At 61.0% G+C, this 86,438-nt stretch carries 77 protein-coding genes (1 of these 77 running past the window's edge); 45 read left to right on the top strand and 32 right to left on the bottom strand.

Annotation, left to right across the window (positions count from 1 at the left end):
- Positions 1-282: 282 nt before the first annotated feature.
- Positions 283-1,776 (bottom strand): CoA-acylating methylmalonate-semialdehyde dehydrogenase, encoded by a 1,494-nt coding sequence (locus tag ACEN2T_RS06765; protein WP_032887095.1) that lies wholly within the window; start codon positions 1,774-1,776, stop codon positions 283-285.
- A 39-nt stretch (positions 1,777-1,815) separates the two neighbouring features.
- On the bottom strand, positions 1,816-3,165 hold the full coding sequence (locus ACEN2T_RS06760; protein ID WP_032887096.1) for an aspartate aminotransferase family protein: 1,350 nt from the start codon (positions 3,163-3,165) through the stop codon (positions 1,816-1,818).
- Between the two features lie 125 nt (positions 3,166-3,290).
- Between ACEN2T_RS06760 and ACEN2T_RS06755 the strand changes: the two genes are divergently transcribed.
- The 6 genes from ACEN2T_RS06755 (at position 3,291) to ACEN2T_RS06730 (ending at position 9,281) form a co-directional block, all read left to right on the top strand.
- Positions 3,291-4,211 (top strand): LysR family transcriptional regulator, encoded by a 921-nt coding sequence (locus tag ACEN2T_RS06755; RefSeq protein ID WP_032887097.1) that lies wholly within the window; start codon positions 3,291-3,293, stop codon positions 4,209-4,211.
- Positions 4,212-4,298: 87 nt separating this feature from the next.
- Positions 4,299-5,693 (top strand): uracil-xanthine permease family protein, encoded by a 1,395-nt coding sequence (locus ACEN2T_RS06750; protein WP_099602157.1) that lies wholly within the window; start codon positions 4,299-4,301, stop codon positions 5,691-5,693.
- Positions 5,694-5,780: 87 nt separating this feature from the next.
- Entirely contained in the window at positions 5,781-6,440 is a 660-nt protein-coding gene (locus tag ACEN2T_RS06745; protein ID WP_032887099.1) for a TetR/AcrR family transcriptional regulator, read from the top strand.
- A gap of 12 nt (positions 6,441-6,452) precedes the next feature.
- Positions 6,453-7,034, top strand: coding sequence for an IMPACT family protein (locus tag ACEN2T_RS06740; RefSeq protein WP_032887101.1), 582 nt, complete (start codon positions 6,453-6,455; stop codon positions 7,032-7,034).
- A gap of 57 nt (positions 7,035-7,091) precedes the next feature.
- Positions 7,092-7,778 (top strand): SDR family oxidoreductase, encoded by a 687-nt coding sequence (locus ACEN2T_RS06735; RefSeq protein WP_032887102.1) that lies wholly within the window; start codon positions 7,092-7,094, stop codon positions 7,776-7,778.
- Between the two features lie 144 nt (positions 7,779-7,922).
- Positions 7,923-9,281, top strand: a complete 1,359-nt coding sequence (locus ACEN2T_RS06730; RefSeq protein ID WP_032887103.1) for an 8-oxoguanine deaminase — start codon at positions 7,923-7,925, stop codon at positions 9,279-9,281.
- A 76-nt stretch (positions 9,282-9,357) separates the two neighbouring features.
- On the opposite strand, the gene ACEN2T_RS06725 is transcribed toward ACEN2T_RS06730, so the two are convergent.
- Positions 9,358-10,449 carry a calcium:proton antiporter gene (locus ACEN2T_RS06725; protein WP_032887104.1) on the bottom strand — a complete coding sequence of 364 codons (1,092 nt, stop codon included), beginning with the start codon at positions 10,447-10,449 and terminating at the stop codon, positions 9,358-9,360.
- Between the two features lie 194 nt (positions 10,450-10,643).
- Here ACEN2T_RS06725 and ACEN2T_RS06720 point away from each other — a divergent pair, with 194 nt between their 5' ends.
- Entirely contained in the window at positions 10,644-11,597 is a 954-nt protein-coding gene (locus ACEN2T_RS06720; protein ID WP_032887105.1) for an adenosine deaminase, read from the top strand.
- Between the two features lie 46 nt (positions 11,598-11,643).
- Here the strand turns inward: ACEN2T_RS06720 and ACEN2T_RS06715 are convergent, their stop codons facing one another.
- The gene (locus ACEN2T_RS06715) at positions 11,644-12,330 is read right to left on the bottom strand and encodes an ArsR/SmtB family transcription factor (protein ID WP_122682038.1); all 687 of its coding nucleotides are present in this window, start codon (positions 12,328-12,330) and stop codon (positions 11,644-11,646) included.
- A gap of 137 nt (positions 12,331-12,467) precedes the next feature.
- The gene (locus ACEN2T_RS06710; RefSeq protein ID WP_032887108.1) at positions 12,468-13,394 is read right to left on the bottom strand and encodes a LysR family transcriptional regulator; all 927 of its coding nucleotides are present in this window, start codon (positions 13,392-13,394) and stop codon (positions 12,468-12,470) included.
- A gap of 116 nt (positions 13,395-13,510) precedes the next feature.
- On the opposite strand from ACEN2T_RS06710, the gene ACEN2T_RS06705 reads away from it, so the two are divergent.
- The 3 genes from ACEN2T_RS06705 to ACEN2T_RS06695 all read left to right on the top strand — a co-directional run bounded on the left by ACEN2T_RS06705 (position 13,511) and on the right by ACEN2T_RS06695 (position 15,163).
- Entirely contained in the window at positions 13,511-13,804 is a 294-nt protein-coding gene (locus tag ACEN2T_RS06705; protein WP_122753907.1) for a putative quinol monooxygenase, read from the top strand.
- A 24-nt stretch (positions 13,805-13,828) separates the two neighbouring features.
- A complete protein-coding gene (locus ACEN2T_RS06700; protein WP_122682039.1) occupies positions 13,829-14,842 on the top strand; it encodes a zinc-binding alcohol dehydrogenase family protein in 1,014 nt (337 codons plus the stop codon).
- Between the two features lie 147 nt (positions 14,843-14,989).
- A complete protein-coding gene (locus ACEN2T_RS06695) occupies positions 14,990-15,163 on the top strand; it encodes a hypothetical protein (protein WP_163033283.1) in 174 nt (57 codons plus the stop codon).
- 8 nt (positions 15,164-15,171) lie between these two features.
- On the opposite strand, the gene ACEN2T_RS06690 is transcribed toward ACEN2T_RS06695, so the two are convergent.
- Together ACEN2T_RS06690 and ACEN2T_RS06685 are read right to left on the bottom strand one after the other, a co-directional pair.
- A complete protein-coding gene (locus ACEN2T_RS06690; RefSeq protein ID WP_442116481.1) occupies positions 15,172-16,365 on the bottom strand; it encodes a multidrug effflux MFS transporter in 1,194 nt (397 codons plus the stop codon).
- An 84-nt stretch (positions 16,366-16,449) separates the two neighbouring features.
- Positions 16,450-16,647, bottom strand: coding sequence for a heavy-metal-associated domain-containing protein (locus ACEN2T_RS06685; protein ID WP_032887113.1), 198 nt, complete (start codon positions 16,645-16,647; stop codon positions 16,450-16,452).
- Between the two features lie 147 nt (positions 16,648-16,794).
- Here ACEN2T_RS06685 and ACEN2T_RS06680 point away from each other — a divergent pair, with 147 nt between their 5' ends.
- The 3 genes from ACEN2T_RS06680 to cueR all read left to right on the top strand — a co-directional run bounded on the left by ACEN2T_RS06680 (position 16,795) and on the right by cueR (position 19,841).
- Complete coding sequence (locus ACEN2T_RS06680; protein WP_032887115.1) at positions 16,795-17,175, top strand: hypothetical protein; 381 nt, start codon at positions 16,795-16,797, stop codon at positions 17,173-17,175.
- 66 nt (positions 17,176-17,241) lie between these two features.
- Positions 17,242-19,443, top strand: a complete 2,202-nt coding sequence (locus tag ACEN2T_RS06675) for a heavy metal translocating P-type ATPase (RefSeq protein WP_442116480.1) — start codon at positions 17,242-17,244, stop codon at positions 19,441-19,443.
- Positions 19,440-19,841, top strand: coding sequence for a Cu(I)-responsive transcriptional regulator (gene cueR, locus ACEN2T_RS06670; protein ID WP_032887118.1), 402 nt, complete (start codon positions 19,440-19,442; stop codon positions 19,839-19,841). Before ACEN2T_RS06675 ends, cueR begins: the two co-directional genes overlap by 4 nt.
- A gap of 141 nt (positions 19,842-19,982) precedes the next feature.
- On the opposite strand, the gene ACEN2T_RS06665 is transcribed toward cueR, so the two are convergent.
- Together ACEN2T_RS06665 and ACEN2T_RS06660 are read right to left on the bottom strand one after the other, a co-directional pair.
- A complete protein-coding gene (locus ACEN2T_RS06665; protein WP_032887119.1) occupies positions 19,983-20,882 on the bottom strand; it encodes a PA4780 family RIO1-like protein kinase in 900 nt (299 codons plus the stop codon).
- Positions 20,883-21,016: 134 nt separating this feature from the next.
- Entirely contained in the window at positions 21,017-22,294 is a 1,278-nt protein-coding gene (locus ACEN2T_RS06660) for an acetyl-CoA C-acetyltransferase (protein WP_442116479.1), read from the bottom strand.
- 105 nt (positions 22,295-22,399) lie between these two features.
- Here ACEN2T_RS06660 and ACEN2T_RS06655 point away from each other — a divergent pair, with 105 nt between their 5' ends.
- The 4 genes from ACEN2T_RS06655 to ACEN2T_RS06640 all read left to right on the top strand — a co-directional run bounded on the left by ACEN2T_RS06655 (position 22,400) and on the right by ACEN2T_RS06640 (position 28,328).
- Entirely contained in the window at positions 22,400-23,743 is a 1,344-nt protein-coding gene (locus ACEN2T_RS06655; protein ID WP_179179566.1) for a 3-oxoacyl-ACP reductase, read from the top strand.
- A gap of 2 nt (positions 23,744-23,745) precedes the next feature.
- The gene (locus ACEN2T_RS06650; RefSeq protein ID WP_442116478.1) at positions 23,746-24,594 is read left to right on the top strand and encodes a MaoC/PaaZ C-terminal domain-containing protein; all 849 of its coding nucleotides are present in this window, start codon (positions 23,746-23,748) and stop codon (positions 24,592-24,594) included.
- 305 nt (positions 24,595-24,899) lie between these two features.
- Positions 24,900-26,462: a collagen-like triple helix repeat-containing protein gene (locus ACEN2T_RS06645; protein WP_442116477.1), complete on the top strand. Its 1,563-nt coding sequence runs from the start codon at positions 24,900-24,902 to the stop codon at positions 26,460-26,462.
- A gap of 183 nt (positions 26,463-26,645) precedes the next feature.
- Positions 26,646-28,328 (top strand): ShlB/FhaC/HecB family hemolysin secretion/activation protein, encoded by a 1,683-nt coding sequence (locus ACEN2T_RS06640; protein WP_181640641.1) that lies wholly within the window; start codon positions 26,646-26,648, stop codon positions 28,326-28,328.
- Positions 28,329-28,453: 125 nt separating this feature from the next.
- Here ACEN2T_RS06640 and ACEN2T_RS06635 read toward each other — a convergent pair whose 3' ends face one another.
- From ACEN2T_RS06635 to ACEN2T_RS06625, 3 genes are read right to left on the bottom strand one after another with little or no spacing between them, the layout of a single operon-like run.
- Complete coding sequence (locus ACEN2T_RS06635; protein ID WP_032887125.1) at positions 28,454-28,852, bottom strand: response regulator; 399 nt, start codon at positions 28,850-28,852, stop codon at positions 28,454-28,456.
- Between the two features lie 53 nt (positions 28,853-28,905).
- Complete coding sequence (locus ACEN2T_RS06630) at positions 28,906-29,094, bottom strand: hypothetical protein (protein WP_032887127.1); 189 nt, start codon at positions 29,092-29,094, stop codon at positions 28,906-28,908.
- 26 nt (positions 29,095-29,120) lie between these two features.
- Entirely contained in the window at positions 29,121-29,318 is a 198-nt protein-coding gene (locus tag ACEN2T_RS06625; protein ID WP_095186495.1) for a Flp family type IVb pilin, read from the bottom strand.
- A gap of 315 nt (positions 29,319-29,633) precedes the next feature.
- Between ACEN2T_RS06625 and cpaB the strand changes: the two genes are divergently transcribed.
- The 8 genes from cpaB to ACEN2T_RS06585 are packed head-to-tail and all read left to right on the top strand — an operon-like array spanning position 29,634 to position 37,073.
- Positions 29,634-30,581, top strand: a complete 948-nt coding sequence (gene cpaB / locus ACEN2T_RS06620) for a Flp pilus assembly protein CpaB (RefSeq protein ID WP_122756797.1) — start codon at positions 29,634-29,636, stop codon at positions 30,579-30,581.
- A 17-nt stretch (positions 30,582-30,598) separates the two neighbouring features.
- Positions 30,599-31,816, top strand: a complete 1,218-nt coding sequence (locus tag ACEN2T_RS06615; RefSeq protein ID WP_442116476.1) for a type II and III secretion system protein family protein — start codon at positions 30,599-30,601, stop codon at positions 31,814-31,816.
- On the top strand, positions 31,813-33,003 hold the full coding sequence (locus ACEN2T_RS06610) for a pilus assembly protein (protein ID WP_032887131.1): 1,191 nt from the start codon (positions 31,813-31,815) through the stop codon (positions 33,001-33,003). The genes ACEN2T_RS06615 and ACEN2T_RS06610 overlap by 4 nt, the downstream gene beginning before the upstream one ends.
- The gene (locus tag ACEN2T_RS06605; protein ID WP_032887132.1) at positions 33,000-34,271 is read left to right on the top strand and encodes a CpaF family protein; all 1,272 of its coding nucleotides are present in this window, start codon (positions 33,000-33,002) and stop codon (positions 34,269-34,271) included. Before ACEN2T_RS06610 ends, ACEN2T_RS06605 begins: the two co-directional genes overlap by 4 nt.
- Before the next feature lie 10 nt (positions 34,272-34,281).
- Entirely contained in the window at positions 34,282-35,166 is an 885-nt protein-coding gene (locus ACEN2T_RS06600; protein WP_442116475.1) for a type II secretion system F family protein, read from the top strand.
- A gap of 1 nt (position 35,167) precedes the next feature.
- Complete coding sequence (locus ACEN2T_RS06595; RefSeq protein ID WP_099602174.1) at positions 35,168-36,052, top strand: type II secretion system F family protein; 885 nt, start codon at positions 35,168-35,170, stop codon at positions 36,050-36,052.
- An 11-nt stretch (positions 36,053-36,063) separates the two neighbouring features.
- The gene (locus tag ACEN2T_RS06590) at positions 36,064-36,804 is read left to right on the top strand and encodes a tetratricopeptide repeat protein (protein ID WP_032887135.1); all 741 of its coding nucleotides are present in this window, start codon (positions 36,064-36,066) and stop codon (positions 36,802-36,804) included.
- Positions 36,801-37,073, top strand: coding sequence for a DUF3613 domain-containing protein (locus ACEN2T_RS06585; protein WP_032887136.1), 273 nt, complete (start codon positions 36,801-36,803; stop codon positions 37,071-37,073). The genes ACEN2T_RS06590 and ACEN2T_RS06585 overlap by 4 nt, the downstream gene beginning before the upstream one ends.
- Here ACEN2T_RS06585 and ACEN2T_RS06580 read toward each other — a convergent pair.
- Positions 37,070-37,858 carry a response regulator transcription factor gene (locus tag ACEN2T_RS06580; protein ID WP_032887159.1) on the bottom strand — a complete coding sequence of 263 codons (789 nt, stop codon included), beginning with the start codon at positions 37,856-37,858 and terminating at the stop codon, positions 37,070-37,072. The two genes, ACEN2T_RS06585 and ACEN2T_RS06580, sit on opposite strands and share 4 nt — an antisense overlap.
- Positions 37,859-37,974: 116 nt before the next feature.
- Complete coding sequence (locus ACEN2T_RS06575; protein ID WP_179179568.1) at positions 37,975-38,460, bottom strand: prepilin peptidase; 486 nt, start codon at positions 38,458-38,460, stop codon at positions 37,975-37,977.
- A 72-nt stretch (positions 38,461-38,532) separates the two neighbouring features.
- Between ACEN2T_RS06575 and ACEN2T_RS06570 the strand changes: the two genes are divergently transcribed.
- Both ACEN2T_RS06570 and ACEN2T_RS06565 read left to right on the top strand, forming a co-directional pair.
- Positions 38,533-38,973, top strand: a complete 441-nt coding sequence (locus ACEN2T_RS06570; RefSeq protein WP_032887137.1) for a TadE/TadG family type IV pilus assembly protein — start codon at positions 38,533-38,535, stop codon at positions 38,971-38,973.
- The gene (locus ACEN2T_RS06565) at positions 38,970-41,711 is read left to right on the top strand and encodes a PAS domain-containing sensor histidine kinase (protein ID WP_032887138.1); all 2,742 of its coding nucleotides are present in this window, start codon (positions 38,970-38,972) and stop codon (positions 41,709-41,711) included. Before ACEN2T_RS06570 ends, ACEN2T_RS06565 begins: the two co-directional genes overlap by 4 nt.
- Here ACEN2T_RS06565 and ACEN2T_RS06560 read toward each other — a convergent pair.
- The 6 genes from ACEN2T_RS06560 to pbpC all read right to left on the bottom strand — a co-directional run bounded on the left by ACEN2T_RS06560 (position 41,708) and on the right by pbpC (position 48,479).
- Complete coding sequence (locus tag ACEN2T_RS06560) at positions 41,708-43,717, bottom strand: pilus assembly protein TadG-related protein (protein ID WP_442116474.1); 2,010 nt, start codon at positions 43,715-43,717, stop codon at positions 41,708-41,710. The genes ACEN2T_RS06565 and ACEN2T_RS06560 overlap by 4 nt on opposite strands.
- Before the next feature lie 98 nt (positions 43,718-43,815).
- A complete protein-coding gene (locus ACEN2T_RS06555; RefSeq protein ID WP_181644404.1) occupies positions 43,816-44,373 on the bottom strand; it encodes a DUF4136 domain-containing protein in 558 nt (185 codons plus the stop codon).
- Between the two features lie 44 nt (positions 44,374-44,417).
- Positions 44,418-45,020: a DUF4136 domain-containing protein gene (locus ACEN2T_RS06550; RefSeq protein ID WP_032887142.1), complete on the bottom strand. Its 603-nt coding sequence runs from the start codon at positions 45,018-45,020 to the stop codon at positions 44,418-44,420.
- 24 nt (positions 45,021-45,044) lie between these two features.
- Positions 45,045-45,794, bottom strand: coding sequence for a methyltransferase domain-containing protein (locus tag ACEN2T_RS06545; RefSeq protein WP_032887143.1), 750 nt, complete (start codon positions 45,792-45,794; stop codon positions 45,045-45,047).
- Positions 45,787-46,095, bottom strand: a complete 309-nt coding sequence (locus ACEN2T_RS06540; protein WP_003188211.1) for a MazG-like family protein — start codon at positions 46,093-46,095, stop codon at positions 45,787-45,789. Before ACEN2T_RS06540 ends, ACEN2T_RS06545 begins: the two co-directional genes overlap by 8 nt.
- Before the next feature lie 53 nt (positions 46,096-46,148).
- Positions 46,149-48,479, bottom strand: coding sequence for a peptidoglycan glycosyltransferase PbpC (pbpC, locus tag ACEN2T_RS06535; protein ID WP_050442835.1), 2,331 nt, complete (start codon positions 48,477-48,479; stop codon positions 46,149-46,151).
- Positions 48,480-48,568: 89 nt separating this feature from the next.
- Here pbpC and ACEN2T_RS06530 point away from each other — a divergent pair, with 89 nt between their 5' ends.
- A complete protein-coding gene (locus tag ACEN2T_RS06530; protein ID WP_032887145.1) occupies positions 48,569-48,862 on the top strand; it encodes a hypothetical protein in 294 nt (97 codons plus the stop codon).
- Positions 48,863-48,982: 120 nt separating this feature from the next.
- On the opposite strand, the gene ACEN2T_RS06525 is transcribed toward ACEN2T_RS06530, so the two are convergent.
- On the bottom strand, positions 48,983-53,878 hold the full coding sequence (locus tag ACEN2T_RS06525; protein WP_442116473.1) for an alpha-2-macroglobulin: 4,896 nt from the start codon (positions 53,876-53,878) through the stop codon (positions 48,983-48,985).
- Positions 53,879-54,175: 297 nt separating this feature from the next.
- Here ACEN2T_RS06525 and ACEN2T_RS06520 point away from each other — a divergent pair, with 297 nt between their 5' ends.
- Positions 54,176-55,513, top strand: coding sequence for an MATE family efflux transporter (locus ACEN2T_RS06520; protein ID WP_099602178.1), 1,338 nt, complete (start codon positions 54,176-54,178; stop codon positions 55,511-55,513).
- Here ACEN2T_RS06520 and ACEN2T_RS06515 read toward each other — a convergent pair.
- The 5 genes from ACEN2T_RS06515 to ACEN2T_RS06495 form a co-directional block, all read right to left on the bottom strand.
- Complete coding sequence (locus ACEN2T_RS06515) at positions 55,458-56,351, bottom strand: alpha/beta hydrolase (protein WP_122682056.1); 894 nt, start codon at positions 56,349-56,351, stop codon at positions 55,458-55,460. The genes ACEN2T_RS06520 and ACEN2T_RS06515 overlap by 56 nt on opposite strands.
- A 91-nt stretch (positions 56,352-56,442) precedes the next feature.
- Positions 56,443-58,356, bottom strand: coding sequence for an arginine decarboxylase (speA, locus tag ACEN2T_RS06510; RefSeq protein WP_032887150.1), 1,914 nt, complete (start codon positions 58,354-58,356; stop codon positions 56,443-56,445).
- A 142-nt stretch (positions 58,357-58,498) separates the two neighbouring features.
- A complete protein-coding gene (locus ACEN2T_RS06505) occupies positions 58,499-58,870 on the bottom strand; it encodes a translation initiation factor Sui1 (protein WP_442116472.1) in 372 nt (123 codons plus the stop codon).
- A 179-nt stretch (positions 58,871-59,049) separates the two neighbouring features.
- Entirely contained in the window at positions 59,050-59,586 is a 537-nt protein-coding gene (locus ACEN2T_RS06500; RefSeq protein WP_032887152.1) for an NUDIX hydrolase, read from the bottom strand.
- 2 nt (positions 59,587-59,588) lie between these two features.
- Complete coding sequence (locus tag ACEN2T_RS06495) at positions 59,589-60,656, bottom strand: DUF2333 family protein (RefSeq protein WP_032887153.1); 1,068 nt, start codon at positions 60,654-60,656, stop codon at positions 59,589-59,591.
- A gap of 299 nt (positions 60,657-60,955) precedes the next feature.
- Between ACEN2T_RS06495 and ACEN2T_RS06490 the strand changes: the two genes are divergently transcribed.
- The 13 genes from ACEN2T_RS06490 to ACEN2T_RS06430 all read left to right on the top strand — a co-directional run bounded on the left by ACEN2T_RS06490 (position 60,956) and on the right by ACEN2T_RS06430 (position 78,001).
- Positions 60,956-62,626, top strand: a complete 1,671-nt coding sequence (locus ACEN2T_RS06490; protein WP_032887154.1) for a response regulator — start codon at positions 60,956-60,958, stop codon at positions 62,624-62,626.
- A gap of 53 nt (positions 62,627-62,679) precedes the next feature.
- Entirely contained in the window at positions 62,680-64,641 is a 1,962-nt protein-coding gene (locus ACEN2T_RS06485; protein ID WP_442116471.1) for a methyl-accepting chemotaxis protein, read from the top strand.
- Between the two features lie 307 nt (positions 64,642-64,948).
- Positions 64,949-65,404: a type II 3-dehydroquinate dehydratase gene (gene aroQ, locus ACEN2T_RS06480; RefSeq protein WP_442116470.1), complete on the top strand. Its 456-nt coding sequence runs from the start codon at positions 64,949-64,951 to the stop codon at positions 65,402-65,404.
- 24 nt (positions 65,405-65,428) lie between these two features.
- Positions 65,429-65,890 (top strand): acetyl-CoA carboxylase biotin carboxyl carrier protein, encoded by a 462-nt coding sequence (gene accB / locus ACEN2T_RS06475; RefSeq protein ID WP_442116469.1) that lies wholly within the window; start codon positions 65,429-65,431, stop codon positions 65,888-65,890.
- 17 nt (positions 65,891-65,907) lie between these two features.
- Complete coding sequence (gene accC, locus ACEN2T_RS06470; RefSeq protein WP_003188188.1) at positions 65,908-67,269, top strand: acetyl-CoA carboxylase biotin carboxylase subunit; 1,362 nt, start codon at positions 65,908-65,910, stop codon at positions 67,267-67,269.
- 277 nt (positions 67,270-67,546) lie between these two features.
- On the top strand, positions 67,547-68,425 hold the full coding sequence (gene prmA, locus ACEN2T_RS06465; RefSeq protein WP_032890627.1) for a 50S ribosomal protein L11 methyltransferase: 879 nt from the start codon (positions 67,547-67,549) through the stop codon (positions 68,423-68,425).
- A 30-nt stretch (positions 68,426-68,455) separates the two neighbouring features.
- Positions 68,456-69,688 (top strand): DUF3426 domain-containing protein, encoded by a 1,233-nt coding sequence (locus ACEN2T_RS06460; RefSeq protein ID WP_401384726.1) that lies wholly within the window; start codon positions 68,456-68,458, stop codon positions 69,686-69,688.
- 185 nt (positions 69,689-69,873) lie between these two features.
- Positions 69,874-70,887, top strand: coding sequence for a tRNA dihydrouridine synthase DusB (dusB, locus tag ACEN2T_RS06455; protein WP_017527884.1), 1,014 nt, complete (start codon positions 69,874-69,876; stop codon positions 70,885-70,887).
- Positions 70,884-71,204 (top strand): DNA-binding transcriptional regulator Fis, encoded by a 321-nt coding sequence (gene fis / locus ACEN2T_RS06450; RefSeq protein ID WP_032890623.1) that lies wholly within the window; start codon positions 70,884-70,886, stop codon positions 71,202-71,204. The genes dusB and fis overlap by 4 nt, the downstream gene beginning before the upstream one ends.
- Before the next feature lie 81 nt (positions 71,205-71,285).
- Positions 71,286-72,893 carry a bifunctional phosphoribosylaminoimidazolecarboxamide formyltransferase/IMP cyclohydrolase gene (gene purH, locus ACEN2T_RS06445; RefSeq protein WP_032890621.1) on the top strand — a complete coding sequence of 536 codons (1,608 nt, stop codon included), beginning with the start codon at positions 71,286-71,288 and terminating at the stop codon, positions 72,891-72,893.
- A gap of 177 nt (positions 72,894-73,070) precedes the next feature.
- On the top strand, positions 73,071-74,363 hold the full coding sequence (purD, locus tag ACEN2T_RS06440) for a phosphoribosylamine--glycine ligase (protein WP_095186033.1): 1,293 nt from the start codon (positions 73,071-73,073) through the stop codon (positions 74,361-74,363).
- Between the two features lie 101 nt (positions 74,364-74,464).
- Positions 74,465-77,239 (top strand): hybrid sensor histidine kinase/response regulator, encoded by a 2,775-nt coding sequence (locus ACEN2T_RS06435; RefSeq protein ID WP_032890617.1) that lies wholly within the window; start codon positions 74,465-74,467, stop codon positions 77,237-77,239.
- Positions 77,240-77,404: 165 nt separating this feature from the next.
- A complete protein-coding gene (locus ACEN2T_RS06430; protein ID WP_032890615.1) occupies positions 77,405-78,001 on the top strand; it encodes a MarC family protein in 597 nt (198 codons plus the stop codon).
- Here ACEN2T_RS06430 and ACEN2T_RS06425 read toward each other — a convergent pair.
- From ACEN2T_RS06425 to cobG, 5 genes are all read right to left on the bottom strand, one after another.
- Positions 77,998-78,777: a hypothetical protein gene (locus ACEN2T_RS06425; protein ID WP_442116468.1), complete on the bottom strand. Its 780-nt coding sequence runs from the start codon at positions 78,775-78,777 to the stop codon at positions 77,998-78,000. The genes ACEN2T_RS06430 and ACEN2T_RS06425 overlap by 4 nt on opposite strands.
- A 234-nt stretch (positions 78,778-79,011) precedes the next feature.
- Positions 79,012-80,649, bottom strand: a complete 1,638-nt coding sequence (gene cobJ, locus ACEN2T_RS06420) for a precorrin-3B C(17)-methyltransferase (protein WP_442116467.1) — start codon at positions 80,647-80,649, stop codon at positions 79,012-79,014.
- Positions 80,649-81,380 carry a precorrin-2 C(20)-methyltransferase gene (locus ACEN2T_RS06415; RefSeq protein ID WP_032890609.1) on the bottom strand — a complete coding sequence of 244 codons (732 nt, stop codon included), beginning with the start codon at positions 81,378-81,380 and terminating at the stop codon, positions 80,649-80,651. The genes cobJ and ACEN2T_RS06415 overlap by 1 nt, the downstream gene beginning before the upstream one ends.
- Positions 81,380-82,006: a precorrin-8X methylmutase gene (locus ACEN2T_RS06410; protein WP_032890608.1), complete on the bottom strand. Its 627-nt coding sequence runs from the start codon at positions 82,004-82,006 to the stop codon at positions 81,380-81,382. The genes ACEN2T_RS06415 and ACEN2T_RS06410 overlap by 1 nt, the downstream gene beginning before the upstream one ends.
- Complete coding sequence (gene cobG, locus ACEN2T_RS06405) at positions 81,999-83,288, bottom strand: precorrin-3B synthase (protein ID WP_277422596.1); 1,290 nt, start codon at positions 83,286-83,288, stop codon at positions 81,999-82,001. Before cobG ends, ACEN2T_RS06410 begins: the two co-directional genes overlap by 8 nt.
- A 95-nt stretch (positions 83,289-83,383) precedes the next feature.
- On the opposite strand from cobG, the gene cbiE reads away from it, so the two are divergent.
- Together cbiE and ACEN2T_RS06395 are read left to right on the top strand one after the other, a co-directional pair.
- The gene (cbiE, locus tag ACEN2T_RS06400) at positions 83,384-84,589 is read left to right on the top strand and encodes a precorrin-6y C5,15-methyltransferase (decarboxylating) subunit CbiE (RefSeq protein ID WP_122756672.1); all 1,206 of its coding nucleotides are present in this window, start codon (positions 83,384-83,386) and stop codon (positions 84,587-84,589) included.
- A complete protein-coding gene (locus ACEN2T_RS06395; protein ID WP_122764176.1) occupies positions 84,586-85,305 on the top strand; it encodes a cobalt-precorrin-6A reductase in 720 nt (239 codons plus the stop codon). The genes cbiE and ACEN2T_RS06395 overlap by 4 nt, the downstream gene beginning before the upstream one ends.
- Positions 85,306-85,424: 119 nt before the next feature.
- Here ACEN2T_RS06395 and ACEN2T_RS06390 read toward each other — a convergent pair whose 3' ends face one another.
- Complete coding sequence (locus tag ACEN2T_RS06390; RefSeq protein ID WP_032890602.1) at positions 85,425-85,676, bottom strand: DUF6124 family protein; 252 nt, start codon at positions 85,674-85,676, stop codon at positions 85,425-85,427.
- A 534-nt stretch (positions 85,677-86,210) separates the two neighbouring features.
- On the opposite strand from ACEN2T_RS06390, the gene ACEN2T_RS06385 reads away from it, so the two are divergent.
- Positions 86,211-86,438 carry the 5' portion of an addiction module antidote protein gene (locus ACEN2T_RS06385; protein WP_339483295.1) on the top strand. Its footprint extends 60 nt past the window's final position, so 228 of the gene's 288 nt are visible here — the first part of the coding sequence; it begins with the start codon at positions 86,211-86,213; its stop codon lies off the right edge, out of view.

Raw genomic sequence — 86,438 nt, 5'->3', positions numbered from 1 at the left:
CATCAGCGGGAGGCGAATTCTACAGCGTTACACGCTGCTGTCAACACCTCTTTTTCAACTTCCTTTTGGCTTCGATGAACTGAAGCAACTTACTGCCGAAAACTGCGTAACTCATTGTTTACCAAGGAGTTTTCCGTTTCGACTGCGCCGGAAGTGGGGCGAATTATAGGCTCCTAGAATCTGTGGTCAACCTTCTTTTTCATATTTTTGCCATATAACTCAAAAAAAGCCCTAGAAACGAAAAAGCCGGCCCAAAAGGGCCGGCTTTCTGCTCATAGAGCCTTACAGACTAGGGAAAGCAAACTGCGACGCCTCATGACTGGCCCGCTGAGGCCAACGCTGGGTAATCGCCTTGCGCCGGGTGTAAAAACGCACGCCATCCGGACCGTACGCATGTAAGTCACCAAACAGCGAGCGTTTCCAGCCACCAAAGCTGTGATAAGCCACCGGAACTGGCAGTGGAACGTTCACCCCAACCATACCCACTTCAATCTCATCGCAGAACAGACGGGCCGCCTCACCATCACGGGTGAAGATGCACGTACCGTTCCCATACTCATGGTCGTTGATCAATTGCATCGCCGCCTCCAGGCTGCTCACCCGGACCACGCACAACACCGGCCCGAAGATCTCCTCCTTATAGATGCGCATCTCGGGCGTCACACGGTCAAACAGGCTGCCACCGAGGAAGAAGCCATCTTCATTCCCGGTAATACTTAGCCCACGGCCATCGACCACCAACTCTGCACCCGAAGCAACACCGTCTTCTATGTAGCCGCTGACCTTATCCCGCGCCTGACCGGTTACCAGCGGCCCCATATCCAGCCCACACGTCGTGCCCGCACCTATCTTCAGCGCCTTAATCTGCGGCACCAGCTTGGCGATCAACGCATCAGCTACTTGGTCACCTACGCAGACGGCCACAGAGATGGCCATGCAGCGCTCCCCGCAGGAGCCATACGCCGCGCCCATCAGCGCACTGACCGCATTATCCAAGTCCGCATCTGGCATCAGTACGGCGTGGTTCTTCGCCCCGCCCAGCGCCTGCACGCGCTTGCCGCGCTTGGTCGCTTCGGAATAGATGTACTCAGCAATCGGCGTCGACCCCACAAAACTCAGCGCTTTGACTTCCGGCGCCTCAATCAATGCGTCAACCGCGCCCTTATCACCGTGCACCACACTCAGCACGCCTTTAGGCAGACCGGCTTCCTGCAACAGTTGCGCAATCAGCAGCGTCGAACTCGGATCACGCTCCGAAGGCTTCAGGATGAAGCAGTTACCGCACACGATTGCCAGCGGATACATCCACAGCGGCACCATCGCCGGGAAGTTGAACGGCGTAATACCCGCTACCACGCCCAACGGCTGAAAGTCCGACCAAGCATCAATGTTCGGCCCAACGTTGCGGCTGTACTCGCCCTTCAGAATCTCCGGCGCCGAGCATGCGTACTCAACGTTCTCGATGCCACGCTTCAACTCACCCGCCGCGTCTTCCAGGGTCTTGCCATGCTCCTCGCTGATCAACTGCGAGATTCGCGCTTCGTTCTGTTCCAGCAACTGCTTGAAACGAAACATCACCTGGGCACGCTTGGCCGGCGGGGTATTACGCCACGCCGGGAATGCGGCCTTGGCCGAATCGATCGCCTGTTGAATGGTTTCACGGCTGGCCAGCGGTACTTGGTGAATCACCTGGCCGGTGGACGGGTTATATACGTCGGCACTGCGACCACTGTCGTTGACCAACTCACCGTTGATCAAATGCTGGATAAGGCTCATGCAGGGCTCCTGAAAAGTTGTTCTATATAGAAAGAGAAATCAGTCGATCTTGTTCAGCACTTCGCCGACCGCATCAAACAGGCGATCCAGATCCTGCGGCTTGCTGTTGAAGGTTGGCCCGAACTGCAAGGTGTCGCCGCCAAAGCGCACGTAGAAACCCGCCTTCCACAAAGCCATGCCTGCCTCGAATGGACGCACGATGGCATCACCGTCACGCGGGGCAATCTGGATCGCGCCGGCCAAGCCGTAGTTGCGAATGTCGATCACGTTCTTGCTGCCCTTCAAACCGTGCAGCGCATTCTCAAAGTGCGGAGCGACTTCGGCTACGCTCTGCACCAGGTTTTCCTTCTGCAACAGGTCGAGTGCCGCCAGGCCAGCCGCGCAAGCAACGGGGTGCGCCGAGTAGGTATAGCCGTGTGGAAATTCCACCGCGTACTCAGGCGTCGCCTGGTTCATAAAGGTCTGATAGATCTCGCTGCTGGCAATCACCGCGCCCATGGGGATCGCGCCATTGGTGACTTGTTTGGCGATGCACATCAGATCCGGAGTCACGCCGAAGCTGTCGGCGCCGAACATCGAGCCGGTACGGCCAAAACCGGTAATCACTTCGTCAAACACCAGCAGGATGTTGTGCTGGTCACAAATCTCTCGCAGACGCTTGAGATAACCCTGCGGCGGCACCAACACGCCAGCGGAACCAGCCATCGGTTCGACAAACACTGCCGCGATGTTGGAAGCGTCATGCAGCTCGATCAGCTTGAGCAACTCATCGGCCAATGCGATGCCGCCCAGCTCAGGCATGCCGCGGGAGAAGGCATTGCTTGCCAGCAAGGTGTGCGGCAAATGGTCAACGTCCATCATCGCCTGGCCAAACATCTTACGGTTGCCGTTCACGCCGCCCAGGCTGGTGCCCGCGATGTTCACACCGTGATAGCCACGGGCGCGTCCGATCATCTTGGTCTTGGTGGCTTGGCCCTTCAGGCGCCAGTAGGCACGCACCATCTTCACCGCAGTATCGGCACACTCGGAGCCGGAGTCAGTGAAGAACACATGATTAAGGTTGCCTGGGGTCAGGTCGGTAATCTTTTCCGCCAGCTGGAAGGACAACGGATGACCGTACTGGAAGCCCGGGGAGTAATCCAACGTACCCAATTGCTTGGCCACCGCTTCCTGGATTTCCTTGCGTGTGTGCCCGGCGCCGCACGTCCACAGGCCAGACAACGAGTCGTACACCTTGCGGCCCTTGTCATCGGTCAACCAGCTACCTTCGGCGGCCACGATCAGGCGCGGGTCACGCTGGAAGTTGCGGTTGGCCGTGTAGGGCATCCAGTGCGCGTCCAACTTCAGTTGGCTGGCCAGGGACGATGGGGCGTTTTCAGGCATGTTCATCAGCAAAACCTCGCAGGGCAAAAGGCCGCGTCGGGATTGAAACGCGTTGTTGCAGCTAAATTGCCACGGCGATAAAGTCGGTGAAATTCAACTCTTCTAACCTTCAGTCAGGCCTTCACTAAACTATGAGCAGCCGTCGACCCGATCCCCTCGCCCAAGTGAGCGACTTTGATATTCGCCTGCTGCGCATCTTCCGGAGTGTGGTGGAATGCGGCGGCTTCTCGGCAGCGGAAACCGTGCTCGGCATCGGGCGCTCGGCCATCAGTCAGCAAATGAGCGACCTTGAACAGCGTCTCGGATTGCGCCTCTGCCAACGTGGCCGCGCGGGGTTCTCACTGACCGAAGAAGGCCGTGAGGTCTATCAGTCAGCCCTGCAACTATTAAGTGCACTGGAAAGTTTTCGCACCGAGGTCAACGGTCTGCACCAGCATTTGCGCGGCGAGTTGATCATTGGCCTCACCGACAACCTCGTCACCCTGCCCCACATGCGCATCACTCACGCCTTGGCCCAATTAAAGGAGCGCGGCCCAGACGTGCAGATCCAAATCCGCATGATCGCCCCCAATGAAGTCGAACAAGGCGTACTCGATGGTCGTTTGCATGTGGGCGTAGTGCCCCAGGCCAGCGCCCTTTCGGGATTGGAGTACCAACCGCTGTACAGCGAACGCTCGCTGCTCTATTGCGCAGTCGGCCATCCGTTGTTTTACGCCGAAGACAAGCAGTTGGGCGACGAGCGCATCGACAGCCAGGACGCCATCGCTCCAACATTCCGTTTGCCTGCCGAAATCCAGGCCCATTACCAAGCGCTCAACTGCACCGCCAGCGCCTCGGACCGCGAAGGCATGGCGTTCCTGATCCTGACCGGCCGCTACATCGGCTACCTGCCCGACCACTACGCCAGCCTCTGGGTACAACAAGGCCGACTGCGTGCGCTGAAATCGGCTACGCGTTTTTACGATTTAAGCCTCGCATCGGTCACACGCAAGGGCCGTCGCCCTCATTTGGTGCTTGAAAGCTTCCTCGACAGCCTGGCCACAACGCGCTAGCTCAGGCTTTACGCTAAAAGCTGAGCAACTGGACAGCTTTTTGCAAGAACAGATGGAACTTGACCATCCGCCTTGAGTTAGCCCGCCATGCCACCAGAATCCTCCACCCCCAGCGACCTGATCTACGGCCTCAACGACCGCCCCAAACCCGCCCCGGCATTTCTGGCCGCACTGCAGCACGTGCTGGCCGCTTTTGTCGGCATCATCACTCCGCCACTGATCATCGGCTCCACTCTGGGCCTGACCGCCCATTTGCCCTATCTGATCAGCATGGCGTTGATGGTGTCCGGTGTCGGCACATTCATCCAGGCGCGTAGGCCATTTGGGATAGGCGCCGGGATGATCTGCCTGCAAGGCACCAGCTTTGCCTTTCTCGGCGCGGTACTGTCGGCAGGCTTCCTGGTGAAACAACGGGGCGGCAGCCCGGAAGACATCATGGCGATGATCTTCGGCGTGTGCTTTTTCGGCGCGGCGGTGCAGATCGTGCTGAGCCGTTTTATCGGCCAATTGCGTCGAGTCATCACGCCTTTGGTGACAGGGATTGTCATCACGCTAATCGGCATCAGCCTGATCAAAGTCGGCATTACCGACCTCGGCGGTGGCTTCAACGCCCCTGACTTCGGCGCGCCCACCAATCTTGCATTGGGCCTGTTCGTGGTGCTGACGATCATTCTGCTCAACCGTTCCAACACGCCCTGGGTGCGGCTCTCGGCGATCATTATCGGTCTGGCCCTTGGCAGCCTGGCTGCGTGGTTCAGCGGCAAACTCGTGCCCCAAGCCCTGCCGGACTTACCTCTGGTGAGCCTGCCGATTCCGTTTCGCTTTGGGTTCAACTTCGACTGGAGCGCTTTCCTACCGATCGCGCTGATTTACCTGATCAGCAGCATCGAGACCGTCGGCGACCTCACCGCCAACTGCATGATCGCCCGCCAGCCCATCAGCGGCCCTTCTTATATAAGCCGACTCAAGGGAGGCGTACTGGGTGATGGCGTGAGTTGCATGATCGCGGCCACTTTCAGTGCCTTCCCCAACACCACCTTTGCTCAGAACAATGGCGTGATCCAACTCACTGGCGTGGCCAGCCGTTACGTTGGTTTATATATAGGCGTGGTGCTGTTTTGCCTCGGTTTGTTTCCGTTGATTGGTGCGGTACTGCAGCAAATCCCCAAACCCGTATTGGGCGGCGCGACCCTGGTGATGTTCGGCAGTGTGGCCGCCGCTGGCGTGCGCATCCTCGCCCAGGCGCCGCTGGACCGACGCAGCATGCTGATCATCGCCACGTCGTTTGGCGTCGGCCTGGGCATCGCCGCCCAACCCAATCTGCTTCACCTGATGCCAACCCTGGTGCAGAACTTGTTCGACTCCGCCATCACCAGCGGCGGGCTGACCGCCATCGTGCTGTGCCTGCTACTGCCGGAATCCAAGGCGATCGAAACTGCCGCAAACCAAGCGCCGGAAAGCGACACCTTGGAACCGCTTTAAGGGTTTTATTGCATCGGGACTTGTCTGAGGCTTGAGGGTGGGTTATCTGTGCACACGTCGTCTCTATCGATCAGCACGGTAATCTCCATGAGCCTCGAAGTTCCTGCCCACAGCAACCACGCCGGTAAGCCCGCCAGCCGCATTCGGCAAAAGAACGAACAAGCGATTCTCCAGGCTGCTGAAGATGAATTCGCGCGCCATGGCTACAAGGGCACCAGCATGAACACTATTGCTGCCAGCGCCGGATTGCCGAAGGCCAACTTGCACTACTACTTCACGAACAAGCTGGGCCTGTATATCGCCGTGCTCAGCAATATCCTCGAACTGTGGGACAGCACCTTCAACACACTGACCGCCGAGGACGACCCTGCCGTGGCCCTCTCCCGCTACATCCGCACCAAGATGGAGTTTTCGCGACGCCAACCCCAGGCCTCGCGGATCTTCGCCATGGAGATCATCAGCGGCGGCGAATGCCTCACCGAATATTTCAGCCAGGATTACCGCACGTGGTTCAGTGGCCGGGCGGCAGTGTTCCAAGCCTGGATCGACGCCGGCAAGATGGACCCCATCGACCCCGTGCACCTGATCTTCCTGCTGTGGGGCAGCACCCAGCACTACGCAGACTTCGCCACCCAGATCTGCCGCGTCACCGGTCGCACCAAGCTGACCAAGCAAGATATGGAAGATGCCGGCACCAACCTGATCCACATCATTCTCAAAGGCTGCGGCATCAAGCCGAGCCTCTAGACGAAGTCACTTATGCCTTTCACGCTCACCGGCCTTTGCGAGTTTCGTGAAGAAATACGTAAAAGCCGCTTCATCACCCTCGCCGCCCCGATCACCAGCCCGCAGGACGCTCAGGCTTTTTTCGAGCAACACAGCGACCTGAACGCCACGCATAACTGCTGGGCCTGGAAGCTGGCCGACCAATACCGCAGCAGTGACGACGGCGAACCCGGTGGCACTGCCGGGCGGCCGATTCTCGCAGCCATCGAAGCCCAGGGTTTTGATCAAGTCGCGGTATTGGTGATTCGCTGGTACGGCGGCATCCAATTGGGCACCGGCGGCCTCGCCCGTGCCTATGGCGGCGGAGCGAACAAATGCCTGCAGAATGCCGAGCGTCTCGAACTGATCAGCCGCGTACCACTGAGTTGCGCCTGTGGATTCTCCGAGCTGAACTTGGTGAAGCTGCGCGTTGCTGAACTTGGCGGCCTAGTGGTGGAAGAAAACTTCACCGCCAACGGTGTGGAGTTGCAACTGGCACTGGGTGAGGCGCACATCGACACGCTCCAAGCCCAGCTCGCCGACCTGAGCCGTGGGCGTATCCTGCTGCAACGCTGAAACTGTTACTGTTATTTGCTGAATCCCCCTGAACCGCGACTCTAAAGGAAGCTTTTCATGTCTACGCCAAAAACCGCACTGATCATCGGCGCCTCGCGCGGGCTGGGCCTTGGCCTGGTCAAGCAATTGCTCCAGGACGGCTGGGACGTGACCGCCACCGTGCGTGATCCGAGCAAGGCTGATGCCCTTAAAGCGGTGGGTCCGGTGCAGATCGAAAAACTGGACATGGACGATCAGCAAGCCGTGATCGCCCTGGCCCAGCGCCTCAAAGAGCGCACCTTCGACCTGCTGTTCGTCAACGCCGGCGTCAAGGGTCCGGCCAACCAGGAGCCCGGTCACGCCACTCTCGCGGAAGTCGGCCAGTTGTTTTTCACTAATGCCGTGGCGCCGATCAACCTGGCGCAGCGCTTTGTCGGGCAGATCCGCAAAGACAGCGGCGTGCTCGCATTCATGAGTTCGGTATTGGGCAGCGTAACGATCCCCGACGGCTCAGACCTGGCGCTGTACAAGGCCAGCAAAGCCGCGCTGAACTCCATGACCAACAGCTTCATCACTCAACTGGGCGACCACACACTCACTGTTCTGTCACTGCATCCGGGCTGGGTGAAGACCGACATGGGCGGCGAAAACGCGCACATCGATGTCGACACCAGCGTGCGCGGCCTGGTGGATCAGGTAAATGCCTACACCGGCAAAGGTGGTCACCACTTCGTGGACTACAAAGGCGACACCATCGCCTGGTAAGCGACGGGCAGCGTTATCGACTGATTGCCGTCGATAACGCTCCGCGCGTAGACTGCGCCCTCGCCCCAACCGGCGACCCTGGATCAGCAGACAGGGCAACACTGAGCTGGCAAACCTGAACCCATCATTCAGAGGAGCCGGCCAATGCCTGCGACCCGTATCTGGTTAAAAAACCCCCTCGCGATTTTCACTGCCAATGGCCTCGATGCCCGTGGCGGCCTAGTGCAGCAGGACGGTGTGATCACCGAAGTGCTGGGCTGGGGAAAAGAGCCCGCTGTGCCTTGTGGACAGGTGTTCGACGCACGCGAACACGTGATCCTGCCCGGCCTGATCAACACCCACCATCATTTTTACCAAACCCTCACCCGTGCCTGGGCGCCGGTGGTCAATCAGCCGTTGTTCCCCTGGCTGAAAACCCTGTACCCGGTGTGGGCGCGTCTGACGCCCGAGAAACTTGCTCTGGCCACCAAAGTCGCCTTGGCCGAATTGCTACTCTCGGGCTGCACCACCGCCGCCGACCACCACTACCTGTTCCCCGACGGCCTGGAAAATGCCATCGACGTGCAAGTTGATACGGTGCGCGAATTGGGCATGCGCGCCATGCTTACCCGGGGCTCCATGAGCCTGGGCGAAGCCGACGGTGGCCTCCCGCCGCAACAGACCGTGCAACAAGGGCAGGTCATCCTCGACGACAGCCAGCGCCTGATCCGCGAATACCACCAACGCGGCGACGGCGCACAGATCCAGATTGCCCTGGCGCCTTGCTCGCCGTTCTCCGTCACACCGGAAATCATGCGTGCCAGCGCCGAACTGGCCAACAGCCTAGACGTGCGCCTGCACACCCATCTGGCGGAAACCCTCGACGAAGAAGATTTCTGCCTGCAACGCTTCGGCCTGCGCACCGTGGATTACCTCGACAGCGTGGGCTGGCTCGGCCCACGCACTTGGCTGGCACATGGCATTCACTTCAACCCTGATGAAATCGCCCGCCTTGGCGCCGCCGGTACCGGTATCTGCCACTGCCCAAGCTCAAATATGCGCCTGGCATCCGGCATCTGCCCTACCCTCGACTTGCTAGCCGCGGGCGCGCCCATCGGCCTGGGCGTGGACGGTTCCGCCTCCAATGATGCATCGAACATGATTCTCGAAGCACGACAGGCCCTGTACATCCAGCGTCTACGTTATGGCGCAGAAAAGATCACCCCCGAAGGCGTGCTCGGCTGGGCTACCAAAGGTTCGGCGCAGTTGCTGGGGCGTACGGATATCGGTGAATTGGCCGTGGGTAAACAGGCGGATCTGGCACTGTTCAAACTTGATGAGCTGCGGTTCTCCGGTAGCCATGATCCGATTTCGGCGCTGCTGTTGTGTGGTGCGGATCGTGCGGATCGGGTGATGGTCGCGGGCAAATGGCGAGTGATAGACGGGCAGGTCGAGGGCCTGGATCTGAAACGTTTGATCGCCGATCACAGCCAGGCGGCGCGACGATTGATCGCAGGGACCTAAGTAAACACCGTTCAACATGCGGGAGGGGAACGTCGATTCGTCGCACCACCCCTCCCGCTTTTTATCTGCGGTGTTCTTACAATCCCAGCAGCGACAACATGATGAATGTCGCAAACAGCACAAAATGGGTCATCCCTTCGATAGCGTTGGTTTCGCCATCGTTGAGGTTGATCGCACTGACAATCAGCGTGATAAACACCATCACCGTTTGCACCGGCGTCATCGCCATCTGGAAAGGCTGGCCAGTGTAGAGCGCCATGGCCTCCATCACCGGCACCGTCAAAATCACCGTCGACAACGACGCTCCCAGTGCAATATTCACCACCGACTGCATGCGGTTGGCCAATGCGGCGCGCAAGGCCGTGAGAATTTCCGGTGCCGCCGAAATGGCTGCAACCACAATCGCCGTAATCACCGGCGGTGCGCCCGTGCCTTCCAGACCCAGGTCGAGCGTCTTGGACATCACCTCGGCCAACGCGCCAATCACAATCACGCCAAACACCAACGTGCCGATGGAGAACACCAGGTTCACCGGCGGCGTTTGCTCCTCTTCCGGCAGTTTTTTGCGGCGTTTTTCCGGATAGCTGTAGCTGAAGAAATAACTGTGCGGTCCCACCTGCATGCGCAGGAACAAGGTGTAGAGCACCACCATCGCGCCAATGGTGAAGGCTGAGTAAATTTTCCAGTCAGCTTCGGGGATGAATTCCGGCACCACCATCGACACGCCCATGGCGGTGAGGATCATCACGCTGTAGGTGCGCGCCGAGTCGTCGTTGTAGGACTGCTCGCCGTGCTTGATGCCGCCCATCAAGGCGGCCAGGCCGAGGATGCCGTTGATATCCAGCATCACTGCCGAATAAATAGTGTCACGCACCAGGGTGGGCGATGGCTCATTACTCATCATGATCGCCAGGATCACCACTTCCACCAGCACGGCGGCCAGGGTAAGGATCATGGTGCCGTAGGGGTCGCCGACTTTCTCCGCCAGTTGCTCGGCGTGGTGGGCCACGCGCATCGACGCCACTACGATAAAACCAATCAGCGCCACGCCTGCCAACAGCGCGACTATTTGCCCGCTGTGCAGCATCCAGTGCTCCAGCGGGTAGGCGGCGATGGCGGCAATCAGCGCCAGTAGCATGAATTTTTCTTGCTTGAGGGAGGTGAGCATTCGGGGCCTTTTTCGTACAGCAAATCAGTCATTGATGGGGTACAGACTGCGCCACGCTGCTAACGTTTCGTTACACCTTAGTTCACAACCCTCTTGCGCGAATAAAACGAATACTCTCCTGCCGGTCAGGTTTTACCGATTATTTCGGCTATGCCCTGTAGAATGCCGCCATTGCACCTGATGAGAATTTAGACATGTACGATTGGCTCAACGCCCTGCCCAAGGCTGAACTGCACCTGCACCTGGAGGGCTCGCTGGAGCCTGAGCTGCTGTTCGCCCTGGCCGAGCGCAACAAGATTGCGCTGCCGTGGAACGACGTCGAAACCTTGCGCAAGGCCTACGCGTTCAACAACTTGCAAGAGTTTCTGGACCTGTATTACAAGGGCGCCGATGTGCTGCGCACGTCTCAGGACTTCTACGACCTGACCTGGGCCTACCTGCTGCGCTGCAAAGAGCAGAACGTGATCCACACCGAACCCTTCTTCGACCCGCAAACCCACACCGACCGTGGCGTGCCGTTCGAAGTCGTACTCAACGGTATCGCCGCAGCACTCAAAGATGGCGAGCAGCAACTGGGCATCACCAGCGGGCTGATCCTCAGCTTCCTGCGTCACCTGAGCGAAGACGAAGCACAAAAAACCCTCGACCAGGCGCTGCCGTTCCGTGACGCGTTCGTGGCCGTGGGCCTGGACAGCTCCGAGATGGGTCACCCGCCGAGCAAGTTCCAGCGCGTGTTCGACCGTGCCCGCCATGAAGGCTTCCTCACCGTTGCCCACGCCGGCGAAGAAGGCCCACCGGAGTACATCTGGGAAGCCATCGACCTGCTGAAAATCCAGCGAATCGACCATGGCGTGCGCGCCATCGAAGACGAACGCCTGATGCAGCGCATCATCGACGAGCAGATCCCACTCACCGTGTGCCCGCTGTCCAACACCAAGCTCTGCGTGTTCGACGACATGGCCCAGCACAACATCCTCGACATGCTTGAGCGTGGCGTGAAAGTGACCGTGAACTCCGATGACCCTGCCTACTTCGGCGGTTATGTCACCGAGAACTTCCACGCGCTGTACACCTCCTTGGGCATGACCCAGGACCAGGCCAAACGCCTGGCGCAGAACAGCCTGGATGCGCGACTCGTAAAGCCCTGACGTGAGCGAATGTTGGAGTGAGCGCCTGTGACCACGGCGCCTGCTCCTACAGCGTGGCCAATCGGGCGATCTCTTCCAGCCCGACGTCGTTGACCACCACAGCCTGGGACTCGTTGACCAGGCTGATCCAGTTCGATTGCAGGAACAACTGAAACAACCCAGCACCCAGCGCGCCCCCGAGGTGTGGTTGCTGCTGGCTCCAGTCAAAACAATCGCACAGCAGCGGCATTGCCAATGCTTGGGTAAAAATGCCCAGGCCCGCCATTTGCTGCGCGCCCTTGAATGTGACGGCGAGCCGTTGCTCATGGCGCTCGATCCACCTCGCCGCCATCATTCGTTCATACAACTGCGCCGCTAGCTCGCCACCAAGATGACCATGACACAGCCGAGCACGGCGTAATGACGGCGGCGCAACCAAGACCTGCGTTGAAACACCCGGCGCACTGCGTGTGGCACTGGCCAGGGTAGTACTGGCCAAGGCATGGATGGCGGCGCTGACATCGCCGTCTGCCAAGCGAAACAGTCGCTTGCCATACCGCGCTTCGGTTCGCAGCAAGCCGCTACTGGTCAGCCGCGCCAGATGTGCATTGGCCGAGGCCGACGGTAGACCGGTAAGTGCCGCCAGTTCCTTCGACGACTTCGCCGAGCCGTCCATCAAGGACCACAGCATGGCTGTGCGTTTTGGCTCAGCAAGCAAGCTGGCAATCTGACTAATGCATGGTGCTTCTTCCATCGATTCACTCCCTGTCGAATTACTTTTCTGATGCGGTAGGCGCCAGAGTATAAGTGCGCCAAGGGCGGGTTCCGTGGCGTCTGACAGCCAGAGTAGGGACGGGTTTTGAGTGAAATTTCCTTGCGTTACGGAGGCTATTACACGAGGTCCAATCGCTCCGACAATTGAGCCGTCAATGTCGCACAGCGAGCTACGAGCATTTCCCGCAGCAGGTTGATGGGCTTGCTCAACTGCGCGCGATGGGCACACAGCAGATTGAGCGGCGTGCGCTCGCCGCGCAGCTCCGGCAGGATCAGGCGCAGTCGTCCAGCCAGCACGTCGGTGCTCACATCCAGCCAGGATTTATAGGCAATGCCCATACCCGCCACGGCCCAGCGGCGCACCACATCGGCATCGTCGCTGAAGCGGTCGCCGCTGACCGTCAGGCTGACTTCGCGCTTGCCGTCGTGAAACGTCCAGTGGTCATGCACTCGGGTGCCGAGCATATACAGCAAGCAATTGTGCTGGGCCAATTGCTCCAAGTGTCGCGGCTCACCGTGGCGTGCGAGGTAACTGGGGGCTGCGCACAGCACACGAACGTTGCGCGGCGCGACGGGCAGTGCAATCAGGCTGGAGTCCTCGGGCTCACCATAACGCAGGGCAATGTCCACCGGCTGGCGGAACAGGTCGGCAATCCGGTCACCCAACAGCAGGCGTACGGCGAGCTGCGGATACTCACGCTGGAACTCGTCCAGCCACGGCAGCAGTTGGTTGCGGCCGAAATCCGAGGGCGCCGACAGTTGCAGCACACCGCTGACATGGTCCTGACCGCTGGCCAAAAGACGTCGCCCTTCATCAAGGGAGCTCAACGAGGCGCGGGCGTATTCCAGAAAGCCCTCGCCTTCGGCAGTCAGGCGCAGGCTGCGGGTGGAACGGGCCAGCAAGCGCGCGCCCAATTGTTGCTCGATACGCTTGAGCGCCGCGCTGGCCACGGCAGGCGACAGGTCCATCACCCGCGCCGCCGCCGACAAACTCCCCAAGTCCGCAGCGCGCACAAACAACTGCAAATCATCAAAACGCAGCATCCACCCACCCATTATCAAAATATTATTGAAACAGAGTGCTGTTTTAGCCGCTTTTATCTTCAGGGGAAATGACCAATCATCTGTCCATCCCGTTCATTACGTGTCTGGAATTGAATATGCCCACAGCTTTTAACGTCATCGCCACGCTGATCGCCAAACCTGGCCAACAGGCCACCCTGGAAATCCTGCTGCGCGGCCTGCTGGAACCTACCCGCCTTGAAGCCGGTTGCGAGCAATACGACCTGCACCAAGACCTGCAACACCCCGAGACTTTCTACATGCTCGAACGCTGGAGCGATGACGCCGCACTGGCCGACCATGACCAAAGCGCACATATCCAAAGTTTTCGCGCCAAGGCCGCTGATGTACTCGAACACTTCGAACTCAAGCGCCTGAAGTTTCTCGCCTGATCACCGCCTTTTTCCGGAGCCCTCATGAAAGCCATTGCCTACTACGCATCACTGCCAATCACCGATGAAAAATCCCTGCAAGACATCGAATTGCCGGCGCCCGTCGCCGGCCCCCGCGACCTGCTGGTGGAAGTCAAAGCCATCTCGGTGAACCCGGTGGACACCAAGGTGCGCCAGAACGTCGCCCCGGAAAACGGCGCCGCCAAAGTGCTGGGCTGGGACGTCGCCGGTGTGGTCAAGGCGGTCGGCAGTGACGTGAGCCTGTTCAAGGTCGGCGACAAAGTGTTCTACGCCGGCTCCTTGGTACGCCCAGGTGGCAACAGTGAACTGCACACTGTGGACGAGCGTATCGTCGGCCATATGCCCAAGAGCCTGAGCTTTGCCGAAGCCGCCGCGCTGCCGCTGACCGCCATCACCGCCTGGGAACTGCTGTTCGAGCGCCTGCAGGTGCGTGAAGGTAAAGAGGACGAAGGCCAGAGCCTGCTTATCGTTGGCGCCGCAGGTGGCGTGGGTTCGATCCTGACCCAACTGGCCAGCCAGCTCACCGGATTGAAAGTAATCGGCACCGCCTCGCGCCCGGAAACCCAGGAATGGACCAAGGCCCTCGGCGCCGACCTGGTGATCGACCACAGCCAACCGCTGAGTGAAGCGTTGAAACAAGCCGGCCACCCGCAGGTCACCCACGTCGCCAGCCTGACCCAAACCGAGCATCACCTGGACCAGTTGGTCGAAGCGCTGCAACCCCAAGGCAAGCTGGCACTGATCGACGACCCCAAGGCGTTGGACGTGAGCAAACTTAAGCGCAAGAGCCTGTCGCTGCATTGGGAGTTTATGTACACGCGCTCGATGTTCGAGACGCCGGACATGATTGAGCAGCACAACCTACTCAATCGCGTGGCCGAGCTGATCGACGCTGGCACCTTGAAAACCACGGTGGGCGAGCACTTCGGCGTGATCAATGCGGCGAATCTGCGCCGGGCCCATGCACTGCTGGAAAGCGGTAAGGCCAAGGGCAAGATCGTGCTGGAAGGGTTCTAAAACAACGGCTGTCAGTGTTGTCCGTTATTCGTGTGAGTAATGGACGACACCGCTAGTCAGAGAGTTGATCTTTGTCATATTTGTGAGCGTATCCGGGGTTTATATTGGCCGCCTTTGCCACGATTCTTTTACGTGAGGAAGTCAGCAATGAAGATCCTGATAAAAGCGTTAGCAAAATCCCAGTGGGAGGTCCGTCTGGACCAGAAAGCCATTACTTTCCACACTGAAGCCGAGGCGCGCGCCTTTGCCGATACCCTGCAAGCGCGTATCAAGGCGCCCCACCGTTTTCCAATCAGCCAGCAACACTCCGCCGCTGGCTGACCCGCCTCTCAGCCCTGCGCCTGCAAGGCTCTGGCCCGTTGCAGGCGTTGGGTCGACACGGCCACCGTCACCGCCAACACACCGCACAGGCTGATGACCATCGCCATTGGCATGGCCGTGCCATCGTGCAACACCCCCACCAGCGACGCCGCCCCCGCCGCCACACCGAACTGGATGCAGCCGAGCAATGCCGACGCACTGCCTGCCCGAGCAGCCTGCCCGCTCATGGCACACGCCGAGGTGTTGGGCAAAATGCAGCCCAGACTGGCGATGCAGATAAACAGCGGCACCAGCAATGGCCACAGCGCATCGGTGCGCAACGCCGTGATGCCCAGCAGCGTCAGACCCGCCAGCAGATACACCCACACCGAACGCGACAGCAAAAACGCCGGGCCACGCTTGGCCAGCAAGCGAGCGTTGAGCTGCGCCACCAGGATGAAGCCAGCGGCGTTGGAGCCGAATACCCAGCCGTAATGCTCAGCGGGCACGCCATACAGTTTGATAAACACGAACGGTGAACCCGCGATGTAGGCAAACATCCCGGCAATCGACAGCGCGCCGGTAAGGGCGTAACCGAGGTAAACCCGGTCGGACAACAGCCCGAAATAGCGGCGCAACGAGCCCGACAACGGCTGGCGTGGCTGATGGGCTGGAAAGGTTTCAGGCAAGCCGAATGCCACGGCGATAGCGGCCATCACACTGAAGATCGTCAATGCCAGGAAAATCGACTGCCAGCCCCACAACCCGACCATCACCCCGCCGGCCAGCGGCGCAAGAATCGGCGCCAGGCCGGTCACCAGCATCAACTGGGAAAACACCTTGGCCGAGCCCACGGCATCGCATTTGTCGCTGACCACCGCGCGGGAAATCACCATGCCCGCGCAGCCGCCAAGGGCCTGCACGAAGCGTGCGCCAATCAGCCAATCGAGGGAGGGCGCGTAGGCGCAGGCGAAGGACGCCAGGGTAAACAGGGTCACGCCGCTGAGCAGCGGCCCGCGCCGACCAAAACGGTCCGCCAGCGGGCCATAGATCAATTGGCCAATGGCCAGACCGGCGAAGTACACCGCCAGGGTCAGCTGGATGTGTTTTTCATCGGTGGCAAACGCTGTGGCCATCGCCGGGAAGCCCGGCAGGTAGAAATCGATCGCCAGCGGCGCAAAGGCGCTCAAGGCACCCAGAATCAGGATTATGCGAAGGTTCATCAGGCACCCAAGAGAGTCGGCAGCCCGACAGTCTAGCCGGGCCTGGATGCCTTGAACATAACGATAGCTCGCTAACTATTAAAATCAGGCGAGCTTGGCGCTGTAGCCTTCCTCAGTGATCAAGCTGATCACCTCTTCGGCAGACAAGCGGCTTTCCACGCCCACTTCCTTGGCGGCCAGGTCGACCTTCACACTGGCGCTTGAATCCTTACTCTGTACCGCCTGGGTCACCGCCCGGACGCAATGGCCGCAGGTCATTCCTTCAACGCTGAATACTTGCATGACATAACTCCTTTGATGAGGTTGAACCCAGTCTCGACCTTGCCACAATGGCAAGGTCAAGTTCTGAAAAAATCGGCCGGGCTGGTATTCGGTGGCACTGTCGGCCAAGCTTGACCCATCTTTGATTCACACCACGGAGCATTCGCCATGCGCTGGTCATATTTTGCCCTTGCCGGCTTGATGAGTTTGTCTGCCGCTGCGCCCATGGCCAGTGCCGATCAAGACTATGCGGTGTTGATCATTTCCCGGGAACGCCTGGAAGTGCTGACCAATTGCGAGATCGGCCTGTACATCCAAGACCAGTTGGCCGGGCGCCTGTACCAGGAGCAGGCCACCTCGTTCAACCTGCCCGCCGGCAATGTGTCACTGCGCCTGAAGCTGCTGCCGGGCCAAGCTGCGGGCTGCCTGCCTGGCCTGCTCGCCCCGCCCGCGCAAAACATCACGCTCAAGGCCGGTGACGTACGCAAGTTACGGATCGCCCAGGGCCCGGATGGCATGTACCTCAAAGCGGCTGCATTGGATTACTGAAGGCGCTTGACCTTACCCACAGGTCAAGGTTGATGCTAGGGGCAACTTCTTCTGGAGGAATGCCCCATGAATGGATCCACCACCTTTGATCTGCCCATCAGCGGCATGACCTGCGCCAGCTGTGCCGGGCGTGTCGAGCGTGCGCTGGGCAAGGTGCCGGGGGTGCAAAGCGTCAGTGTCAACCTGGCCAACGAGCGCGCCCACGTCGAAGTGCAGGGCCAAATGGACCCCGCCGTGCTGATTGCGGCGGTCGACAAGGCCGGTTACAGCGCCAGCCTGCCTCAAAGCGAAATCGCCACCGATACCGATCAAGCCCAGCGCCTGCACCGCGAGCGTTGGTCGCTGCTGCTGGCCATTGCGCTGGCATTGCCGTTGGTGCTGCCGATGCTGGTGGAGCCCTTTGGCCTGCACTGGATGCTCCCCCCCTGGGTGCAGTTCGCCCTCGCCACGCCCGTGCAATTCATTTTCGGTGCGCGCTTCTACATAGCCGCCTGGAAAGCCGTACGCGCCGGCGCCGGTAATATGGACCTGCTGGTCGCCATCGGCACCAGCGCCGGTTACGGCCTGAGCATTTATGAATGGCTCACCGCACATGCGGGTATGGCGCCCCACCTGTACTTCGAAGCTTCAGCGGTGGTAATTGCCTTGGTATTGCTGGGCAAATACCTGGAAAGCCGTGCTAAACGCCAGACTGCCAGCGCCATCCGTGCGCTGGAAGCCCTGCGCCCTGAACGTGCACTGCGTGTGCAGGATGGCCGTGAAGAAGACGTCGCCATCAGCGCGTTGAAGCTCGATGACCTGGTGTTGGTCAAACCCGGCGAGCGTTTCCCGGTGGACGGTGAAGTGACCGAAGGCCAAAGCCATGCCGACGAGGCGTTGATCAGCGGTGAAAGCCTGCCGGTGCCGAAACAACCCGGCGATAAAGTCACCGGCGGTGCCATCAACGGCGAAGGTCGTCTGCTGGTCCGCACCACCGCCCTTGGTGCTGAAAGTGTCCTGGCACGCATCATCCGCCTGGTGGAAGACGCCCAGGCCGCCAAGGCGCCGATTCAGAAACTGGTGGATAAAGTCAGCCAGGTCTTCGTCCCAACCGTGCTGGTACTGGCGGTGCTCACGCTGGTGGGATGGTGGCTGTACGGCGCGTCGCTGGAGACCGCGATTATCAACGCCGTGGCCGTGCTGGTGATCGCCTGCCCTTGCGCCCTTGGCCTGGCCACGCCGACTGCAATCATGGCCGGCACCGGTGTCGCCGCCCGCTACGGCATCCTGATCAAGGACGCCGAAGCGCTGGAGCGCGCCCACGCAGTGAGCGCCGTGGTCTTCGACAAGACGGGCACGCTCACCTCCGGCACGCCAAAAATCGCCCACTTGGTCGCGGTGGATGGCAATCAAGCCCTGCTGCTGCAACAGGCCGGCGCGCTGCAACGCGGCAGCGAACATCCCCTGGCAAAAGCCGTGTTGGATGCCTGCAGCGAACAAGGGCTGAAGGTGCCTGATGTAAGCGTCAGCCAATCCCTGACCGGGCGCGGCATTGCCGGCACCCTCGACGGTCGGCCACTGGCACTGGGCAATCGCCGTCTGCTGGAAGAAATCGGCTTGAGCGCGGGTGACTTGGCAGGTGTCGCCAGCGACTGGGAGTCCGAAGGCCGCACCCTGTCCTGGCTGATCGAACAGGGTCCACAACCGCGCGTACTCGGGTTGTTCGCCTTTGGCGACACCCTCAAACCCGGTGCGTTGGAAGCCGTTGAGCAACTCAAGGCCCAGCACATCAGCAGCCACTTGCTCACCGGCGACAACCGCGGCAGCGCCCGCGTGGTGGCGCACGCACTGGGCATCGACGATGTTCACGCTGAAGTGCTGCCCGCCGATAAAGCCGCCACCGTCGCCCATCTGAAAAAAAACGGCGTGGTGGCGATGGTCGGCGACGGCATCAACGACGCCCCGGCCCTGGCGGCGGCCGATATCGGCATCGCCATGGGCGGCGGCACCGACGTGGCCATGCATGCTGCCGGTATCACCCTGATGCGCGGCGACCCACGCCTGGTGCCGGCAGCTCTGGAGATCAGCCGCAAGACCTACGCAAAAATCCGCCAGAACCTGTTCTGGGCGTTTGTGTATAACTTGATCGGTATTCCCCTGGCCGCATTCGGCCTGCTCAACCCGGTGCTGGCGGGCGCGGCTATGGCCTTGTCCAGCGTCAGCGTGGTGAGCAATGCACTGTTGTTGAAAACCTGGAAACCCACTGACCTGGAGGATCAACGCCCATGAACATCGGCCAAGCCGCACGCCAAAGCGGGCTGAGCGCCAAGATGATTCGCTACTACGAATCCATCGGCCTGCTCAAAGCCGCCCACCGCACCGACAGTGGCTACCGTGTGTACGGCCCGGACGACTTGCACACATTGGCGTTTATCAAACGCTCGCGGGATCTGGGGTTTTCATTGGAAGAGGTCGGCAAGCTGCTGACCCTGTGGCAGGACCGCCAACGGGCCAGCGCCGACGTGAAAGCCCTGGCGCGCCAGCATATCGAGGCGTTGAACCAGAAGATTCTGGAGCTGGGGCAGTTGCGGGATACGTTGCAAGATCTGGTGGAGCACTGCCAGGGCGATCATCGGCCGGATTGTCCGATTCTCAAGGAGTTGGCTTCAGGAAGCTGCTGCGCGTGAGGCTCTAACTGACTGACTACAAAACCAATGTGGGAGGGGGCTTGCTCCCGATGGCGGTGGGTCAGTCTCAATATCTGTAACTGACACACCGCTATCGGGAGCAAACCCCCTCCCACATTTTGATCTTCATTTACCCGAAGATCATTGCATCCAAGGCGGCGGTGGCGGTTCTTCGGACGCTTTGCTCGGCGGAGCATCATCTGCCGCCCGAATCGCTTGCTTGCGCTCTTCATCCAGCCGCGCCGCTTCGATCTCGCGAATCACACCGCCCACATCCGCCAACTCTTCCGGCTCGTCGAACTCGCCGGTCAAGACGCTGGCCGGGTGCAAGGTACCGGCTTCGTACAGCGCCCACATTTCCTTGGCGTACTTGGTCTTCTTCAACTCCGGGGCAAAACGCCCGAAGTAGGAGGCCATGTTGCCCACATCCCGTTCCAGCATATTGAACGCGTGGTTGTTGCCCGCCGCATCCACCGCCTGGGGCAGGTCAATAATCACCGGGCCCGTGGGGGTAAGCAGTACGTTGAACTCGGACAAGTCACCGTGCACCAGGCCGGTACACAGCATCAGCACGATCTGGGAAATCAGGAAGGCGTGGTATTCGCGCGCCTGGTCCGGCTCCAGTGTCACGTCATTCAGACGCGGCGCCGCATCGCCGTACTCGTCGGCCACCAGCTCCATCAACAGCACGCCTTCGAGGAAGTCGTAGGGCTTGGGCACGCGAACGCCCGCGCCGGCCAGGCGGAACAGTGCCGCCACTTCGGCGTTCTGCCAGGCATCTTCGGTTTCTTTCTTACCGAACTTGGAGCCCTTGGCCATGGCCCGGGCCTGACGGCTGTTACGGACCTTACGGCCTTCCTGGTATTCGGATGCCTGACGAAAACTTCGTTTGTTCGCCTCCTTGTAAACCTTGGCGCAACGCAATTCGTTGCCGCAGCGCACCACATAAACAGCTGCTTCTTTACCACTCATGAGAGGGCGCAGCACTTCGTCGACCAGACCGTCTTCGATCAGGGGTTCAATGCGTTTAGGAGTCTTCATCAGCTTTTATTGTGGGTCCTTTATTACCAAATACGCGTATGGCACTCGTTATACGGCAATCGGCTCGCCGGTGGGAGGGGCTACCGATCTTTGACCACTCAAGAATGCATCCTATATGCCAGTTTCGGCTGCAATCAACGCTCAATGATCGCCGTCACCCCTTGACCGCCCGCCGCGCAGATCGAAATCAGCCCTCGGCCCTTGCCCGCCGCATCCAGCAACTTAGCCAGGTTGGCGAAGATACGCCCGCCGGTGGCGGCAAATGGGTGCCCGGCGGCCAGGGAGCTGCCCTTCACATTCAACCGGCTGCGGTCGATGGAGCCCAACGGCGCGTCCAGCCCCAGGCGGGTCTTGCAGTAATCCGCATCTTCCCAGGCTTTTAGCGTGCACAACACCTGGGCCGCGAACGCTTCGTGGATCTCGTAGTAATCAAAGTCCTGCAGCGTCAGGCCATTCCTCGCCAACAGACGCGGCACCGCATACACCGGAGCCATCAACAGGCCTTCGGCGCCGTTGACGAAATCCACCGCCGCCGCTTCGCCATCGCGCAGATACGCCAGGATCGGCAGCCCCCGCTCCTTCGCCCAAGCCTCACTGCCCAGCAGCACCAGGGATGCACCATCGGTGAGCGGTGTGGAGTTGCCAGCGGTGAGCGTGCCCTTTTCGCTGCGCTCGAAGGCGGGCTTGAGGGCGGCGAGTTTTTCCAGGGTCAGGTCGGGACGCAGGTTGTTGTCGCGGGTCAGGCCCAGAAACGGGGTGAGCAGATCGTTGTGCCAGCCTTCGGCATAGGCGGCCGCCATTTTCTGGTGGCTCTCCAGCGCAAGCTGGTCTTGCTCGGCCCGGGGGATCTGCCAGGTCTGCGCCATCAACTCACAGTGCTGGCCCATGGACAAACCGGTACGCGGCTCGCCATTGCGCGGCAGTTCTGGTTTGAGGTGATGGGGACGAAGTTGTAACAGGACTTTTAATTTATCCGCCATGGATTTGCTGCGGTTGGCTTGCAGCAGGATCTTGCGCAGCCCTTCATTCACCCCAATCGGTGCGTCTGACGTGGTGTCCACCCCGCCGGCGATGCCGCATTCGATCTGGCCCAAGGCAATCTTGTTGGCCACCAGCAGTGCCGACTCCAGCCCGGTGCCGCAGGCTTGCTGGATGTCATAGGCTGGGGTCTGCGGTGACAGCCGCGAGCCCAGCACGCATTCGCGGGTCAGGTTGAAGTCGCGCGAATGCTTGAGCACCGCGCCGGCGGCTACCTCGCCCATGCGCAGGCCGTGCAGGTTGTAGCGTTCGATCAAGCCTTCCAAGGCGGCGGTCAGCATCGCCTGGTTGCTCGCCGTGGCGTAGGGGCCATTGGAACGGGCGAAAGGAATGCGGTTACCGCCAATGATCGCTACACGGCGCAATTGAGTCATGGAAAGCTCCCTCTGTCTGTTATGGGCTTGATCACTGAGCCTAGTCGAACGACTGCTACCCTGGGATGGTCAACCCTTTGAACCCCAGCCTTCGGAGAGCGTTCCATGTCTGACCGTTATATCGACTTCGCCAACTCAAGCCTCGGCCATCGCCTGGTCGCCGCCCTTGGCCTGCCGTCACCGGTACGCCTGGAACGCTGGCAAGCCGGACGCCTGCGCCCGGTAGACGGTGCACTGCTGCTGGGCGGTGGAGCCCTGACAAGTAAGGTGCAGGCATTTGCCAACAAACTCACCGACGCGATTTATACCTACGGCGCCGAGTCATCGACGTGGATTCCCGGGCACGGCCCCAAGCTCAAGGCCGTGGTGTTCGATGCCAGCGAGCTGCAACACACCGACCAGCTCAAGCAACTGCGCGAGTTCTTCCAGCCCCTGCTGAAAAACCTCGATAACAGCGCGCACCTGGTGATCCTCGGCCGCGCCCCGGAAAGTCTCAGCGACCCGTTTGCCGCCAGCGCCCAGCGGGCCTTGGAAGGGTTCAGCCGCTCCTTGGCCAAGGAACTGCGCAACGGCGGAGTGTTGCAATTGCTCTACGTCGGCGAGGGTGCCGAAGACCAGCTGGAAGGCGCGCTGCGTTTCTTCCTCTCACCGAAAAGCGCCTACATTTCCGGCCAGGTGATTCGCCTGGAGGCTTGCGCCACGCCCGTTGAGGACTGGACCCGCCCACTGGCCGGGCGCAAGGCGCTGGTCACGGGTGCGGCGCGTGGCATCGGCGCGTCTATCGCTGAAACCCTGACCCGCGACGGCGCTGAGGTCATTCTCCTTGACGTCCCCCAGGCCAAGGCCGACCTCGAAGCCCTGGCGGCGCGCTTGGGTGCTCGCACGGTGGTGCTGGATATCTGCGCCGAAGACGCCGCCAGCCAGTTGATCGAACACCTGCCCGATGGCCTCGATATTCTGGTGCATAACGCCGGTATCACCCGTGACAAAACCCTTGCCAACATGACCCCGGAATATTGGGATGCGGTGCTCGCGGTCAATCTCAATGCACCGCAGGTATTGACCAAAGCGCTGCTCGACAGCGGCAGCCTGCACGACAACGCCCGCGTGGTGGTGCTGGCGTCCATCAGCGGCATCGCCGGTAACCGTGGGCAAACCAACTATGCCGCGAGTAAGGCGGGTTTGATCGGCCTGGTGCAGGCGTGGGCGCCGTTGCTCAAGGAGCGCGGGATCAGCATCAATGCCGTGGCGCCAGGCTTTATCGAAACCCAGATGACCGCACACATCCCGTTCGCCCTGCGTGAAGCCGGGCGCCGCATGAGCTCCCTGGGCCAAGGCGGTTTGCCGCAGGACGTCGCCGAAGCTGTGGCCTGGCTGGGCCAGCCCGGTTCCGGCGCGGTCAGCGGGCAAGCATTGCGGGTGTGCGGGCAAAGTCTATTGGGAGCGTGAGCATGGAATGGCAGACCTTAGGCAATACCCCGTTTCTGCCGCCGTTGTATTGGCGAGCGGCGCTCAAGCGCAAGATTACCGGCAGCACACTGCCTGAACAGGGGCTGCGCTGCCGGGTCAGCGTCAACCCCAAGGACGTCGCGGCGTATCGCAAGGTCTGCGGTTTTGCCGACAGCCCGATCCTACCGGCGACCTACCCACACATCCTGGCGTTTGGATTACAAATGCAGCTGCTCACGGCCAAGGCATTTCCCTTCCCGTTGCTGGGGTTGATCCACCTGAGCAATTGCATTCGAATCCATCGCCCATTGGGCGGGGTAAACGAACTCTTCATAAGCGTGCACGCGCAAAACCTCCAACCTCACGCCAAGGGCGCAACCTTTGAGGTGGTAACCACCGTCGAAGATTCTCTCGGAGTGCTGTGGGAAGCCGAGAGCCGAATGCTTTGCCGAGGCGTAAAACTCGAAGGCGAAGCTGCCGATGACACCCAGCCCACACCTGTACACATCAGCGAACTGACCCACTGGAAGGCCCCTTCGGATATCGGCCGTCGCTATGCGAGGGTCTCCGGCGACTACAACCCGATTCACCTGAGTGCCCCGACCGCCAAGTTGTTTGGCTTCCCCCAGGCCATCGCCCACGGACTGTGGAACAAGGCCCGCACACTGGCCGCACTCGGTGAGCACCTGCCCGCTGCCAATGTAGAAATCGAAATGGTATTCAAAAAACCGGTGCGCCTGCCCAGCGAAGTGACGTTGCACAGTAGCACCGCCGGTTCCAGTGGCGAATTACTGTTGAAGGGCGCGGGAGATATTGAACATATGGTGGGGAAATGGCGGCCAATCGCATAACAAAACCTGCTTAATTGTATATATACGCCATAAGTAATAGCGGACTTGAAAAAGTCCGCTATTTTTTTATCTAAGCGACTGATTCAATAGACATATACATCTTGATACGCCCTCCCCTTATACCCTTACGACTAGTCATTAAGCACACACTTCACGCCCTCTATATAAATCGTTAATACCAAGTTGAGCCTTGAGGGAACACGCACCCGGGTCTGTTATAGACCTACGGACAAACGCATCGCTATCCCAAGAAATAACGAGCGTTTGAAGACAACTAAGGTTGTACGGGTGCAAGGAATTCAATCATGAAAACTCAAGTAGTGTTTTGGAAAGCAAGTACCGCGTTGGCCCTGGCAATAGCAATGACACTCGGTGGCTGCAGCAGCGGTGGTGGCGGGCATCACAGTAGCGGCTCCTCCTCTTCGGATACTGCCGGAACCGGTGGAGGTACTGGCGGCGGTACCGGTGGCGGCACTGGTGGCGGTACCGGTGGAGGCACCGGTGGAGGCACTGGTGGCGGTACCGGTGGAGGTACCGGTGGCGGCACTGGTGGCGGCACCACCACGCCACTGGTCACCGCGACCGTCGTCGACACGCTGGGCAACACGGTGACCGGCGTGGGCGGCACCGTCAGCAGTCTCGGCACCACCCTCGGCAGCTTGCCGATTGTTGGCGCGACCACCCAAGGTCTGGTGGTGGCCACCGGCACTGCGGTCGGCAGCATCGGCAACGGCCTGTCGGATGGGCTCGGCTCGTTGGGCACTGACAGCAATGCACTGGGCAACACCCTCGACGGCGTAGGCCAAGGTGTTTCCGATCTGGGCGATGGCGTCAGCACCACCGGCGCTAACGTGCGCACGCTGCTGGGTAAAGTGCCCGTGGTCAGCGCAACTGCGCCAGTGGTGGGCGGCGCGGTCGACAAAGTCGGCAACGTGGTGACCATGCTCGGCGATACCCTGAGCACCGCCAGCACCACCGGCCCGCTGGGCAATGTGACAAATGCCGTGGGCGCCCGAGTGCTGGTGCCGGTCGTCTCGCTGGTGGAAAAAACCACCGGCAAAGTTGGCAACGCAACGGGCCTGGACAGCCCGGTCGGCGGCCTGCTGGATAAAGTCGGCAGCACCGTCGATGGCCTCGGCGATAAAGTCGCCGGCGCTGGCGGCACCGGTAACCCTGTGACCGGCGCCGTGGGTAACCTGCTCAATGGCGTCGGCACCGTGGTCGGCACCGCAAGCGGCTATGTCGACCCAGCCGCCGGCAACGGCGGCGGTAGCGGCAGTGGCGTCAAACTCGGTCTGCCGGAACTGATCGGTGGTGTCATCGCCGGCGCCGGCAACGGCCTCAACGCCGGCAATACCAATGGCGTGGTGAGCGCTGCTGGCGTCACCGGCGCCAGCGCCGGCGGCACGGTAGCATCTCTGGGCACCTTGCTGGGCGGCAGCGGCACTCCAAACACCGCCGCGGGCGCTCCGATCATGGCGGTGACCACCAACCTCGGCAGCGCACTTAACCCTGCCACCAGTGGCATCGCCAGCCTGACCCAAAACGTCGGCAACGCCACCGGTCTGGGCGCGCCAGTCAATGGCCTGGTGACTAACGTCGGCGGCGCCGTCAACAGCCTGGGCGGCAAAATCAGCGGCGCCAATGCCAACCCGGTCACCAACGCCCTGGGCGGCACCGTGAGCGCTGTCGGCGGCACCGTGGCGTCGGTGGGTGGCCTGGTCACCGGCGGTACCAGCGGCGGTGGGTTGCTCGGCGGCGGCTTGAACCTGGGCGGCAGCGCATCTGCCGGCGCCAGTGCCAGTGCCGGGGCCAGCACCAGCGGTGGCCTGGGAGGGTTGCTCGGTGGCCTCACCGGCAAAAAATAGAATTGCACCTGGCCGATTAGACGGCCTCACCTACAGCGCCTACGCTTGGTTGAGACGAGAGATCTAATAAATCTCTCGTCTTTTTTTAGGGCCACTGAACGGCCCCTGAAAAACACCCGAACCGCGCCTTCAGAGCCCGGCGGGCACCTGCGAAACGCTGCTGCTTTGACCATGGAGTGTCCTATGCGCGCTTTGACACCGTTGTTATTGCTCACCCTCAGTGCTTACGCCCACGCCGATACCCTGCCCAGCTTCCTCAATAGCAACGACACCATCCGCAACCTGCCGGTGCCCAATCTGCCCGCCGATGCCTACCGCCCGAACACCCCGCAAACGCAGCTGCCCACCCCCGCGGCGAGTGAGGCGCAACCGTTGCTGATGGACACCAAGGTGACCATTCGCAAACTGCAGATCGACGGCGGCACGGTCTACCCGCTCAACGACGTTGCCCTGGCGTTCGAGCCCTTGATCGGCCACGAAACCAACCTGGCCCAATTGATCGAGGCGACACGCAGCATCACCCGGCGCTACCAGGCAGACGGCTACCTGCTGTCCTATGCGTTCCTGCCGGAGCAACGCTTCGATGACGGCCTGGTGCACGTCATTCTGGTGGAGGGTTATATCCGCGATTACCAAGTACAAGGCGATATTGGCTCAGTGTCGTCCTACGTCGAAAAGCTCGCCGACAAACTCAAGGCCGAGCGCCCACTGACCCGTAAAACCTTCGAGCGCTACACCACACTCATGGGCGCGATCCCCGGCGTCACCTTGCAAGCGCAAGTGCCGCCACCTGGCACCACCGACGGCGGCACCCACATGCAGATCACTGCCAGCCGCAAGCCTTTCACCACCAGCATGAGCCTCAACCAAGCCAGTCGTGGCGGCACGCAAGCGTTGTTAACCGCCACCAGCAATTCCCAAACCACCATGGGTGAACAACTGAGCGTGAGCGGCCTGTTCCCACCGGGCGACGACAAAGAACACTACTACCGCGCCGCCTACAGCCAATTCGTCAATGCCGAGGGCACCCAACTGGTGCTATCCGGTGAACGCTATCGCGCCGACCCCGGCACCAACCTGCAACTGGGCGGCGGCTTCGAACTCAAGCCCCATCAGGCAATCGACCGATTCTCCATTGGCCTGAGCCACCCGCTGATCGCCTCGCCCACCGAGTCATTGACACTGGGCACGCGGTTCTATGGGGTCGACCAGAAAACCCGCTATCAACTGGTGGGATTCCCCCAGCGCTTCGACATCGAAACCAACCTGCGCGCCGTGGCGTTCGAAGGCGACTGGCGCAAGGCCGACGCCGACCAACTGCGCATCCTCAGCGCGGGGCTGTACCAAGGCATCGACGGTATGGGCGCCAAGACACGCAGCGACCTCGAAGGCCTCAAACCTGACTTGGACTTCTTCCGCCTGCGCCTGTCGGGCGTGCAAAGCAACAAGCTGTTCGGCAACGTTCAGGGCGTGCTGTCAGGAGCGCTCTATTGGAGTGACGACACCTTGCCCGACAGCGAGCGCGCCACCTTCGGCGGGCAGAACTTCGGTCGTGGCTACCCCGATGATCAAGGCTCGGGCGACAAGGGCTGGGGCATGGCCTATGAGGTCAACTACAGCTACAACCGTGCCGGCGAGTGGGTGAGAATCCTGCAACCCTACATCGTGTTCGACCGTGCCAAGACCTGGTTCAACGACCAACCCATCAAAGGCAACAACCTGTCTTCAGCCGCCGTGGGCCTGCGCTTTGGCGACGCGAAGTATTACAACATCGCGCTCGAAGCGGCCAAGCCGATGTCGGACGAGGCCCTCGACAGCCTCAACCGCCAGCCGCGGTATACGTTGAGTTTCAGCTATCAACTCTGACAAGGCCTACAGCGCTCAGTTTAGGCTGAGCGGGGTTCTGCGGCAGACGAGTTTGCTGTGGTAAGAGGGCTTGTTGTGGCGAGCGGGCTTGCTCGTGTTCGACTGCGCAGCAGTCCCCAAAAGCCCTACCGCTTGCTGAGAGGAAACAAGCTGTCCAACGTATCAATCAACCGCACCAGGTAAATCGGCTTGCGAAACAGATCCAGAACCTGCAGGCGCAGCATGTCGCTGACGTCATCCATTTCGGCATGACCGGACATCACAATCACCGGCAGGTGCGAGCGTGAGGTGTGTTCGCGCAGGCGCTTGATCAAGGAGATACCGCTTTCCTCGGGCATGCGCAGGTCGGTGATGACCAAGGCGATATCGGGGTGAAGTGTCAACTCTTGCAGGGCGAAGGTGACGGATGTTGCCGTGAAGCACACGAACCCCTCGTTTCCGAGGGATTCGGCGAGCTCGATCAGCGCGTCCTCTTCGTCGTCCACTAACAGGATTTGTTGCCGGGGGGACGACATGGGGCTCATGTAAGGATCCTGATACTAAACGTGCACTCAGGGTAGTCGTATCGCGCCATTGATCAAGTGGACAAGATACTGGCTTCGACCAACTTGAACAGCGCAGTGACTCTGTCGCTGATGGGCGTCATGAAGATACCGATCACAGCTGCACACATGGCAGCCACAATGGCGTACTCAATACCGGAAGCGCCATCCCTGGCGCAGACCATCAGTTGAAGCTTTAAGAACACCTTGCCAATTGCTGACATGTGACTCTCCAACAAGGGTTAAAAGCTCAAGTGCCAGCGCCGATACCGGTCTGGATCGATGTAAAAATGGATTTCACTTTAGTGCTGATGGGCGTCATGAACAGCCCGATCACCGCTGCACACATCGCCGCGACAATTGCATATTCGATACCGGAGGCCCCCTCTCTTCCGTAAGACAAAATCTGGATTTTGATAAACACCTTGCGAATGACGTCAAGGAACATTTGACTTCTCCTTTGCGCTCCGGGCGCTGATGTAGCTGGGCTACAGCATGATCTCGCTGTGCCATTAGAGCATTGTCGGCAAATCCACTCCCAACAACTGTAATAAGCGACTAATCACAAAGTAGTAGCCAAATCGATGACGCCTGAAGAACCTTATTTCCCACTAATGAAGAGAAATTTTCCAAGGAGTAATGGCATTTCGTCCTAGCTGAACTACCTTCAAATAGCGAAATAGTTAGACCTTGATAGTGAACTGATTGCGCAGTGCTGGATGGACCAGACAGCAGGTTCTGCAGTGGGAAAGGGAGAGCCTTTATGAGCAGTCGCATCAGTATGATTCTGGCCGGGTTGCTCTTGTTGGGAGCGCTGATTGCCGGTTATTGGGGCCTCGTGTTGAGCCGTCCGGAACCGGCGGCCGCCGTGGTTGCTCAGCCCGTTGCCAACCCCTCTTCAGTGGCCCCCGTCGAAGACCCGACACGTCAACCCGTAGTGGTACTGGCCCACGACGTGCCGCCCTTCGTCGCCCTCACCGCCGCCGACCTGACCCTGGAAAAACTGCGCACTGCACCGGCTGGCAGCCTCACCACGCTGGAGCAAGCCATCGGACGCACGCCTTGGCGCAGCCTGGAAGCCGGAACCTGGCTGACCGAACAAAGCTTCGAGGCTGGCGGAAGCCTCGCCCGGATGATCCGCTCTGACGAACGCGCGCTGGCCGTTGCCGTGGATGAAGTAACCGGCGCCGCTGGGCAATTGAACCCGGGTGATTATGTTGACGTGATGCTGTACCTGCGCCAGGAAAACGGTAACCCGCAACCCTCGGCGCAAACCGTAGTCCCCGCACTTCGCCTGCTTGGAGTGGGGGACCAACTCGGGCTGACCAATGACGGTAAACCCGGCTCCCCTGTAGCAACAACGGCCGAAGACAAAGCCAAGCAACAACAGAGCCGTGCCAGTGCGCGCACCGTGTTGCTGGCCGTTCCAGAACAACTGATGAGTCGGTTGGTGCTTGCCACGCAAGCCGGTGCAATGCGCCTGGCCCTGCGCAGCGCTGACGAACAACGCTTGAGCCAGTACTGGTCGGGCACCAATGAATCAGCGGCAAACCTCGACAACGCCAAGCGCGACCTCTACCAGTTCAATCAGTTGGCCTTTACTGCACCACCCACCAGCAACTTCAGCCCATCGGCCACCACCAGCGCTCCACGTCGCTCGGGTGTCGAGGTGATACGCGGCAACCAGGTTACTCAACAAACGCCCAGATAGCGCTAAGGATGCCTTGAATGAGCAGTCGTTCCCTGAGGTTTTTTTCACGAGCGTTCTGGGCCCTCGTCACCCTGACGCTGCCCATCGCGATCGCACAGGCAGCACCGGGCAACTGCGCCAGCCTGGGCAAGCTTCCTGCGACGCTCGAAGTCGGTGAAGGCATGCAACAAGCCATGCAATCCCCGGTTGCCATTACCCGCCTGGCGGTCGGCGACCCCAAAATCGCCGACGTTCAAGTCAACGGCAACCAGGCGTTCCTGCTGACTGGCATCTCCCAAGGCGCCACCAGCCTTATGATCTGGACCGCGTGCTCTAACACCCCACGCCAGAGCATGGTGTTCGTCAAAGGCAAAGCCACTTCAGCGTTAACCAGCTTGTCGCTGTCCCCCTCGGACGACCCCTTGCTGCCGAGCCAGGTACAGACCGATATCCGCTTCGTCGAAGTCAGTCGCACCAAGCTCAAGGAGGCAAGCACCTCGATCCTGGGGATTGGCAAAAACTTCCTGATCGGCAGCCCCAACCTCGCGGTGCCCAGCGCTAACACCTTGGCTCTGCCGGTGAGCGCCTCCAACTTCAATATCGGCTTCGGCGGCGGGCGCGTGTCGGCGATGATCAATGCCTTGGAAAGCAGCGGTTTTGCCTACACCCTGGCGCGACCCAGCCTGGTCGCCCTGAGCGGACAAAGCGCAACGTTCCTGGCCGGGGGCGAAGTGCCCATTCCGGTGCCCAGTGCCGGCAGCGACACCATCTCCATCGAGTACAAGGAGTTTGGTATTCGGTTGACCCTGACCCCCACCGTGGTCGATCGAAACCGCATCACCCTCAAAGTGGCACCGGAAGTCAGCGAACTGGACTACAGCAACGCCGTGCAGATCCAGGGCATTCAGGTACCCGCACTCACTGTGCGTCGCACCGACACCAGCGTGTCCCTGGCCGATGGCGAAAGCTTCGTCATCAGTGGCCTGATCAGCACCAACAACCGTTCCACCATCAACAAATTTCCCGGCCTGGGCGACATCCCGATCCTGGGTGCGTTCTTCCGCGATTCCAACATCAGCCGCGAGGAAAAAGAGTTGCTGATGATCGTCACACCCCACCTCGTACAACCCCTGGCGGCCGATGCGCAGTTGCCGTCCCTGCCCGGCGAAAAGCTGCGCAGCTACGACCCTAATTGGTACCGCCTGTTTTTCCTTGAAAATGGCAACTTCGACCGTCGCACGGGGCTGTCCCAATGAGCGAAAGCCTGAGCCAAACGTTTCTGGCAATAACGCGTAACAGCACCGATCTGGAGTGGCTTCAGGGCGCGCTTGCACCGTTGGGCCAAGTGGTCAGTGCCGGCGGCGGCAGTCTGGACGAACTGCTGGCACTGGTCGACGTGACCTTCGCCAACCTGGTCTTCATCGGCCTGGACCGTGAAAACGTCACCACGCAATGTGCCCTGATTGAAGGGGCACTGGAGGCCAAACCCATGTTGGCCATCGTCGCGCTGGGCGACGGCATGGACAATCAACTCGTACTCAATGCCATGCGGGCCGGCGCCCGCGACTTCGTCGCTTATGGCTCGCGTTCCAGTGAAGTGGCCGGCCTGGTTCGACGCCTGAGCAAGCGCCTGCCGACGGTCAGCCACACCACTCACCTGGGTGGCCTGACGGTGCTCTATGGCACCCAATGCGGTACCGACGGCGCGTTACTGGCCACCCACCTGGCGCAAGTGGTGCAAAAAAGCGGGCAGCAAACCCTGGTACTGGATTTGGGACTGCCTCGGGGCGACAGCCTGGCGCTGTTGGGCCTGGAAAGCTCGTTTCACTTCGGTGATGCCCTGCGCCACTTGCGACGCCTGGATGCCACCTTGATCAACAGCGCCTTTACCTCGGCCGAGGCTGGTCTGCGCATTCTGGCCTACACCGACGGCGACGAATCGCTGGAGCAAACCAGCGCTGCCGAGCTGTACATGCTGCTCAGCGCCCTGCGCCAACACTTCCAGCACATTGTCGTCAACCTAACCGGCCAGCCGGACAGCGAAGCGCTGCGCACCTTCGTCAGCCATTGCGACAAGTTGCTGTGGTGCACCGATCAAAGCGTGCTCGACTGCCGACGCAACCTGGCGGTGCTCAATCGATGGCGTGAAAAAGGCATGAAACTGGAGCACGGCCGTCTGCTGGTCGACCGCTATATCAAAGGCGCCGCACCGGAGGCCGAAGCGCTGGGCAAGACCTTCGGCCTGGAAGTGATTGCCGTGCTGCCCCTGAGCGCGGAAATCCGCCTGAATGCCAAAAATCAGGGCCAGACCTTATTTGCCTTATCGCCCCGCGAGCCGCTCACCCAAGGCCTGCGCACCCTTGGCGAGCGCCTGGCCAAACGCTCCGAAGGCCTTGAGAAACCACCGGCCAACTGGCTTACCCGTCTCTGGAGTACGAAATGAGCAGCGATAAACTGTTCGGTTCGCCCTTACGCGGCACCGTCGACAACACCGATCACGACGGCCTCAAACTGGTCCTGCACCGCTACATCATCGATGCCATAGAGGAGTCGGGGAAAAACCTGTTGGAAGGCACGCGCCAATCTTTGGCGCAATTTGTGATGGATAAAGTCGCCGAGTACATCACCCGCATGCACCTGGCGATCTCCCGCTATGAAATGGAGCGCCTGGCAGAAGAAATCGTTGACGAACTCACCGGTTTCGGGCCGCTTGAGGTGCTGCTGCGCGATACATCCGTTACTGAAATCCTGGTCAACGGCCCCCACCGAGTGTTCGTCGAACGCGACGGTCTGCTGCACCAAAGCGACCTGCGTTTTATCGACGACCACCATGTGGAGCGGGTCATGCAACGCATCCTCGCACCCTTGGGGCGACGACTGGATGAGTCGTCACCCATGGTCGATGCGCGGTTGCCGGACGGGAGTCGGGTCAATGCGATCATTCCTCCGATTGCCCTGGACGGGCCCTGCCTGTCGATCCGAAAGTTTCGCAAGGACATGCTCAAAAGCAGCGACCTGATGGCCATGCAGACCATCGATCAACTGATTTTCGAGTTCTTCCAAGAGGCCGTGGGCAAGCGCTGCAACATCTTGATCAGCGGCGGTACCGGCACCGGTAAAACCACGCTGCTGAACATTCTGAGCCAACTGATCAACCCCCATGAGCGGCTCGTCACCATCGAAGATGTGGCCGAACTGCAACTGGGCCACCCCCACGTAGTACGCCTGGAAACCCGCCCGCCGAATGCCGAAGGGCACGGCGAAGTGAAGGCCAGCGACCTGATTCGCAACGCCCTGCGGATGCGCCCGGACCGCATCATTCTGGGGGAGATTCGTGGCGTGGAAGTGCTCGATGTACTCACGGCGATGAACACCGGCCACGACGGGTCGATGAGCACCGTGCACGCCAACAACGCACAGGATGCGCTGCTGCGCCTGGAGACGCTGGTGGGACTCACCGGCCGCGTGGTCGCGGAGAAAACCCTGCGCCAGATGATCTGCGCGGCACTGGATGTGGTGATCCAACTGACGCGTTTGCCCGACGGTCGCCGTTGCGTCAGTGAAGTGGTGGAAGTCGTGGGCGTGCGTGATGACGTGTACGTCACCAACACACTGTTCCGGCATGACAAACGCACCGGCTTCGGTTTCCTGCGCGAAGCCATCAACCCCGCCGGCGACAAACTGCGCCGCGAAATCCCGCTGCCGTTGTAGGAGCCGCCTGATGATCGGTCCGATCCTGCTCGCATTGATCTCTCTGGGCATGCTGTTGCTGGCGACGCACATGATGCGCAGTGGCTTGCGCCAGGCACAGGCCGAGCGTGTGATGGAGCGACTGGGCCAGGGCCAACCTAAGGCAGTGAATGACAAGGCCGTCGTGACCAGCCTTGAACGTATGTTCATCCGTGCCGGCCTGGGCAAGCCCACCGAACGCCTGGGGCTATGGCTCATGCTTTGGGGCTTTGGCGTGGCGCTCGGTTTCCTGGCTGCCGAATGGCTGGGCTTGCTGACGATGGTCGTACTGCCGCCCCTGATCCTGCGGTTCTACCTGGCCCTGCGCTATCAACGCCGTTTGCGCCGGATGATTGAGCAGTTGCCTCAGTTGCTCGATCACGCCGTACGCAGCCTCAAATCCGGCCGCACGCTGGCGGACGCCGTGCTGGGTGGCATTGAAACCAGTGATGACCCGCTGAAGAAGTCCATGGGACGCATCAAGCGCAATGTCATCCTCGGGGTCAGCCTGCCAGATGCGGTGCACGACTTTGCCGAGTTTTACGAACAGGATGAGCTGCGCCTCTTTGCGCTGGGGTTGAAGGTCAATCATCGCTATGGCGGCAACGCCAGCGAGTTGCTGGAAAATCTGATCAAAATGATCCGCGAACGGGACCAGGGCGCTCGCCAACTCAGGGCGATGACGGGGGAGACTCGCGTGACCGCCGTGGTGCTGGCATTGCTGCCGGTCAGCGTGGCCGGTTACTTCCTGGTGACCAATCCAACGTATTTGGTGGGTATGTGGGCCGATGACAGCGGCAGGTGGATGTTGATTGGTGCCTTCGCCATGCAGGTCTTCGGTTGCATCGCCCTGTGGCGCATGCTGAGGAGCGTCTGACATGGCCATGTTGATCAGCGCAGTATTGTTTTTCGCGGCGACGTTACTGCTGGTCGGTAACGTCCTGGCTCACCGTCGTCAACAGCGCGTGGTCACCTCGCGGCTGCAGGGCGAAACCGAGCGTGAAGACAAGATAGGCCGATGGTTGCGCACGCTGGGCAACACCCGGATTGGCCAACGCACCATCAGCCTCGACAACGAAACCCAAACCCTGCTCAACCGTATTGGCTGGCGCAAGGCCGGGCAGCGCTCGATGTTCGCCGCCTGCCAAGTGGGCGCGCCACTGGTACTGCTGGGCCTGACGCTGCTGATACAAAGCGTGTTTTTCCCTGAGGCGGACCCCGTTTGGCTAGCGCCCTTCCTCGGGCTGGCCACCGGTTACCTGCTGCCCAAGCGCGTGCTCGCGTCACTGGCCAAACGGCGCCAGGAGCAGATCACCCAGGAAATCTCGACCTTCATTCCGCTGCTGCGCATCCTGTTTGAATCCGGCATGGCCGTTGAGCAAACCTTGCGCGTGATGTCCCAAGAAGCGCAAAAGCTGCTGCCGGTACTCACTTCGGAATTGCGCATTGTGCTGGCCAGGGTGGACTCGGGCCTGGAGCTTGGCGAAGAGTTGAACAAAACCAGCCTGATGCTGAGCGTCGATGAGTTCAGCGACACCTGCACGATTCTGCAACAGCTGCTGCATCAGGGCGGCGGCGCCATGAAGTCGCTGCAGGCACTCAAGCAACTGCTGGACGACCGGCGCCTGACGCGCATGCAGGAATACATTTCCAAGATGTCGGCCAAGATGTCCGTGGTCATGATGGTCTTTCTGTTTCCGGCGTTACTGATCGTACTGGCCGGTCCCGGCTTTATCGCCATCTCGAAGGCCATGGGGCCTTGAAAGGACAACCGATGAAAACACTGATTGCCGCGTGCAGTTTGTTGCTCATGAGCGGCTGCGCGAACCTGGGCCAGACGCCTTGGTCCGGGTTCGCCGCTAACGGCAGTTGCTCCAAGCCCAGCGCCGACCAGGAGCTTTCGCTGAACCTCGCCGACGACATGGCCAACGACGGCAAGCTGCACGCCAGCCTGGCCAATCTGCAAAATCTGCCGGACTCCTTGCCTCAAGTACGCCTGCGCAAAGCAAAGGTCTACCGGCTGTTAGGGCGCAACGACGCAGAGCCGTTGTACAAAACCCTGCTGGGTACATGCTTGTCGGCTGAAGGCGAACATGGACTCGGGCAACTCGCCGTCGCCAAGGGCGACAACGGTAAAGCACTGGCCCATTTGCAACGGGCCGCCCAGCTCTCGCCTACCGATGAAAAAATCCGCAATGACTTAGGGGTGGTCTACCTCAACCAACTGCGTATGGACGATGCACGTTTCGAGTTCCTCACCGCCATGGAGCTCAACCAGAGCAATCAGTTGGCCGCCATTAACCTGGTGACCCTGCTGATCTACCAAGACAACTGGGGGCAGGCCGCGCAAGTGGTCAGTCGCATGGGGTTGAGCCCCGTTCAAGTCAGCCAGGCCCAGGCCCGGGCGCAGCAACTCAAGCGTTCGCCTGCGTCGCCCGCCAAGGATCAAATAGCGGCTGTCAGAGATGCCTTGCAGGCGCCTATCAAGTCAGTCAATCAGGGAGAATCCAGATGAAACTCGCATTGCTCGCCAACCTGCTGCTGGCAACGCTGCCCCTGACCGCCATGGCCATTGAGCCCGGCCCGTCTTCGCCTCAACAGAAACAGACTGAAGGCTGGCTACAGCTGCAGGTCAGCGGCCAACTGGCGTCGTCCAAGCCGCAGAAGGCGACCCCCGCTGAACGCGAGGGCGCCATGCTGCGCCTGATAGAGAGCTACAAGCACCCTATTCCTGAGTACTACGATCAGAAACAAGGCGGTACCTCGCCGAGCGGTAGCAACTAGTGGGCGGTCACCCGCTGGCGTATCGCCGAATTGCTCGGTGACAGCGCCAGCGCCAACTGCGTGCGGTTATGCATATGGGTGAGGCGCAACACCTGGGAGACGTAGAGCTTCACCGTGTTTTCAGTGATGCCCAGCTCACAGGCAATCTGGTAGTTGGTCTGCCCCTTGCCCACCAGCCGTGCAACGTCCAATTGACGTGGTGACAACTGTTTGAAAATAACCGGCATCTCCACATCAAGTGCTTCACCCTCCCCCTGCGCCTCGGTGGCGCTGATGGAGGATTGAGGGTTGCTACGCACCTTGTCGAGATCGTGATAAAGGTCATCGATGGACGCCGACAGGTATTGCAGCTTCTGGTTCAGGTGCCCCAGCTCAAGGCTTTTATGCCGTTCCTGCAGCACCGCCTCCTGACGTTGCAACCCTTCCAGCAACTCGGGGAGATTGATCGGTTTTTGATAATAGTCCGCGATTCCTGCGCGCAGGGCCTTGATGACATCTTGTTTGTCGGCGCGCCCCGTCAGCATGATGGATTCAAAGGCACGCTGTTTACCGGCCAAACGCTGCAACGCCTGCACCAACTCGATACCGTCCATTTCCGGCATATGCAGGTCGCACAGCACCAGGCCGATGTCAGCGTCTTCGCTGAAACGTTTTACAGCCTGGAGGCTGGAATGGCATGGGATGCAGCGATAGCCGCTGCTTTCGAGGTATTCGCACAGCTCTTCCACGATCAAAGGTTGATCATCGACAACGAGCACTTTCACTAGAGAGGTAAGCTTGTTCACGCGCGACTCCATGCCTGGGCAAGCCAAAGACCAACCGTTCCATTCCAACCGCTTATTTTCCGTACAACTCACCCTTAAACGTAGACGTACTTTCTTACTATGTACATAGCACTAGGCTACGTCACGACTAATGGGATCCAAGCCCAAGCGAGTACAAATCCGACGAACAAAAAGGGCGCAAATGGCTGTTTGTTTGACGCCCGCGGCTCAAGGTGACAAAGAGCGTTTCTAACTCCTTGATTCATCAGCGGCCACATCCTGGGCGCCACCAACAACCACCCAACACTCGCCAGCCCTGCGCCGACAAACGTGCCGAGCAAGTACTGGCTGTTGGTTGCCAACGCCAACGCCGCCAATAACTTCACATCCGCCGCGCCCAGCCGACCTAAGGCATAACCGGGCAAGGTAAACAGCAGCGCCAGGGTAAACGCCCATCCGCCCTCGGCAGCGGATGCCCCTAGCCAGGTGGACCCGCTCCAGAGCAAATAAACCAACGCCAGCAGCAGCCCACCCCACGTCAGGCGGTTGGCGATCTGGCGTTGACGGATATCTTGCACGGCGCATAACGCCAGCCAAACAAACAGCAACAGGCTATGAATCACGTAAAAAAAATCCCTTTTCGCTGAATGATTCTATGCTGATATCAGGTAGTGGTTGTCAGGGTAGACGCAGTCATGAAAAAGGGCCTCCCTAGAAAACAGAAAGGTGCCGCCGCGCTTGAGTTCGCGATGGTATTCATGATTTTTTTTGCCGTGTTTTATGGTTTGGTCAGTTACAGCCTGCCGTTACTGCTGCTGCAATCGTTCAACCAGGCAACGGCAGAAGGTGTAAGACGCGGCGTGGCGCTTGACCCTACGACGCCTGGCTACACCGATGCGCTGAAAACCCGCGCGATCAGTGCCGCCCAGGCGCAATTGCAGTGGCTGCCGCCGGCCTTCAAATTCGTACCGGCCTATGTCACAGCAGACTATTCGGGCACCGGGATGCTGACCGTACGAATCAATTACCCCTCCGACAACCTTAAGAGCGTTCTGCCCTTCCTGGTCCTGCCGGGCTTCGGCACTGTGCCCAACTTGCCTACGACGCTCTCGGCCCAAGCGAGCCTGCAGTTTTGAACTCGGGGGAAAGGTTTTTCGATCGACTCCTGGGCCGCCCTCCGGGTATCTCTGCTTCGCCAGCACACGCCCCCGCGAACGCCGGCCTGCACATTTATCTGGATAATCAGGGTCGCGTGCTGCAAACCGACGGCGCGCTGCGCCATCGCTTGGCGAAAACAACCGACCCGCAACAACCGATGCCACTGCTGGACTATGTAGATGCCCACAGCGCCGTGGTGATCGAGGGCTGCCCCGGCGACTGGCAAGGACAAACCCTGGACCTGGATTTCAAGGCGCATGCGGGGCGCGTCCTGCAAACCCGAGGCTGGATTCAACCTCAAGGTGATGGCTGGGTATTACAACTGCTCGACATCGGCGACTTGATTGCCCACCGCAATCAAGCTGAAACCCGCGAACAGAATCAGTACCTGAGTGCCCAGATCAGTGAGCGACTGTGGGTTTGCAGCCTGGCGCGCCTGCCCGAGGAACTCCAAGACAACCTGCAAAGCATTGCGCAATGCTTGCAGATTCCCTGTGTCGCCATTGCCCTGCTCGATAGCCAGGAGCAGGGTTGGTTGATCCACAGCCACTATCGCGCACACGATGCACCGGCCCTGTGGCACGACGGACAGCCCCTGGGAACCGCGCTGGACAGCCTCGACGGCAAGACCCCCTTGAACCTGAGCCTGAACCATGGCCACAGCGAGCACCCGCGCTTGCAGGGCATTTTCAACAATGCCGCAGGCTTCCTGGTGCCCTACCGTGACGACCATGGCGTTGCCGCCTGGCTGCTTTGCGGGTTTTATCGCGGCGAAGAAAAGGCCAGTGACCGTGACTGGCTCCAACTGACCGCCGCCATCGCCGCCCCATTACTCAGCCGCCTTCGCGAGCAGCGTCATCAGCAGCAACTTGACCGGCTGGAAGCGTTGCAGGGGTTACTGGGCACCGGTTGGTGGGAACTCCAACCAGACACTGAAGAGATCCAGCTGGCACCCCAGTTGTTACAGCACCTGAGCCCCAACCACAGCACCCCGCGCATGGCCCTGACAGACTGGCTGATGCTGATCCACCCCGCTGACCGCCAGGAGCTCGCCAGTCGCCTGCAAGACTTGCAGACAGCGAGCAAACCGGTGTCCACCAGCGTACGTCTGCATCGTATGGACGCCGCACAAAACCCCCTTTGGTACCGCGTTCAAGGCCAAGCGTTAGGGGTGGGAAGCACACGGCGGCTGATCGGCTTCATGCTGGATATCAGCGATATAAAAAACCAGCAGCATCAAGCCGCCGCCGCTCACGCAAGGCTGGACAACCTGATCGCCAGCTCACCGGCAATCATCTACGTACAACGGTATGTCGAAGGCACCCTGCAGCCGCTGTTTTTCAGCGACAGCCTGCTGCCTCTGCTCGGCCGCACCCTCGAAGAATGCACGCCGGCCAGTCTTATCGAATGGATTCATCCCGATGACCGTGACCTCTACTTCGAGCGCACTCGCCAACTGCTTCGCGAAGGCAACGTGCGCAGCCGCTACCGCGTTCGCGATAAACACGGCGTAGACCATTGGTTGCTCGACGAAGCCAAGCTGCTGCGCGATGAACTGGGTCTACCGGTAGAGGCCGTCGGGCTATGGCTGGACGTCACCGAAGCGACCCTGGCCGCCGAACAGATCAAAAAGAGCGAAGAGCGCTATCGCATCCTGGTGGAAGACTCCCCGGCCATGATCTGCCGCTACCGACCAGACCTGACCCTGACCTTCGGCAACACACCGCTGGCCAACTATCTGGAATGTTTGCCCACGCAGCTGCCGGGGATGAACCTGGGGCATTGGTTGTCGGTAGAGCAGCGCCAAGCCTTTGAGCAGCGCATCAACCAACTGACTCCGGAGTTCCCGGTCAGCACCGCCGAAATCAGCTTGGAACTGCCTGGCCGCGAGCATGCCTGGTGGGTCTGGTCGGACCGCGGGGTGTTTGATGAGCGCGGCGCGCTGGTGGAAGTGCAAGCCGTAGGCCGGGATAACACGGAAGTGCGCCGCTCCCAGCAACAGCTGACACAAAGCGCCAAGATGGCCACCCTCGGCGAAATGGCCACGGGCCTGGCGCATGAAATCAACCAACCGCTGAACGTGATGCGCATGGCCATCGTCAACGTGCTCAAGCGCCTGAGTAGCGGCAACGCAGACGTCGATTACCTCACCGAAAAACTTCAGCGCATCGACGCCCAAGTGCTGCGCGCGGCGCGGGTGGTGGACCATATGCGGGTGTTTGGGCGCCGCTCGGAAATCGAGCAGCAGCCCTTCGACCCGGCACAGGCGGTGGAGGGCACGCTGTCGATGCTCAGCGAAGGCTTGAAGGGCAAAGGCATGGACCTGCGCGTCACCCCGGTGGACTTCACCGTGCAGGTCAAAGGCTACGTCGACCAGTTGGAACAAGTACTGATCAACCTGATGGTCAACGCCCGTGATGCACTGCTGAGCAATCGCGAACAGAACCCGGCACTGCGCCCTTGGATCGCACTGCATTGCGAGCACGACAGCCGCCACGTGCGGATCTGGGTCGAGGACAACGGCGGCGGTATTGACCCTCGCCTGCTGGAACGGATTTTCGAGCCGTTCTTCACCACCAAGCCGATTGGCGTGGGCACGGGGCTGGGGTTGTCGGTGAGCTACGGAATTGTGGAAAACATGGGCGGCCGACTGAGCGTCGTCAATGGCGCAGAAGGCGCCAGGTTTTGTGTGGAGTTACCGATCGTGGAGGCTTAAAGCACCAATGCCGCTTGTCCGTGAGGTCTGCAACTGAGGTTGGCGCCGACTTCAACTTTGTTGAGGTTGATGCCCAAGGTGGACAGCAAGCCGTTTACCAGCGGGTCGACAATTGGGCTAAGGACAGTGCCGATGACGTTGCCCAGCGTGCTATTCAAATCGTTAAGCAGCGTTGCGCTGGTCGCCAATAACCCGCCCAGCAGATTGAACCCCGTAGGCTTGTAAACCTGGAATTTCAGCCCTGTTTGCAAAGCCTGTCCGAGGGACGTCACCAGGCTAGCAGTCGATAGCGAATGATAGAGCGGTGGCTGCTTGATCTCCGGTGGCTGGTTGTAGGTGTAAGCGCCACCCGCCGAAGTCACTGAGCCCACGCTGGGGTCGATAAGCATCCCAATCCCCCCACCATAAAACGCTTTGCGATTAGGGTAATCGCAGACGGTGGGCCCGAGCCCGAGCAGCGGCTTGAGGCACGTCACCGCGCCGATATCGATCACCGGCAGCGGTGGCACGGCCGGCAGCGGCGGGCTGGCTCCCAGTGAATCGATCAGGGTAGGGCTCTGGCCGACTTTGATGCTCACCACCGACGCATTGGTTTGGGTGGTCAGCGTTTTGGTCGCGTCACTCGCGCAGGTAAACCCTGTGACATAGCTTTCAGCAATGCCCAGCTCAAGAATCACATCCACACTGGGAACCGGCGGGTTAGTGGCGGAAGACAGCAGCCTCAAGTCTGTGGTCTGACAAGGAACGCCTCCCACGGCACACAGCAGCGAACTGACAGTCCCGGCCAGGTTCAGGCTGAGCAAATTGTTCAGCACGTCCGTAAGCGGAGCGACCAAGCCGTTCACAACCAAATTCACCGCAGGGATGTTGAGTACCGGCAGCGTCACTGTCAGCCCCAGGCTTACCTGCGCCGTGCGCACATAAATCCGCGTACTCGCATCGGTTTTATTCTTGGCATAGGTGGGGTCACCGATCGCGGACAGTATGGGCGGCTCAATGACCTTGAGCTTGAGATTCGCCGTCACACCGGGAATGGTCACAGGCACCGCAGCCACCACCCCGTTCTTCTTGTTGGCCAATTGCACAAAAGCCTCAGCCAGCTGGAACGCGTTCAACGTGGTGTTAAGCCCGGCGGACACAGCCCCTGTCTGCAATTGCAACAGGCTGCCCAGCGTCACGTCGAGATTGCCCACCAATGCATTGATCTTCGTAAGCCCTGAGGCGGCCACCGTCGCGGTACCCGACCCGGCTTGAAGCACGGTTACCGCCGCATCGATCAGTTGACCGAGCTTGAGGTTCTTGGCCAGCAACTCGTCGTAATTGCCCGCCTGGACGCCCACGTTCAGTGCCAACTGGTTCAGGTAACTCAACAGGTTGAGATTGGTGTCCACCAACCCCTGCCAACCGGCCACATCGAGCGACAGGTTACCGCCCAACAACTTGCCGAACAGCAGGTTCAGCGCGGCGGAATCGGTGGAGTTGACCGTCACCAACGTGGACTTGATCGTCAATTGCGCCTGGGGCGGCAAAATCTTCGGCGCGGCCACGGCCTTGGCCGTCAACAGGGTGGTCAGGCTGTAGGCGCCGCCATTGAACATCGACCAGATACCACCGGCGACACTGGTCAACACCGGGCGCGAGGCGATCACTTGAATCGCATCGCGCTTGGTGGCATCTGCGGAAAACACCCGTAGATTCGAAGCCGCCGTGGTCAACGAACCACAGCGCACGTCCAGTGCATTGGCGGGGGGAATGATGTAGCCGTTGCGCACCGCACTGGCGCCGGCGTAGGTGGTGGCGGTGTTGTTGTTCGCTGCCAGGCAATCGCCATTGCGCTGGACCGCTTCCAGCGCGGCCATGTCGGCAATGCCTTGCAACTTGCGCTTTTCGAGATAGAGCCGCCCGCTGTCGACCACCAGCAGTAAGAAGACCAACGCCAAACCGAGCGTCAAGGCCGCCATCAAGCCGATCGCACCACGCTGCCTGCAACGAAGTCCGGGAGACATCGAGCACTCCTTAGCGCTTACTCTCCGTAGGTGCTGTGGAGTGTAGACAAGGCTTGGAATGTGCGCTGGCCAAGCGCCACAAATCGCGGCGGCTGAAGTCAGTGCGGCGGATAGCTGGAGAGGATGTGCGTCACCGTCGTGCGGATCGCGTTGTTGCGGTCCTGTGGGTTGGGCGTGCTGCCCATCATATGTTCATCACTGCCGCGCCATACCAGTTTGCCGTCCTTGCCATCGAGCAGGTCGATCTGGATGGTCGCCACTTTGTAGGTGATGTTGCGCGTTTCGTTGTACATCGGCCCACCCCAGTAGCCGTTCCACGGGCCACCCCAGCCGCCGCCGTAATTGGTGGTGACTTGTTGCTGGCGGTCTTCGACGATCAGGTAGGCCTGAACGATCAGGTCAGCCTTGGTGCCCGCTGCGGCTGGGCGCAGGCCCCGTTGGTCGAGTTGCTCGCCTACCGCCTGGCGGATGCGTTGTTCGGTGAGGTCACTCTTGATCCGTGGATCATCTGGGCGGTATTGCAGGGCCGGATCTTTCCAGGCCCAGTTGCGGTAGGCGCCGAAGTCTCGGCTGGCGTCAAAATCGTGGTTGACCTGGTTGGTCTGGCAACCGCCCAGCAGCACGACAAAAGCGAGCATAGCGATGCGACGAAACATGGTTTTCTCCAAAGAGCGAACTGCGCTTGAAATGAGAATAGCGGTTAACTGGGCGGGTAAGCGGTCATGGCCTTTTGCACGGCCTGGCGCAAAGCGTCAGCACGTTCGCTGAGGCTGCCCTGGCTGGCAGTTTCGGCACTGGTGCTCCACACGGGCTGACCGCTGCGGGCATCAAACAGGTTGACCCGCACCACCGCAACCGTCACCTCGTAGGTGCGCACGATCGGCGCCGAGTTGTACATGCCATAGCCATTGCCGTAGCGGTTATAGCCGCCGTAACCGTAGCCATAATCGTCCTGGACTTGCTTGAGACGCTTCTCAAGGCGCACATCCGCGCTGACCAGCAGGTCGGGCGCCCGGTTGTCGTGCAAAGGGCGCAGGCCACGCTGGTCGAGGGCGCCGCTGACGGCTTCGGCAATCTGCGCCGAATCGGCCCATGCAGAGCCCGCCGGCAGTTGGCCGTTGCGCCAGGCCCAATTACGGTAGGCCCCGTAGTCGCGTACCGGCGCAGGGTACGCACTGGCATCGAATGTAGTGGCTGCCTGGGCCGGCGCCGGTGGCATGGGCGCAGAAGCCGCCACATAAGGGTTAGGGCTGGAGCACGCGCCCAGCCCAAGGGATAACAAAATCAAACAGAGACGACGCATTTCGACCTCCGCAGGCTGGGCCGCTTAAACCGGACGGCAGATCCAGTGCAAATAACGCCCAAGTCCGGCAAAGCTTGGGTGACGACGGTGAGCGAGTTCCATCTCTACAAGGTCCTGTAAATCCGCGCGGGCCTGGAATTCCACCGGCATATAGTCGTGAAAAACCCGCACGCCACTTTGGCTTTCGACCTGCCAAAGCCCGTCGAGTTGCGCCGCTAATTCGCGGGGGTCGAGGGGCTGTTGCGGGGTCAGGCTCTGCTTTTCGCCGGCCATGTCGTTCTTGCGCATTTTGCGGAAGTGGCCTTTGAGCAGGTTGCGATAAATCAGCGCATCACGGTTGTAAAACGCCAGGGACAGCCAGCCACCGGGCACGGTCAACTGGTGCAGCACCGGCAGGATCGCATGGGGTTCGGCCAGCCATTCCAGCACCGCGTGACACAGCACCAGATCGTAAGGTTCGGTGAGCTGGCCAAGCAGGTCTTGCCAGGGCGCCTGGATAAAGGTCGCCGTTTGCCCGGCCTCGGCGAAGCGCTGGCGCGCCCCCTCAAGCATCGGCTCGGCGGGTTCAGCCAGGGTCACCAGGTGGCCGCGCTCGGCCAACCACAGCGACATATGCCCCAGGCCTGCGCCGATATCCAGCACGCGCAACGGGCGTTCCGGCAGGGCTTCGGCCAGGTCGGCCTGAAGCACCGCCAGGCGGATTGCGCCTTTGGCACCGCCGTAGATTTTCTCGGCAAAGCGTGTAGCCAACTGGTCGAAATGACGATCACTCATGGGCAAACCGCCGTTCGCTGTCGGCCAGTTTGGCGCGCACCACCTCATTCATGTCCAGGCCCAGCTCACTGCACAACAGCAGCAGGTACAGCACGATATCGCCGACTTCCTGGCCGGCGTGGGCGAGTTTGTCAGCGGGTAACTGGCGAGATTGGTCTTCGGTCAGCCATTGGAAGATTTCCACCAGCTCGGCCATTTCCACACTGGCAGCCATGGCCAGGTTTTTGGGGCTGTGGAACTGCTTCCAGTCGTTGGTATCGCGGATGCGGTGCAGACGTTCGGTGAGGTGTTCGAGGTTCATGGGAGGGGCTCCTGAAGGTGTGTAGCTTCCGGCGGAAATTCAGAGAAGGCAAGTTAATCCACCACGCTGAACTCAATCCTGGCCGTCTGCCCCGCCTCATCGAGCACGCTTAATTGATAGCGGCCCAGTCGCTCGAAACTGGCATTGATAAAGTCCTGATTGGCGCTGTCGCCCAACGGCGCGCCATTAAGGAACCACCACCGTCGACCACTGCCGCCCAAGGCGGAGATTTTAAGACGCAGGGCTTGTTGGCTGGCGGCGGGCAGGCGCAATTGGTCGCCTTCACGCACGCCGACGATGGACAACGGTGAAGACGCGGCCAGCGCCGGCGGCGGGCAATCCGCGTCGGCGGCTGGGATGCGTGCTTCACGGCGTTCGGCCCTTGGCAGCCAAGGTTCCAGCGGTGCTGGCCACAGGGCGATAGGCTTGGCGACTGCGCCGGGGCAATGAGCATCGACCCGCAAGCCCTTGGCATTGACCCAGACACTTTCCATCAACCCCACACTCAGCGGTTGATCCAACGCCTGCAAGGTCGGCGGCGTGGTGTTGTCCAGGGTCCAGGCGAAGCGTTGGCGGCGGCAATTGGGATCGCTGCGGCTCATGGGCTGGCCCAGCGGCCAACAGATCGCCGCCACGCCGACGTTGGCCGGCACCGGTTTGACTGGCGCGCTGATGCCGCGCTGGCTGTCGCGATTGGTCAACACGTCGTGCACCTGCAACATCAGTGGCGCCGCTGACGCCAAGCCGAACTGGCCCGGCACGGGCGTGCCGTCCGGCCGGCCGATCCACACGCCAATCAGGTAGCGCGGCCCCACGCCAATCGCCCAGGCATCGCGAAAGCCATAGCTGGTGCCGGTTTTCCAGGCGAGCACCGGGCGCTGCACCAACTCGGCACGCGGGTCGCGATCCGGCCGCGCTTGCCCACTGAGGATGCGCCGCACAATCCAGGCAGAGCCCGGCGACAGCATTGGCCGCTCTCTCAGCGCGTCGTCCGGCTGCAGTCGGATAGAGGCGCTCTTGCCGTCCCGGGCGAAGGCGCTGTAACCGCCCACCAGATCTTCCAGACGGCTGCCCGCGCCGCCCAGGATCAGCGCCAGGTTCGGCTCGGCCAGCGCGGGCAATGCCAAGGGCACACCGCCAATGCGCATCTCGGCGGCAAACCGCTTGGGCCCGTACGCTTCCAGCAACTGCACCGCTGGCAGGTTAAGGGAGCTGGACAACGCAGTACTCGCCGGCACCGCGCCGGTAAACCCCATGGAGAAGTTGCCCGGCCGATAATCGCCATACCGCCGGGGCACGTCCTGCAACAGCGATTCGGAGTGAATCAACCCATCATCCAGGGCCATGCCATACAGAAAGGGTTTCAACGTCGAGCCCGGCGAGCGCAGCGCGCTGATCATGTCCACATGGCCAAAGCGCTTGGCGTCGTTGATATCCACCGAGCCCAGGTACGCCCGCACCGCCATGGTTTCCTCTTCCACCACCAGGATCGCCGCCGAAGTGTGCTCCGGCAGCCGCGCGCGCCAGCCCAGCAACAGATCTTCGAGGCGGCGTTGCAGGGTGGCGTCAACGGTCGTGCGGATCAGCGGCGGGCTGTCGGGGCGGTTCAGGCGGCGAGCGAGCAAGGGCGCCAGGCTCGGTTCCAGACGCGGGGCAAGTAGCAGCGGTTCTTCAAGGGCTTCGTCGACCGCCGATTGCGGCCATACCTGGAACTCGGCGAGGCGGCGCAAGACCTTGTCCCGAGCCTCCTGGGCGCGCTGCGGATGCCGATCTGGACGCAGGCGGCTCGGCGCCTGTGGCAGTACCGCGAGCAAGGCCGCTTCGGCATGGGTCAATTGCGCAGGGGATTTGCCCAGGTATGCCCAACTGGCCGCCGCCACGCCCTGCAACGTGCCGCCAAACGGCGCGCGGTTCAGGTAGAGGTTGAGGATCTCTTCCTTGGACAGGTGCCACTCCAACTGCGCCGTGCGCCACAGCTGACGCAACTTGCCATGGAACGTGCGCGAATGCGGGTCGAGCAAACGGGCGACCTGCATCGACAAGGTGCTGCCGCCCGACACTACCCGCGCGCCGGTCAGGTTCTGCCACGTCGCGCGCACCAACGCCAACGGGTTTACGCCTGGGTGTTGGTAGAACCAGCGGTCTTCGTAGGTGAGCAAGGCATCCAGGTAATACGGCGAGACTTCACCGGTTTGCACGGGATAGCGCCACACCCCATTGGCATCGGCAAACCGCCACAAGGGTGTGCCATCCTCGGCCAGCACCACCCGCGCCAAGTCGTCCTTGGGCAGGGGCAGCGGCCAGATGCGGTCGGCCAGCCACAGCAGGGCAATCACCAACAGAAGGGTCGCCAGGGTCCAGCGGGCAACTAAACGCAAATTCAAACGGGCAAACCTCTATGCTGGTAGGGAACTAGCCTGTTGCATTAACAACCAAAGGCACAGACACGCCCACCTCTTATCAGGACATGCACATGCAGGTAGAAAGCTTTTTCGAATGGTTGGGCCAGGCGCTCGGTTCCATCATCCGTTTTATCGTCGACGGCCTCAGCGGATTATTCGGGGCCCTGACTCATGCCGGGGGCAACTTTGTCGAAGGCCTGTCCCGAACCTTGGGCATGGATACGTCGATTATCAGCATCATCACGCTGATCGTCGGCCTGATGCTGCTGTACTCGGCAGTACGCGCGTTTATGCGGGCGTCGATCATCATGGGGATTATCTGGCTGCTGCTGGGCCTTTGGCTGCTTAGTTGGGTCGTGCACTAAGCCAGGACGGTCAGCAATCGCCTGTGGGAGGGGGCTTGCTCCCGATAGCAGTGTTTCAGTCAATGCATCTGGCAACTGACCCACCGCTCTCGGGAGCAAGCCCCCTCCCACATTGCTTCTTCAACGACCCTTAATGACCAAGTCCGCCGGGGTCTCTCCCACCGCCTGCCAGTTCGGTCGATACATGGACTCCACTTGCGGCGGCGGCACGCGATAGGTGCCCGGAGTCACCGCACGTGCCAGGTACAGCAGGTGCGTGGTGCCATCGCCGTCCAGGTTGATCGCCGCCACGTAGCGATCATCGCGGAACTCCTGATGCTTGAGCGCCGCATTCTGCATCGACTCGCGCCATTCCTTCACTTGACTGCTGGCGTTTTCCAGGCTGGCGGCACTCTGGGCCAGGTTCTGGTTTTCCAGCTCCAGGCCCGCGGGCAGCAGGTCGACCACCAAGGCATCCGGTACACGCTGCTTGGCGCTGACCGCCAAGTGCACCAGCACCAGGTCGCCGCTATTGAGGTTGCGCAGGTTCAGCGGCTGGCCGTTCATGCCCAGGTATTCGCGGCGGATGCTCAGGTTGTCGCCACCCGGTGCCGGGGGCACTTGCGGGTAACCCGAGATCGTCAGTTGCTGGTACACCGGTGTTTCGCCCTGATTGCTCAGGCTCAGGTCGCTGGACAGCAGGTTGCCTTCCAGCGCCAACGTCGACTGCTGGTTGTTCAACTCGTGCACACCGCCGCTGCCGGTGAGGGACACTTGCCAGTTCGCCTCAGGCTTGGCAAACCCAAGCCGCCCCGCCAGAAACAGTGAATTGCGCTCCTGGGTCGACAGGTACGGGCTGGCAGCCAGTTGATCCGACAACGTGAACAGACGCTCCTCACGCTTGCCCTTGGCCAAGTCATTTTCTTCCAGCAACGCCAGGATCATCGCTTGGTCCCGCAGCGGGCTGCCGTAGTCGGCCAGCCATTCCTTGGCGCTACGTTGGGCTGCCAAGCCAGCCTGCAAGGCCTGGTCCGCGCGTGGCTGGTCGCCCATCTTCTGCAAGGCAATGGCCAACTGCACCAGCGGCAACCCGGAACGCGCATCGCTGCGCCGTTCGAAAATGCTGCGCAGCGCCCCCAGTGGCGCCTGCTGACTGCGCGCCAGCACCATGCCGGCGTAAGCCTGCACGGCGAAGCGTGTGTGTTCGGCGTTGTCGCTGTAGTCGACTTCGATCAGGTTGCGCTCCTGCACGTACCGCAGCAGGCGCTCGCTGGCCTTTTTCAAGGCTTCAGGCGGCACGGCAAAACCCTGGTCGCGGGCGCGCAGCAGGAAGTCGGTGACGTAGGCCGTCAGCCAATATTCCTCTTCACCGTCAGCGCCCCACAAACCAAAACTGCCGTTGTAGCGCTGCATGCCCAGCAGGCGTTCAATGCCCAGCTCGATCTTGCGCTTGCGCTCGGCATCCGGCTCGCCCTTGATGCTCAGACGCTTGAGCAAGGCATCGTCAGCGTACAGCGACGGGTACAGGCCGCTGGCGGTTTGCTCCAGGCAACCATAGGGGTAAGCCTTGAGCGCCGAGATCTGTGCGCCGAGGTTCAGCGGCGGCAGGCTCGACAGGCTCAAGAGCGCCTCGCGCCCGGAGGTGTCGAACTGATCCAGGGTGCCGGCTGGCAAACTCCAGGGTTCGCTTTTAAGCACTGCGCGGTAATGCTTGAGCAACGCGGGATAGGCCGGGCGCACGCCCAAGGTCCACTCACGGCTGAACGGCGGCAGGTTTTCACCCGGCAGATCCAGCCCGTTGACTGTCACTTTCACCTTGCCTTTGCCCAACCCGCCCCAGGCTTTCACCGGGATGCGCAGGGTGGTGCGCTGGCCTTGCTTGAGCTCAACGGTCTGCGCGGCAGTGTTGACCAATTCCAACTGCCCCTCGGCACTCAATTGCACATCGAGTTTCTGCGCCTTGCCCGACAGGTTCGACAGGTCCAGGGCCAAGGTGGTCTGGTCACCGCCGGCCAGAAAGCGCGGCGCTGACAGTTCAGCAATCAGCGGTGCGGCAATCACGGTCTTGGCTTCGGCCATGCCGTAACGGTCATCGCTCCAGGCTTGGGCCATCAGGCGCAATTCGCCGTTGAAGTCGGGGATATTGACGCTGACTTCACCCTCGCCTTTGTCGTTCAACGTCACCGGCGCGCTTTGCAGGGCGACGATGGTCACGCTGGTGTCCGGGCGCTTGCCGCCCTTGGCCAGCGCGGCGTCACCACCAAAGGCCAGGCTGGCCAAACGGCCCTGCCCGGCTTCGATCAACTGGCCGTAGATGTCGAATTGATCCACGCCATAGGCCTTGCGGCCGAAGAGGCTGGAGTACGGATCGGGCGTCGGATACTCGGTGATATTGAGGATGCCGACGTCCACGGCGGCCACCAGCACATGCACCTGTTTCGGCACGCTGCCGTCGGCGTTTTTGGCGGCGATCTTCACCGTCAGCGGTTGTTTGGGGCGCATTTTTTCCGGCGCGCTGAGGGTCACGCCAAGCTTGCGCTGGGTGCGATCGAGCGGCAGATGCAGCAGGCCCACTGCGCGTTTGGGGGTGATGTTGGCTTTGCGCTCGCCGGGGCGAATCACCAGGGCGCTCACGTACAGGTCGTGGCGCGACCATTTCGGGTCGAGCTTCACGGCGAAGCTTTTGCCCTCGGCCGGTACGTCGATTTCCTGCCACCACAGCGGTCCTTCGGCGGATTCCACCAGCAGGTAGCCTTTACCGGCAGCGGGCGGCGTCACGGTGACGTTGGCGGTGTCGCCGTCGCCATAGGCCGGTTTATCCAGCGCCAGCTTGACCTGATCGGGCCGTACGGCGCCGCCTTCGGTGTTGTCCTGGGCCTGATAACCGGCCCAGAAACGCAGACTGCTGATCAGCCCGGTCTGCGGGTCTTCGACTTCGACGCGGTACGGCCCCCACTCCACTTGGAAGCTGACCTTGGCGGTGTCGCCAGCTTTGATATTCAGGGTCTGTTCGTCGAGGTTGAGGAATTTCTCGTTGTAGTGGTAACTCCAGCCGTCATTGTCGGAGTAGTTCCAGTAATAGTCGCGGCGCTCGCGCACCAGGCGCACCTTGAGGTTTTGCGCAGCGAGTTTCTGCCCGTCCTGATTGGCCAGCAGCACTTCGAATTCCGCCGGGCCATCACCATTGGTTTCGGTGCCGTCAAACAGCCCGCGCAGGCCCGGCAGTTGCTCGGCCGGCCAGATCGGTTGCACCAAGCGACGGGTGATCGGCCGACCGCCCGACTCTTGCAGGCTGGCCTGCACGATCAGTTGCAAGGGGGATTTAGCTTCGGCCCATTTGCTTTCGAGGGTCAGTTTTTCCTGGCCCTTGGCGTCGAGGACGCTTTCGTCGAGTTCGAAATCCTGGCTCAGTTCTTCTTCGGTGACCGAGCCGAACTGATAACCAGGGAGCGACTTGACCGCTTCGCGCAGCGGCCGCACATACACTTGCCCGCTGACCCGATTACCCGACGCAGGCGCGCCGTACAGGTAACGACCGTTAACCTGGATGACCGGGTTATCCGCCGGGCTCAGCGCCGTGTCGCTGCCCTTGAGTTCCAACGCCAGGCGCTCGGGCAGGAAGTCTTCGACGAGGAATTCATACAGCTGCGGTTTACCGTCACCCAGGTCGAACACCAACTGCCAGCGCCCGGTCGGTGCTTCGCCGGCCAGTTGCAGTTGATACTGATACAGGCCGGATGCGTCAGCATCCCACACGAATTTGCGGCTGACCTGTTCATCCGGGCGACGTACCTCGACGCTCACCGGTTGCGGCTTGACGGCGTTGCCGTCCTTGTCGCGCAGCAGGGCGTTGAGCAGCACGGTTTCGCCGGGGCGATACAGGTCGCGTGGGCCGAACACAAAAAACTGCAACGGGTGCGAGGGTTGGCCGCCGATGTCGAACTCGGCAAGGTCCAGCGCGGCGCTGTCGAGGCGCAACAGGCTGGTCTGTTCGCCCTGCTTGGCGAGCAAGACCTGGGCCTTTTTCGGCAACGGCAACTCAGCGTGGCCGCCCTTCTCGGTCTTGCCCTGGCCCAACACGCGGCCATCGGCATCGAGCACTTCCAGGTCCACGCCATCGAGCGCCTTGCCGCCTTCCAGCGCCTGGGTAAACACATCCAGGCGATTGGCATAGCGGTGCACCGACAGCCCGATATCACTCAGGGTGAACAGCGTCGCCGGTTGCGAATAGTTGTAGGTGCCCGACGCGCGCATTACCGCCAGGTACACGCCCGGTTGTTGCAATTGCTTAAGGCCGGCGATCGGCAGCAACAGGGTTTCTCGGGTGTTGCGCGCCGGGTTGAGGTCGAAACGGCCGCCGTAGACCAGATCCGCCAGCGGCAGCAGTTCGCGGGATTCATAACTTTGCAGGCTGGTGTTGCGCCCCCACTGCGCCAGGAATGACGGTAGGGATTCAGGCTTGATGCGGAAGAATTCAACGTCGATTTTGTCGACGTTCAGCGCGATCACCGGCAGGCCCTCAGCGAGGCGCGTCGGCAGCAAGGTGCCACGGCTGGCAAAGCCGACAGTGGCTTGTAGGTCACGGGTTTCCAGGCGGGCGATGTACTCGGCGGCGAGCGTGTTGTCGTTGACCGCCTTTACACCGGCGTCGACCGTCAGCACCAGTTTGCGTTGCGGCTCAAGGTGGCGCAGGCGCAGCTCCATCAGGTTATCCGAGAGCTCCCAGGCGCCATCGACCTTGCCCGACTTGCTGTCCACCAGATGGAGCTTGTCGGCGAATTTCTGATCGGGGTCCAAGGGAATGGAAAAACTCACCGACAAGGTGCTGGCCCCGTCCAACTGAACCTCGGACACGTCCACCACGCTCAACTCACGCCCGGCGTAGCGCTGCTTGAGCGCTGGCACATCCACCGCCGCCTTGGCCGGTTTCGGCGCTGCCGCCACTGTAGGCGCGGGCGGCGTAGCCGGTTTATCGGAGGAATCGCAGGCGCTCAGCAGGGCCAGCGCGCAGGCCAGGAACAATCCTTTGTTAAGCATGGGGCACTCGTAGTCAGAGGGAACCGAGGGGTGAACTATATATCAGTGCCGGCGAAGCCGATGTGGCGCTGGTCACATTGACCGACGGAGGGTGGTTTGGTTCTCGATCGGCTCAAGCCAAGCCAGTTCCCACACCCACTGGAGATCAAACTGTGGGAGGGGGCTTGCTCCCGACAGCAGTGGGTCAGCTACAGATAGGCTGGCTGATCTATTGCTATCGGGGGCAAGCCCCCTCCCACATTGGTTCTGCTGCGTAGCTACTGGACGGTTACAATGCCGCTCCCCCAAGGAGCCTGCATGTCCACCTTACTCACCGACTGGCGCCACCGCCCTACCCATCGACGCGTCTGGGCCCTTGCCGCGCCAATGATTCTGTCGAACATCTCGGTGCCGCTGGTAGCCCTGGTCGACAGCATGGTCATCGGCCACCTGCCCCATGCCCATCAACTGGGCGCCGTGGCCGTCGGGGCTAGCCTGTATACCTTTCTCGCGTGGGCCATGGGTTTTCTGCGCATGGGCTCCACCGGTTTTGCCGCGCAGGCTGCAGGGCGCAATGACGGGGCGGCACTGCGGCAAATCCTGCTGCAAGGTCTGTTGCTGGCACTGGGGCTGGCGATGCTGCTGGGCACCGTGGGCATCCCCCTGAGCCACCTCGCCCTGGAATGGATGCAGCCCTCCCCCGAGCTGAATCAGCTCACCCGCGACTTCTTCCACACGCGCCTGTTCGGCCTGCCCGCAGCCCTGGCCACTTATGCGCTGGTCGGCTGGTTCCTCGGCACACAGAACGCCCGTGCGCCGCTAGCAATTCTGCTGACCACTAACCTGGTGAATATCGCTCTCAACCTGTGGTTCGTACTCGGTTTGGATTGGGGTGTCGTCGGGTCGGCGAGAGCGTCGGTCATCGCCGAATGGACCGGCGCCCTGCTCGGCCTGGCGCTCACACAAAAGGCCCTGCGCGCCTATCCAGGCCATATCGCTTGGGCCGCGTTGAAAGTGTGGCAAAGCTGGCGCCCGTTGCTGGCGGTCAACCGCGACATCTTTATCCGCAGCCTGGCGCTGCAATCGGTGTTTTTCATGATCACGGTGCAAGGCGCGCGGCTGGGGGATGCCACCGTTGCTGCCAATGCCTTGCTGCTTAACGGCCTGCTGCTGACGGCGCATGCGCTGGACGGTCTGGCCCACGCGGTCGAAGCCCTCTGTGGCCACGCCATCGGCGCCCGCGACCGCCAGTCGCTGCACCGCTCATTGGTGGTCGCCGGTGGCTGGTCGCTGATCGCCAGCGTCGGGTTTGCGCTGCTGTTCAGCTTTGCCGGGCACCTGTTTATCGCCATGCAGACCGATATCCCCAGCGTGCGCGACACCGCTGACATCTATCTGCCTTACCTGGCGCTGCTGCCACTGATTGCGGTGTGGAGTTACCTGCTGGACGGCCTGTTTATCGGCGCCACCCGCGCGCGGGAAATGCGCAATGGGATGCTACTGACGGTATTGCTGACACTGCCGTTTGCCTGGGCGTTGCAGGGCCTGGGCAATCATGGGTTGTGGATAACCTTTCTGCTGTTCATGGCCCTGCGCAGCCTCACTTTGTGGGCGATAGCCTGGCGCTTGAACCAGCGGGATCAGTGGCTTGGATAAACGCTGTCACTTGGTTCAACACTGGCGCCAGCCAGCGCAACGGCTTGGCGAAAGACGCCACTAACGTCGCGTGGTTAGTCCTGGTGAAGTAGAACGCCTCGACCGGCACACCCGCCTCGCGCAATTTTTTCGCCAGCCCTGCGGTATTGCGCGTCGGGTTGACCAAGTTGTCGTCGGTCGAGGCCATCAGCAGCGTCGGCGGCGCGTCACGGCTGACGTGGTTGATCGGCTGCGACTCCGGCGGTGAATCGGGGAAGAAGAACACCGGGCGCACGTCCTGGTTTTCAATCGGCAGGAAGTCATAAGGCCCGGCCAGGCCGATCCATCCTTTGAAGATCGACGGCGCCAAGCCCACTTCTTTTAGCCAACGCCCATCCAGCGCCAGCATCGAGGCGTTGTAGGCGCCGGAGCTGTGGCCCATCACATAAAGCTGCTGGGGATCGGCGCCATATTCAGCGGCGTGGTTATATGTCCAGGCCACCGCTTTGGCGCCGTCCTGAAGAAAGGCGGGGTAACGCACTTGCGGGTACAGCCGGTAATCGGCGATCACCACCACGATGCCCCTTGAAGCCAGGGCTTCGCCGACGAACCTGTAATCGTCCTTGGATCCGCTGTTCCAGCTGCCGCCGTAAAAGAACACCACCACGGGAGCGTTGGGCACGGCAGGAACGGCTCGGTATATATCGAGTTTCTGGCGGGGATCATCGCCGTAGGCAATGGCTGAAGTCTTGGTGAAGGTACTGTTGGGGGTGAGTGCGTTGAGCACTTTTATTGGGGAGCAGGCTGCCAGGAAGGCGGCGAAGGCCAGGGTAAACGCTTGCAGGTATTTGCTCGACATCATTGACCCCCACGAAGAAGGTACTGCCAAACGAGGCCCAGCTATGGGAGGGGGCAAGCCCCTTCCCACACTGGATCTGTGTCGCCTGTGCTTACGAGGAAAGGTACGAAGAGCGCGTCAGGCCCAAACGCAACGCGTCCAGGAACTGAGTACGCTCCGACGCGCTGATCTTCGCGCTCGCACACTTGTCACGGTAGTGAGTCATCAACTCCTCCGGCGACAAGTGCACATAGCGCAGCATGTCTTCGATGGTGTCGTGTGTCTCGATCCCGGCGCTGTACACCGAACCGTCTTCACGCTGGTAGATGTTCACCGAATCGGTGTCACCGAACAGGTTGTGCATGTCGCCCAGGATTTCCTGATAGGCGCCGACCAGGAAGATACCCAACAGGTAGTCTTCACCTTCGTTCAGGGCGTGTACCGGCAGGCTGGTCTCGATGCTCTGCTCGTCGACGTACTGCTTGATCTTGCCGTCGGAGTCGCAGGTCAGGTCTTGCAGCACGGCGCGGCGCAGCGGCTCTTCGTCGAGACGGTGCAGCGGCAGGATCGGCAGTACCTGGCCGATGGCCCAGGTGTCCGGCAGGCTCTGGAATACCGAGAAGTTGCAGATGTACTTGTCGGCCAGCTTGTCGTTGAGTTCGTCCAGCACTTGGCGGTGCGAGCGCTGGCGCGCTTTGAGCGAGTTGTGCAGACGGCGGCACACCGCGAAGTAGCACTGTTCGGCCAGGGCTTTCTCGGCCAGGGTTAGCTTGCCGTCGGCGTACTGGGTGGCCACGTCGCTCATGTAGTGAGTGGCGCGCCAGTAGGTTTCGGTGACCATCTCGATATCGGTCGGACCCAGCAGGTCCACCAGCCATTGCACGGTTTCCGGCAGGCTTTCCTTGTTTTCGATGACCGGGATTTCGTCGTTGTGTTTCTCGACGTCGGTCACCTGCACCACCAGCATGGCGTGGTGAGCAGTCAGGGAACGACCGCTTTCGGAGAAGATATTCGGGTGCGGCAGGCTCTGCGCGTCGCAGAACTCCTTGAGCATGCCCACGACCACGCCGGCGTAGTCGTCCATGTCGTAGTTGATCGAGCTGGCGTTACGCGAGTGGGTACCGTCGTAGTCGACGCCCAGGCCGCCGCCCACGTCGATGTGGTCCACCGGCAGGCCGAGGTTGCGCAGTTCGCCGTAGTAACGAATGGCTTCCTTGAACCCGTGCTGGTAATCGGCCAGGTTGGCGATCTGCGAACCCATGTGGAAGTGCAGCAGGCGAATGCCCTGGTCCAGCCCGGCCGCGCGGAAGCGCTCAACCACGGACAACAGCTGCGCCGCCGACAAACCGAACTTGGACTTCTCGCCACCGGTGTCTGCCCATTTGCTCGACGCCAGGGACGACAACCGCACACGCAGGCCAACCTGTGGCTTGACCTTGAGGTTGGCAGCCTCTTCGATCACCAGGCCGACTTCGGATTCTTTCTCGATCACGATAAACACGTTGTGACCGAGCTTCTGGCCCATCAGCGCAAGGCGGATGAACTCACGGTCTTTGTAACCGTTGCAGACGATGGTGCCGCCCTTCGGCGCCAGGGCCAGTACGGCCAGCAGCTCAGGCTTGGAGCCGGCTTCAAGGCCGATAGACACGTCCTGAGTGGCGATGATGTTCTCGATCACCGCTTCCTGCTGGTTCACTTTGATCGGGTACAGCGCGGTGTACTTGCTCTGGTATTCCAGGCGCTCGATGTTGGCGTCGAAGGCGCCGGTCAACTGGCGTACACGGTCTTGCAGGATGTCAGGGAAGCGCACCAGCAACGGTAACGACAGGCCGCTTTTGCGCAACTGGTCGACTTGCTCGAAGAGATCGACAGGCGTGCTGTTCGGGCCGTTCGGACGGACTTCAACGCGACCGGCGTCATTGATCGCGAAATACCCGGCCCCCCAATGGCGGATCCCGTAAACACTGCGGCTGTCCGCAACTGTCCATTGGCTGCCATCGTCTTTGCGTGTGCGTCGTACGGACATCGAAGTCCCCTATAAATGAAGGCGAAGGCGCCACCTCTCAGGGAGGCTGGCGCAGTCTAAAGAATGAAAATGACGATTTGCCTGTAAGGAAGGTAGACCCCACTCGCAGGACAGAGTTTAGACACAGGTTGGGAAGAGGCTGTCAGCCGCCGGACTTCTTGGCCTTGTAACCGAGCTTGATCAGCTCGGCCAAAAGCAGTTCGACGTGATCGCCCTGGATCTCGATGACGCCGTCTTTCAACGCGCCACCGGTGCCACAACGCTTTTTCAGCGTGGTAGCCAGTTCCTTGAGCGCATCTTCAGCCAGGGGCACGCCGGTGATAGTCGTCACCGTCTTGCCGCCACGGCCCTTGCTCTCGCGTCTCACGCGGGCAATACCGTCGCCTTCAGGGATCAGGGTCTGTTTGCAGGTACACGAATCCACGGGCTTACGACAGTCCGGGCAGTGTCGACCTGCATCGGTGGAAAATACCAGGCCACCAAGGGCGGCGAAGGATGCGGCTTTTTTGGCCACCGGCAATCCTCTTGGGAGGATGAAGACTGATCGGCGCGCTCAAGCACGACCGACCGCGAAGCCCCACTCAGGCAGGGGCAGCGCTACCGAACCGCCAAGGTGGCTCGGGTGAAAAGTCGCGCAGTGTAACGGCAAAAGGCCGACTTGCTAAGGGCCAAATGGCGCCAATTTATGCAACTTTAGCGACGCGAGGCCAGATAGCGGCGCAAGCCCTCTTGTGCGTCCGGGCAGTAGGGCTTTTGTTCGGCCTCCTGCAGGACAATTTCGATGGGCAAAAAGCGCGCTTCCATGACTTCTTCGGGCTGCAACCGCAGGGGGCCATCCCACACGGCGGAATAGGATCTGCACCAGAGCCGGTTGTTACCGTCCTCAAAGTAGAAATGATCATGCTCGACCAATTCCACCCCGCCCACACCCAGTTCTTCCTCCAGCTCACGCGCTGCAGAGTCGGCGTACTCTTCCCCGGCCGCCACCATGCCGCCGGCCGCCGTATCCCAAAATCCTGGGTACATGGCTTTGCTCAGGGTACGCCGGTGCACACACAGCTCGCCGGCAGAGTTAAACAGGAAGATAAACGTGCAGCGGCCAATCAGGCCGCGCTGGCGAAGGTCGGACCTGACGAGGGTGCCGAGCAGGTTGTCCTGCTCGTCGACCCAGCAAATCAGTTCAGCATCGGAAGCCGCACGGTGCGCGGCCTCCTGTTGAGAAGCGTCCATCATCAACCCTGGTTAAGCAGCTGACGCAGATCAATCACCGCAGCGTTGGCCCGCGAGATGTAGTTGGCCATCACCAGCGAGTGGTTCGCCAGTACGCCGAAGCCGCTGCCGTTGAGGATCATCGGGCTCCAGACAGGTTCTTGGGAGGCTTCCAGCTCACGGATGATCTGGCGCACGCTGACCGTGGCGTTTTTCTTGGCCAGTACGTCGGCGAAATCAACTTCGATGGCGCGCAGCAGATGGGACAGTGCCCATGCCTGGCCACGGGCTTCGTAGAACACGTTGTCGATCTGCATCCATGGGGTTTCCACCACTTCTTCGTCGACCTGCGGCACTTCACCCGGTGCCAGGGCTTCGGTTTTCAGTGCGGTGTTCAATTTGACCCGGCCCACGCTGGCCGACAGGCGTTGGGACAACGAACCCAGACGGGTAGCAACATCACCCAGCCAGTTGTTCAGGTTGTCGGCACGCGAATAGAACAGTGCGCCGCGTTGGTTGGGGTCGGACAGGCGCGCTTCATAGCGGTTCAGGGAGTTGATGCCTTCCTGATACTCCGACTCGCTCGATGGCAGCACCCAGCTCTTGTTGTCGAAGTTGAAACGCGGCTCGGCCTTCGCCAAGTCGGCGTCTTCAGCCGACTGCGACTGGGAACGGGCGAAATCTTTACGCAAGGCACGGGTCAGGTCGCGCACTTGCACCAGCACGCCGTATTCCCAACTCGGCATGTTGTCCATCCACAGGCCCGGCGGGAAACGGTCGTTGGAAATATAGCCACCTGGCTTGTTCAGCAAGGTGCCGACCACGGTCTTGAGGGTTTCGACGGTGGTATAGCCCACCACCATCTGCTTGCCTTCTTTCTCGGCAGCAATTTGCGCGTTCTGCTGGACCGGGAACAGCGCCGGCTCTTCGCTCCAGTACCAACCCAGGGCACCTGTGACCAACAGGTACAGGCCAAGCACGCTAAGCAGCGCCCGACTCATCAGCAGGGTACGAAAATAGCTGCGGTTGGCCGACTTTGGCTCAGGGGCGGGGCCTTTGGCACTGCCTGCGCGGTTTTTCCAGTCCAGCATGGCGATATCCTTTCAATCACTTGAGTTCATGCACTTGAATTGACGGCGTGCGTTCAAACACTCCGACCACAACCCTACCCCATCGTGCCCGCCCATGCGGGGCTTTTCACCAAACTGGCGCGCGGGAAGCATTCGACTATAAAGGATGCACGCGTTTTACGCTGTGCGACTGTCAGGTCATTAACTGAATATCGCCGACATGCAGTTAATTGACATATGACACTCATCCCGCTGACAAGAGGTGCTAGCATAGAGCCATCAGTTCGACCTCAGCATGCACCCTTACTAGTAGTCAGGATATGACCGAGCCAGAAGACCCCAGCCGTGAGCGTCTCAAGCAGCATTTTGCCCAGCGGGTAATTCATCAGGCACGTCAAATTCTTGAGATCTGGCAGCGCCTGCAACGCAGCGAATGGTCAGGCGCCGACCTCTCAGAACTCAGTGAGGCCAACCTGCGCCTGCTGCGCTTCGCTGAGCGTTTTGAGCAACCCGAACACGGCCAGTTGGCACGCAACATCGGTGAATCACTCAAAGCTGTTGATGAAAATCGTGGCCGCCTGAGCAGCCAACTGATCACCGAACTCAATCGCTTGATGCAGCGCCTGTCCCGCACCGGCCTGCGCCAGGGCGACCAGCTGGAACAAACCTTCCTGCCGCCGATGCGCAAGCCGATCTACGTGATGCTGGCCGATCACGACCGCGCTGAGCGCCTGGCTAAGCAGCTGGAATTTTTTGGCATGAGCGCCCAATCTCTGGACAGCGTGGCAGCGTTTCGCGCGTCCATGGCCGAGCGCCTGCCGTCGGCAATCGTGATGGACGTGGATTTCTGCGGCCCAGGCCTGGGCCTCAAGCTCGCTGCCGAAGCCCAGGAAGGCCTGGAGCAAAAGCTGCCGCTGTTATTTTTCAGCCTGCACGAAACCGATACCCCGACCCGCCTGGCCGCCGTGCGCGCCGGTGGCCAGGAGTTTTTGACCGGCACACTGGAAGCCTCCAGCCTGCTGGAAAAAATCGAAGTGCTGACCTGCGTCGCCCAGTACGAGCCCTATAAAGTGCTGATCATCGACGACTCGCGCGCCCAGGCGCTGCACACCGAGCGCTTACTCAACAGCGCCGGGATCGTCACCCGCACCTTGATTGAGCCGATCCAGGCCATGGCCGAACTGGCGGACTTCCAGCCCGACCTGATCATCCTCGACATGTACATGCCCGCCTGCACCGGCACCGAACTGGCCAAGGTGATCCGCCATAACGACCGCTATGTGAGCGTGCCGATCATTTACTTGTCGGCCGAAGACGACCTCGACAAGCAATTGGATGCGATGAGCGAAGGCGGTGACGACTTCCTCACCAAGCCGATCAAACCGCGCCACCTGATCACCACCGTGCGCAACCGCGCCGCCCGCGCCCGCCACCTCAAGGCGCGAATGGTGCGCGACAGCCTGACCGGGCTGTACAACCACACCCATATCCTGCAATTGCTCGAAGACTGCAGCTTCCGCGCGCGCCGCGAGAACAAGCCGCTGAGCTTTGCCATGCTCGACATCGACCACTTCAAGCGCGTGAATGACAGTCACGGCCACCCGATGGGCGACCGCGTAATCAAGAGCCTGGCGCTGTTTCTCAAGCAGCGTTTGCGCAAGACCGACTACATCGGGCGCTACGGCGGTGAAGAATTCGCCATCGTGATGCCCGACACCGACCTGGAGTCGGCCTGCAAGGTGCTGGATGAAATCCGCGGGCGCTTTGCCGAAATCCACTATCCGGCACAACCCCAGGACTTGTGGTGCACTTTCAGCGCCGGGCTGGTTGAGTTGTGCGACGGCTCCGACAGCCTGATGATGGCCGCCCAGGCCGACGAGGCGCTGTATCGCGCCAAGCATGCCGGACGCAACCGTGTGCAAGCCGCGCGCGCATCAAAGCAAAGTGCCACCTTTTCACCGGAATCCACTGATTCCGTCATAACGCTGTAATGAAAACGCAATAACTTCAGGCACTTACCTTTTGCTGTCGGTTGAAACCACGCATGCGCCTGAAGCTGCTGACCAATCTCAATACCCTTCTTCTGGTGGCCGTGTGCCTGGCACTTGGGGCGACGCTGTGGTGGTCGCAGCGGGCGCTTGAACGGCCGTATTTGCTGATGGAGCGCTACCTGGGGTTGTCCCAGACGTTCCAAAACCAAGCTGCACGCAATATCGACGAGTACCTGGCGAGCGGCGACGCCCTGCGCCTGAGCAGCGCCAGCCAAAGCCTGGAAAACCTGCTGCAACATCTGGATGAATTGCCCGCTGATCTGGCGCAGAACCTGCGCCCCAGCCTGGTAGCCCTGGATGCGTTCAGCAAGACCGACTTGCTGGCCGCCGGCAAGCTGGCCGGCGACCCACAAGCGTTGCTGCTGCAAGCAGAGCGCGAATTGGGCGCCAATCTGGACCAGTTGAGCCAGTACGCCATCAGCGTCAATTCCCCTGAAGCCGCACGCTACTTGCCGCCACTGCTGACCGCGTCCCAGCACCTGGGCAGGTTGTCCCTGGCCCGCGACAAGCTGGTGAGCAGCGGGCGCGCGGAGTTGGCCGATGATGTTGAGCGCGAAGTCGCCAATATTCGCGCCCAAGCCGACGTACTGGGGCAACTGCCATTGCTTGGCGTCAAAGCCAGCAGCGAGTCCAACACCGATGATTTTTCCGCCTTGATGGGCCTGGAAAACACTGAAAAAACCGAAGCCCAGGACACCGGCGTCGACCTCAAGCGCGAGCTCAACAGCCTGCTGACCCGCTACCCCGCCGAACTCAAGCGCACCCGCGAACAGATCCAGCAGCGCGCCGACCTGGCCGCCAGCACCCACCAGAAGATCAACGCCGTGCAACAGGCCATCGCCGGACTTGAACCTGTCGTGCGCGCACAACATGGGCTCATCCAAGGCGAAGTACGCCTGATGCAAGGGGTGATGATCGGCCTGATCCTGCTGATCGCGCTGTTGATCGACACCCTGCAACGCCGCTTGGCACGGGTGCTGACCAATCTGGCACCCGCCCTATCCACCTGGGCCGAAGGCAACTTCAGCCAGCCGATCGCACTGGGCAAGACCAACCGCGAACTGCGCGACATCGAAGCCTCTCTGAACCGTTTGCGCGCTTACTTGGTGGACTTGGTGGGCACCATTCGCGGCAATGCCGAAGAAGTGGCCGGCAGCAGCCGCGCCCTCGCCGAACTGAGCAGCGGCCTGCATGACGGCGCTGAACGCCAGGCGGGCGACACGGCGCAAATCCGCGACTCCCTGGGCGAACTCGAAGCGACCATCCAACAGGTCGCCGGCGATGCCAGCCAAGCCGCCAGCGCCAGCCGCAGTGCGGGCCAGGCGGTGGAACAAGGCCAGCGGGTGATCGGCCTGAGCCTGACCGGTTTGCATGCGCTGGTCGGCGAAGTGCAGCAAAACGCGCAGATGATCGAGAAACTTGCTGAAGAGTCCGCCACCATCGGCGGCGTGCTCACCGTTATTCGCTCGATTGCCGACCAGACCAACTTGCTGGCACTCAACGCCGCCATCGAAGCCGCCCGCGCCGGGGAGGCCGGACGTGGATTTGCTGTGGTCGCGGACGAAGTACGTACCCTCGCCCAGCGCACCGCCGGCGCCACCGCCGAAATCCAGGGTTTGATCACCGGCCTGCAAAACGCCGCCCACCAGTCAGTGGAGGGCATGCGCGCCCAGGTCGAACACGCCGAATCCACCGCCCAGCAAGCTCAAGCGGCTGACGGCGCGCTGGATGAAATCGTCGGGGCAATCCAGACCATTTCCGACACCGCTATGCGGATTGCCGATGTGACGGCGCAGCAGAGTGGTGCGGTGAGCGAGATTCGCGATAACAGTGAGCGGATTCATCAGCTGGGTGAGGATAATTTGCTGCGCATCGGCCAAGGCCGAAGCCAGGGCGAGCACCTGTTGGTGCTGGGTGGGCAGCTCAATACGGCGGTGCAGGCGTTCCGCGTCTGACCTGCCCCATGCAGATCCAAAATCAAATGAAGATCAACATGTGGGAGGGGGCTTGCTCCCGATTGCGGTGTGTCAGTCTCAGCACCTGTAACTAATCCACCGCTATCGGGAGCAAGCCCCCTCCCACATTTGATCTTCACGGGATTCAAGGGCGTATTACCAATGACCAGATCTCGACCACCAGTCACAAATTTTGCGCAATCCTCGCTAATCGTGCTGCCTACTGCATAGAACTGGACAGTCACAAAGGCTTTGCGGCATAGTCGCCGGGTTCTGCCGTACTCCCATCAATAACAAGGAACAGCCGATGGCGACCCTACTGGTTCTTCACGGACCCAACCTGAACCTGCTCGGCACCCGCGAACCGGGCGTCTACGGGGCTGTGACCCTGGATCAGATCAACCTCGATCTGAAGCGACGGGCTCGTGAAGCTGGCCACCATCTGCTCTACCTGCAAAGCAATGCCGAGTACGAATTGATTGATCGCATCCACGCCGCGCGCGGCGAAGGTGTGGACTTCATCCTGATCAATCCCGCCGCTTTTACGCACACAAGTGTTGCATTACGTGACGCGCTGCTGGCGGTGAGCATCCCATTCATCGAAGTGCATTTATCGAACGTGCATAAACGCGAAGCTTTCCGCCATCACTCGTACTTCTCCGACGTAGCGGTAGGAGTGATCTGCGGCCTTGGCGCCAGCGGTTACCGACTGGCCCTGGAGGCCGCCCTGGAACAACTTGAACAACCGGCCAAGCGCCCCTGACCGACCCTTGGGAGTTGATGATTCATGGATATCCGTAAAGTTAAGAAACTGATCGAACTGCTGGAAGAATCCGGTATCGACGAGCTGGAAATCAAGGAAGGCGAAGAGTCCGTCCGGATCAGCCGCCACAGCAAGACCCCGGCCCAACAGTTCTACGCGCCACAGATGCAAGCACCGGCTCCGGCCGCTGCACCTGCTGCCGCGCCAGCCGCTGCAGCCGCACCTGCTGCCCCGGCCGCTCCTGCACTGAACGGCTTCGTGGTCAAATCGCCAATGGTCGGTACGTTCTACCGTACCCCGGCACCGACCTCGCCAGCCTTCGTTGAAGTCGGCAAGACTGTGAAAGTGGGCGACACCATCTGCATCGTTGAAGCGATGAAAATGATGAACCACATCACCGCTGAAAAAGCCGGCGTCATCGAATCCATCCTGGTAGAAAACGGTCAGCCGGTTGAGTACGACCAGCCGCTGTTCACCATCGCTTGAACCGCGGAGCGCCTTCGATGTTGAAACCTGCGAAGAAACTGCAAAAAGTCCTGATCGCCAACCGCGGCGAGATCGCGCTGCGGATCCTGCGCGCCTGTAAGGAAGAGGGCATCAAGACCGTCGCTGTTTACTCGACGGCCGATACCGAATTGATGCACGTGAAACTGGCGGACGAAAGCATCTGCATCGGCCCGCCACTGGCCACGAACTCGTACCTGAAAGTCTCGAACATCATCGCCGCGGCTGAAGTGACCGGCGCTGATGGTATCCACCCGGGCTACGGCTTCCTCGCGGAAAACGCCGATTTCGCCGAACAGGTGGAAAAATCCGGGTTTGCCTTCATTGGCCCGAAAGCCGAAACCATTCGCCTGATGGGCGACAAGGTATCGGCCAAGGACGCCATGATCGCAGCCGGCGTACCAACCGTTCCTGGCTCCGACGGCCCACTGCCTGAAGACGAGGAAACCGCTCTGCGCATTGGTCGCGAAGTCGGTTACCCAGTGATCATCAAGGCCGCCGGTGGCGGTGGTGGTCGCGGCATGCGCGTGGTGCACAAGGAAGAAGACCTGATCGAAGCAGCCAAGCAGACCCGTTCCGAAGCGGGTGCCTGGTTCGGCAACCCGATGGTCTACCTGGAAAAGTACCTGACCAACCCACGTCACGTGGAAGTGCAGGTTCTCTCCGACGGCCAAGGCCACGCTATCCACCTGGGCGACCGCGATTGCTCGCTGCAACGTCGTCACCAGAAGGTGTTGGAAGAAGCGCCGGCACCAGGCCTGGATGAAAAGGCTCGCCAGGAAGTTCTGGCTCGCTGCGTCAAGGCGTGCATCGACATCAACTACCGTGGCGCCGGTACCTTCGAGTTCCTCTACGAGAACGGCCGCTTCTACTTCATCGAGATGAACACTCGTGTGCAGGTAGAGCACCCGGTTTCGGAGATGGTCACCGGTATCGACATCGTCAAGGAGATGCTGAGCATCGCCGCTGGCAACGTGCTGTCCTTCACCCAGGACGACGTGAAGATGCATGGCCACTCCCTGGAGTGCCGCATCAACGCCGAAGACCCGAAAACCTTTATCCCAAGCCCTGGCCTGGTCAAGCATTTCCACGCGCCCGGCGGCAACGGCGTACGTGTGGATTCGCACCTGTACAGCGGCTACAAGGTTCCGTCCAACTACGACTCGCTGATCGGCAAGCTGATCACCTGGGGCGCCACCCGCGACGAGGCCATGGCCCGTATGCGTAACGCCCTGGACGAAATCGTGGTCGACGGCATCAAGACCAACATCCCGCTGCATCGGGACCTGGTTCGTGATGAAGGCTTCTGCGAAGGTGGTGTGAACATTCACTACCTGGAACACAAACTGGCCAACCAGTAAGTGCTCCACCCAACAAAACCGCCTTCGGGCGGTTTTGTTGTTTCTGCACACCTGTTTTCCAGGATGCACACAGTCCAAATGTGGGAGGGGGCTTGCTCCCGATAGCGGTGGATCAGTTACAGATACTGAGGCTGGCACACTGCAATCGGGAGCAAGCCCCCTCCCACATTTGGTCCGCATTCACTCAGTAATGTCGTCTTATGCTGTTCGCTCGCGTAAACTTGCGCGCTTTCGCGACCTCGCTCGTCGCACACTCATTTTTTCAAAGGTGCCCGCCATGCCTTGGCTGCAAGTCCGTCTCGCCATCAGCCCAGAACAAGCCGAAACCTACGAAGACGCTTTCCTCGAAGTGGGCGCCGTCTCGGTGACCTTCATGGACGCCGAAGACCAACCGATCTTCGAACCGGAACTCAACACCACCCCGCTGTGGTCCCACACTCACCTGCTGGCCCTGTTCGAAGACGGCACCGATGCCGCCGCCGTGCTGGCCCATATGGAACTGCTCACCGGCGGCCCGCTGCCTGAGCATCACAGCGAAGTGATCGAAGACCAGGACTGGGAGCGCAGCTGGATGGATAACTTCCAGCCGATGCGTTTCGGTCAGCGTCTGTGGATCGTGCCGAGCTGGCATGCCGCCCCAGAGCCTGACGCGGTCAACCTGCTGCTCGACCCCGGCCTAGCGTTCGGCACCGGCACCCATCCCACCACCGCACTGTGCCTGGAATGGCTCGACGGCCAGGACCTGACCGACAGCAACGTGCTGGACTTCGGCTGCGGCTCGGGGATCCTGGCGATTGCCGCCCTGCTGCTGGGCGCCAAGGAAGCCGTGGGCACCGATATCGACGTGCAGGCCCTGGAAGCCTCCCGCGATAACGCCGGGCGCAACAACATTCCTGAAGGCAAATTCCCGCTCTACCTGCCTGAAGACCTGCCCCAGGTGCAGGCCGATGTGCTGGTGGCGAATATCCTCGCCGGGCCGCTGGTTTCCCTGGCACCGCAACTGTCGAGCCTGGTTAAGCCGGGTGGGCGTCTGGCACTGTCGGGCATCCTTGCCGAGCAAGGCGAAGATGTCGCTGCCGCCTATGCCCAGGATTTCGAGCTGGATCCGATCGCTAACCGCGATGGCTGGGTACGCATCAGCGGGCGTCGGCGCTAGAATGAGCGCTTGCCTGAATCGGATGGCCGCATGACCGACAGTTTCGTCACCCAGTGCCCGCATTGCCAAACACGCTTTCGCGTCAACCACGCTCAATTGAGCGTGGCCCGTGGCGTGGTGCGCTGCGGCTCGTGCCTGCAAGTGTTCAACGCGGCTCGCCAGTTGCTGGAGCAGCGCGCCCATGCACCGGAGCCTGAACAACCGGTGATCGCGCTGCCCGCTGAGGCACCGCGCGCCATCAGCCAAAAGCAATGGACCGCCGAAGAGCTGGACCTCGACAATCTGGACCTGGACGAAGAACTGGCCAAGCTGGAGCGCCGCGAGATTCAGCACACGCTGCCCGTGGGCGCGGAGCGTCGCCAACCGGGTGCCGAGCGCAGGCAGAAAGAAGACGCCCTTAGCGCCAGCCGCGAGACCGTCAAGGCCGAAGAAGAAAAATGGGCCGCCAGCCTGTTCAGCGAGCCGCCTGAAGAGCGCACCAACGTCTCGGAAGACGAGCCGGAATCGACCAAAGTCCCAGCAACCAAGCAGCGCACCGAACCGTCCATGTCGCATCACATCGACACTATCGACGACGAAACGCCGTTGCGCGCTTCGCCCGATGATGACGACATCGACCCACCGTTCACCCCGCTCACCCAGTCAGCGGACGAACCGGAACCCGAAGAGCGTCCCCAGTTTCGCCGCAAACGCCCACGCCCCGAGGCCGGCGTTCACGACGACCTGCTTCAGGACCTCGAAGACGATCCGCTGCACCTGTATGCACAAAAACGCCCGCAGGGCTTGGGCCGCCGCCTGATCTGGATGCTGCTGGTGCTGATCGCCGCGGCCGGTCTGGCAGGCCAGTACATTGCCTACCAATTCGACGACCTGGCCCGCCAGGACGCTTACCGCCCATGGTTCCAGCAACTGTGCCCCACACTGGGCTGCACGGTGCCGTCCCGGGTCGATATCGCCCACATTAAGAGCAGCAACCTGGTGGTGCGCAGCCATCCGGAATTCGCAGGAGCGCTGGTAGTGGATGCAATCATCTATAACCGCGCGACGTTCTCCCAGCCCTTTCCGCTGCTGGAACTGCGTTTTGCCGACCTCAATGGCAGCCTGATTGCCAGTCGTCGCTTCAAACCCGCCGAATACCTCAGCGGCGAGTTGGCCGGTGTTAGCGAAATGCCATCTCAGACCCCGATCCATATCTCCTTGGACATCCTTGATCCGGGCAACAAAGCCGTGAATTACAGCCTGAGCTTCCACTCGCCCGAGTGAGGCGCCCCATGCGCCGAAGCTTGACGTTGGATTATTGACTCGGCGCCGCGCATCCAAACCGGTGGCGATAAAGAAATAACTGTTCAGATTTTATCCAATCCAGCCTTTATCCAGTCATCGAGAGCGGGTATCATGCCAACCCTTTTTCGAACTCTAATGATCCGGCCCCACAACAGGGAAGTCCTATGTCGGCGGTACGCATCGGCCCATATACATTGCAGAACGGCTTGATTCTCGCCCCAATGGCGGGCGTCACCGACCAGCCCTTTCGTCAGCTGTGCAAGCGTTTGGGCGCGGGTCTTGTAGTCTCGGAAATGGTCACCAGCGACATGAGCTTGTGGAACACCCGCAAATCGCGGATGCGCATGATCCACGAAGGTGATCCCGAGCCCCGCTCGGTACAGATCGCCGGCGGTGATGCGCAGATGCTGGCGGATGCGGCCCGAGCCAATGTGGAGTTGGGCGCACAGATTATCGACATCAACATGGGCTGCCCGGCCAAGAAGGTCTGCAACAAGGCCGCCGGTTCCGCACTATTGAAAGATGAGCAGTTGGTTGCCGAGATCCTGCAGGCCGTTGTCGCCGCAGTGGATGTGCCGGTAACCCTGAAGATTCGTACCGGCTGGGACCGGGACAACAAAAACGGCCTGACGGTGGCGAAGATCGCCGAACAGGCAGGCATTACAGCGCTGGCAGTGCATGGCCGCACACGCGCCGATCTATACACCGGTGAAGCCGAGTACGACACCATCGCCGCAATCAAGCAGGCAGTGTCGATGCCCGTGTTTGCCAATGGCGACATCGACTCAGCCGAAAAAGCCCGGCGCGTGCTGCACGCCACCGGGGCCGATGGTTTGTTGATTGGCCGGGCCGCCCAGGGGCGTCCATGGATTTTTCGTGAGATCGAACATTTTCTGCGTACCGGTGAAGTCTTGCCTGCGCCGGAGTTGGTCGAGGTGGAACGTATTCTGCTTGAGCATCTGGCTGCACTTCACACCTTCTATGGAGACGTGATGGGCGTGCGCATTGCTCGCAAGCATGTGGGTTGGTATCTCGCAACCCTGCCGGGCGCCAGGGAGTTTCGCGCCGGGTTCAATCGTTTGGATGAAACGCAAGCACAGGTCACCGCCGTTCGTGAGTTTTTTGCCGAGCGAGACAAGAGCCTGAGAGCAGGGGACGGAGAAGGGGTGGCCGCATGACGATGATGACCGAGACTTTAGTGAGTGGAACAACACCCGTGAGCGACAACGTCAATTTGAAACAGCACCTCAACACGCCGAGCGAAGAAGGCCAGACCCTTCGCGGGAGTGTCGAGAAGGCGCTGCATAATTATTTCGCCCACCTTGAGGGCGCTTCCGTCACGGACGTGTACAACCTGGTGCTCTCCGAAGTCGAGGCGCCATTGCTCGAATGCGTGATGAACTACGTCAAGGGCAACCAGACCAAAGCCAGTGAGCTGCTGGGCCTCAACCGTGGCACCCTGCGTAAAAAGCTCAAACAATACGATTTGCTGTAAGCATTCAATCCAACCAGAAAGGCGCCCGCGTAAAACCGGTCGCCTTTTTTGCTGACTCCTTTGCTTTTGATGGAAATTGAAATGACCGACCAGACTACCCGCCTGCCGATCCGCCGCGCCTTGATCAGTGTCTCCGACAAGACCGGGATCCTCGAATTTGCCCGGGAGCTGGAAGCCCTGGGCGTGGAAATCCTCTCCACAGGCGGGACCTTCAAACTGCTGCAGGACAACGGCGTGGCCGCAGTAGAAGTCGCGGACTACACCGGTTTCGCAGAAATGATGGACGGTCGGGTCAAGACCCTGCATCCGAAAATCCACGGCGGCATCCTCGGCCGTCGCGGCATCGACGACGCCATCATGACCGAGCACGGCATCAAGCCGATTGACCTGGTAGCGGTTAACCTCTACCCGTTCGAAGCCACCATCAACAAGCCAGGCTGCGATCTGCCGACCGCCATCGAGAACATCGATATCGGCGGCCCAACCATGGTTCGTTCGGCAGCCAAGAACCACAAAGACGTGGCCATCGTGGTGAACGCCGGTGACTACGCCCAAGTACTGGAAAGCCTGAAAGCCGGCGGCCTGACCTACGCCCAGCGCTTCGACCTGATGCTCAAGGCGTTCGAACACACCGCCGCCTACGACGGCATGATCGCCAACTACATGGGCACCGTGAACCAGGCCGCCGAGACCTTGAGCACAGAAGGCCGCAGCCAGTTCCCGCGCACCTTCAACAGCCAGTTCATCAAGGCCCAGGAAATGCGCTACGGCGAGAACCCGCACCAGAGCGCGGCGTTCTACGTGGAAGCCAAACCTGCCGAAGTGGGTATCGCCACTGCGACCCAACTGCAAGGCAAAGAACTGTCCTACAACAACGTGGCCGACACCGACGCCGCGCTGGAATGCGTGAAGAGCTTCGTCAAGCCGGCCTGCGTGATCGTCAAGCACGCCAACCCATGTGGCGTGGCCGTGAGCCCGGACGCCGAAGGCGGCATCCGCCAGGCGTACGAACTGGCCTACGCCACCGACACCGAGTCGGCGTTCGGCGGCATCATTGCCTTCAACCGTGAGCTGGACGCCGAGACCGCCAAGGCCATCGTCGAGCGTCAGTTCGTTGAAGTCATCATCGCCCCTTCCGTCAGCGAAGAAGCCCGCGCCATTGTGGCTGCCAAAGCTAACGTGCGTCTGTTGGCCTGCGGTGAATGGTCGGCTGACCGCGCCGCAGCCTGGGACTACAAGCGCGTCAATGGCGGCTTGCTGGTTCAGAGCCGCGACATCGGCATGATCGGCAGCGAAGACCTGAAAGTGGTGACCAAGCGCGCCCCTACCGAGCAAGAGATCAACGACCTGATCTTCGCCTGGAAAGTCGCCAAATACGTTAAATCCAACGCCATCGTCTACGCCAAGAACCGTCAGACCATCGGTGTCGGCGCTGGCCAGATGAGCCGCGTGAACTCGGCGCGTATCGCCGCAATCAAGGCTGAGCACGCTGGTTTGCAGGTTGTAGGTTCGGTGATGGCATCCGATGCGTTCTTCCCGTTCCGTGACGGCTTGGACAATGCAGCCAAGGCCGGCGTAACCGCCGTTATCCAACCGGGCGGCTCGATGCGCGACGCAGAGGTTATCGCCGCTGCTGATGAAGCTGGCATCGCCATGGTCTTCACCGGCATGCGCCACTTCCGTCACTAAACACCACTGCTTTCCTACTGTAGGAGCGAGCGGGACGCCTAGTTCTTGCTCGCGAAAAGCCCGAGAACGCCACGGGGAGTCAGATGCCCCCCGTTATCGTTGACGATCTTCGCGAGCAAGAACTAAGCGTCACCCTCGCTCCTACAGAAAGCACAGCGTTTCACAGAGGTTTTTGAAATGAATGTTTTGATCATTGGCAGCGGTGGCCGTGAACACGCCCTGGCCTGGAAAGTTGCCCAGGACCCACGTGTCCAGAAAGTTTTCGTAGCACCCGGCAACGCCGGTACCGCCATTGAAGCCAAGTGCGAAAACGTCGCCATCGACGTGCTGGCCCTTGAGCAACTGGCCGACTTCGCCGAGAAAAACGTCTCCCTGACCATCGTCGGTCCGGAAGTCCCTCTGGTCGCCGGTGTTGTGGACCTGTTCCGCAGCCGTGGCCTGGACTGCTTCGGCCCTACCGCTGGCGCTGCCCAGTTGGAAGGTTCCAAGGCTTTCACCAAGGATTTCCTGGCACGCCACAAAATCCCGACCGCCGACTACCAGAACTTCACCGAGATCGAGCCGGCCCTGGCTTACCTGCGTGAAAAAGGTGCGCCAATCGTGATCAAGGCCGATGGCCTGGCCGCCGGTAAAGGCGTGATTGTCGCCATGACCCTGCAGGAAGCCGAAGACGCCGTGCGCGACATGCTCGCCGGCAATGCCTTTGGTGACGCCGGTTCGCGCGTTGTCATCGAGGAATTCCTTGATGGCGAAGAAGCCAGCTTTATCGTGATGGTCGATGGCAAGAACGTACTGCCGATGGCCACCAGCCAGGATCACAAGCGCGTCGGCGACGGCGACAGCGGTCCAAACACCGGCGGCATGGGCGCCTACTCCCCTGCCCCGGTGGTCACCAGCGAAGTGCATCAACGCGTGATGGACCTGGTGATCTGGCCGACCGTGCGTGGCATGGCCGATGAAGGCAATGTCTACACCGGTTTCCTCTACGCCGGTCTGATGATCGACAAGGCCGGTAACCCGAAAGTCATCGAGTTCAACTGCCGCTTCGGCGATCCGGAAACCCAACCGGTGATGCTGCGCCTGCAATCGAGCCTGGTGCTGCTGGTGGAAGCCGCCCTGGCTCAAGCCCTGGACAAGGTTGAAGCACAATGGGATCCACGCCCGAGCGTTGGCATTGTGCTGGCGGCCGGCGGTTACCCTGCCGACTACGCCAAGGGCGATGTGATTGAAGGCCTCGACGCTGCCGCTACGCTGGAAGGCAAGGTGTTCCATGCGGGCACCGCGCTCAAGGATGGCAAGGTTGTGACCGCCGGTGGCCGTGTACTGTGCGCCACGGCAATGGGTGCCAGTGTCGACGCTGCGCAGCAACAGGCTTATGCACTGGCCAAGAAGATCGACTGGAAAGGTTGCTTCTATCGCACGGACATCGGCTACCGCGCCATTGCCCGCGAGCGTGGCGAAACCCAGTAACACTAGCTATCCGTTCGGTTAGGCAAGGGCCCAAGGCCCTTGCCGTATAAGGCTGCCCCGCGCATAGTTAACCGTGCATCAACCTACGAAGGGATTTCGCCGTGCGCTGGCTCAGGATCGCCATAGGTTTCACTGTCAGTCTGCTGACGCTGCTCTGCTTGCTCCCGGCCCAGGCCGCCGCGCAAGGCAGTGGCTGGGCAGTATTGCTTGATGAACAGGCCGACCTGCAACTGAGCGACATCCGTTCGCCCCGCTACACCAATCAATTCAGCCCCATCGAACTGGACCGCGTTACTGCTGCGCAGCCGGACGGTGCGTTGTGGGTGCGGTTCAAGCTGCAACCCGGCAAGCACGAACAAGTGCTGCGGATATTCGCTCCGGACCTGTCGCACCTGAGCCTCTACGTGCTGGACGGCGACACACTGGTCGAGCAACAGAGCACCGGCACCCGCCAGCCCCAGTCGGAACGCCCGTTACCCAGCAGCGACTTCATGCTACCGATGCCCCAGAGCCAGAAACCTCTTGAGGTCTACCTGCGTCTGGTGTCGGAACACGAACTTCGCCCCTATATCACCCTGGAACCGGCCGTGCTGGTCGCCGCCGACCAGACCCAGACGCTGATCTACGGCCTGCTGTTCGGCTGTCTGTTGATGCTGATCCTGCACAACCTCACACGCTTCGCTTACCACCGCTCGCGCAGCAGTCTATGGCTGGCAGCATCCGAACTGTTGTTGATGCTCAGCCTGGCGCTGCTGCTCAACCTGGTGGGCCCATGGCTGCCGAATTGGCACGGGATTCAGACCCCTGGCGCCTACCTGGCCCTGCTGCTGACCGCACCGTGCGGGCTGATGTTCGCCTATCGTTTCTTCATGCCCCTGGGTCCACACCCGCTGAACAAATTGTTGATGGCCGATATCCTGTTTATCGTGCTGTGTGGCCTGCTGTTGTTGTTCGTCAACACCCTGCCGCTGAACATCATGACCTACGCCCTGGTGGCACTTGCGGGCCTGAGCATGCTGTTTGTCTCCTCATATCACTGGCAGAAAGGCTACCGCCCGGCACGCTTGTTCGTAGCCGGCATGGTGGTGTTCAACATCGGCACGCTGATCATCCTCCCCGCGTTGCTGGGCCTGACGATGGTGTCGCCCCAGGGGTTGATCATCACGCTGCTGGCGTTCATCTGCCTCAGCGGTCTGTTGATGAGCCTGGCCATGGGCGAGCGCCAGCGCGCGATTGTTGAGGCTCGCTTCAGCCTCAGTCGCGACCTGGCCGCCAGCAACGCCGAGATTGCCGCCAAGGCCGAGTTCCTGGCCAAGATCAGCCACGAAATCCGTACCCCCATGAACGGCGTGCTGGGCATGACCGAGTTGCTGCTGGGCACGCCGTTGTCGGTGAAGCAGCGCGACTACGTGCAGACCATCCACAGCGCCGGCAACGAGTTGCTCACACTGATCAACGAAATCCTCGATATCTCCAAGCTCGAATCCGGCCAGATCGAGTTGGATGACGTGCAGTTCGATCTCAATGCCCTGATTGATGACTGCCTGAGCATCTTCCGCGCCAAGGCCGAGCAGCAGAATGTCGAGTTGATCAGCTTTATCCAGCCCCAAGTGCCGCGCGTCATCAGCGGTGACCCCACACGCCTGCGCCAGGCGCTGCTGAGCCTGCTGGAAAACGCCCTGCACAAGACCGATGAAGGCGAAGTGCTGATCGTCGTTGCCCTGGACGACCGCAGCACCAAGCCACGCCTGCGCATTGCCGTGCAGGACAGCGGCCTGCCGATGGAGGCCGCCGAGCGCGACGCGCTGCTGCACAGCGAACTGCACAGCAAGAACTTCCTCTCGGCCACTCGCCTGAGCGGCCACTTGGGCCTGGTGATCGCACGCCAACTGATCATGCTGATGAACGGCGAGTTCGGCATCAAGAGTGGCAGCCATCAAGGCAGCACGTTGTGGCTGACCCTGCCGCTGGACCCGGAACGCCTGGAACACCCTACCTCCGACCTCGATGGCCCGCTCAAGGGCGCACGCGTGTTGGTGGTGGACGACAACGACACCTGCCGCAAAGTGCTGGTGCAGCAGTGCACGGCCTGGGGCCTGAACGTCAGCGCGGTGCCATCGGGCAAGGAAGCCCTGGCATTGCTGCGCACCAAGGCGCACCTGCGTGATTACTTCGACGTGGTGCTGCTGGACCAGAACATGCCCGGCATGACCGGCATGCAACTGGCGGCGAAGATCAAGGAAGACCCGAGCCTGAATCACGACATTCTGCTGATTATGCTCACCGGCATCAGCAACGCGCCAAGCAAGGTCATCGCGCGCAACTGTGGGATCAAACGCATCCTCGCCAAGCCGGTCGCCGGCTACACGCTCAAGACCACCCTGGCCGATGAACTGACTCAACGCAGCAAAGGCGGCGTGCAGCCTCGCCCAGTGTTGAACGCCCCGGCTGCGGTGATCGTACCGAGCGATTTCAAAATCCTGGTGGCCGAAGACAACAGCATCTCAACCAAAGTGATTCGCGGCATGCTCGGCAAACTCAACCTCAACCCGGACACCGCCAGCAACGGCGAAGAAGCGCTGGAAGCGATGAAGGCCCAGCGCTACGACCTGGTGTTGATGGACTGTGAAATGCCGGTCCTCGATGGCTTCTCGGCCACCCAGCAGCTGCGTGCGTGGGAAGTCAGCCACCAGCGCATTCGCACACCGGTAGTGGCACTCACGGCGCATATCCTCTCGGAACACAAAGAACGCGCACGCCAGGCAGGGATGGATGGGCATATGGCCAAGCCGGTGGAATTGTCGCAGCTGCGTGAGCTGGTGGAGTTTTGGGTGGCACAGCGTCAGCAGCGGGCGGAACACAGCACGGTTTCATGATCTGGAATGCAATGCCAATGTAGGTGGGGGCTTGCCCCCGATGGCGGTGGTTCAGTGACAGGTAATCTGACTGTTACTCCGCCATCGGGAGCAAGCCCCCTCCCACATTTGAAGCCTATCGCCTGATAGACTCTCCCCCACTTTTCCTGCCGCGAGCCACTCCCCATGCTCCACGTGTTATTCAGCGTCTACCTGAAAATGCTGGTGCTCTACAGCCCGTTCTTCGTGCTGTCCTGCTTTATCAGCCTGACCCGTGGCTACTCCAGCAAAGAACGCCGACGCCTGGCCTGGAAAGTGGCGCTGGCGACCCTGGTGTCGAGCGTATTGCTCTATCTGTTCGGCCGGGTGATTTTCAGTGTGTTCGGCATCACCGTGGATGCGTTTCGCATCGGTGCCGGCAGTGTGTTGTTTATTTCGGCCCTGGGCATGGCCCAAGGCAAGTCAGCGGTGCAGACCGACAACGTGCAGCAGGACGTGACCATCGTGCCGCTGACCATTCCCCTCACCGTCGGCCCCGGCACTATCGGTGCGTTGCTGGTGATGGGCGTCAGCCAGCCCCATTGGGATGACAAGATCACTGCCATCCTCAGCATCGCCCTGGCCAGCTTCACCGTTGGCGTGGTGCTGTACCTGTCCAACCGTATTGAACGCATTCTCGGTGACCAGGGCTTGCAGATTGTCAGCCGGTTGATGGGGTTGTTCGTGTGCGCCCTCGCCGCGCAAATTATCTTTACCGGCGTGCGTGGTTATCTGGTGCCCTAAATCCGGTACTTGGCAATTGCCAACTGCACTTTGTCGCCCGCACTCTCGCGCATTAATTGGATGGTTTTTTCGTTGACCACCGAGGTATTCAGCACCAGGCAGGTTTGCCCGCTGAAGGCCTCGACCGAGGAGCTGTCCCATTCAAGGAACGGCAACCCCACCTGCTTACTCACGCTCTGAGTGCTGTAAGTCACCAGCACCATTGTCAATTCGCCGTCCGCTTCTACGCAGGACGCCAGGCCGAAATCACCGCCCTGGTGCACCGTACTGTTGCGTTTGAACAGCTCAAAGGACGCCGGTTGTTGCTTCATGGCCTCCAACGCATCGGCCGCCAGTTTAGGCAGCGCCGTGATCATTGGCCCCGAAACCGACATCGATGCCAGCATCGTGGCGATGATATTCAGGGCCGCCAACTGCACCGACAAGCCCTTGCCCGAATGTGAGACCCGCTCGAAACGGCTGCGCACCGGCAGCCAACCCAGGCTGATCATCACCTTGATAAATTCGTCGTACCAGGCCTCGGTACCTCGGTGAATCTTCAATACATCGCTGACGTAGCTGCTGGCCAACAAATAGCTTTTGCGGATGTATTCCCGGCTCAGGCCGGACAGCCCCTCGGCAAACGACATGACGCTGTTGTTCACCACGGCAGCGTTGCAATCATCCTCGGCATTGATCGCCAGGGACGGCTGCTTGCCCGGCGCACCCGGCAGTTTGTAGGCGGCGATCAACTTGCGCCTTTTCGTACTGTTGATCCTTTTGTGTTGTCGCTCCATTTCAGTTCTCCACAAGCACCCCACATGGGGCTTGCTTGAACACTAGTCCAGGGGGCGATGGCCTTTCCATACGACAAACATCCCTTGGCCAGACACGCCAACCAACCCACCCCAGCAATCACGCGGTGGCCCCGTGAGCGCTCGGTTTTTCCTCGTGTAAAAAAGAAAAAGCCCCGAACAACAGCAGGACAATCACTGCGTCATTCGGAGCTTTCCAGCAGCCAACAGGCCGTTTCAGGAGACGGGTTTTTCGCCGTACCAGCGAGGCGTATATACCCACTCACCACCACCGGCACGGGGGAATGTGCAGGTGGTGGACGAGCCGATCAGCACCATGGTGCGCATGTCCACTTGGTCAGGCGTGAGTTGCCCAAGGGTGGTGACACGCAATGTCTGGCCCGGCCGGCCGATATCGCGGCCCAGCACCACCGGTGTTTGCGGCGTACGGTGCAGCGCGACGATTTCCAGGGCGCGGCCCAACTGCCACGGGCGTGACCGCGAGATCGGGTTATAGAACGCCAGGGCCAGGTCGGCCTGGGAAGCCAGATCCAGGCGCTTCTCGATGATCGACCACGGCTTGAGGTTGTCCGACAGCGACATGACGCAGAAATCATGGCCCAACGGCGCACCCGCCTGAGCTGCGGTGGCCAGAGAGGCCGAGACACCGGGCAGGATCTCCAGGTCGACCTGATGCCAGGCAGGGTCGCTGGACTCGTGCAACGCCTCGATCACCGCCGCCGCCATGGCGAACACGCCAGGGTCACCGGACGACACCACCACCACCGAACGCCCTTGGGCGGCCAGCTCGAAGGCATGGCGCGCGCGCTGCATTTCTTCGCGATTGTCGGTGCAGTGCTGAACCTGGTCGTCGCGAAATGGCCCGGCCATGCGCACGTAGGTTTCATAGCCCAGCACATCGGTGCAACGTGCCAGTTCGGCTTTCACCGCCGGCACCATCAATTCGGCGGCGCCGGGGCCCAGGCCGATCACGGCAAGGCGGCCACGCGGGCGGCCAATGCGCGACAGGTCTAACGGCTGCTCGGCAACGTCAATCACGATGTCGGCATCCTGGATAACGCTGGTGAAACGCAACGGCACTCCCAATGCCGATGCGGCTTCATGCAGCGACGCCTCGGCCATCTGCGTGTCGCTGGCCAGCAGGCACGCCAGGGATTGCACGGCGATGCCGGCATCATGCAAAGCCCCTCGCACTCGCGCAGCCAAATCCGCACCCGGCTTGCAGGTGACAGATACCGTCTTCGGATAGATCAGCAATTCATTGGCCGCCGGCACGCGCTCGGCAGTGCCCACGTGAATCGCCAAACGGGCTTGCTGGTCCTGCGGCAAATTCGCTTGATCCAGCCACGGCGCCGCGCCTTCGATACGCACGCGTTCGCCGGCCAGCAGGTCGGACACGAAGCGCTTGCCCAGCTCCAGATCCGCCAGTTCATAACCCGCAGGCGGGTTGAGCAAACAAGTGCCGAAACGCAGCTCACCACTGGTGGTGATTGCAGCCGCCACGTTGAGTGCGGCCGCGATGTCCCGCGCCATTACGTTCACACCGCCCAGGCCACCGAGCAACGGCACCACCGCGCTGCCATCTTCCGCCACGGCCAGCACGGCAGGTTCTTCGCCTTTTTCCAGCAGCAGCGGCGCCAGGGTGCGGATCACGATACCGGCGGCGCACAGGGCAATCAGCGGCGTGCCTTGCTGATACAACTGACGCAAGGTGGCGCCGAATTCGCTGTAAGCCTGGTCCGCACCTTCAACCCGTCCGGCCAAGCCGTGGATCACTGCGCCGGGGTACACCTGCTGGATCTTGCGCGCGGTCGCCAGGCTGCCCTGGCCGAGGATGACAATTGCCGGATTCATCACCCTTGCCACCGTTCACCGGGCACGATGATCAGCGAGAAGTACGGTGAGGACGACGGGTCAACCTGATCCAGTGGCACGATTTTCTGGTTGGCCATGGTGGCGCGCTCCACATACAACGCGCGCTCGGCCAGGCCGAGTTCTTCCAACACTTGGCGCACCTTGGGGAAGTTGCGGCCCAGTTTCATGATCACCGCCGCGTCGGCATCCGCCAGGCGGCGCTTGAGGTCTTCATGGGGCAGCACACCCGAGAGCACCGACAGGCTCTGGTTGCGGTACACCAACGGCGCGCCCAGCACGGACGCGCCACCGAGCATCGAGCACACCCCCGGAATGACCTGCGCTTCGTAGCGCTCGGCCAAACGGTCGTGCAGGTACATGTAGGAGCCGTAGAAGAACGGATCGCCTTCGCAGATCACCGCCACATCGCGGCCGGCGTCCAGGTGCGCGGCCACGTCGATGCTGGCGGTGTCGTAGAAATCGCTGATCACTTGCTCGTAGGACAGCGGCGCCGGCAGTGCCTCGGTGGTCACCGGGTACACCAGCGGCATCAGGGTCTGTTGCGGCACCAAGTGGTCCTCGATGATGCCGAACGCGTTGCCCTTCTTGCCCTTGGCGACGAAGTACGCCACCACTGGCGATTCACGCAGCAGGCGCAGGGCCTTGAGGGTGATCAGCTCCGGGTCGCCGGGGCCGACGCCCAGGCCGATCAAACGTCCGCGTGCCTGCATTATTCGACCTCCGTGGCGAGTGCATTGACCGCCGCAGCGGCCATGGCGCTGCCGCCCAGGCGGCCTTGCATGATCACGAACGGCACACCACGACTGTCAGCGGCCAGCATCGCCTTGGATTCGGCAGCACCGACAAAACCCACGGGGAAACCGAGGATCAACGCCGGTTTCGGTGCGCCGGCGTCGAGCATTTCCAGCAGGTAGAACAACGCGGTCGGCGCGTTGCCGATCACCACCACACTGCCTTCCAGGTGCGGGCGCCACAGTTCCAGGGCAGCGGCGGAGCGGGTGTTGCCCAGCTCGCGCGCCAGTTGCGGCACGCTGTCATCGCGTAGGGTGCAGATCACCTCGTTGTTGGCCGGCAGGCGCGCGCGGGTCACGCCTTCGGAGACCATCCGCGCATCACACAGAATCGGCGCGCCAGCGGCCAGCGCATCGCGCCCGGCCTTGCCGGCGCCTTCGGAGAATTGCAGGCCGTCGATGGCGTCGACCATGCCGCAGGCATGAATCACCCGCACCGCGAGTTTTTCCAAATCAGCCGGGATACGGTCCAACTTGGCTTCCGCGCGAATAATGGCGAAGGAGTTGCGATAGATCTCCTGACCGTCGCGGATGTAATCAATCATCGATGTTGCTCCGTGGACGAGCGCGCAACAGGGCGCTCGCCGCTTCAATGGAAAGAGTGCGCGCGTGCAGCCGGCCGAAACCTGGGTGGGCTGCATCGCGAAAATAGAGGTCGTAGTGGCCGGGGCTCACCGCCAGCAAAGTGACCGGCGCAGTGTGCGCGGCGGCGCAGGAGCGCGGGCAGCCGGTCAGGTGCACGTCATGGTCGAGTTGCTGCGCAGCCAGTTGCAGGGCATCGGCCTTGGTATCGGCCAGGGCCTTGGCGCAGCCGCTGGAACCGGTGCAGGCGGTCAGGCGCGCCAGCGGTTGGTCGATGGTGCAAAGAAAGCCCAACTGCGCCAAGCGCTCGGTCACGGCGTGAGGTTTTTCGACGTTGGGCAACAGCACGCCTTGCCAGGGGGTGAAGCGCAAGGTGCCGTCGCCATAGTCGCGGGCGAGTTGTGCGGCGCCCTTGAGCATCGTCGAATCCAGGCGACCCAAGGGCGCGATAGCAGCGACATAGAACTGATTTTTTTGAGGCTGTGGATAAGTGCCAAGGTGCAGTAAAGCGCCACTGGGCGGGCGTTTGAAGCCATCGATCGGCAGCAGCGGCAGGCGCAGATGGCTCAGTAAGTTATCCACAGGCAAATGGCGCATGCGTGTTTGTTCTGGGGTGGCCAGGTCGAGAAAGGCTTCCAGCACGGCCACCACCAGCGCGTGGCCCTGATCCAATGGCACAGCTGCCAATGGCGCATCCAGGCCCGGACAGCCGGCCAGACCGAACGCGAGCAGCGTCTCGCCATCGCGTAGGAACGCCGACAGCCACAGATCGTGATGATGTTCGAGCATCGCCAGATCCTCACCGCCATCCAACTGCACGGCGAACTTGGCCGACAACTCATGGAAACGCGGGTGGTTTTGCAGGGTGGCGAGGATCTGCTCGGCCAGCGGGCGGGTGTCGAACAGCATCTGCGGGTCGATGCCGGCGCTGGGGCTGAGCATCAGATTGCGCACATCGTCACCGGCGGCGTTGCTCGGGCCGAGGCCTGCGGCCAGCAGCGTGGCAATCAGCGCATCCTGCTCGGCGCCGATCCCGCGTATTTGCAGATTGGCGCGGTTGGTCGCCTCGATCACCCCGCCGGCATAGGCCTGGGCGGCATCCGCCACAGCGTCGGCTTGTGCTGAAGTGATCGAACCACCGGCCAATTTGATCCGGCAGATACCGCCATCCAAGGCCTGGACGATACGCAGCAACCCCGGACAAGCCGAGGGGCGCAAGGTATTCAGAGCGGGCGTTGGGTTCACGGGGCTACCGGTTCACAGGTAAAGGCGCGGTATTATGCCTGCTTTGTCCGGCGGCATGAAAAGCCTGCCCGTCGGATGTCGCTCAAGGAATGGATATGTCGCCCTGGCTGACGGTTGTAGGCATCGGTGAAGACGGCTTCAAGGGCCTGGGCAGAAATGCCCGGCATGCCCTGCTGCGCGCCACGCGGATTATAGGTGCTCAGCGCCAGTTGGACCTGTTGCCGGTGTGTATTCGCGGCGAGCGCCAAGTGTGGCCGAGCCCGTTTTCCCTTGAGCCGGTGCTGACGCAGCGCGGTACGCCTGTGTGTGTGCTGGCCAGCGGCGATCCGATGTTCTATGGCGTGGGGGCCAGTCTGGCGCGGCAGGTCGCGGCTGAAGAACTGCTGATTTTACCGGCGCCGTCGTCGGTGTCGTTGGCGGCAGCGCGGCTGGGCTGGCCGTTGCAGGAAGTGGTGACGTTATCCGTGGTGGCCCGGCCGTTGGCGGCGATCAATGCGCATCTGGCCACGGGGGTGCGGTTGCTGGTGTTGAGCAATGACGGCAGCAGTCCTGCGTTGATTGCTTCGTTGCTGGCTGAGTCCGGGTTTGGGCCCAGCCGGTTGAGCGTGTTTGAACACCTGGGCGGTGTCGACGAGCGGCGCATCGATGGCTTGGCTGATGATTGGCAACACGCGCGCGTCGCTGATTTGAACCTGATCGCCATCGACTGCCTGGCCTGCAGCGACACACCGCGTCTGTCGCGCCTCGCTGGCCTGCCCGATTCCGCCTTCCACCACGACGGCCAACTGACCAAACGCGATGTGCGCGCCATGACCCTCGCCCGCCTCGCCCCGATGCCCGGCGAACTGCTGTGGGACGTGGGCGCGGGCAGCGGCTCCATCGGTATCGAATGGATGCGCGCTCACCCAAGCTGCCGCGCATTGGCGATTGAAGCCGACGCAGGCCGCCAGGGCCTGATAGAACACAACCGCGACGCCCTCGGCGTGCCCGGTCTGCAACTGATTCGCGGCAAAGCGCCGGACGCCTTGCATGGTCTGGAGGCACCGGACGCCATCTTCATCGGCGGCGGTGTCACCCGCGACGGCGTGCTCGACACCTGCTGGCAACACCTGCGCCCCGGCGGTCGGCTCGTCGCCAACGCCGTGACCCTGCAAAGTGAAATGACCCTGATGAACTGGCGCGCTCAACATGGCGGCGAACTGACGCGCATCCACGTCGCTCAGGCCCAGCCGCTGGGTGAATTCGATACGTGGCGGCAGGCGCTTCCGATCACCCTGCTGGAAGTGGTCAAGCCGCGATGAAACGGATTCTGCTGTTGGGTGGCGTGACCGAAGCGCTCGCCATCGCTCGCACGTTGGGCCCGGAGCATATTTACAGCCTGGCGGGCGTGGGCCGTGTGCCAACGGATCTCACCTGCCAAGTGCGTGTCGGCGGTTATGGCGGCGCCGAAGGATTAGCGCAATTTGTTCGCGACGAACAGATCAGCCTGATCCTCGACGCGACCCATCCGTATGCGGCGCAGATCAGCCGCAATGCCGCCGAGGCGGCAAAGGTGTGCGGTGTGCCGTGCTGGGCATTACGTCGCCCGGCGTGGCAACCGCAGGCCGGTGACGATTGGCGTGAGGTGAGTGACTGGGCCGAGTTGATTACGGCGTTGAAACCCTTCAAGCGCCCGCTGTTCACTTTGGGCCGCGAGCCGTTGCAGCATCTTGATGAAATCCCCGCCGACCAGTTCTGGACGCTGCGCGCGCTGGATGTGTATCCGGGCAATGAGCGGTGTGAAGTGATCGGTGCCCGTGGACCGTTTTTGATTGAAGACGAGCGGGTGTTGTTTGAACGGCGTGGGATTGATGTGCTGATCAGCAAGAACAGTGGCAGCACGGCCACCGAGCCCAAGCTGGAAGTGGCGCGCGAGCGTGGAGTGCCAGTGTTGGTGTTGAAGCGGCCGGTATTGGCGGCGGTGGACCGGGAGTTCCCAACGGTGGCGGCGGCACTGCAGGCAATCCACTCGCCTTGAACACCGAAGTTCAAATGTGGGAGGGGGCTTGCTCCCGATTGCAGTAGATCAGCCAATAAATCAGTGACTGACACACCGCAATCGGGAGCAAGCCCCCTCCCACATTTTGAACTGCATTGTTAGCTGCTTGCGGCGGACACCTGCCCAACGCCGCTGTGTACACGATCAGCCAACAACTGCGCCAGCTCAATCAACTGCGCAACGCCCAGCAACTCCTCTCGTTTTCGACCTTCCAGATCAAACGCCAAGTCACAACTCAGCGCGTTAGCCGAGGCGAGTGTTTCGCTGAGGTTGACCAACAGGTCTTCGGTGCTGATGCCATCGGCCACGGTGAAGAGCCGGACGGGGGGATTTGGGGTGGGCTTGATCATTGTGAAGCTCCTTAGGAAAGTGGAGCTGCCACTGATTCGCCGCGACGCGATAGGGTGGCAGCTGTACGCAGGTTCGCGGACCGGTCCTAAGGCAACCCGGCATACCCGAAGGTATCCCGCGCACAGCCACCATTGCGCCGCACAGTAGACGATAAAAAAGCGCCAACTGAAAGCAGACGATGACGCTCAGCGTCCATAGGAACCCGGGCCGCGACGCCCGTCCGCTGCGTTTGCAGCGGTGCGCGGAGACTAGAGATCAAGCGTCCTAGGGACAACCTCAAAGGCTTGTCGGAAATTTCTGTTTATACGAACAACCAGCTGAACGGCCAGCAATCAGGCCTCACCGCCTAAGGGCGAATCCCCCTACAAACACTTCCGCACCAGTTGGCTGGCTCAGCCAAAAGCCCCCGCCCTAACCTCCCCCTCGCGGTTTTGCACCAGCGCCCGCGTTGATAGGGGACGACAAATCAACGCAGAAACGTGACATCCAGCGTGCGAAGCAAATGGCAGAAGACTTTGAAAAGGGAGTGACCCATGACTGAATTTACCGACTTTGATGTAGCAGAGCACCTTAAGACCCCTGGTGACATGGCCGAATATCTTGAAGCTTGTTTCGAGGAGGACGCCGGAGATGGCTTGCTAATTCGTTCAGCGCTCAACGATATCGCCCGCGCCCAAGGCATGACCCAAGTAGCCCGCGACGCCGGCCTCGGAAGAGAAAGTCTATACAAAGCCCTCTCCAGCAATGGCAATCCCGAGTTC

The organism is Pseudomonas sp. W22_MBD1_FP4, assembly GCF_052113765.1.
GTDB classification, from domain to species: domain Bacteria; phylum Pseudomonadota; class Gammaproteobacteria; order Pseudomonadales; family Pseudomonadaceae; genus Aquipseudomonas; species Aquipseudomonas sivasensis.
Note: the sequence above shows the minus strand (reverse complement) of the source record. Positions and strands in the feature narration are given on the sequence as shown.

Coding starts and splice junctions, on each gene's coding strand:
- ACEN2T_RS06765 (WP_032887095.1), bottom strand. CDS start 1,776: ATGAGCCTTATCCAGCATTTGATCAACGGTGAGTTGGTCAACGACAGT.
- ACEN2T_RS06760 (WP_032887096.1), bottom strand. CDS start 3,165: ATGAACATGCCTGAAAACGCCCCATCGTCCCTGGCCAGCCAACTGAAG.
- ACEN2T_RS06755 (WP_032887097.1), top strand. CDS start 3,291: ATGAGCAGCCGTCGACCCGATCCCCTCGCCCAAGTGAGCGACTTTGAT.
- ACEN2T_RS06750 (WP_099602157.1), top strand. CDS start 4,299: ATGCCACCAGAATCCTCCACCCCCAGCGACCTGATCTACGGCCTCAAC.
- ACEN2T_RS06745 (WP_032887099.1), top strand. CDS start 5,781: ATGAGCCTCGAAGTTCCTGCCCACAGCAACCACGCCGGTAAGCCCGCC.
- ACEN2T_RS06740 (WP_032887101.1), top strand. CDS start 6,453: ATGCCTTTCACGCTCACCGGCCTTTGCGAGTTTCGTGAAGAAATACGT.
- ACEN2T_RS06735 (WP_032887102.1), top strand. CDS start 7,092: ATGTCTACGCCAAAAACCGCACTGATCATCGGCGCCTCGCGCGGGCTG.
- ACEN2T_RS06730 (WP_032887103.1), top strand. CDS start 7,923: ATGCCTGCGACCCGTATCTGGTTAAAAAACCCCCTCGCGATTTTCACT.
- ACEN2T_RS06725 (WP_032887104.1), bottom strand. CDS start 10,449: ATGCTCACCTCCCTCAAGCAAGAAAAATTCATGCTACTGGCGCTGATT.
- ACEN2T_RS06720 (WP_032887105.1), top strand. CDS start 10,644: ATGTACGATTGGCTCAACGCCCTGCCCAAGGCTGAACTGCACCTGCAC.
- ACEN2T_RS06715 (WP_122682038.1), bottom strand. CDS start 12,330: ATGGAAGAAGCACCATGCATTAGTCAGATTGCCAGCTTGCTTGCTGAG.
- ACEN2T_RS06710 (WP_032887108.1), bottom strand. CDS start 13,394: ATGCTGCGTTTTGATGATTTGCAGTTGTTTGTGCGCGCTGCGGACTTG.
- ACEN2T_RS06705 (WP_122753907.1), top strand. CDS start 13,511: ATGCCCACAGCTTTTAACGTCATCGCCACGCTGATCGCCAAACCTGGC.
- ACEN2T_RS06700 (WP_122682039.1), top strand. CDS start 13,829: ATGAAAGCCATTGCCTACTACGCATCACTGCCAATCACCGATGAAAAA.
- ACEN2T_RS06695 (WP_163033283.1), top strand. CDS start 14,990: ATGAAGATCCTGATAAAAGCGTTAGCAAAATCCCAGTGGGAGGTCCGT.
- ACEN2T_RS06690 (WP_442116481.1), bottom strand. CDS start 16,365: ATGAACCTTCGCATAATCCTGATTCTGGGTGCCTTGAGCGCCTTTGCG.
- ACEN2T_RS06685 (WP_032887113.1), bottom strand. CDS start 16,647: ATGCAAGTATTCAGCGTTGAAGGAATGACCTGCGGCCATTGCGTCCGG.
- ACEN2T_RS06680 (WP_032887115.1), top strand. CDS start 16,795: ATGCGCTGGTCATATTTTGCCCTTGCCGGCTTGATGAGTTTGTCTGCC.
- ACEN2T_RS06675 (WP_442116480.1), top strand. CDS start 17,242: ATGAATGGATCCACCACCTTTGATCTGCCCATCAGCGGCATGACCTGC.
- cueR (WP_032887118.1), top strand. CDS start 19,440: ATGAACATCGGCCAAGCCGCACGCCAAAGCGGGCTGAGCGCCAAGATG.
- ACEN2T_RS06665 (WP_032887119.1), bottom strand. CDS start 20,882: ATGAAGACTCCTAAACGCATTGAACCCCTGATCGAAGACGGTCTGGTC.
- ACEN2T_RS06660 (WP_442116479.1), bottom strand. CDS start 22,294: ATGACTCAATTGCGCCGTGTAGCGATCATTGGCGGTAACCGCATTCCT.
- ACEN2T_RS06655 (WP_179179566.1), top strand. CDS start 22,400: ATGTCTGACCGTTATATCGACTTCGCCAACTCAAGCCTCGGCCATCGC.
- ACEN2T_RS06650 (WP_442116478.1), top strand. CDS start 23,746: ATGGAATGGCAGACCTTAGGCAATACCCCGTTTCTGCCGCCGTTGTAT.
- ACEN2T_RS06645 (WP_442116477.1), top strand. CDS start 24,900: ATGAAAACTCAAGTAGTGTTTTGGAAAGCAAGTACCGCGTTGGCCCTG.
- ACEN2T_RS06640 (WP_181640641.1), top strand. CDS start 26,646: ATGCGCGCTTTGACACCGTTGTTATTGCTCACCCTCAGTGCTTACGCC.
- ACEN2T_RS06635 (WP_032887125.1), bottom strand. CDS start 28,852: ATGAGCCCCATGTCGTCCCCCCGGCAACAAATCCTGTTAGTGGACGAC.
- ACEN2T_RS06630 (WP_032887127.1), bottom strand. CDS start 29,094: ATGTCAGCAATTGGCAAGGTGTTCTTAAAGCTTCAACTGATGGTCTGC.
- ACEN2T_RS06625 (WP_095186495.1), bottom strand. CDS start 29,318: ATGTTCCTTGACGTCATTCGCAAGGTGTTTATCAAAATCCAGATTTTG.
- cpaB (WP_122756797.1), top strand. CDS start 29,634: ATGAGCAGTCGCATCAGTATGATTCTGGCCGGGTTGCTCTTGTTGGGA.
- ACEN2T_RS06615 (WP_442116476.1), top strand. CDS start 30,599: ATGAGCAGTCGTTCCCTGAGGTTTTTTTCACGAGCGTTCTGGGCCCTC.
- ACEN2T_RS06610 (WP_032887131.1), top strand. CDS start 31,813: ATGAGCGAAAGCCTGAGCCAAACGTTTCTGGCAATAACGCGTAACAGC.
- ACEN2T_RS06605 (WP_032887132.1), top strand. CDS start 33,000: ATGAGCAGCGATAAACTGTTCGGTTCGCCCTTACGCGGCACCGTCGAC.
- ACEN2T_RS06600 (WP_442116475.1), top strand. CDS start 34,282: ATGATCGGTCCGATCCTGCTCGCATTGATCTCTCTGGGCATGCTGTTG.
- ACEN2T_RS06595 (WP_099602174.1), top strand. CDS start 35,168: ATGGCCATGTTGATCAGCGCAGTATTGTTTTTCGCGGCGACGTTACTG.
- ACEN2T_RS06590 (WP_032887135.1), top strand. CDS start 36,064: ATGAAAACACTGATTGCCGCGTGCAGTTTGTTGCTCATGAGCGGCTGC.
- ACEN2T_RS06585 (WP_032887136.1), top strand. CDS start 36,801: ATGAAACTCGCATTGCTCGCCAACCTGCTGCTGGCAACGCTGCCCCTG.
- ACEN2T_RS06570 (WP_032887137.1), top strand. CDS start 38,533: ATGAAAAAGGGCCTCCCTAGAAAACAGAAAGGTGCCGCCGCGCTTGAG.
- ACEN2T_RS06560 (WP_442116474.1), bottom strand. CDS start 43,717: ATGTCTCCCGGACTTCGTTGCAGGCAGCGTGGTGCGATCGGCTTGATG.
- ACEN2T_RS06555 (WP_181644404.1), bottom strand. CDS start 44,373: ATGTTTCGTCGCATCGCTATGCTCGCTTTTGTCGTGCTGCTGGGCGGT.
- ACEN2T_RS06550 (WP_032887142.1), bottom strand. CDS start 45,020: ATGCGTCGTCTCTGTTTGATTTTGTTATCCCTTGGGCTGGGCGCGTGC.
- ACEN2T_RS06545 (WP_032887143.1), bottom strand. CDS start 45,794: ATGAGTGATCGTCATTTCGACCAGTTGGCTACACGCTTTGCCGAGAAA.
- ACEN2T_RS06540 (WP_003188211.1), bottom strand. CDS start 46,095: ATGAACCTCGAACACCTCACCGAACGTCTGCACCGCATCCGCGATACC.
- ACEN2T_RS06530 (WP_032887145.1), top strand. CDS start 48,569: ATGCAGGTAGAAAGCTTTTTCGAATGGTTGGGCCAGGCGCTCGGTTCC.
- ACEN2T_RS06525 (WP_442116473.1), bottom strand. CDS start 53,878: ATGCTTAACAAAGGATTGTTCCTGGCCTGCGCGCTGGCCCTGCTGAGC.
- ACEN2T_RS06520 (WP_099602178.1), top strand. CDS start 54,176: ATGTCCACCTTACTCACCGACTGGCGCCACCGCCCTACCCATCGACGC.
- ACEN2T_RS06515 (WP_122682056.1), bottom strand. CDS start 56,351: ATGTCGAGCAAATACCTGCAAGCGTTTACCCTGGCCTTCGCCGCCTTC.
- speA (WP_032887150.1), bottom strand. CDS start 58,356: ATGTCCGTACGACGCACACGCAAAGACGATGGCAGCCAATGGACAGTT.
- ACEN2T_RS06500 (WP_032887152.1), bottom strand. CDS start 59,586: ATGGACGCTTCTCAACAGGAGGCCGCGCACCGTGCGGCTTCCGATGCT.
- ACEN2T_RS06495 (WP_032887153.1), bottom strand. CDS start 60,656: ATGCTGGACTGGAAAAACCGCGCAGGCAGTGCCAAAGGCCCCGCCCCT.
- ACEN2T_RS06490 (WP_032887154.1), top strand. CDS start 60,956: ATGACCGAGCCAGAAGACCCCAGCCGTGAGCGTCTCAAGCAGCATTTT.
- ACEN2T_RS06485 (WP_442116471.1), top strand. CDS start 62,680: ATGCGCCTGAAGCTGCTGACCAATCTCAATACCCTTCTTCTGGTGGCC.
- aroQ (WP_442116470.1), top strand. CDS start 64,949: ATGGCGACCCTACTGGTTCTTCACGGACCCAACCTGAACCTGCTCGGC.
- accB (WP_442116469.1), top strand. CDS start 65,429: ATGGATATCCGTAAAGTTAAGAAACTGATCGAACTGCTGGAAGAATCC.
- accC (WP_003188188.1), top strand. CDS start 65,908: ATGTTGAAACCTGCGAAGAAACTGCAAAAAGTCCTGATCGCCAACCGC.
- prmA (WP_032890627.1), top strand. CDS start 67,547: ATGCCTTGGCTGCAAGTCCGTCTCGCCATCAGCCCAGAACAAGCCGAA.
- ACEN2T_RS06460 (WP_401384726.1), top strand. CDS start 68,456: ATGACCGACAGTTTCGTCACCCAGTGCCCGCATTGCCAAACACGCTTT.
- dusB (WP_017527884.1), top strand. CDS start 69,874: ATGTCGGCGGTACGCATCGGCCCATATACATTGCAGAACGGCTTGATT.
- fis (WP_032890623.1), top strand. CDS start 70,884: ATGACGATGATGACCGAGACTTTAGTGAGTGGAACAACACCCGTGAGC.
- purH (WP_032890621.1), top strand. CDS start 71,286: ATGACCGACCAGACTACCCGCCTGCCGATCCGCCGCGCCTTGATCAGT.
- purD (WP_095186033.1), top strand. CDS start 73,071: ATGAATGTTTTGATCATTGGCAGCGGTGGCCGTGAACACGCCCTGGCC.
- ACEN2T_RS06430 (WP_032890615.1), top strand. CDS start 77,405: ATGCTCCACGTGTTATTCAGCGTCTACCTGAAAATGCTGGTGCTCTAC.
- ACEN2T_RS06425 (WP_442116468.1), bottom strand. CDS start 78,777: ATGGAGCGACAACACAAAAGGATCAACAGTACGAAAAGGCGCAAGTTG.
- cobJ (WP_442116467.1), bottom strand. CDS start 80,649: ATGAATCCGGCAATTGTCATCCTCGGCCAGGGCAGCCTGGCGACCGCG.
- ACEN2T_RS06415 (WP_032890609.1), bottom strand. CDS start 81,380: ATGCAGGCACGCGGACGTTTGATCGGCCTGGGCGTCGGCCCCGGCGAC.
- ACEN2T_RS06410 (WP_032890608.1), bottom strand. CDS start 82,006: ATGATTGATTACATCCGCGACGGTCAGGAGATCTATCGCAACTCCTTC.
- cbiE (WP_122756672.1), top strand. CDS start 83,384: ATGTCGCCCTGGCTGACGGTTGTAGGCATCGGTGAAGACGGCTTCAAG.
- ACEN2T_RS06395 (WP_122764176.1), top strand. CDS start 84,586: ATGAAACGGATTCTGCTGTTGGGTGGCGTGACCGAAGCGCTCGCCATC.
- ACEN2T_RS06390 (WP_032890602.1), bottom strand. CDS start 85,676: ATGATCAAGCCCACCCCAAATCCCCCCGTCCGGCTCTTCACCGTGGCC.